Origin of the sequence: Ensifer sp. 4252 (genome assembly GCF_050434565.1) — a bacterium.
Lineage (GTDB): Bacteria > Pseudomonadota > Alphaproteobacteria > Rhizobiales > Rhizobiaceae > Ensifer.
The window spans coordinates 1-112,795 of the sequence record NZ_JBNDIU010000007.1 but is presented as its reverse complement, the minus strand read 5'-3'; the positions used below and the strand labels follow the sequence as shown (position 1 = coordinate 112,795).

At 60.0% G+C, this 112,795-nt stretch carries 109 protein-coding genes and 7 pseudogenes (1 of these 116 cut by a window edge); 61 read left to right on the top strand and 55 right to left on the bottom strand.

Going from position 1 to position 112,795, the window contains the following annotated elements; translation table 11 throughout:
• Both ABIE33_RS16170 and ABIE33_RS16165 read right to left on the bottom strand, forming a co-directional pair.
• On the bottom strand, positions 1-393 hold the 5' portion of the coding sequence (locus ABIE33_RS16170; RefSeq protein ID WP_429126625.1) for a hypothetical protein. It extends 87 nt beyond the left edge of the window; 393 of the gene's 480 nt are visible here — the first part of the coding sequence; its start codon is at positions 391-393; its stop codon lies off the left edge, out of view.
• Positions 394-564: 171 nt separating this feature from the next.
• Entirely contained in the window at positions 565-1,251 is a 687-nt protein-coding gene (locus tag ABIE33_RS16165) for a GntR family transcriptional regulator (RefSeq protein WP_107027558.1), read from the bottom strand.
• A gap of 204 nt (positions 1,252-1,455) precedes the next feature.
• Between ABIE33_RS16165 and ABIE33_RS16160 the strand changes: the two genes are divergently transcribed.
• The 6 genes from ABIE33_RS16160 (at position 1,456) to ABIE33_RS16135 (ending at position 8,472) form a co-directional block, all read left to right on the top strand.
• The gene (locus ABIE33_RS16160; protein ID WP_429126624.1) at positions 1,456-2,499 is read left to right on the top strand and encodes a 4-hydroxythreonine-4-phosphate dehydrogenase PdxA; all 1,044 of its coding nucleotides are present in this window, start codon (positions 1,456-1,458) and stop codon (positions 2,497-2,499) included.
• A 74-nt stretch (positions 2,500-2,573) separates the two neighbouring features.
• Positions 2,574-3,560, top strand: coding sequence for a tripartite tricarboxylate transporter substrate binding protein (locus tag ABIE33_RS16155; protein WP_429126622.1), 987 nt, complete (start codon positions 2,574-2,576; stop codon positions 3,558-3,560).
• A 106-nt stretch (positions 3,561-3,666) separates the two neighbouring features.
• A complete protein-coding gene (locus ABIE33_RS16150; RefSeq protein ID WP_429126620.1) occupies positions 3,667-4,167 on the top strand; it encodes a tripartite tricarboxylate transporter TctB family protein in 501 nt (166 codons plus the stop codon).
• A 36-nt stretch (positions 4,168-4,203) separates the two neighbouring features.
• A complete protein-coding gene (locus tag ABIE33_RS16145; RefSeq protein WP_429126618.1) occupies positions 4,204-5,760 on the top strand; it encodes a tripartite tricarboxylate transporter permease in 1,557 nt (518 codons plus the stop codon).
• 41 nt (positions 5,761-5,801) lie between these two features.
• Entirely contained in the window at positions 5,802-6,740 is a 939-nt protein-coding gene (locus ABIE33_RS16140) for a sugar phosphate isomerase/epimerase family protein (protein ID WP_429126616.1), read from the top strand.
• 13 nt (positions 6,741-6,753) lie between these two features.
• A complete protein-coding gene (locus ABIE33_RS16135) occupies positions 6,754-8,472 on the top strand; it encodes a dihydroxyacetone kinase family protein (protein ID WP_429126614.1) in 1,719 nt (572 codons plus the stop codon).
• Between the two features lie 91 nt (positions 8,473-8,563).
• On the opposite strand, the gene ABIE33_RS16130 is transcribed toward ABIE33_RS16135, so the two are convergent.
• From ABIE33_RS16130 to phnG, 7 genes are all read right to left on the bottom strand, one after another.
• Positions 8,564-9,178, bottom strand: a complete 615-nt coding sequence (locus ABIE33_RS16130; RefSeq protein ID WP_429126612.1) for a DapH/DapD/GlmU-related protein — start codon at positions 9,176-9,178, stop codon at positions 8,564-8,566.
• Complete coding sequence (gene phnL / locus ABIE33_RS16125) at positions 9,175-9,882, bottom strand: phosphonate C-P lyase system protein PhnL (protein ID WP_429126610.1); 708 nt, start codon at positions 9,880-9,882, stop codon at positions 9,175-9,177. The genes ABIE33_RS16130 and phnL overlap by 4 nt, the downstream gene beginning before the upstream one ends.
• Positions 9,883-9,947: 65 nt before the next feature.
• A complete protein-coding gene (phnK, locus tag ABIE33_RS16120; RefSeq protein ID WP_025429075.1) occupies positions 9,948-10,724 on the bottom strand; it encodes a phosphonate C-P lyase system protein PhnK in 777 nt (258 codons plus the stop codon).
• Positions 10,721-11,599, bottom strand: a complete 879-nt coding sequence (locus tag ABIE33_RS16115) for an alpha-D-ribose 1-methylphosphonate 5-phosphate C-P-lyase PhnJ (RefSeq protein ID WP_429126608.1) — start codon at positions 11,597-11,599, stop codon at positions 10,721-10,723. Before ABIE33_RS16115 ends, phnK begins: the two co-directional genes overlap by 4 nt.
• Entirely contained in the window at positions 11,596-12,702 is a 1,107-nt protein-coding gene (locus ABIE33_RS16110) for a carbon-phosphorus lyase complex subunit PhnI (RefSeq protein ID WP_429126606.1), read from the bottom strand. The genes ABIE33_RS16115 and ABIE33_RS16110 overlap by 4 nt, the downstream gene beginning before the upstream one ends.
• Before the next feature lie 3 nt (positions 12,703-12,705).
• Positions 12,706-13,314 carry a phosphonate C-P lyase system protein PhnH gene (phnH, locus tag ABIE33_RS16105; RefSeq protein WP_429126605.1) on the bottom strand — a complete coding sequence of 203 codons (609 nt, stop codon included), beginning with the start codon at positions 13,312-13,314 and terminating at the stop codon, positions 12,706-12,708.
• On the bottom strand, positions 13,314-13,781 hold the full coding sequence (phnG, locus tag ABIE33_RS16100; protein ID WP_429126603.1) for a phosphonate C-P lyase system protein PhnG: 468 nt from the start codon (positions 13,779-13,781) through the stop codon (positions 13,314-13,316). Before phnG ends, phnH begins: the two co-directional genes overlap by 1 nt.
• Positions 13,782-13,887: 106 nt before the next feature.
• Here phnG and phnF point away from each other — a divergent pair, with 106 nt between their 5' ends.
• The 5 genes from phnF to ABIE33_RS16075 all read left to right on the top strand — a co-directional run bounded on the left by phnF (position 13,888) and on the right by ABIE33_RS16075 (position 17,032).
• Positions 13,888-14,619, top strand: coding sequence for a phosphonate metabolism transcriptional regulator PhnF (phnF, locus tag ABIE33_RS16095; protein ID WP_429126600.1), 732 nt, complete (start codon positions 13,888-13,890; stop codon positions 14,617-14,619).
• A 104-nt stretch (positions 14,620-14,723) separates the two neighbouring features.
• Positions 14,724-15,167: a hypothetical protein gene (locus ABIE33_RS16090; protein ID WP_429126598.1), complete on the top strand. Its 444-nt coding sequence runs from the start codon at positions 14,724-14,726 to the stop codon at positions 15,165-15,167.
• A gap of 122 nt (positions 15,168-15,289) precedes the next feature.
• Positions 15,290-15,889 carry a hypothetical protein gene (locus ABIE33_RS16085; protein ID WP_429126595.1) on the top strand — a complete coding sequence of 200 codons (600 nt, stop codon included), beginning with the start codon at positions 15,290-15,292 and terminating at the stop codon, positions 15,887-15,889.
• Positions 15,886-16,479: a hypothetical protein gene (locus ABIE33_RS16080; RefSeq protein ID WP_429126592.1), complete on the top strand. Its 594-nt coding sequence runs from the start codon at positions 15,886-15,888 to the stop codon at positions 16,477-16,479. The genes ABIE33_RS16085 and ABIE33_RS16080 overlap by 4 nt, the downstream gene beginning before the upstream one ends.
• A 46-nt stretch (positions 16,480-16,525) precedes the next feature.
• A complete protein-coding gene (locus ABIE33_RS16075; protein ID WP_429126589.1) occupies positions 16,526-17,032 on the top strand; it encodes a hypothetical protein in 507 nt (168 codons plus the stop codon).
• Here the strand turns inward: ABIE33_RS16075 and ABIE33_RS16070 are convergent.
• Complete coding sequence (locus tag ABIE33_RS16070) at positions 17,013-18,278, bottom strand: hypothetical protein (protein WP_429126587.1); 1,266 nt, start codon at positions 18,276-18,278, stop codon at positions 17,013-17,015. The genes ABIE33_RS16075 and ABIE33_RS16070 overlap by 20 nt on opposite strands.
• Before the next feature lie 347 nt (positions 18,279-18,625).
• Here ABIE33_RS16070 and ABIE33_RS16065 point away from each other — a divergent pair, with 347 nt between their 5' ends.
• Positions 18,626-20,020, top strand: a complete 1,395-nt coding sequence (locus ABIE33_RS16065) for a selenium-binding family protein (RefSeq protein WP_429126585.1) — start codon at positions 18,626-18,628, stop codon at positions 20,018-20,020.
• A gap of 33 nt (positions 20,021-20,053) precedes the next feature.
• Complete coding sequence (locus ABIE33_RS16060; RefSeq protein ID WP_429126582.1) at positions 20,054-20,680, top strand: hypothetical protein; 627 nt, start codon at positions 20,054-20,056, stop codon at positions 20,678-20,680.
• A gap of 109 nt (positions 20,681-20,789) precedes the next feature.
• Here the strand turns inward: ABIE33_RS16060 and scpA are convergent, their stop codons facing one another.
• The 4 genes from scpA to ABIE33_RS16040 all read right to left on the bottom strand — a co-directional run bounded on the left by scpA (position 20,790) and on the right by ABIE33_RS16040 (position 26,889).
• Positions 20,790-22,928 carry a methylmalonyl-CoA mutase gene (gene scpA, locus ABIE33_RS16055; RefSeq protein WP_429126579.1) on the bottom strand — a complete coding sequence of 713 codons (2,139 nt, stop codon included), beginning with the start codon at positions 22,926-22,928 and terminating at the stop codon, positions 20,790-20,792.
• 91 nt (positions 22,929-23,019) lie between these two features.
• Positions 23,020-25,023: an acetyl-CoA carboxylase biotin carboxylase subunit gene (locus ABIE33_RS16050; RefSeq protein WP_429126577.1), complete on the bottom strand. Its 2,004-nt coding sequence runs from the start codon at positions 25,021-25,023 to the stop codon at positions 23,020-23,022.
• A gap of 31 nt (positions 25,024-25,054) precedes the next feature.
• A complete protein-coding gene (locus ABIE33_RS16045; protein WP_429126574.1) occupies positions 25,055-25,345 on the bottom strand; it encodes a hypothetical protein in 291 nt (96 codons plus the stop codon).
• A gap of 11 nt (positions 25,346-25,356) precedes the next feature.
• Positions 25,357-26,889 carry an acyl-CoA carboxylase subunit beta gene (locus ABIE33_RS16040; RefSeq protein ID WP_429126571.1) on the bottom strand — a complete coding sequence of 511 codons (1,533 nt, stop codon included), beginning with the start codon at positions 26,887-26,889 and terminating at the stop codon, positions 25,357-25,359.
• Positions 26,890-27,030: 141 nt separating this feature from the next.
• On the opposite strand from ABIE33_RS16040, the gene ABIE33_RS16035 reads away from it, so the two are divergent.
• From ABIE33_RS16035 to mmsB, 4 genes are all read left to right on the top strand, one after another.
• Positions 27,031-28,449, top strand: coding sequence for a helix-turn-helix domain-containing protein (locus ABIE33_RS16035; protein WP_429126568.1), 1,419 nt, complete (start codon positions 27,031-27,033; stop codon positions 28,447-28,449).
• A gap of 122 nt (positions 28,450-28,571) precedes the next feature.
• Positions 28,572-29,714, top strand: a complete 1,143-nt coding sequence (locus ABIE33_RS16030) for an isobutyryl-CoA dehydrogenase (protein ID WP_429126565.1) — start codon at positions 28,572-28,574, stop codon at positions 29,712-29,714.
• Positions 29,715-29,726: 12 nt separating this feature from the next.
• Positions 29,727-30,791, top strand: a complete 1,065-nt coding sequence (locus ABIE33_RS16025) for an enoyl-CoA hydratase/isomerase family protein (RefSeq protein WP_429126562.1) — start codon at positions 29,727-29,729, stop codon at positions 30,789-30,791.
• Between the two features lie 56 nt (positions 30,792-30,847).
• The gene (gene mmsB, locus ABIE33_RS16020) at positions 30,848-31,744 is read left to right on the top strand and encodes a 3-hydroxyisobutyrate dehydrogenase (protein WP_429126559.1); all 897 of its coding nucleotides are present in this window, start codon (positions 30,848-30,850) and stop codon (positions 31,742-31,744) included.
• A 61-nt stretch (positions 31,745-31,805) separates the two neighbouring features.
• Here the strand turns inward: mmsB and ABIE33_RS16015 are convergent, their stop codons facing one another.
• Positions 31,806-32,231 (bottom strand): tautomerase family protein, encoded by a 426-nt coding sequence (locus ABIE33_RS16015; RefSeq protein WP_429126556.1) that lies wholly within the window; start codon positions 32,229-32,231, stop codon positions 31,806-31,808.
• Positions 32,232-32,336: 105 nt separating this feature from the next.
• On the opposite strand from ABIE33_RS16015, the gene ABIE33_RS16010 reads away from it, so the two are divergent.
• Positions 32,337-33,200 (top strand): LysR substrate-binding domain-containing protein, encoded by an 864-nt coding sequence (locus tag ABIE33_RS16010; RefSeq protein WP_429126554.1) that lies wholly within the window; start codon positions 32,337-32,339, stop codon positions 33,198-33,200.
• A gap of 21 nt (positions 33,201-33,221) precedes the next feature.
• Here the strand turns inward: ABIE33_RS16010 and ABIE33_RS16005 are convergent, their stop codons facing one another.
• The 11 genes from ABIE33_RS16005 to ABIE33_RS15955 form a co-directional block, all read right to left on the bottom strand.
• Positions 33,222-33,971, bottom strand: a complete 750-nt coding sequence (locus ABIE33_RS16005; RefSeq protein WP_429126552.1) for an SDR family oxidoreductase — start codon at positions 33,969-33,971, stop codon at positions 33,222-33,224.
• A gap of 117 nt (positions 33,972-34,088) precedes the next feature.
• A complete protein-coding gene (locus ABIE33_RS16000) occupies positions 34,089-35,720 on the bottom strand; it encodes a hypothetical protein (RefSeq protein WP_429126550.1) in 1,632 nt (543 codons plus the stop codon).
• 2 nt (positions 35,721-35,722) lie between these two features.
• On the bottom strand, positions 35,723-36,838 hold the full coding sequence (locus tag ABIE33_RS15995; protein ID WP_429126548.1) for a DegT/DnrJ/EryC1/StrS family aminotransferase: 1,116 nt from the start codon (positions 36,836-36,838) through the stop codon (positions 35,723-35,725).
• A complete protein-coding gene (locus ABIE33_RS15990; RefSeq protein WP_429126546.1) occupies positions 36,835-37,326 on the bottom strand; it encodes an acyltransferase in 492 nt (163 codons plus the stop codon). The genes ABIE33_RS15995 and ABIE33_RS15990 overlap by 4 nt, the downstream gene beginning before the upstream one ends.
• A complete protein-coding gene (locus ABIE33_RS15985; RefSeq protein ID WP_429126544.1) occupies positions 37,326-38,474 on the bottom strand; it encodes a DegT/DnrJ/EryC1/StrS family aminotransferase in 1,149 nt (382 codons plus the stop codon). The genes ABIE33_RS15990 and ABIE33_RS15985 overlap by 1 nt, the downstream gene beginning before the upstream one ends.
• Positions 38,471-39,448: an NAD-dependent epimerase/dehydratase family protein gene (locus ABIE33_RS15980; RefSeq protein WP_429126905.1), complete on the bottom strand. Its 978-nt coding sequence runs from the start codon at positions 39,446-39,448 to the stop codon at positions 38,471-38,473. The genes ABIE33_RS15985 and ABIE33_RS15980 overlap by 4 nt, the downstream gene beginning before the upstream one ends.
• Positions 39,449-39,488: 40 nt before the next feature.
• Complete coding sequence (locus ABIE33_RS15975) at positions 39,489-40,529, bottom strand: Gfo/Idh/MocA family protein (RefSeq protein ID WP_429126542.1); 1,041 nt, start codon at positions 40,527-40,529, stop codon at positions 39,489-39,491.
• A gap of 217 nt (positions 40,530-40,746) precedes the next feature.
• On the bottom strand, positions 40,747-41,451 hold the full coding sequence (locus tag ABIE33_RS15970) for an acyltransferase (protein WP_429126540.1): 705 nt from the start codon (positions 41,449-41,451) through the stop codon (positions 40,747-40,749).
• Positions 41,452-42,016: 565 nt separating this feature from the next.
• Entirely contained in the window at positions 42,017-42,793 is a 777-nt protein-coding gene (locus tag ABIE33_RS15965; protein WP_429126538.1) for an ABC transporter substrate-binding protein, read from the bottom strand.
• A gap of 129 nt (positions 42,794-42,922) precedes the next feature.
• Positions 42,923-43,318 (bottom strand): VOC family protein, encoded by a 396-nt coding sequence (locus ABIE33_RS15960; protein ID WP_429126537.1) that lies wholly within the window; start codon positions 43,316-43,318, stop codon positions 42,923-42,925.
• Positions 43,319-43,412: 94 nt separating this feature from the next.
• On the bottom strand, positions 43,413-44,321 hold the full coding sequence (locus ABIE33_RS15955) for a DMT family transporter (protein ID WP_429126536.1): 909 nt from the start codon (positions 44,319-44,321) through the stop codon (positions 43,413-43,415).
• A 449-nt stretch (positions 44,322-44,770) separates the two neighbouring features.
• Between ABIE33_RS15955 and ABIE33_RS15950 the strand changes: the two genes are divergently transcribed.
• Entirely contained in the window at positions 44,771-45,874 is a 1,104-nt protein-coding gene (locus ABIE33_RS15950) for a DUF475 domain-containing protein (protein WP_429126534.1), read from the top strand.
• Positions 45,875-45,990: 116 nt separating this feature from the next.
• Positions 45,991-46,263, top strand: a complete 273-nt coding sequence (locus ABIE33_RS15945) for a hypothetical protein (RefSeq protein ID WP_429126532.1) — start codon at positions 45,991-45,993, stop codon at positions 46,261-46,263.
• 205 nt (positions 46,264-46,468) lie between these two features.
• Here ABIE33_RS15945 and ABIE33_RS15940 read toward each other — a convergent pair whose 3' ends face one another.
• The 4 genes from ABIE33_RS15940 to ABIE33_RS15925 all read right to left on the bottom strand — a co-directional run bounded on the left by ABIE33_RS15940 (position 46,469) and on the right by ABIE33_RS15925 (position 49,859).
• Positions 46,469-46,630: a hypothetical protein gene (locus ABIE33_RS15940; RefSeq protein ID WP_429126531.1), complete on the bottom strand. Its 162-nt coding sequence runs from the start codon at positions 46,628-46,630 to the stop codon at positions 46,469-46,471.
• A 264-nt stretch (positions 46,631-46,894) separates the two neighbouring features.
• A complete protein-coding gene (locus ABIE33_RS15935) occupies positions 46,895-48,412 on the bottom strand; it encodes a tripartite tricarboxylate transporter permease (RefSeq protein ID WP_429126529.1) in 1,518 nt (505 codons plus the stop codon).
• Positions 48,413-48,426: 14 nt separating this feature from the next.
• Entirely contained in the window at positions 48,427-48,918 is a 492-nt protein-coding gene (locus ABIE33_RS15930) for a tripartite tricarboxylate transporter TctB family protein (protein WP_429126527.1), read from the bottom strand.
• Positions 48,915-49,859, bottom strand: a complete 945-nt coding sequence (locus ABIE33_RS15925; protein WP_429126525.1) for a Bug family tripartite tricarboxylate transporter substrate binding protein — start codon at positions 49,857-49,859, stop codon at positions 48,915-48,917. The genes ABIE33_RS15930 and ABIE33_RS15925 overlap by 4 nt, the downstream gene beginning before the upstream one ends.
• A gap of 495 nt (positions 49,860-50,354) precedes the next feature.
• On the opposite strand from ABIE33_RS15925, the gene ABIE33_RS15920 reads away from it, so the two are divergent.
• Entirely contained in the window at positions 50,355-50,600 is a 246-nt protein-coding gene (locus ABIE33_RS15920) for a type II toxin-antitoxin system VapB family antitoxin (RefSeq protein ID WP_025429025.1), read from the top strand.
• Positions 50,600-51,037: a type II toxin-antitoxin system VapC family toxin gene (locus tag ABIE33_RS15915; RefSeq protein ID WP_429126523.1), complete on the top strand. Its 438-nt coding sequence runs from the start codon at positions 50,600-50,602 to the stop codon at positions 51,035-51,037. The genes ABIE33_RS15920 and ABIE33_RS15915 overlap by 1 nt, the downstream gene beginning before the upstream one ends.
• 241 nt (positions 51,038-51,278) lie before the next feature.
• Here the strand turns inward: ABIE33_RS15915 and ABIE33_RS15910 are convergent, their stop codons facing one another.
• Positions 51,279-52,076 (bottom strand): NAD(P)H-dependent oxidoreductase, encoded by a 798-nt coding sequence (locus ABIE33_RS15910; RefSeq protein WP_429126521.1) that lies wholly within the window; start codon positions 52,074-52,076, stop codon positions 51,279-51,281.
• Positions 52,077-52,170: 94 nt separating this feature from the next.
• Between ABIE33_RS15910 and ABIE33_RS15905 the strand changes: the two genes are divergently transcribed.
• Positions 52,171-53,085, top strand: a complete 915-nt coding sequence (locus ABIE33_RS15905; protein ID WP_429126519.1) for a LysR family transcriptional regulator — start codon at positions 52,171-52,173, stop codon at positions 53,083-53,085.
• 112 nt (positions 53,086-53,197) lie between these two features.
• Here ABIE33_RS15905 and ABIE33_RS15900 read toward each other — a convergent pair.
• Positions 53,198-53,401, bottom strand: a pseudogene (locus ABIE33_RS15900) (ABC transporter substrate-binding protein); the annotation flags it as partial.
• 279 nt (positions 53,402-53,680) lie between these two features.
• On the opposite strand from ABIE33_RS15900, the gene ABIE33_RS15895 reads away from it, so the two are divergent.
• Entirely contained in the window at positions 53,681-53,923 is a 243-nt protein-coding gene (locus ABIE33_RS15895) for a type II toxin-antitoxin system Phd/YefM family antitoxin (protein ID WP_429126517.1), read from the top strand.
• Complete coding sequence (locus tag ABIE33_RS15890) at positions 53,923-54,357, top strand: type II toxin-antitoxin system VapC family toxin (RefSeq protein WP_429126515.1); 435 nt, start codon at positions 53,923-53,925, stop codon at positions 54,355-54,357. The genes ABIE33_RS15895 and ABIE33_RS15890 overlap by 1 nt, the downstream gene beginning before the upstream one ends.
• A 271-nt stretch (positions 54,358-54,628) precedes the next feature.
• Here ABIE33_RS15890 and ABIE33_RS15885 read toward each other — a convergent pair whose 3' ends face one another.
• Positions 54,629-55,696, bottom strand: coding sequence for an ABC transporter substrate-binding protein (locus ABIE33_RS15885; protein WP_057218798.1), 1,068 nt, complete (start codon positions 55,694-55,696; stop codon positions 54,629-54,631).
• A 77-nt stretch (positions 55,697-55,773) separates the two neighbouring features.
• Between ABIE33_RS15885 and ABIE33_RS15880 the strand changes: the two genes are divergently transcribed.
• Positions 55,774-56,451, top strand: a complete 678-nt coding sequence (locus ABIE33_RS15880; protein WP_429126512.1) for a response regulator — start codon at positions 55,774-55,776, stop codon at positions 56,449-56,451.
• Positions 56,448-57,827: a sensor histidine kinase gene (locus ABIE33_RS15875; RefSeq protein WP_429126510.1), complete on the top strand. Its 1,380-nt coding sequence runs from the start codon at positions 56,448-56,450 to the stop codon at positions 57,825-57,827. Before ABIE33_RS15880 ends, ABIE33_RS15875 begins: the two co-directional genes overlap by 4 nt.
• Positions 57,828-57,897: 70 nt before the next feature.
• Here ABIE33_RS15875 and ABIE33_RS15870 read toward each other — a convergent pair whose 3' ends face one another.
• Positions 57,898-58,020, bottom strand: coding sequence for a hypothetical protein (locus ABIE33_RS15870; protein ID WP_280938470.1), 123 nt, complete (start codon positions 58,018-58,020; stop codon positions 57,898-57,900).
• A gap of 693 nt (positions 58,021-58,713) precedes the next feature.
• Here ABIE33_RS15870 and ABIE33_RS15865 point away from each other — a divergent pair.
• Positions 58,714-58,843: pseudogene (locus ABIE33_RS15865) on the top strand (plasmid pRiA4b ORF-3 family protein); the annotation flags it as partial.
• A 152-nt stretch (positions 58,844-58,995) separates the two neighbouring features.
• Positions 58,996-59,774, top strand: a pseudogene (locus tag ABIE33_RS15860) (pentapeptide repeat-containing protein).
• A 376-nt stretch (positions 59,775-60,150) separates the two neighbouring features.
• Here ABIE33_RS15860 and ABIE33_RS15855 read toward each other — a convergent pair.
• On the bottom strand, positions 60,151-61,557 hold the full coding sequence (locus ABIE33_RS15855) for an adenylate/guanylate cyclase domain-containing protein (protein ID WP_429126508.1): 1,407 nt from the start codon (positions 61,555-61,557) through the stop codon (positions 60,151-60,153).
• Positions 61,558-61,923: 366 nt separating this feature from the next.
• Between ABIE33_RS15855 and ABIE33_RS15850 the strand changes: the two are divergent.
• The 3 genes and pseudogenes from ABIE33_RS15850 to ABIE33_RS15840 form a co-directional block, all read left to right on the top strand.
• Positions 61,924-62,082 (top strand): annotated as a pseudogene (locus tag ABIE33_RS15850) (PDZ domain-containing protein); the annotation flags it as partial.
• A gap of 73 nt (positions 62,083-62,155) precedes the next feature.
• Positions 62,156-62,479: a hypothetical protein gene (locus tag ABIE33_RS15845; protein WP_429126506.1), complete on the top strand. Its 324-nt coding sequence runs from the start codon at positions 62,156-62,158 to the stop codon at positions 62,477-62,479.
• Between the two features lie 74 nt (positions 62,480-62,553).
• Positions 62,554-62,871: a S1C family serine protease gene (locus ABIE33_RS15840; RefSeq protein WP_429126505.1), complete on the top strand. Its 318-nt coding sequence runs from the start codon at positions 62,554-62,556 to the stop codon at positions 62,869-62,871.
• Between the two features lie 567 nt (positions 62,872-63,438).
• Here the strand turns inward: ABIE33_RS15840 and ABIE33_RS15835 are convergent.
• Both ABIE33_RS15835 and ABIE33_RS15830 read right to left on the bottom strand, forming a co-directional pair.
• Entirely contained in the window at positions 63,439-64,269 is an 831-nt protein-coding gene (locus ABIE33_RS15835) for a universal stress protein (RefSeq protein ID WP_429126503.1), read from the bottom strand.
• 69 nt (positions 64,270-64,338) lie between these two features.
• Complete coding sequence (locus ABIE33_RS15830; RefSeq protein WP_429126501.1) at positions 64,339-64,863, bottom strand: Hsp20/alpha crystallin family protein; 525 nt, start codon at positions 64,861-64,863, stop codon at positions 64,339-64,341.
• 524 nt (positions 64,864-65,387) lie between these two features.
• Between ABIE33_RS15830 and ABIE33_RS15825 the strand changes: the two genes are divergently transcribed.
• Positions 65,388-65,681 (top strand): DUF6916 family protein, encoded by a 294-nt coding sequence (locus tag ABIE33_RS15825; RefSeq protein WP_176353392.1) that lies wholly within the window; start codon positions 65,388-65,390, stop codon positions 65,679-65,681.
• Positions 65,682-65,688: 7 nt separating this feature from the next.
• Here ABIE33_RS15825 and ABIE33_RS15820 read toward each other — a convergent pair whose 3' ends face one another.
• The 4 genes from ABIE33_RS15820 to ABIE33_RS15805 form a co-directional block, all read right to left on the bottom strand.
• Positions 65,689-66,180, bottom strand: coding sequence for a GNAT family N-acetyltransferase (locus ABIE33_RS15820; RefSeq protein ID WP_429126902.1), 492 nt, complete (start codon positions 66,178-66,180; stop codon positions 65,689-65,691).
• Positions 66,181-66,251: 71 nt separating this feature from the next.
• Complete coding sequence (locus ABIE33_RS15815; RefSeq protein WP_429126498.1) at positions 66,252-66,785, bottom strand: phage tail protein; 534 nt, start codon at positions 66,783-66,785, stop codon at positions 66,252-66,254.
• A 32-nt stretch (positions 66,786-66,817) separates the two neighbouring features.
• Positions 66,818-67,318 (bottom strand): phage tail protein, encoded by a 501-nt coding sequence (locus ABIE33_RS15810; RefSeq protein WP_429126496.1) that lies wholly within the window; start codon positions 67,316-67,318, stop codon positions 66,818-66,820.
• 53 nt (positions 67,319-67,371) lie between these two features.
• Complete coding sequence (locus tag ABIE33_RS15805) at positions 67,372-67,902, bottom strand: phage tail protein (RefSeq protein WP_429126494.1); 531 nt, start codon at positions 67,900-67,902, stop codon at positions 67,372-67,374.
• A gap of 245 nt (positions 67,903-68,147) precedes the next feature.
• Between ABIE33_RS15805 and ABIE33_RS15800 the strand changes: the two genes are divergently transcribed.
• Positions 68,148-74,609, top strand: coding sequence for a putative Ig domain-containing protein (locus ABIE33_RS15800; protein WP_429126492.1), 6,462 nt, complete (start codon positions 68,148-68,150; stop codon positions 74,607-74,609).
• A gap of 208 nt (positions 74,610-74,817) precedes the next feature.
• Here ABIE33_RS15800 and ABIE33_RS15795 read toward each other — a convergent pair whose 3' ends face one another.
• From ABIE33_RS15795 to ABIE33_RS15785, 3 genes are all read right to left on the bottom strand, one after another.
• Complete coding sequence (locus ABIE33_RS15795) at positions 74,818-74,937, bottom strand: hypothetical protein (protein WP_429126490.1); 120 nt, start codon at positions 74,935-74,937, stop codon at positions 74,818-74,820.
• Between the two features lie 197 nt (positions 74,938-75,134).
• On the bottom strand, positions 75,135-75,656 hold the full coding sequence (locus ABIE33_RS15790; protein ID WP_429126488.1) for a universal stress protein: 522 nt from the start codon (positions 75,654-75,656) through the stop codon (positions 75,135-75,137).
• A gap of 303 nt (positions 75,657-75,959) precedes the next feature.
• Positions 75,960-76,175 (bottom strand): hypothetical protein, encoded by a 216-nt coding sequence (locus ABIE33_RS15785; RefSeq protein ID WP_429126486.1) that lies wholly within the window; start codon positions 76,173-76,175, stop codon positions 75,960-75,962.
• Here ABIE33_RS15785 and ABIE33_RS15780 point away from each other — a divergent pair, their 5' ends adjacent.
• The 5 genes and pseudogenes from ABIE33_RS15780 to ABIE33_RS15760 all read left to right on the top strand — a co-directional run bounded on the left by ABIE33_RS15780 (position 76,176) and on the right by ABIE33_RS15760 (position 79,909).
• Positions 76,176-76,610, top strand: coding sequence for a hypothetical protein (locus tag ABIE33_RS15780; RefSeq protein WP_429126484.1), 435 nt, complete (start codon positions 76,176-76,178; stop codon positions 76,608-76,610).
• 360 nt (positions 76,611-76,970) lie between these two features.
• Positions 76,971-77,663: a CBS domain-containing protein gene (locus ABIE33_RS15775; RefSeq protein ID WP_429126482.1), complete on the top strand. Its 693-nt coding sequence runs from the start codon at positions 76,971-76,973 to the stop codon at positions 77,661-77,663.
• Positions 77,664-78,254: 591 nt separating this feature from the next.
• Positions 78,255-78,596 (top strand): DUF5335 family protein, encoded by a 342-nt coding sequence (locus tag ABIE33_RS15770; RefSeq protein ID WP_429126480.1) that lies wholly within the window; start codon positions 78,255-78,257, stop codon positions 78,594-78,596.
• A 121-nt stretch (positions 78,597-78,717) separates the two neighbouring features.
• Positions 78,718-78,960 (top strand): annotated as a pseudogene (locus ABIE33_RS15765) (alcohol dehydrogenase catalytic domain-containing protein); the annotation flags it as partial.
• Positions 78,961-79,084: 124 nt separating this feature from the next.
• Positions 79,085-79,909, top strand: coding sequence for an alpha/beta fold hydrolase (locus tag ABIE33_RS15760; RefSeq protein WP_429126478.1), 825 nt, complete (start codon positions 79,085-79,087; stop codon positions 79,907-79,909).
• A 705-nt stretch (positions 79,910-80,614) separates the two neighbouring features.
• Here ABIE33_RS15760 and ABIE33_RS15755 read toward each other — a convergent pair.
• The 4 genes from ABIE33_RS15755 to ABIE33_RS15740 form a co-directional block, all read right to left on the bottom strand.
• Positions 80,615-81,640 (bottom strand): ABC transporter permease, encoded by a 1,026-nt coding sequence (locus tag ABIE33_RS15755; protein WP_429126476.1) that lies wholly within the window; start codon positions 81,638-81,640, stop codon positions 80,615-80,617.
• Between the two features lie 35 nt (positions 81,641-81,675).
• Complete coding sequence (locus ABIE33_RS15750; RefSeq protein ID WP_429126474.1) at positions 81,676-83,217, bottom strand: sugar ABC transporter ATP-binding protein; 1,542 nt, start codon at positions 83,215-83,217, stop codon at positions 81,676-81,678.
• Between the two features lie 163 nt (positions 83,218-83,380).
• A complete protein-coding gene (locus ABIE33_RS15745) occupies positions 83,381-84,310 on the bottom strand; it encodes a sugar ABC transporter substrate-binding protein (protein WP_053250057.1) in 930 nt (309 codons plus the stop codon).
• A 237-nt stretch (positions 84,311-84,547) separates the two neighbouring features.
• Positions 84,548-85,360 (bottom strand): TIM barrel protein, encoded by an 813-nt coding sequence (locus tag ABIE33_RS15740; protein ID WP_429126471.1) that lies wholly within the window; start codon positions 85,358-85,360, stop codon positions 84,548-84,550.
• Positions 85,361-85,711: 351 nt separating this feature from the next.
• Here ABIE33_RS15740 and ABIE33_RS15735 point away from each other — a divergent pair, with 351 nt between their 5' ends.
• On the top strand, positions 85,712-86,761 hold the full coding sequence (locus tag ABIE33_RS15735; protein ID WP_429126469.1) for a capsular biosynthesis protein: 1,050 nt from the start codon (positions 85,712-85,714) through the stop codon (positions 86,759-86,761).
• Positions 86,762-86,789: 28 nt separating this feature from the next.
• On the opposite strand, the gene ABIE33_RS15730 is transcribed toward ABIE33_RS15735, so the two are convergent.
• Positions 86,790-87,821: a LacI family DNA-binding transcriptional regulator gene (locus ABIE33_RS15730; protein WP_429126467.1), complete on the bottom strand. Its 1,032-nt coding sequence runs from the start codon at positions 87,819-87,821 to the stop codon at positions 86,790-86,792.
• 164 nt (positions 87,822-87,985) lie between these two features.
• Here ABIE33_RS15730 and ABIE33_RS15725 point away from each other — a divergent pair, with 164 nt between their 5' ends.
• The 9 genes from ABIE33_RS15725 (at position 87,986) to ABIE33_RS15685 (ending at position 96,438) form a co-directional block, all read left to right on the top strand.
• Positions 87,986-89,077, top strand: coding sequence for a fatty acid desaturase family protein (locus ABIE33_RS15725; protein WP_429126465.1), 1,092 nt, complete (start codon positions 87,986-87,988; stop codon positions 89,075-89,077).
• A 36-nt stretch (positions 89,078-89,113) separates the two neighbouring features.
• Entirely contained in the window at positions 89,114-89,431 is a 318-nt protein-coding gene (locus ABIE33_RS15720) for a MocE family 2Fe-2S type ferredoxin (RefSeq protein ID WP_429126463.1), read from the top strand.
• A 42-nt stretch (positions 89,432-89,473) separates the two neighbouring features.
• On the top strand, positions 89,474-90,712 hold the full coding sequence (locus ABIE33_RS15715) for an NAD(P)/FAD-dependent oxidoreductase (RefSeq protein WP_429126462.1): 1,239 nt from the start codon (positions 89,474-89,476) through the stop codon (positions 90,710-90,712).
• Positions 90,713-90,765: 53 nt separating this feature from the next.
• Positions 90,766-91,563: a 3-methyl-2-oxobutanoate hydroxymethyltransferase gene (locus ABIE33_RS15710; protein ID WP_429126460.1), complete on the top strand. Its 798-nt coding sequence runs from the start codon at positions 90,766-90,768 to the stop codon at positions 91,561-91,563.
• 86 nt (positions 91,564-91,649) lie between these two features.
• On the top strand, positions 91,650-92,468 hold the full coding sequence (locus tag ABIE33_RS15705) for a sterol desaturase family protein (protein ID WP_429126458.1): 819 nt from the start codon (positions 91,650-91,652) through the stop codon (positions 92,466-92,468).
• A 159-nt stretch (positions 92,469-92,627) separates the two neighbouring features.
• Positions 92,628-93,614, top strand: a complete 987-nt coding sequence (gene cysP / locus ABIE33_RS15700) for a thiosulfate ABC transporter substrate-binding protein CysP (protein ID WP_429126456.1) — start codon at positions 92,628-92,630, stop codon at positions 93,612-93,614.
• 90 nt (positions 93,615-93,704) lie between these two features.
• Positions 93,705-94,526: a sulfate ABC transporter permease subunit CysT gene (gene cysT / locus ABIE33_RS15695; protein ID WP_429126454.1), complete on the top strand. Its 822-nt coding sequence runs from the start codon at positions 93,705-93,707 to the stop codon at positions 94,524-94,526.
• 2 nt (positions 94,527-94,528) lie between these two features.
• On the top strand, positions 94,529-95,416 hold the full coding sequence (gene cysW, locus ABIE33_RS15690; RefSeq protein ID WP_429126452.1) for a sulfate ABC transporter permease subunit CysW: 888 nt from the start codon (positions 94,529-94,531) through the stop codon (positions 95,414-95,416).
• Positions 95,413-96,438, top strand: a complete 1,026-nt coding sequence (locus tag ABIE33_RS15685; protein ID WP_429126450.1) for a sulfate/molybdate ABC transporter ATP-binding protein — start codon at positions 95,413-95,415, stop codon at positions 96,436-96,438. Before cysW ends, ABIE33_RS15685 begins: the two co-directional genes overlap by 4 nt.
• A 308-nt stretch (positions 96,439-96,746) precedes the next feature.
• Here the strand turns inward: ABIE33_RS15685 and ABIE33_RS15680 are convergent, their stop codons facing one another.
• The 4 genes and pseudogenes from ABIE33_RS15680 to ABIE33_RS15665 all read right to left on the bottom strand — a co-directional run.
• Complete coding sequence (locus ABIE33_RS15680) at positions 96,747-97,118, bottom strand: hypothetical protein (protein ID WP_429126448.1); 372 nt, start codon at positions 97,116-97,118, stop codon at positions 96,747-96,749.
• Positions 97,115-97,444: a toxin-antitoxin system TumE family protein gene (locus tag ABIE33_RS15675; protein WP_429126446.1), complete on the bottom strand. Its 330-nt coding sequence runs from the start codon at positions 97,442-97,444 to the stop codon at positions 97,115-97,117. The genes ABIE33_RS15680 and ABIE33_RS15675 overlap by 4 nt, the downstream gene beginning before the upstream one ends.
• A gap of 338 nt (positions 97,445-97,782) precedes the next feature.
• Positions 97,783-98,142, bottom strand: a complete 360-nt coding sequence (locus ABIE33_RS15670; protein ID WP_429126445.1) for a type II toxin-antitoxin system HicB family antitoxin — start codon at positions 98,140-98,142, stop codon at positions 97,783-97,785.
• Positions 98,139-98,237 (bottom strand): annotated as a pseudogene (locus ABIE33_RS15665) (type II toxin-antitoxin system HicA family toxin); the annotation flags it as partial. The pseudogene ABIE33_RS15665 and the gene ABIE33_RS15670, both read right to left, overlap by 4 nt.
• Positions 98,238-98,361: 124 nt before the next feature.
• Here ABIE33_RS15665 and ABIE33_RS15660 point away from each other — a divergent pair.
• The 12 genes from ABIE33_RS15660 (at position 98,362) to ABIE33_RS15605 (ending at position 111,550) form a co-directional block, all read left to right on the top strand.
• Positions 98,362-98,847: a hypothetical protein gene (locus ABIE33_RS15660; protein ID WP_429126443.1), complete on the top strand. Its 486-nt coding sequence runs from the start codon at positions 98,362-98,364 to the stop codon at positions 98,845-98,847.
• A complete protein-coding gene (locus ABIE33_RS15655; RefSeq protein ID WP_429126441.1) occupies positions 98,837-100,777 on the top strand; it encodes a glycosyltransferase family 2 protein in 1,941 nt (646 codons plus the stop codon). The genes ABIE33_RS15660 and ABIE33_RS15655 overlap by 11 nt, the downstream gene beginning before the upstream one ends.
• Positions 100,778-100,950: 173 nt before the next feature.
• Positions 100,951-101,910 (top strand): hypothetical protein, encoded by a 960-nt coding sequence (locus ABIE33_RS15650; RefSeq protein WP_429126439.1) that lies wholly within the window; start codon positions 100,951-100,953, stop codon positions 101,908-101,910.
• Positions 101,911-102,333: 423 nt separating this feature from the next.
• On the top strand, positions 102,334-102,894 hold the full coding sequence (gene rfbC / locus ABIE33_RS15645; RefSeq protein WP_429126437.1) for a dTDP-4-dehydrorhamnose 3,5-epimerase: 561 nt from the start codon (positions 102,334-102,336) through the stop codon (positions 102,892-102,894).
• Positions 102,895-102,945: 51 nt separating this feature from the next.
• Positions 102,946-104,013 carry a dTDP-glucose 4,6-dehydratase gene (rfbB, locus tag ABIE33_RS15640; RefSeq protein ID WP_429126436.1) on the top strand — a complete coding sequence of 356 codons (1,068 nt, stop codon included), beginning with the start codon at positions 102,946-102,948 and terminating at the stop codon, positions 104,011-104,013.
• The gene (gene rfbD / locus ABIE33_RS15635; RefSeq protein WP_429126434.1) at positions 104,010-104,930 is read left to right on the top strand and encodes a dTDP-4-dehydrorhamnose reductase; all 921 of its coding nucleotides are present in this window, start codon (positions 104,010-104,012) and stop codon (positions 104,928-104,930) included. Before rfbB ends, rfbD begins: the two co-directional genes overlap by 4 nt.
• Positions 104,931-104,941: 11 nt before the next feature.
• Complete coding sequence (gene rfbA, locus ABIE33_RS15630; RefSeq protein WP_429126432.1) at positions 104,942-105,817, top strand: glucose-1-phosphate thymidylyltransferase RfbA; 876 nt, start codon at positions 104,942-104,944, stop codon at positions 105,815-105,817.
• Positions 105,818-105,910: 93 nt separating this feature from the next.
• Positions 105,911-107,116 carry a glycosyltransferase family 4 protein gene (locus ABIE33_RS15625; protein ID WP_429126430.1) on the top strand — a complete coding sequence of 402 codons (1,206 nt, stop codon included), beginning with the start codon at positions 105,911-105,913 and terminating at the stop codon, positions 107,114-107,116.
• A complete protein-coding gene (locus tag ABIE33_RS15620) occupies positions 107,113-108,087 on the top strand; it encodes a glycosyltransferase family 2 protein (RefSeq protein WP_429126428.1) in 975 nt (324 codons plus the stop codon). The genes ABIE33_RS15625 and ABIE33_RS15620 overlap by 4 nt, the downstream gene beginning before the upstream one ends.
• A gap of 297 nt (positions 108,088-108,384) precedes the next feature.
• Positions 108,385-109,596: a hypothetical protein gene (locus ABIE33_RS15615; protein WP_429126426.1), complete on the top strand. Its 1,212-nt coding sequence runs from the start codon at positions 108,385-108,387 to the stop codon at positions 109,594-109,596.
• A 2-nt stretch (positions 109,597-109,598) separates the two neighbouring features.
• A complete protein-coding gene (locus tag ABIE33_RS15610; RefSeq protein ID WP_429126424.1) occupies positions 109,599-110,252 on the top strand; it encodes an ABC transporter ATP-binding protein in 654 nt (217 codons plus the stop codon).
• Positions 110,253-110,281: 29 nt separating this feature from the next.
• Positions 110,282-111,550, top strand: a complete 1,269-nt coding sequence (locus ABIE33_RS15605) for a hypothetical protein (RefSeq protein WP_429126422.1) — start codon at positions 110,282-110,284, stop codon at positions 111,548-111,550.
• Between the two features lie 284 nt (positions 111,551-111,834).
• On the opposite strand, the pseudogene tnpC reads toward ABIE33_RS15605, so the two are convergent.
• A pseudogene (gene tnpC / locus ABIE33_RS15600) lies at positions 111,835-112,638 on the bottom strand (IS66 family transposase); the annotation flags it as partial.
• A gap of 21 nt (positions 112,639-112,659) precedes the next feature.
• Positions 112,660-112,795: transposase domain-containing protein (locus ABIE33_RS15595; RefSeq protein ID WP_429126901.1), on the bottom strand; the 136-nt coding region annotated here is incomplete at its 5' end.

The following is a 112,795-nucleotide window of genomic DNA, read 5'->3' as shown; positions in this document are numbered from 1 at the left end:
ATGATATTCCGTTGAAGATCGGTCAGAGCCATTAGTGACCACCGTCAAGTATGGACAGCATCTTCCGTCCCATCGCAAAGGCTCTGGCGTCGCCTCTTCGATGAGCGCATTCGCCACGACCCGTGACCAACTTGGGACATCATCGAGCCTCTCGATGTCGATATTGTCGAATATACGCAAGCCATAACGCTCGGCCGCCAGATTGAGATATTCCGCCAAACGATCCTTACGCTTTCTGTGATCTTCGCGCATGCCTGCGGCGGCGCTGACAATATCATTGCGTTTATCGCGCGGAACCAGCACTTCCACTCGAACGAGGTCAGCTGCACCACCACGCTCGCGGTACCTTTCATCCTGTCTCGAGACGCCATCGCCGATCTCCTTCCTCGCCAACTTGATGCGTATCCCGGATACGCATCAAGTTGGATCGCGGTCGTGTCATCTCGGCGCCGGTTACATGGGCGACGGACAGAGTGGGCTGCTCAATATATTGGGGTCGATCCTGAGAATAGGACCCCGGGCAAGAAAGAGCCCGCTAGCTCAGAACGCGACTGCAACGCTTCTTCAAACCGAAGCGCGTACGCGCTCCCAGGCGTTCATCAGGTGGCGGCCGAGCACTTCGGACAGCTTGGCCTTGTCGCGCGCTTCGAGCGCAACGATCATTTCGTCGTGCTCAGCAACGGCCGCCGCCCATTTCTCCGGGCCCTCGTGGCCGATGAAGCGGATGCGCTTCAGCCGTGTCTGCAAGACGCTGTGCATGTCAGCGAGCGCCGCATTTTCGGCGAGCTGGACGATTGCCGAATGAATCTGCTGGTTGAGCTTGTAGTATTGCAGCCGGTCGCCGACCTTGTAGCGACGGACCATTTCGTCATGTAGCGCACGGACTTCGGCAATGCCGGCGTCGCTTGCCGCCTCGCAGGCGAGCTTGCCGGCGAGTTCCTCCAGCGTCTGCAGCACTGTCAGCATGTCGTGCACGTCCTTGGCGCTGAAACGCTTCACGACGGCGCCGCGGCTTGGCACGAGCTCCACTAGCCCTTCACTCGCCAGGTACTTGATGGCTTCGCGCAAGGGCGTGCGGGAGACGCCGAGCTGCTCGCCGAGCTGGCCCTCATGCAGGCGCGTGCCAGGCGAAAGGTCACCTTCGATGATCATGTCGCGCAGGTGACTGACAAGAGTGTCATGCAGAGCCGTCCGCCTGATCGGGCCGGGGCCACCGTCGGCGCGTCTCTCCAGTGGTGTGATTTCGTTCATCATTTCGTTTCTGCGCTTGGCGGCCGCGTGTCGGCCATCCGTTCCCCATGCGTGCCGATTGAATCAGCACTGCCTGATTGAAGCATGGAGACAGGGCTCGTCATCGTCAACAGAAAATGCTGCATACAGAATACAAAAGACTTGATGCAGAATTTTGAATAACGTATGACAACCTGCGAAAGCATGAAGTGGAGGACATCTCACATGACGACCAATGGTGCTGCCGGTAACGGCGCGCGTCCTGTCATCGCGCTTGCCATGGGCGATCCCGCCGGCATCAGCCCCGAGCTGACGGCGCGGCTGCTGGCTCTTCCCGATATTCGTGAGGCTGCGCACATCATCACCATCGGTGATCGCCGCATTCTGGACGAGGGCGCCAGGGCCGCCGGCCTGACGCTCGATCTCGAGGCCTCGACGCTTGAGGATCTCGACAAGGCTGGAACCGCCCGCCACGTCTTCGTCGACCTCGGCCATCTCGATCCGGCAGACGTTGACCGTGGCGAGGCGACGCTTGCCGGCGGTACGTTCGCAACGCGCAACTTCCGCACGGCGCTGGAGCTCGCCCACGCCGGCAAGGCAGAAGCCGTCTGCTTCACGCCCTTCAACAAAAAGGCCATGCGTTTTGCCTATCCGGGCTATGACGACGAAATCCGCTTCGTCGCCGACGTGCTCGGCTTCACCGGTAAGGTTCGCGAATTCAACGTTCTCGAAAAGGTTTGGAATGCGCGCGTCACCTCGCACATTCCGCTGAAGGACGTGGCTGACAATCTCTCGGTCGAAGGCATCCTTGCAGAGGTCGAACTGACTCAGGCCTGCCTCAAGGAGGCCGGTTACGACGAGGCGAAGATCGCGATTGCCGGTCTGAACCCGCATGCCGGCGACGGCGGCAGCTTCGGCATGGAAGAGATCGACATCATCGAGCCGGCGGTCGAGAAGGCCAAGGCGCTCGGCTACAACGTCGATGGTCCGTTCCCGGCCGACACCGTTTTCGTGCGCGCGCTCAAGGAAAACTTCAATGCCGTCCTGACCATGTATCACGATCAGGGTCAGATCGCGATGAAACTCATGGGCTTCGACAAGGGCGTGACGATGATGGGCGGCCTGCCGTTCCCGCTCTGCACCCCCGCTCACGGCACTGCCTATGACATTGCCGGCAAGGGCATTGCCGATGTCGGCGCAAGCCGCGAGGCGCTTCTGCTCGCAGTTCGCATGGCGAAGAAAAAGGCCGCCCTTTCGGCTGCTGCCTGAATTCGCACGCTTTCAAGCACTACCGGCGCAGGAGGAGGTCTTGCGCCGCATCTCACTCAACGGGAGGATTAGATATGAAGAAATCCGTTTCACTCGCATGCATCATGGCAGCCGCATTCGGCGTTGCCGCTCCGGCGTCGGCATTTGAGCCAGACCGTCCGGTTGAATTCGTCGTCACGGCTGGCCCGGGCGGCGGCACGGACATCTTCGCGCGCACGATCCAGGCGATCATCGGCAAGTATGAGCTGATGAAGGCGCCGGTTGTCGTTACCAACAAGGGCAGCGCCGGCGGCGCCGAAGGTTTCGTCTACACGGCGACCAACAAGGGCGACGCCTACAAGCTCGCATTCGGCACCAACAATGCCTACCTGCTGCCGGTCCGTGCCAAGGTGCCTTACAAGGCAGAAGACCTGACGCCGGTTGCAGCCCTTGCTTCCGACGAATTCATTCTCTGGGTCAACGGCAAGGCGTCTTACGCAACGGCTGCCGACTTTGCCGCCAAGGCTAAGGAAGGCGGACTGAAGATCGGCGGAAGCCAGTCGAAGGACGTCGACCAGATCCTCACCTCGATGATCAACGAGGCCACCGGCGCGACCATCAACTACATCCCGTTCAAGAGCGGCGGCGAAGCGGCTGTTCAGCTCGCCGGCGAGCATCTCGATGCCAACGTCAACAACCCGAGCGAAAACCTCGGTCAGTGGCAGGCCGGCATGGTCAAGCCGCTTTGCGTCTTCAAGAGCGTCAAGCTGACGAACGACGCCAAGGTTGCCGGCGACAAGGGCTGGAGCGACATCCCGACCTGCAAGGAGACGGGTATCGCCATCGACAACTACTCCATGCCGCGCACCGTCTGGCTGCCGGCTGGCGTTGAACCCGATGCCGTCAAGTTCTACGCGGACCTGATGCGCAAGGTCTCCGAAACGCCGGAGTGGGCGAAGTATCTTGCCGACACCTCGCAGTCTCCCGCTTACATCGCTGGCGACGACTTCAAGGCCGCCATCGAGATGGACGGCGCCGCAGTCAGCGAAGTTCTGAAGCGTGAAGGCTGGCTCGCCAACTAAATCAGGCGATATATCGGGACGGGCGCCTCTACAGCGCCACGCGTCAAGTATGGCGCGTTAAGGACGTTGTTGGAGCGCCCGTCAACGGGCTTGAAAGGTCACGATCATGAGTGAGAACAGTGCGAATGGGCTCTCCCGCTTCGCGGTGGAGCTTGGCGTTGCCGCGTTGACTGGTATCTTTGGTGCAGCCGTCTGCTACGGCGCCTTTGATATCGGCGCCGGGTGGAGCGATTTCGGCCCCGAGGCCGGCTATTTTCCCTTCTACATCGGCGTTCTGATCATTCTGGGAAGCGTTGCGAATGCGATAGGTGCATTCGTGAAGCACCGCGGCACGGGTGATATCTTCATCGACGGTGCCCGCGCTCGCGTCGTCGCCTCGTTCTTCTTGCCTCTTATTGCCTTTGCCGGCGTCTCCGCCTGGCTCGGGCTTTACGTCGGCACGGCGCTCTATATCGCCGGCGCGATGTTCTTCCAGGGGCGTTACAAGTGGTGGATCGCACTGCCGGCTGGCGTTGCCGTTTCGCTCTTCTTCTTCATCGTATTCGAGATCGGCTTCAAGGTTCCGTTGTTGAAGGGACCGGTCGAGGCCTGGTTCGGGATCTACTGATCCCGACCACTTAAAAGTTTCCCCGGGAGGAATGACATGGAAAATATCGGTCTCCTGATCGATGGCTTCGGCCACATCCTCAGCTGGAATCACATCCTGCTGATGATGGTCGGCGTCACGCTCGGCATTCTCGTCGGCGTTCTGCCCGGCCTCGGCGCGCCCAACGGCGTCTCGCTGCTGTTGCCGTTGACCTTCTCCATGGATCCGATTTCCGCCATCATCCTGCTCTCCTGCATGTATTGGGGAGCGCTGTTCGGTGGCTCGACGACATCCATCCTGTTCAACATTCCAGGCGAGCCCTCGTCGGTCGCAACCACCTTCGACGGCTATCCAATGGCAAAGGCAGGGCAGGCGAGCCGCGCATTGACCCTGGCCTTCGTCTCGGCCGGCATCGGCGCACTTGCCGGCGTGGTGATGATCACGCTGTTGTCGGGCTGGGTCGCGAACTTCGCGCTGCGTTTCTCCTCGCCCGAATATTTCGCGGTCTATTTCCTCGCCTTCGCAAGCTTCATATCGATGGGTGCGCAATCGCCGTTCAAGACGCTCGTGTCGATGATGATCGGTTTCGCGCTCGCTTCCGTTGGCATGGACACAATCTCCGGCGATCTGCGCCTGACCTTCGATATCCCGACCCTGATCAAGGGCGTCAGCTTCCTGATCGCCGTCATGGGCCTCTTCGGTATCGGCGAACTCCTGCTGACGACGGAAGAAGGCCTGCGCTTCGAAGGCATCAAGGCCCGCGTCAAGCTTGCCGAAATCGGCCGCACGCTGGTGGAAATCCCGCGCTATTGGCTGACCATTGTGCGCTCGACCATCATCGGCATCTGGATGGGCATCACGCCGGCCGGCCCGACCGCAGCCTCCTTCATGAGCTACGGCCTCGCCCGCCGCTCGGCGCGCGACAAAACGAAGTTCGGCAAGGGTGATCCACGCGGTATCGTCGCGCCCGAGACGGCCGACCATTCGGCCGGCACCTCGGCACTGCTGCCGATGCTGGCGCTCGGCGTCCCCGGTTCGGCCACAGCTGCCGTCATGATGGGCGGCCTGATGATCTGGGGTCTCACCCCCGGTCCGATGCTCTTTACCGACCGGCCCGACTTCGTCTGGGGCCTGATCGCCTCGATGTATCTCGGCAACGTCGTCGCCGTCATCCTGGTGCTCGCCACCGTGCCACTCTACGCCTCGATCCTGCGCGTGCCGTTCTCGATCATCGGCCCGATCATCGTCGCGGTCATCTTCTCCGGCGCCTATCAGGTGGCAAATTCCGTCTCCGATATCTTCATGGTCATCGGTTTCGGGGTGCTCGGCTACGTCTTCAAGAAGCTCGATTATCCGCTTGCGCCGCTGGTTCTCGCCATGGTGCTCGGCGACAAGGCCGAGGACGCCTTCCGCCAGTCGATGCTTCTGTCGAGCGGCTCGCTCAACATCTTCTGGTCGAACGCGCTGGTTTCGAGCCTGATGGCGCTCGGCCTGGCAATGCTGCTGTCGCCTGTCGTGTTCGGACTGATCGGCCTGGTTCGCAAGCGCAACGGCGATGATGCAACATCGCGTGGCGATGAGACATCGCAGGGCGACGGTAGCGCGGCGGCTTGACGGAGCCGCCGCACCAAACTTCAAAATATCGGGGGAACGCCATGGCAAACGCGCCACGCAAATGGAACCGTGATACCTGGCCGATCGCGGCCGCGATGATCCAGTATCCGAACATCCTTTCGGATGGCCGCTCGGTTCAGGACCAGTCGGTCGAGGAATGGGCGCTGACGCTCGATGATGTCGTCGATGCCGGCTTTACCGAACTCGACCCGACCGACAGTTGGATCCGTCTGGCGGATCTGTCGCCGACTCGGCTCGAAAACTTCGTCAAGTTGACGCGTGATCTCGGCCTGACCATGCCCGGGATTTCCACCGCGCGTCGCAGCGTCATCGATCCTGTTCATGGCGACGACTATCTGGCCTACGGCCACCGGGTGATCGACACGGCGGCGGCGATCGGGGCAGGCTCCGTCTCCTTCGGTTTCTTCGGGCCCTTGACCGATGCGCAGAAGAAGGCGCTGTGGTTCTGGACCGTCGATGGTGTCAAGAACCCCGACGATGCTTCGATCTGGCAGAAGGGCGTCTCGCGCATCCGCGAGCTCGGCCGCCATGCCGAAGAACTCGGCATCGAGCTGGCGCTCGAAATGTATGAAGACACCTATATCGGCTCAGCCGACAGCGCCGTGCGCTTCGTCACCGACGTCGGCCTATCGAATGTCGGCATCAACGCCGACCTCGGCAACCTGATCCGCCTGCATCGTCCGGTCGAGCACTGGCAGGAGATGATGGCGAAGGTTGCACCCTTTGCCAAATACTGGCACGTCAAGAACTACAACCGCGCTGAGGACGAAACGTCGGGGCTGATCGTCACCCATCCGGCTCCGCTGGAATTCGGCGTGATCAACTACCGGACCGCCATTCGTATGGCGCTTTCCCACGGGTTCCAGAGCCCGTTCCTCTGCGAGCATTATGGTGGCGATGGCCTCTCCGTCAGCGCAACCAACCGGGACTATCTGAGGCGCATTCTGCCTCGCGACTAAGGAACAAGTAGCGATGACCACGATCTTTGACGCACCGGAAGATTTCGCCGCAACCGCGCTCGCCGGTTTCAGCTCCATCTATGCCCGCAATGTCCGCCTGGTGAAGGGCGGCGTCGTGCGCTCGACCAAGGTGCCGAAGGGCAAGGTCGCCGTTGTTATCGGTGGTGGCTCCGGCCACTATCCGGCCTTTGCCGGCTATGTCGGCCCGGGCATGGCCGATGCTGCCGTTGCCGGTGACGTCTTCGCCTCGCCTTCCACTGCCGCCGTCGCGCGCGTCTGCCGCCATGCGGACCAGGGCGGCGGCGTCCTTCTCGGCTTCGGCAACTATGCCGGCGACGTGCTCAATTTCGGCGTTGCCGCCGAGCGCCTTCGAGCCGAAGGCATCGATGTGCGCATCGTGCCGGTGACCGACGACGTTGCCAGTGCCGCGGCTGACACCGCTGCCAAGCGCCGCGGCATTGCCGGCGATCTTGTGGTCTTCAAGATCGCAGGCGCCGCCGCCGAAGCCGGGCTGTCGCTCGACGAAGTCGAGCGTATCAGCCGCCTTGCCAATGATCGTACCGTCTCCTTCGGCGTCGCTTTTGGCGGCTGCACGCTTCCGGGCGCGAACCACCCGCTCTTCACCGTACCGAAGGGCGAAATGGCGCTCGGCCTTGGCATTCACGGCGAGCCGGGCATCAGCGAAGAAAAGATCGTATCGGCAACCGAGCTTGCGAAACTGCTGGTCGGCAAGCTGCTCGCCGAACGCCCCGCCGGGACCAAGAAGGTCGCGCCGGTGCTGAACGGCCTAGGCTCGACCAAGTACGAAGAGCTCTTCGTTCTGTGGGTGGCCGTCGAAAAGGAACTGAAGGCTGCAGGCCTCGAGATCGTCGATCCGGAATGCGGCGAGTTCGTCACCAGCCTCGACATGCAGGGCTGCTCGCTGTCGCTGCTCTGGCTTAACGAAGAGCTTGAGACTTACTGGCGTGCACCTTGCGACGCACCGGTGCTGCGCAAGGGCGTGACCATCAACGCCGAGCCGGCGACCGATGTGATTTCGGACGAGGATGGCCCGGCGACCTTCGCCCCTGCCTCGCAGGCTTCGAAGGAAAGCGGCAAGTGCATTGCCCGGTTGATCGGCAAGGTTGCCGACGCTCTGAAGGACGCTGAAGACGAACTCGGCCGCATCGATGCCTTTGCCGGCGACGGCGACCACGGCCAGGGTATGCGTCGCGGTTCGGCGGCGGCTGAGGAGGCTGCGAATGTGGCTGTTGCAGCCGGAGCGGGTGCTGCCAGCGTGCTCGCCGCTGCAGGCGATGCCTGGGCCGACCGCGCGGGCGGAACGTCAGGCGCAATCTGGGGCCTGCTTCTTCGCTCCTGGAGCAACGCGTTTTCCGACGACGACAAACCGTCCGATGCGGCCATCGTCGAAGGCGCGCGGCTGGCGCTCGAAGGCGTCACCCGTCTCGGACGCGCCCGCGTCGGCGACAAGACCCTAGTCGATGCGCTGGTACCGTTCGTCGACACGCTGGAGCGGGAGTTTGAAGGTCGAAACAAGCTGAACGCAGCCTGGGAGATTGCGGCCAAGGCTGCCACCGATGCGGCTGATGCCACCTCCAGCCTGACGCCGAAACTGGGCCGTGCCCGTCCGCTCGCGGAAAAGAGCATTGGCCATCCGGATGCGGGCGCCGTGTCGCTGGCACTCACCGCCCGTGTCGCCGCCGACTTTCTGAAGGAAGCCGTCGACGCCTGAGTAAGCCGTCCGGTCCATTCCTCGCAAAAAGGGCGCGGGTCCTCCCAACCGCGCCCTTTTTGTTGTCTTGTGGTCCTGCTTGCCAGGTAACTCAGGCGTAGCGAACGAGAAATTCCTCGGCCGTGAGGTCGCGGAAATCCTCAAGCGCCTTGCGCAGGCGCATATGGTCCCAATCCCACCAGGCGAGGCTGTCCATGCGTTCGCCGATACCGGCATTGAAGCGGTCACGGATGAGCTTGGCCGGCACGCCGCCGACGATCGTGTAGGGCGCGACGTCCTTGGAGACGACGGCGCCCGCGCCGATAACAGCACCATTGCCGACATTGACGCCGGGCAGAAGCGTCGCGCCGTGGCCGATCCAGACGTCATGGCCGATGGTAACCCGGTTCGACCGACGCCAGGCGAAGAGATCGTGATCGACGTCGGTATCGTCCCAATAGTTCGGGGCGCGGTAGGTGAAGTGATGCAGGGTCGCGCGCCAGGTCGGGTGGTTGGTGGCGTTGATGCGCACGGCGGCGGCGATGTTGACGAATTTGCCGACCGTCGCGCACCAGATCGAACCGTCCTGCATGATGTAGGAGTAGTCGCCGAACTCTACCTCCTCCAGGCGCGAGCGCTCCTGGACTTCGGTGTAACGGCCAAGCGTCGAATTGTTAACGCTCGCGGTCGGGTGGATGAAGGGCTCGAGCCCGAGTTTCTGGCTCATGCCGCAGCCTTTCGCGGAGAGAACGCCGATACGTCGAGAATGCGGTCGGCCACCGCGTCGCGGACTTCTTCATCGTGGAAGATGCCGATCAGCGCCGTTCCCCTGGATTTTTTCTCGGCGATCATCTCCACAACAACCGCGCGGTTTTTCGCGTCGAGCGAGGCGGTCGGCTCGTCGAGAAGCAGGATCTTGTGGTCGGTGATGAAGCCGCGGGCGATGTTGACGCGTTGCTGCTCGCCACCGGAGAAGGTTGCCGGCGGCAACGACCACAATTCCTTGGGCAGGTTGAGCTTCGACAGAAGCTCGGCGGCGCGCGTGCGGGCATCTTCCATGGCGACGCCACGCGCCTGCAGCGGCTCGGCGACGATGTCGAGCGCCGAGACACGCGGTACGACGCGCAGGAATTGGCTGACATATCCGAGCGTTGCACGCCGGACTTCAAGCACCGTGCGCGGTTCGGCGGTGGCAAGGTTCACCAGCTTGCCGTCATGCTCCATCAGGATCTGGCCTTCGTCGACGCCGTAATTGCCGTAGAGCATTTTCAGGATCGAGCTCTTGCCGACACCAGACGGACCGCCAAGCACGACGCATTCGCCGGCTTTCACCGAGAAGGAGACATTGGCGACGACAGGCAGACGCACGCCGTCGCGCAGGTGCATGGTGAAGCTCTTTGCGACTTCGGAAACAACAAGGGGCGTAGCCATGGTTCTTACTTTCCTTTGCGCATGATCTTGATCGGAAACCGATTTTCATTTTTCGGGGTCATGCGTCATACCTGCAGGATGGAGGAGACGAGGAGCTGGGTGTAGGGCTCGCGCGGATCGTCGAGCACGCGGTCGGTCAGGCCCTGCTCGATGACGGCGCCGTCCTTCATCACCATCATGCGGTGGGACAAGAGCCTTGCTACGGCGAGATCGTGGGTAACGATGATGGCGGCAAGCCCGAGATCATGCACAAGGCCGCGCACAAGATCGAGCAGGCGAGCCTGGACCGAAACGTCGAGGCCGCCGGTCGGCTCGTCCATGAAGACGAGGCGAGGGGAGGTGACGAGATTGCGGGCTATCTGCAGGCGCTGACGCATGCCGCCCGAGAACGCGCGAGGCTGGTCGTCGATGCGGTCGATGCCGATCTCGACGCGTTCCAGCCAGTCGCTGGCGGCAGCACGGATGTTGCCATAGTGCCGGTCGCCGACGGCCATCAGCCGCTCGCCGACATTGGCGCCGGCCGAGACCGTCATCCTGAGACCGTCTGCCGGGTTCTGGTGGACGAAGCCCCAGTCGGTGCGCATCAGGAAGCGCCGCTCTGCCTCGCCCATGCGTGCGAGGTCGCGGTACTGGCCGTCACGCATATGGTATTCGACGATGCCGGATGTCGGCATCAGCCGGGTCGAGAGGCAGGACAGAAGCGTCGTCTTGCCCGATCCGGATTCTCCGACGATCGCCAGCACTTCGCCGGGGAAGAGGTCGAAGGAGACGTTCCGGCACCCGATGCGGCTGCCGTAGAACTTCGAGACATCATTGACTTTAAGAAGCGGTACGGCACTCATTCTGCAGCCTCCTGGCGGGCAAGCATGTGTCCAGCGTGGCCGCAGTCGCGGCGGTCTTCGCAATGGTCGGTGTCCGAGCAGACGAACATGCGTCCGCCCTTGTCGTCGAGAACGACCTCGTCGAGGTAGACGTTCTCGGCGCCGCAGAGCGCGCAGGGCTTGTCGAACTTCTGCACCTCGAACGGGTGATCCTCGAAATCGAGGCTGACGACCTCGGTATGGGGCGGAACCGCATAGATGCGCTTTTCACGGCCGGCGCCGAAAAGTTGGAGCGCTTCAGACATATGCATCTTCGGATTGTCGAACTTCGGCGTCGGCGAGGGATCCATGACGTAACGACCCTCGACCTTCACCGGATAGGCGTAGGTGGTGGCGATGTGGCCGTTGCGGGCGATGTCCTCGTAGAGCTTCACATGCATCAGCCCGTATTCTTCGAGCGCATGCATCTTGCGGGTCTCGGTCTCGCGTGGTTCGAGGAAGCGCAAGGGTTCCGGGATCGGAACCTGATAGACCAGCGTCTGGCCCTCGCGCAGGCCTTCCTCGGGGATGCGGTGGCGCGTCTGGATGATCGTCGCTTCCTTGGTTTTGGTCGTTACAGCGACATCGGCGACTTTCTGGAAGAAAGCGCGGATCGACACGGCGTTGGTGGTGTCGTCGGCGCCCTGGTCGATGACCTTCAGCACGTCCTTCGGACCGAGGATCGAGGCGGTGACCTGCACGCCGCCGGTGCCCCAGCCGTAGGGCATCGGCATTTCGCGCGAGGCGAAGGGAACCTGGTAGCCGGGGATGGCGATCGCCTTCAGGATGGCGCGGCGGATCATCCGCTTGGTCTGCTCGTCCAGATAGGCAAAGTTGTAGGTTGCAAGGTCGGTCATTCGGCGGCCTCCTTCATGCCGTCCTGGCCGCCGGAGCGGGCAGCGTCATAGTCACGGCGCATGCGCCGGACGAGGTCGAGTTCAGCCTGGAAATCGACATAGTGCGGCAGCTTCAGGTGCTCGACGAAGCCCGTCGCCTGAACGTTGTCCGCATGCGAAATCACGAATTCCTGGTCCTGCGCCGGAGCGACGATGTCTTCGTTGAATTCGTCGGTGCGCAGTGCGCGATCGACAAGCGACATCGACATGGCCTTGCGCTCGCTCTGGCCGAAGACGAGGCCATAGCCGCGGGTGAACTGCGGCGGCTGTTTCGCCGATCCCATGAACTGGTTGACCATCTGGCACTCGGTCACGCGGATGACGCCGAGCGAGACGGCAAAGCCGAGTTCGGGCAGGTCCAGTTCGACTTCGACTTCACCGATGCGGACTTCGCCGACAAAGGGATGTGTGCGGCCGTAGCCGCGCTGCGTCGAATAGGCGAGTGCCAGCAGGAAGCCCTCGTCGCCGCGTGCCAGGGCCTGCAGGCGCAGGTCGCGGGCCATCGGAAACTCCATCGGCTCGCGGGTGAGGTCGCCCATGACATGGCGTTCAGGCATGCGGCCGTCGCCCTCGATCAGGCCTTCGCCGTCGAGGATGTCGGAGACGCGCATCACATGTTCGCCCGGCTCCTTGACTTCAGGTTCCTCGACCGCCGCGTCGTCGATCAATGAGGGATCAAGCAGACGATGGGTGTAGTCGAAGGTCGGGCCGAGCAATTGTCCGCCGGGCAGGTCCTTGTAGGTAGCCGAGACACGGCGCTCGACCTTCATGGTCGCGGTATCGACCGGCTCGGAATAGCCGAAACGAGGCAACGTCGTGCGGTAAGCGCGCAGGATGAAGATCGCTTCGATCATATCGCCGCGCGCCTGGCGCACGGCAAGGGCTGCGAGTTCCCGGTCGTAGAGCGAAGCCTCGGCCATGACGCGGTCGACGGCAAGGCCAAGCTGTTCGACGACCTGCTGGATCGTGATCGATGGTAGCGTGCGGTCGCCGCGGCGGCGATCGGCAAGGAGGCGATGGGCATTGGCAATGGCGGCTTCGCCGCCCTTCACTGCAACATACATGGGTTATGCCTCCTGTCGGACAAGTCGGGTGGTGCGCGGCAGGCAGAGCACGCAGTCGCCTGAAGTCAGCACGAGGTCGATGCCGCGCGGGAAAATAGCGCGGTTGGCGCTCCAGAAGTCGAGGAAGACTTCAGGCAGGCCACGCACCGCGATGGTGACATCGTCCTTGATACCAGGTCCGCGAGCGGTAAGCGGTTCGCCACCGGAGAGCGCTTCGATCTCGATGACGAGCGTCGTCGAGCGATCCGGGTACTCCTGCGTGCCGAGAGAAAACTGATCGAAGCCCGGAACCGGCGCGCCTTTCTCGACAAAAGCGAAGCGTGCATCGGTTTTGGTATCCGTCACCGATGCGCCGGTGTGAAACGCGATCCATTGCGGGACAGTGGATTTGGCAAGTGCCGGCGTGAGCCAGACGGCGGTGTCGTGATCACACAGCGTCAAGGCCACAGCTCCGGCAGCAGCACCCATTGGCGCCGGCGGCATGCTCGACGCCTCAAGACGGATGATCTGCCCGGGGCGGGCAAAGCCGTCCATCAGGCTCTTGAAGACGGATTGGGCGGAAAAGACGGGGTCGGCGAAGGCGCCGGCGTAGATTTGCGATTGGCTGGCCATCAGTCGTCTCCGCGAACCATGGTGAAAAAGTCGACGCGTGTGGCGGCAGTTTCCTCGGCCGTGCGGCGATCTTCCGCCTCGATGCGCGAGGCGATTGCGCGGTGAAGCGCCTCGACCGCTGGGCGGTCGGCTTCACGCTGGAAGAGCGCATCGAAGATCGCGGCAAGGCGGGCGCGCTGCTTGTCGGTGCCAAGCAACTGGCCGTGGCCGATTTCGCCGGTCGAAAGCCGGATCGTTGCGCGCGATACGGTTGCCTCGCCCAGATTGAAGGCATCGCCGGCGCCGCCGATGCGGCCGCGAACCATGACCAAGCCCGTTTCCGGTCCGCGGACGGGCGAAACATCGGGCTTTTCGGCCAGCGCCTCCCAGGCCGTCATGAGTTCTTCCGAAGAGGCGCGGGCCAGCAGCCGCATGCCTTCCTTGCGCGCCATGTCCGGCGGGCTTTCCTGTTTCAGCTTCGCATCCATCATTTTCACCTTAAATGTCTATTGATCTAGACAAGTGCACATCTTATACTTTTCCTTAGCGTCGGCAAATGACAGGCTTGTGACATGACAATTCGAAAAGTGGGCAATGCGAAAAGTGGTTGAACGACAGACAGGGGTCGCGCTCTGGCGCCAGATCGCAGACCGGATCCGGCTGGCGATCAGCAACGGCGATTACGATGCTACCGGCATGGTGCCGCCCGAAACGGTCCTAGCGGGCGACTTCGGGGTCAACAGGCATACGGTCAGGAGTGCACTTGCAGCCCTTGCCGAGGAGGGCCTGGTTCGCGCCGTCCAGGGCCGCGGCACGATGATAGAGCGCAAGGAGAGGGTGAGCTATCCGATCTCCCGTCGCACCCGCTTTTCGCAGGGTCTCGGGCGGCAGGTGAAGGAGATCGGCACCCGCCTGCTCGGCCATGCCGAACTGAAGGCATTTGGCGACATCGCCTCGGCACTGGGTATCGCGCCGGGCGATCCGGTGATCGAATTGCGCACGGTCAGCAGCGGCGATGGCCGGCCGCTCTCAGTTTCGTCAAGCTATTATCCCGCCGCCCGGTTTCCCCGCATGGCGGAAGAGTTCGAGCAACGGCATTCCGTAACCAAGGCGTTTGCCGCCCACGGCCTTGACGACTACGTGCGCGTTTCGACCGAGATCGTTGCCCGCCATGCCGACGGCGACGAACTCTCGATGCTGAAACTCTCGGCAGGCGCAATCGTGCTTGAGGCGCAGTCGGTCAATGCGGACCTCGACGGCAAGCCGGTGGAGTATTCCCGTAGCTGTTTTGCTGCCGACCGAATGAAACTGCGGATCGAAACGTAACATACTAGATTGCATCGAGTTGATATCGCTCGTGTAGATTGCGTTTCGTGTCCGAATCGACCATTAGGAAATGGCTGTAAACCAGTTCATGGAGAGGCGTTTCGTTGAGCGGACGTATTGGCGTACTGGTTATTATCGGTGCTTTGCTGCTGGCGGCGCAATCCGTGCGGGCGGACGATCGCGGATTTTCCGGTGTCTGGCGCGACGTCGGCGCGAAGCCCACAGGCTGTGAGGGCTGCCTCAGCATCGTCCGGCACGGCACTGTCTTGACCATTGTCAGTAAAGCCGGTTGGTCGGCAGTCGCGACCGCCGACAGCTATGTCTATGCGTCCACCGCCAGCGGAACTGGACGGTGGCAGTCCGACATCGGCGCGGCAAATGCAGCGTTTGAGGTCTATCTCGCCCTCGAAGGCAACCGGTTGTTCGTCGTGCTGATGACGAAGAGCGATCGTGGTCCGTCACCCCATGTCAAGGCTATCTACGAGAAGCGCCCTCCCTCCGAAGACGAGAATTTGGGCGAGGTCCGCAAGATCAAGATTAGTCGCTGATGATGCCGGCACTGCCCGCCGTGAAACGTTGGCGGGCAGTCGAAAGGGCTCAGCCTTTGATTTCCCGGACAAGTCACCCTATCTTGCGGTTGTAGGAGCAATCAAACCTGGGCGGAGGTGCAATGTCGATCGCGCAACGGTCGAAAGTGAAGCGGCGTCTTCTTGCGATGCTCGTGGCGGGCATCGGAGGCATCGCGGCCGCGGCTGTCTCCTTCGCGAGCGCCGTCTACGAGGCGGCCAACCCCACTCCCATCGAACTTGCCAAAAAAGATGAGCCAATCGACACAGGTCGTTGGTTGCTCACGATAAACAATGCCTCCATGACGGAGGTTCCCCCAACGGGAACCAAGCCGGCTGACGCTAAACGGTTCCTGACGGTTGACCTTAAACTCGACAATCGCTCGGCTGCGACAAGCAATGCTTTCATGCGGCTCGTCTCGATCGAGACGCCAACTTCAATCAAGCTGCCAGAGCCGGTCTACTACCTCGCCCGCGACAAATGGATCGCAAGCGCGATCAACCCTGGCATGCCGGAAAAGCTCATCGCTGTTTGGGAATGGCCGGAGGGTTTGCCGAGCCCGAAGGCGCTGCGCCTTTCGGTCGCCAAGCAGATCTACAAGCCGCGCGACAATCTCTATGGAGCGCCCGGGTGGTTTGACGACGGCAAGGCCGCCATCGTCGAACTGGCCGTGAGCGGGCAACCGGACGAGGCAGTGCAATGATCGCCGGGTTGCGCACGATCCTGTTGCTCGGGCTTGGCGCTATCGTGCTCTACGCCATGCAGCACAACACGCCGGGCTACGGCGATATCACGTCGCCGATTGCGATCCGTGGCAAGGTGGGCGAGCGGGTGGAAAGCCATGCCTTTGCCTATGGTGCCGCGAACGTGCATCTGGCGCGGGCGGTCAAGACCGAGAGCTTCGGTTGGGTGCGCGACTATTCAAGCTCGGGTGTCTGGTTGATTGTAGAAGGTGCGGCGGTTGCCAAAAAGGAGAGCCTGACGTTGCTGTCGGCGGAATGGCTGTCGCCAAGCGGCATTCGGTATGCCCTTAGTCAACGGTTCTCGACCATGCGCGGCTATTTGCCGACCGAGCGACTTGAGCCGGGCCTGCCCAGGCCTGTGCTGATCGCATTCGAGTTGCCCGAGACGGCGATCCGCGGCGGGCGCTTGCTCATCGCACGCTCGGGACTGATCCCTCTTGGCGAAGAGCTTTGGATCGAGTTCGAGCAGAAGGCGCCGCTGGAGATCAAACCATCGATCACCCTTGCGCGCGGTAGCGGCAGCATGCCGTGGACGCTCGCTGCGAAATGAAGAGAGGCGGGTCATGAGCGAGACACGCGTGTTCTGGACTTGCCTCGTGGCGCTGGTTGCCGTGTTGCCCTTGGCGATCGTCGTCCACGCCTGGGACAGTTTGCGTCAGATGCCGTTCTTGACCGGTAAGCGCGACATCATTGTCGAAAGCGGTGTGGTCCAGCCTTATGCGGGCGGGCAATGGAAGCTTGCGGATCTGAAACGGCTACCCGGTCCATCTGATGACGCGCGCGTTGTTCTGGCGGAATTCGAGACCGTGCCGAAAGATCTGGCGAAGCTGGCTGAGAGCGCGTGCCGGGTCCGGCTGGTGGATGCGCAGGGGCGGCGCTTCGAGCCCCTGATGCTGTCGGAGCAAATCGTACGAGAGATGTATCCCGAGGTGGCGGATCGCCCGCGCTGTTCGAGCCTCGCTTTTGCAAATGCCGGAAACGGCGGCACAGCCAGAATGGCGGAAAGTTTTATCGTGCCGGCAAAGGCAAGCGATCTTTCGCTCGTGGTTGAGGTTCTGGGTGCGGACGACGGCGCGCTCGTCCTCAAGTGGAAGCGTAGTTAGGGGTCACTGCGGGCGTTGCCCGCGAAAGGGCTTGTTCGAGCATGGCTGCCAGCAGCGAAATACGCATCGCATCGAGCAGTATGCCGCCATCAAGATCGCTGGGACTGCCGATGAAGACGACCAGGATACTGAACACAAACTCCCAGGTCGCGAACTCTTCAACGCCAAGCAGGCGCGTCGTTGCAAACCAGAGCCACGCCCCAAGCCAACCGATCAGGCGATAGGCGACGATGAAGGTGAGCAAGGTTGCAAGCCCTGAGCCGAGCGTCAGCTTCAGGCAGGTCCAGACCGGCCCATAACGCGAGCGATAGTCGCTGACGAAGTGTTCGAGAAAATCGGTGAGCCACTTGCGCCAGCTCCGGGCACTGGTCCGCGCCGGCTTGGCGCGGGGACCAGCCGTCGAAAGCTCATAGCCGTTGATGATTGCCGCCATCACCAGCCAGACCAACGGCAGGAGGGTGTAGAAAAACAGGCTCTGTACCTGTATCGGCCAGTCAGGCCTGCGAAATTCGACGGGTACGAAGTTCTCCACTGCATAAGCAACGCCGATCAGTTGCAGGCTGTTGCCCCAATCAAGAGCGCTCAGGAGCGTGCCAGCGCCGAGCCAGGTGATGAATTGGTCCTTCCAGATAGCGAGCCCGTAAAGGCCGATAAAGATCCAGCTCGCGTCCGCTGCAACGATGAGCAAGCGCCACATCGGCGCCGGGCTCTTTTTGCTCATGCGCTTGGCGGCCCAACGCACCAACCAGCAAATAGCAACGGACAGAAGCAGGCCGCTTGAACTGAGGATGTCGAAGAAATCGGCCTTTTCGCCGAAGGCGACCTTGCTCAGCGCCAGTCGGGAATATTCACGCACCGTGTCGCCGAGGAAGCCCCACGCGGCGTAATAGGCGAAGAAAGGCAAAATGGCCGCGGCGGTAACGGCCAGCAAACGCCGGTCGTTACCGCCGGACGTTCCAGACGAGACCGGCCCGCCCTTCGGTTGCCGAAGCGATTCCAGCGCCGGCAATCCCGGGCGCAGGGCTAGAAACAACAGCACCACGATGATGAGCTTGGCAAGGACGACGAGCGAAAGCACGACCATGCCGCCGAGCGGGTGGCGCAAACCCACTTCGACGGCAGCGCGCAGCAAAAGGTCCCGCGCGATATAACCTGCCGCCCCGATCAGGAGCAGCTGCGGCCAAAAGCGGGCAAGCAAACGTCCCATGAGGCCAATGGGACCGAGCGCATCTGCTATCGACGTCATGGCCAGAACATAATTGCAGCGAGCCTCGAGCACAACCGCGGCGGCGCAAACCATAGCGTCAGGGAGGCAAGGTGATTGAATGGCGCACCGTCAGCGGCGCGACGGCAGGCCGCTGTCCGTTTCGTCAAGCGACTGTCCGGCCTCACGATTTGCCCACATGACAGAGGAAACCGGGCGACAGGCCAGGCAGTAAGCCCAAGGCGATGATCGACGCAGATCCCCACAGGAAGCCGCATCTCTCCTTTTGAGGAAATGAGGCAATGCGCCGTATTTCCGACGCGTTTTTGCCGCATCACCAAAGCCTGCATCAGGATCCACGCATTGGGAATTCTCCGGGGAGAATGGAAATGGCGACGTGGCGACCCGATCCTTCCTTTTATCCTTCACCACGCATGGCGGCTAAGGCTCCCAAGGAGACCTTAGCCTATGTCGCGGCCTTCGATCCTGAACGAGCGAGGCCGGATGCAATCGCTGTTGTTGATGTCGACCCGACGTCACGGAGCTATTCGCAAATCGTTGCACAAGTTGACATGCCGAACGTTGGCGACGAGCTCCATCATTTCGGCTGGAATGCCTGCTCCTCCTGTCTTTGCCCCAATGCGCCGCACCCGCATGTCGAGCGTCGCTATCTGATCGTGCCCGGTTTGAGATCCTCTCGCCTCCACATCATCGACACCAAGCCTGACCCGCGCAATCCGCAGATCGTCCGCGTGATCGAACCCGCAGAAATTGCCGAAAGGGCGAACTATTCTCGGTTGCACACCATCCATTGCGGGCCCGAGGGCATCTACGTCAACGCGCTCGCCGACCGTAACGGCAATGCGCCCGGGGGCATCTTCCTCCTGGATCACCGGAGCTTCGACGTGCTCGGCCAATGGGAAATGGATCGCGGTCCGCAGAAGCTCGCCTACGACTTTTGGTGGCATCTTGGTCACGACACGCTGATTACCAGCGAATGGGGCACGCCGGATACCTTCGAGAACGGGCTGGTTCCGGAGGTGCTGCTCGGTTCGAAGTACGGCCGCAGGCTGCATTTCTGGGATCTGCACAAGCGCAAGCACCTGCAGGAAATCGACTTCGGCGAGGAGCATCAGCTCGTCTTCGAACTGCGCCCGGCCCACGATCCGACCAGGGCCTATGGATTCGTGGGCTGTGTCATCAGCCTCAAGGACCTCTCCGCGTCGATCTGGACCTGGTACCGCGACAAAGACCAATGGGCGGTCAAAAAAGTGATCGAGATCCCGGCGGAGCCCGCCGATCCGGATCTGCTGCCGCCCGTGCTCAAGGGCTTCAGCGCGGTCGCGCCGCTCGTCACTGACATCGACCTATCGATGGACGATCGCTTCCTCTACGTTTCCTGCTGGGGTACCGGAGACATGATCCAGTATGACGTTTCCGACCCGTTCTCACCGAAAGAGACCGGCCGGGTGCGTATCGGTGGGATCGTCTCACGTGCAACCCATCCGAAGGCAACAAATGGAGCGTTGAGCGGCGGGCCACAGATGGTGGAGATCAGCCGGGACGGCAAGCGGGTCTATTTCACCAATTCGCTCTACGGGGCGATCGACCCGCAGTTCTATCCCGACGGTATCGACGGTTGGATGGTCAAGCTGGATGTCGCTGACGGCGGCGGGATAGCGTTCGACGAGAATTTCTTCGTCGATTGGCCTAAAGGTCATCGCCCGCACCAGGTTCGCCTCGAAGGCGGTGACTGCTCGTCCGATTCCTACTGTTATCCGTAAGGAGGGTGCGGCCGTGCGGCCCTGCCAGGGCAAATGACGACCCTCTGGCCATGGCTTTCGCTTGCGGGTCTCGGCGCCTTTCACGGCGTCAATCCGGCGATGGGCTGGCTCTTTGCCGTGGCGCTGGGGCTTCACCGCCAGAGCCGGCGGGTCGTCTGGCTGTCCCTCATTCCCATTGCCATTGGCCATGCCATTTCCATCGCGGCCGTGTTGGCGGTGGTTGTCGTGTTCGGCGCGGTCCTGGATCTGCGCAGCTTCAGGCTTGTCGCCGCCTTGCTCATTCTCGGCCTCGCCGTGCGCGGCGCCTTCTACGGACAGCGCCACCGCGTCAGAGTGGGAATGCAAGCTGGCATGGCCGGCCTTGCGTTCTGGTCGTTCCTGATGGCGACGAGCCACGGGGCGGGTTTGATGTTGGTGCCCGCGGTCCTCAGCCTCTGCCTTGCTGATCGTACCGGCGACCTCGCAATGGCAAGCTCGCTGCCGGTCACGCTTGCCGCCGTTGCTGTTCATAGCGGCGCAATGCTCGCGGTGATCGCAGCGGTTGCGCTTGCCGTCTTCGAGTGGCTTGGCCTTGCGGTCCTGCGCTCGGCGTGGATCAACTTCGATCGCCTCTGGACCTTGGCACTCGGTGCCACCGGGATCGCGCTTCTTGTTCAATGAACGCCCGATCCCGATGTTCACTTAGAGCGGGATGGCGAAAGGTGTGTGCGCTTTTCCGCCTGCATACTGCGCACGACGAGGCACCGGCGCATCCCGGTGCGCGCAAGCTTCAAACGTTTCGCCGCTTGCCCTCGATCAGGTCGAGCACGGCGCGGGCGGCATCGAGCACGTTGGTGCCGGGGCCGAAGACGGCGGACACGCCGTTTTCCATCAGATATTCGTAATCCTGCCGCGGGATGACGCCGCCGCAGATGACGATGATGTCCTCGCCGCCGCGCTTTTTCAGCGCGTCGGCAAGCTGCGGCATCAGGGTCTTGTGGCCGGCGGCAAGCGATGACACACCGATAACGTTGACCTTGCTGGCAAGCGCCATGTCGGCCGCCTCTTCGGGGGTCTGGAACAGCGGGCCGGCCAGAACATCAAAGCCGATATCACCAAAGGCTGAAGCGATCACCTTGGCGCCGCGATCGTGGCCATCCTGGCCGAGCTTTGCCACCATGATCTTCGGCTTGCGGCCAAGCTTGTCCGAGACCTCGCCCAGCCGCTCGGTAAGCACCGCCAGTTCAGGCTCGCCCTCATAGGCCTTGCCATAGATCTTGCTGACCACCTTGGGCGTTGCAGCATGGTCGCCGAAGGCTGCGCGCATCGCGTCGGAGATCTCGCCGACGGTTGCCCGGGCCCGCGCCGCCTCGACAGCGGCCGCCAGCAGGTTGCCTTCGCCCGTGCGTGCGAATTCGGTGATTACGGCCAACGCGTTTGCAACATCCGGCGAATTGCGCCGACGCTTGGTTTCCTCGATCCGGCGGATCTGCGCGGCGCGCACCGCTGTATTGTCGATCTCCAGGATGTCGATCGGCTCTTCGTTGTCGAGACGGTATTTGTTGACGCCGACGATCACTTCTTCGCCCTTGTCGACTGCCGCCTGCCGGCGGGTGGCCGCCTCTTCGATCAGCCGCTTCGGCAATCCGGCATTGACCGCCTCGGTCATGCCGCCCATGGCTTCGATTTCCTCGATCAGTGCCCAGGCTTTTTCCGCCAGTTCGTTGGTGAGGCTCTCGACGTAGTAGGAGCCCGCCAGCGGATCGACGACCTTGGTCACACCCGTCTCATGCTGGAGGATCAGCTGGGTGTTGCGGGCGATGCGCGCCGAAAATTCGGTCGGCAGCGCAATCGCCTCGTCGAACGAGTTGGTGTGCAGCGACTGCGTGCCGCCAAGGGCGGCCGACATCGCCTCAAAGGCGGTGCGGATGATGTTGTTGTAGGGGTCCTGCTCCTGCAGCGAGACGCCCGATGTCTGGCAATGGGTGCGCAGCATCAGCGACGACGGCTTTTTCGGCTCGAACTCGGTCATGATCCGGGTCCATAGCAGCCGTGCTGCGCGAAGCTTGGCGGCTTCCATGAAGAAGTTCATGCCGATGGCGAAGAAGAACGAAAGCCGCCCGGCGAACTCGTCGACGTTCAGACCCTTGGCAAGGGCTGCGCGCACATATTCGCGGCCGTCGGCGAGCGTGAAGGCGAGTTCCTGCACCAGCGTCGCGCCGGCTTCCTGCATGTGGTAGCCGGAGATCGAGATCGAGTTGAACTTCGGCATCTCCTTTGCCGTATACTCGATGATATCGGCAACGATGCGCATCGAGGGTTCCGGTGGGTAGATATAGGTGTTGCGGACCATGAACTCCTTGAGGATGTCGTTCTGGATGGTGCCCGACAGCTTGTCGCGAGAAACGCCCTGTTCTTCGCCCGCGACGATGAAGGAGGCGAGGATCGGGATGACCGCGCCGTTCATGGTCATCGACACCGACATTTCCTCGAGCGGAATCCCGTCGAACAGGATCTTCATGTCCTCGACCGAGTCGATCGCCACACCCGCCTTGCCGACATCGCCCTCGACGCGCGGATGGTCGCTGTCGTAGCCGCGGTGGGTGGCAAGATCGAAGGCGACCGAAAGGCCCTTCTGGCCGGCGGCGAGGTTCTTGCGGTAAAAGGCGTTCGAGGCTTCTGCCGTCGAGAACCCGGCATATTGCCGGATCGTCCAGGGCCGGCCGGCATACATCGTCGCGCGGGGCCCGCGCAGAAACGGTGCGAAACCGGGCAAGGAGCCGACATGCTCTATGCCTTGCAGGTCATCAGCGGTGTAGAGAGGCTTGACGGCGATGCCCTCCGGTGTCTGCCAGGTAAGACTTTCCGGCGCCGTCTTGAGTTCGCGCTCGGCGAGGCTTTCCCAGTCCTTGATGGTCTTATCGCTCATCGGTAACTCCTTGGCCCAAAGGGCACCTTTCAGACCTCATCGCTGTGATAGGCACAGGAATGAAGGTGAGGACTTGATTACTCGGCAACCATCATTCGAATTCCATGATCAATTCGTCCACCGCGAGGCTCGCGCCGGCAGTAACGGCCACGCGCTTGACGGTGGCGCGCTTCTCGGCGCGCAGGATGTTTTCCATCTTCATCGCCTCGACGATCGCCAGCGACTGGCCCGCCTCCACCGTGTCGCCGGCCTTGACCGAGACCGAGGTGATGACGCCCGGCATCGGGCAGAGCAGCATCCTGGAGGTGTCCGGCGGCAGCTTCTTTGGCATCAGCTTGGCAAGCTCGGCGACGCGGGGGCTTCTGACCCGGGCAATCACGTCTATGCCGCGCCAGCGCAGCCGGATCGCGGTTCCCGTCAGTTCCACCTTCACGCTCATCGGCTGATTGTCGATGTTGAAGGTGGCGAGCGTGCGGCCCGGCGTCCAGTCGCCGGCGATCGAGGCGGACGTACCGTCTTCAAAGCGGACATAGGCGCCGTCGGCCGAAGCGCCTGAGGTCAAAGGAAAGTCCATGTCGGCAAGATTGACCACCCAGTCATAGCCGACGATCCGGCGATGGTTGCCGATGGTGCCGGAGATTTGGCTGGCACGCTCCTGCAGGACCTGGTTGATCGAGACGGCGATTGCTGCCAGCTTGCGCGCCGACGCTTCGTCCGGCGTCACGCCATGAAAGCCGTCGGCAAATTCCTCGGTGATATAGGCGGTCGTCAGGCGGCCCTCACGAAAACGCTGCTGCTGCATCACGGCGGAAAGGAACGGAAGGTTGTGACCGATGCCTTCGACCTCGAACCGGTCGAGCGCCTCTGCCATGGCTTCGACGGCCGTCACGCGGTCCGGCCCCCAGGTGCAGAGCTTGGCGATCATTGGATCATAATACATCGAGATCTCGCCGCCCTCAAAGACGCCGGTATCGTTGCGCGTCACTGTGCCTTCGTCGTGTGCACCTTCGGCAGGCGGGCGATAGCGCGTCAGCCGGCCGATCGAAGGCAGGAAGTTGCGATAGGGATCTTCGGCATAGAGACGGCTCTCGATCGCCCAGCCGTTGAGCTTCACATCCGCCTGGCCGAAGGCAAGCTTCTCGCCGGCTGCAACACGGATCATTTGCTCGACAAGATCAAGGCCGGTCACGAGTTCGGTGACCGGGTGTTCCACCTGCAGGCGGGTGTTCATCTCTAAGAAATAGAAGTTGCGATCGCCATCGACGATGAACTCGACGGTGCCGGCCGAGTGGTAGCCGACAGCCTTCGACAGTGCTACGGCCTGTTCGCCCATGGCCTTGCGGGTGGCGGCATCCAGGAACGGCGAGGGGGCCTCCTCGATCACCTTCTGGTTGCGGCGCTGGATCGAGCATTCGCGCTCGCCGAGATAGAGCGTATTGCCGTGCTTGTCGCCGAGCACCTGGATTTCGATATGGCGTGGTTCGGTTACGAATTTTTCGATGAAGATCCGGTCGTCGCCAAACGAGTTCTTCGCCTCGTTCTTCGAGGACTGGAAGCCTTCGCGGGCTTCCTGGTCGTTCCAGGCGATGCGCATGCCCTTGCCGCCGCCGCCTGCCGACGCCTTGATCATCACGGGATAGCCGATCGATCCGGAGATCTTCACGGCCTCATCGGCATCGGCGATCAGGCCCATATGACCGGGAACGGTGGAGACGCCGGCTTCGGCGGCGAGCTTCTTCGAGGTGATCTTGTCACCCATCGCCTGGATTGCGCCAACAGGCGGGCCGATGAAGACAACGCCTTCCTTTTCGAGCGCTTCGGCGAACACAGCATTTTCCGACAGGAAGCCGTAGCCGGGATGAACTGCATCGGCGCCGGTCTTGCGGATCGCCTCGATGATCTTATCGATGACGATATAGGACTGCGCCGAGGGTGAGGGACCGATATGAACGGCCTCATCCGCCATGCGCACATGCATGGCATCGCGGTCGGCGTCGGAATAGACCGCGACGGTGTCGATGCCGAGTTTCTTCGCGGTCTTGATGACGCGGCAGGCGATTTCGCCACGGTTGGCGATGAGGATCTTCTTGAACATGCTTTTTCTCTTTCGAATCCTTGCGGTCGCGTCAGCGTTTGAATTTGCGGCGGTAGGGCAGGAGCGCGATGGATGATGCCGCAACGGCGCCGCCGAAGAGCAGCGCAAAGGGCACGACGACCATGGCCGTGGCGAGGATGGGGCTGGTGGAGCGGGCGATATGGGTGCCGACCGCGCCGATATTGAGCCAGATCAGCACGCCTGCGACGGTTGCCCCGGTCACTAGGCCGTAGAGCGCGTTGACCGCCATGTAGCGCAGCATCTCGCGATGGTCGCGGCGGGCCTCCTCCGGCGTCATGATGCGTTCGCGTTCCGGCTCCATGGTTGCCTCCATCACAACGGGATCGTGTCGTGCTTGCGCCAGCGGAGATCGACCTGCTTGTTGCGAAGTGAGGCGAAGGCGCGGGCGATGCGACGGCGCGACGAGTGGGGCATGATCACTTCATCGATGAAACCACGTTCTGCGGCGACGAATGGATTGGCGAAGCGCTCTTCGTACTCCTTCGTGCGTGCCGCGATCTTGTCGGCATCGCCGAGTTCGGAGCGGTAGAGGATCTCGGTTGCCCCCTTGGCGCCCATCACCGCGATCTCGGCGGTCGGCCAGGCATAGTTGACGTCGGCGCCGATATGTTTGGAGGCCATGACGTCATAGGCGCCGCCATAGGCCTTGCGCGTGATCAGCGTCACCATCGGCACGGTTGCCTGACTGTAGGCGAAAAGCAGCTTGGCGCCATGCTTGATCACGCCGCCATATTCCTGGGCAGTGCCCGGCAGGAAGCCCGGTACATCGACGAGCGTCAGGATCGGGATCGAAAAGGCGTCGCAGAAGCGAACGAACCGGGCGGCCTTGCGCGAACTATCGATGTCGAGGCAGCCGGCAAGCACCATCGGCTGGTTTGCGACGACGCCGATAGTCTGGCCTTCCATGCGAACGAATCCGGTGATGATGTTGCGCGCGAAACTCTGCTGCAGCTCGAAGAAATCGCCCTCGTCGGCAAGCGCCAGGATCAGTTCCTTCATGTCGTAGGGCTTGGCAGCGCTGTCGGGGATGAGGCTGTCCAGCCGCCGCTCCAGCCGCGAAGGGTCATCGTGGAATGGCCGGACCGGCGGCTTTTCGCGATTGTTGAGCGGCAGGAAGTCGAAGAGCAGGCGCACATGCTCCAGCGTCTCGATGTCGTTTTCATAGGCTGCGTCGGCGACGGAGGACTTTTTCGTGTGCGTGCCGGCGCCGCCAAGCTCTTCAGCGGTGACGATCTCGTTGGTGACGGTCTTCACCACGTCGGGGCCGGTGACGAACATGTAGGATGAATCGCGCACCATGAAGATGAAGTCGGTCATCGCCGGCGAATAGACGGCGCCGCCGGCGCAAGGGCCCATAATCACCGAGATCTGCGGGATGACGCCCGATGCCTCGGCATTGCGGCGGAAGACTTCGGCGTAACCTGCAAGCGAGGCGACGCCTTCTTGGATGCGGGCGCCGCCGCTGTCGTTGAGGCCGATGACAGGAGCGCCGTTCCTGACTGCCATATCCATGATCTTGCAGATCTTCTGCGCGTGGGTTTCCGACAGCGAGCCGCCGAGCACGGTGAAGTCCTGCGAGAACACATAGACCTGCCGGCCGTTGATCGTGCCCCAGCCGGTGACGACGCCGTCGCCGGCGACTTTCTGGCTGTCCATCCCGAAGTCGACGCAGCGATGCGTGACGTACATGTCGTACTCTTCAAAGGAGTCTTCATCGAGCAGAACCTCGATGCGCTCGCGCGCCGTCAGCTTGCCTTTGCCGTGCTGGGCGTCGATGCGGCGCTGGCCGCCGCCGGCCCTTGCCTCGGCACGGCGAGCTTCGACCTGTTCAAGTATGGCGCGCATAATTCCCTCCCGGTTTTTCCGTGATTGTGCAGAGGCGTTTGTCGCTTCGCAATAGCGTCGAAGGACGGATGGTAAAACGCCCGTTCATGTGCAAATGTGAAATAGAGAATATTGCGAAATGTAAATTGCAAAGTTGCGAACATGGCGATCGGCAAACTCTATATCGGCCGCAAGGTCAGGGAACTTCGGGATGCGAACCGGGCGACGCAGGGGCAGTTTGCCGAGCGCATCGGCATCTCCACCAGCTATCTCAACCAGATTGAGAACAACCAGCGGCCCGTCTCGGCTTCGGTTCTTCTGGCACTTGCCGAAAAATTCCAGATCGATATCGCCGAACTTTCGACCGGCGAAGGTGACAGGTTGCTGTCCGCCCTGTCTGAGGCGCTCAGCGATCCGCTGTTCGAGACCTATTCGCCGAGCCTTCAGGAACTGAAGCTGATCACCCAGAACGCGCCGGGGCTGGCGCATGCGCTGATCAGCTGCCATCAGGCTTATCGCCGCAACAGTGAGCAACTTGCCAGCATCGACGATACCATCGGCCGCGGCGGGCCTTCGATGGAGACGACGCCCTATGAAGAAGTTCGCGACTTCTTCCACTTCGTCGACAACTATATCCACGACATCGATCTTCTCGCCGAGCGGCTTGCAGGCGAACTCGGGCTTGGCGAGGGCGACAACCATGCGGCGCTGGCAGCCTATCTCGAGCAGCGCCACGGTGTGCGCGTCTTGCGGGGGGCGGCCGGCGACGAAGCGATCCGGCGCTATGACCCACGCGCACGTTTGCTGACGCTGAACCCCTATGCACCCGCCGCCACACGCGACTTCCAGATCGCCCTTCAGATCGCCCAGTTGCACGCCCGCGAAGAGATCGACCGCGTGGCCGGCGGCGCCGGTTTCCGCACGGAGGAAGCCTACGAGATCTGTCGCATCGGGCTGCAGAACTATTTCGCCGGGGCGCTGATCCTGCCCTACCAGGCTTTTCACAAGGCGGCGCGCGAGCTCAGGCACGATTTCGAACTGCTGGCTGCGCGTTTTGGCGCGTCGCTGGAACAGGTCTGTCACCGCCTGTCGACGCTGCAGCGCCCGGGCCAGAAGGGCGTGCCGATCTTTTTTGCCCGTATCGACCGGGCCGGCAATATCACCAAGCGCCACAGTGCGGCAAAGCTGCAGTTCGCCCGTTTCGGGGCGGCCTGTCCGCTTTGGAACGTGCATCAGGCTTTCGAGACGCCCGGCCGCATCATTCGTCAACTCGCCGAGACGCCCGACGGTGTGCGCTATCTCTGCCTTGCCACCCAGATCACCAAGGGTGGCGGCGGCTTTCGCGCGGCCCAGCCGCGATACGCCTTGGCGCTCGGTTGTGAGATCTCCTACGCCGACGCCTTCGTCTATGCCGACGATCTCGATCTCGGCAACCGCGCCGCGTTCGACCCGATCGGCATATCCTGTCGGATCTGCGAGCGGACGAAATGCGCCAGCCGTGCCGTGCCGCCGCTCAAACGAAGGCTGATCGTCGACCATGACTTGCGCGGCGCTCTGCCGTATCGTCTGAGCGAGAGCTAATAGGGATTTGGTCGCTTCTGTTCGTTTTTGAACAGAACCTGTGAGAAGTTGCACCTGTGCCTGTACGGAATTTGGTGTAACTAGCCCCAATCGTTCAATATGCGGTCAGGGAGGACATGCATATGGATTTTCGCCTGTCAGAGGAACAGGAAGCCATCCGCCAGATGGCGCTCGACTTCGCTCGTGACCAATTGGCGCCCAACGCCATCGAGTGGGACCAGGAAAAACATTTCCCGGTCGATAAGCTGCAGGCCGCAGCCGCTCTCGGTATGGCGGGCATCTATATCAGCGAAGATGTCGGTGGCACGGGCCTGACGCGGCTCGACGCCGCAATCATCATCGAAGCCTTGGCAACCGGCTGCCCGGCGGTCGCCTCCTTCGTTTCCATTCACAACATGTGCTCCGGCATGATCGACCGATATGGCACCGACGAGCAGCGCCATCGGCTGCTGCCGAAGCTGCTGACCATGGAGACGCTGGCGAGCTACTGCCTCACGGAGCCCGGATCCGGCTCGGATGCGGCTGCGCTCAAGACCAAGGCAGTCAAGGACGGCGACAGTTACGTGTTGACCGGCCAGAAGCAGTTCATCTCCGGTGCCGGCGTGTCCGGCCTCTACGTCATCATGGCAAGAACTGGCGAGGATGGGCCGAAGGGCATCTCTACCTTCGTGGTGGAAAAGGATGCGCCGGGCCTCAGCTTCGGCGCCAACGAGAAGAAGATGGGCTGGCACGTTCAACCGACCCGCGCCGTGATGCTCGACGGCGTGCGGGTTCCCGTTGAAAACCGCCTCGGCGCCGAGGGTGACGGCTTCAAGATCGCCATGGGTGGGCTTGATGGCGGCCGCTTGAACATTGCTGCGGCCTCGCTTGGTGGCGCGCAGGCGGCCTTCGACCGGGCGCTTGCCTATGTCCAGGAGCGTCGCGCCTTCGGCAAGGCGATCGGCGAGTTCCAGGCGCTGCAGTTTCGCCTCGCCGATATGGCAACCGATCTAGAGATCGCCCGTACCTTCCTTTGGCGCGCGGCCTCTGCACTCGACGCCGGCGACGCCGAGGCGACGAAACTCTGCGCCATGGCCAAGCGCTTCGTCACCGATCGCTGCTTTGCAGTCGCTAACGACGCGCTGCAGCTCCATGGCGGCTACGGCTATCTCGCCGACTACGGCGTCGAGAAGATTGTCAGGGACCTGAGGGTGCACCAGATACTCGAGGGCACCAACGAGATCATGCGGCTGATCGTGGCGCGCTCGATCATCGGCCGGAAATAGGAAGGGCTTTTCATGGAAATGCAGGCGGTAGCACCGGAAGTCATCGTCGAGCGCCAGGGCGCGATCGGCCGCATCCGGCTCAATCGCACGAGGGCGCTGAACAGCCTCAACGTGCCGATGATCCGGCTGATCGCCGAAGCGCTGACCGAATTCGAGAGCGATCCTTCAGTTGCAGCCGTGATGGTGACGGGTGAAGGCGAGCGCGGGCTTTGCGCCGGCGGCGATATCCGCATGATCTATGAGAGCGGCCGAGAGCGGCCGGCCGAAGGCGCACAGTTCTGGCGCGAGGAGTTCGTCGTCAACAGCCGGATTTCCGCTTATCCGAAGCCCTACATCGCCATCATGGACGGCATCGTCATGGGCGGCGGCGTCGGGATCTCGGCGCATGGCAGCCACCGTATCGTGACCGAGCGCACCCGGCTCGCCATGCCGGAAACCGGCATCGGCTATTTCCCGGATGTCGGCGCCACCTGGCTGCTTCCACATGCGCCGGGTGAATTCGGCACCTATCTCGGTCTCACCGGCCGCGATATTGCTGCGGCTGATGCGATCCATGCGCGGTTTGCCGACCATTATGTGCCGACTGGCAAGCTCGAAGAGTTGATCTCTGCCCTTGTCGCACTGCCGCCTTCTGCCAACACCGCGGATGTCGATGCCGCAATTCAGGGCGTTGCCGAGCAAGCGCCATCCTCGCCGCTTGCTGCACATCTAAAGGCAATCGACCGGTGCTTCGCTTTCGATACGGTCGAGGAGATCCTTTCGGCGCTGGAGGCGGAAGATAGCGACTTCGGCTGGGAAACGCTGGCCCTGCTTCGTTCGCGTTCGGCCCTGAGCATGAAGCTGACGCTCGACCTGTTGCGAGCCGGTCGCAAGAGCGCCTCGCTCGACGAATGCCTCGAGCGGGAATACTCGGCCACGCTCGGCATGCTTTCCAATCCCGACTTCTATGAGGGCGTGCGTGCAGCCGTCATCGACAAGGACCGCAACCCGAAATGGTCGGTGGGCCTGTCTGATGTGACGGAAGAGATGCGCGCGCGATTTGCGAACCGAGATCACCTGCCACTGTTTGTCGCCTGAGGGGAGTAAGCCGCTCTATTCGGCGTTGATCGAACTGCAATTCAGGAGGAGTGAAGATGACGAAGATCGCCTTTATCGGGCTTGGCAACATGGGCGGCCCGATGGCCGCTAATCTGGTGAAGGCCGGCCACGCGGTGACCGGCTTCGACCTGTCGGAGGCATCACGCAACGCTGCGGCCAAGACGGGTGTTTCGGTTGCAGGCTCGATCGCGCATGCGGTGCGCGAGGCGGAATGCGTCATCACCATGCTGCCGGCCGGCGCCCATGTACTCTACGTCTGGGATGAACTGCTTGGCTTCGTCGATCCGGGGACGCTGCTGATCGACAGTTCCACCATCGATGTCGACAGCGCCCGCAAGGCGCATGCACTTGCCGAAAAGGCCGATTGCCGTTCGCTGGACGCCCCCGTCTCCGGCGGCACCGGCGGCGCTGCCGCGGGCACACTCACCTTCATGGTCGGCGGTACCGACGATGCCTTTTCCCGCGGCAAGCCGCTGCTCGACGCCATGGGCAAAAAGATCGTCCATTGCGGTGACGTCGGGGCTGGCCAGGCGGCAAAGATCTGCAACAACATGATCCTCGGCATTTCCATGGCGGGCGTCTGCGAGGCCTTTGTGCTCGCCGAGCGGCTCGGCTTGTCGCATCAGGCCTTGTTCGATGTTGCGTCCACTTCGTCCGGCCAGTGCTGGTCGCTGACGACCTACTGCCCGGTGCCGGGACCGGTGCCGACATCGCCTGCCAACAACGACTACAAGCCGGGTTTTGCGGCAAGCCTGATGCTGAAGGACCTGAAGCTGTCGCAGCAGGCGGCAAGCACAAGCGGTGCCTCGACCCCGATGGGCGCCCAGGCAGCTCAGCTCTATTCGATGTTCGAAAAACTCGGCCACGGTGGCGAAGACTTTTCCGCGCTCATCCACCTGCTGCGCGGCAATGAAGAGGCAAAGCCCGGCTGAGCCGGCCTAGCAGGCATACGGCGTCGATCCGAGCAGACGCCGTATGCTTTCGGTACAATCCTTAAGCGTTGGCGCCTAAACCCGCCGCGTTGAGCTTGTTGCTGATGTAGCGAAACTCCTGCGTCTTGCCTTCGTAACCATAGGCGGCAGCCGAAACCTCGTGCACGAGGATATAGCTTTCCGGATGGACATTGCCGAAGAGCTGTTGGAAGCCGGCAAAGACGGCCTCGAGGTAGCTCGCCATTTCCTGCTTGGTGTTGGTACCGTCCACCACCTTGATATCAAGCCAGAAACTGTTGGCGCCCTGCTCGGCGAGCGAGCGGCCGCCGGCGAACCAGTGCGCGGGATCGGCGTAGTTGACGACGATGGCCGTAATCGTCGGGTCCTTGCGCAAATGCATGGCCGTCAGTTCGCTGACGGCGGCGGCGATGCGCTGGGACAGGACGGGGTCGGCCTTGCCGGTGACGGTGATATTGATGATAGGCATGATTGGCTCCTTGAGGTGTCGGATTGTGTTGAAGCCAATCTCGCATCCATTTTGATCAAGTAAAATCGAATTGTTTATGATTGATAATTCGATTATGATGAAGTTATGCAAACACTTGATCCGGACCTGTTGCGCACATTTCTGGCCTTTGCCGAAAGCGGTTCACTGGCCCATGCTGCCACAGTCGTGGGGCGCACGCCTTCGGCGGTTACTGCCCAGATGCAGAGGCTGGAGGCGCTGATCGGGGAGGCGTTGCTGGCGCCTGCCGGGCGTGGGCGGGTGTTGACGCCGGCCGGCGAAGATGTCGTGGTACACGCACGCAAGATCCTCGACGCTCACCGTAATGCGTGGCTCAGCCTTAAAGGCGCGCGCACCGACGGCCGCGTTTCGCTCGGATGCACCCAGGATTTTGCCGACAGCACGTTGCCGACGTTGCTGCAACAGTTCGCACGCTCGCATCCGCGGGTGCGGCTGGACCTGCGGGTCGGTCGTTCGAAAGAGCTGTTGAACCAGTATGATCAGGGTGCGGTGGACGTGGTGATCGTCATGCGGCAAGGCGGGGCGGTCGACGAAGTCGCGGTGCTGCGCGAACCGATGGTCTGGTTATGCGCGTCACCTGATGTCATGCCCAGCGACGAGCAATTGCCGCTTGCCGTCCTTGATCCGCCCTGCGGGTTTCGCTCGGCGGCAATCGACGCGCTTGAGGCAAGCGAAAGGTCCTACCGGATAGCAGCGACAAGTCCGAGCCTCTCCGGACTTCGCGCCGCGGTTCGCGGCGGCATAGCATTGACGGCGAGAACCGAACGCTTCATTGGCGAGGGTGTCGCGATCGCGCCCGCGAGGTTGGCGCTTCCGGCCTTGCCCGATGCCGAGTTCAGCCTGCGTCTCAAGGCTGGCACAGAAAGGGCCGCGAGGACACTCGCGGACCTTCTTGCCGATGGGCTTTCAAAAGCGGCCGCTGCGCCCTGACCGCGACTTAACCGCAGCGGCTTACATCTGCACTGTCATGCCGCCATCGACCGTCAAGGTGATGCCATTGACGAAGCTCGCGGCTGGTGACGCGAGGAATACGGCAGCAGGCGCTATTTCTTCCGGGCGACCCCAGCGCTTCAATGGAATGCGGACATCGACGAATTGCTGCAACACAGGATCGGCGGCAAGCGCAGCGTTGGTTTCCGTCGCGAACCAGCCGGGCGCGATGGCGTTGACCGTCAAGCTGTCGGAGCCGAGTTCGACGGCAAGCGATCGCGTCAATGCCTCAAGCCCGCCCTTTGCCGCGGTATAGGCGGGATCACCTGCGCGGGCTGCAACGGCCGCGATCGAGGTAACAAAGATCAGCCGTCCGGCTTCCGATTGCCGGAGATAGGATAGTGCCGCCTTCGCCATGCCGTAGGCGGCGGTCAGATCGGTGTTGATGAGGGCGGCAAAGCCGGCAGGATCCATATCGTCCGTACCGCGGCGGTCGCGCTCGCCGACGGCGTGGATCAGAATGTCCAGCCTCCCGGTGCTGCCAGTCGCTGCGGCCAGGATCTCGTCCACATTCGCCGCCACGTTGCCGGGGGCGATCTCAAGAATGATGCCTTCGCTCGCGACCTGATTGCGCGCGGCTTCCAATGCCGACCGACCCCGACCGTTGATCACGACCGACGCGCCCGCCTTGGCAAGCGCCTTTGCCATCTCCAGGCCAAGTCCACGGCCACCACCGGTCACCAGGGCGGTCTTTCCTGTCAGATCGAACATATCTCGCCTCTTTTTCACTGTCCGGAGAACTTTGGCCGGACGGACATGCGGAGGCAAGTCTTGATAGAGCTCATGGGAGCGACGAGGCCATGGGTATCAACGGCCTCGCGCCCCTATTCAGTTCGCCCCGAGCATGATCTTGGACCGGCCGTCGAGAACAGCCCCGTAGCGAATCCGATCGGCCCGGCCATTGGCAGCCAATACGCGCTCGGCGAGGGAGATCCAGGTTGCGAGATCTTCCTGACCAAGCCAGTGGATCGACAAGCAGTCGCCGGGCTCTGCCCCGTCGGCATCGGCGGTTTCGTCAGCCTGTTCATCCGGGTCATCACGCCATAGCCATTGCATGCGCCGGATGCTGACGTGGGGTGCGTCGATCGCACGCTCCAGCATCAGGTCGCGTAGGCCTTCATCTTCCAGCAGTTCGGCAAGCATCAACAGCCAGGCGATTTCAACCGGATCGAGGCGGCCCAGTTCCGGGTCCGATTGGCCCTGGGCATTGCCTCTGCGGCTGAGCCAAAGAGCCGCCTGATTGAGGTCACCCTCAAGAAGCGCGATGACGCCCAATAGGATCCAGGGCTCTGCAACATGACCGATCCAGGTGGTCAGGTCGTTGAGAGCTGCCTTGGTAGATGTAAGGTCTTCTCCTGAGAGGATCGCGTCGCGCGCCGACCGGAGCACGGCGGACATCGGGCTATCGAAGATGACAGCGTCGGCGATCCACGGCGTACCGGCCGCGGCCGGGACGTTTTCGAACGACCCGAATTTCCCTTGCTGCTGCACGATTTCGCCCGGCTGCAGCCTGACACGGCACTCGAACCAATCGAGCATGTATGTCCAGGACTGCCGGGTATAGCGGCTGTGAACGAGGTCATGCCCCTGCTTGCAGATATAGGAATAGAGATCTGGGCTACGGGAGATCGCATTTATCTTGATATAGAGCTCGCGGCCGGAGCCGAGCACGCAATTCTCAAGGTCGACGAAACCGTACTCCTTCAAGGGCTCCGATTCTGGCGCGACCAGAATGGCGCCCGATGCCGGGATTTCCAGATGTTTGCGAACGACGTAGTCCATCCGCGTTGTGTCGGAGATGGAGAAATAGCTCTGCGAAATCAGCCGCGAGTATTTCTCGTCACGAACCTCAAAGGGGGCCTGGTGGTTCTTGTCGTAACCGGGATGCGTATAGACCAGTGTCGGGAACAGGCGTTGGATCTCTTCCGTCACTTGTGCCCGCCAGGGGTAGAAGGTTGGGAAAAGATGCCCACTGAAGACCGTGACGGGGATTATCTTGTCGAGTTTGTAGTCCTGAAAGACGGTCGGATCGATGAATTTCGGCAGGATGAAAGAGGCGATCCGCAGCAGTTCCGGCATATGCTGTATTTGTTCGTTGCCGGTGCAGAAAACCGTGTCGATGCCGTAGTTGTCGAGCATCTGTAGAATGAGCGGCCGCATCGGGTCGTGCGGGTCGCAGTTGAGATAGAGCGCGCGCGGTACATGCGGATGCATATGCGCGTTGGCGATATTCAACCGGTGAGGTCGGCCCCAATGCACGGAATCGAAGATCAGGAAGTCGGGTTTTAGCTGTTCGTAGACTTCGGCGAAGTCGAAGTCCTGCTCGATGACGCTGACGTCACAATGCAACGCAAGCGTATGCACCCATTCATCGACGACGTTTGCAAGCATAGATGCGGTGTTCGGGTTCGGTCGCGGGCGTACGCAGAGAACCTTGCGACGCGGTGCTGTCTCAGCCATGGCTACTCTCCGTCGAAAAATGCAAGGACGGCGTCAATGACGCGTTGCTGCTGGTCGGCGCGCATGCCGGCGAACATCGGCAGCGACAGACCCTGGGATGCGAATTCTTCGGCGACAGGGAAATTCGATTGCCCCGCAGCGATCTCGAGAAGGCACGGCTGCCGGTGCAGCGGGATCGGGTAGTGCAGGCCTGTCTGGATGCCGTGTCCATCGAGATAGGCCTTCAACTCGTCGCGACGTTCCGTGCGCACGACATAGAGATGATAGACGTGGTCGCCATGAACGATCTGCGGCAGCTTCAACGGTGTTGCCGCAAGAGTGTGCTTGTAACGCGCCGCGATCGCGCGCCGTTGATCCGTCCAGGCGTCAAGGTGGCCGAGCTTGTGACCAAGAACGAGCGCCTGGAGGCCGTCCATGCGGTAGTTGTAGCCAATCCGTTCGTGCAGGTACCGCTGCGACTGACCATGATCCCTGAGTGCCCGCAGCGCCTTGGCATGCTCGTCGTCATTGGTGACGATGAGACCGCCTTCGCCGGCGCCGCCGAGGTTCTTGCCCGGATAGAAGCTGAAGCAACCCAGATCGCCGATCGTCCCGAGGCTGCGGCCAGCATGGCGTGCGCCGATCGCCTGGGCGACATCCTCGATCACCGTCAGCTTGTGGCGGCGAGCAAACTCCATTGTGGCGGCCATGTCGGCTGGCTGCCCGTAGAGATGCACCGGGATGATGGCCTTGACGCCGTCGTCCAACCGGCGTTCGGCATCGGCAAGATCAATGGTGCCGGCGGCGGCTTCCACGTCGCAGAAGACCGGGATCGCACCTTCATAAAGAAGGCCCCACACCGTCCCGATGAACGTATGCGCAGGCACGAGCACCTTGTCCCCACGGCGAATTCCAGCGGCAATGACGGCGAGGTGCAGCGCGGCGCTGCCACTGCTGACAGCAACGGCATGCCGTGCACCCAGATAGTCGGCGATGCTTTTTTCGAACTCCGTGGCCCATGGTCCGAGGCAAAAGGCGTTTGCCTCAAACAGCCGTTCGACGTCGGGCATAACGTCGGCACGGATCTGGTTCCACTGGATCGAGAGGTCGACGAAAGGTACGGTGGCGTGCGCGTTCATGCGGATGTCCGTTGCGAAGGGGAAGTTGAACCGACGATGCGGGCGGGGTTGCCGGCGACGATGGCGTGATCGGGGACGCTGCGCGTCACGACGGCACCCGCAGCCACCAATGCGTATTGACCGATGACCAGGTCCGGCAGGATCGTTGCATTGCTGCCGATCGATGCACCTTTGGAAACACGGGTCGGCAGGCAGGTCCAATCGGCTGCTGATTGCAGGCTGCCGTCGTCATTGATCGCGCGCGGGTAGCGGTCGTTGGTAAACATCACACCGTGCCCGACGAAGACGCCGTCTTCGAGGGTGACACCCGAGCAGATGAAGCAATGCGACTGGATCTTGCAGTTCGCGCCAATCTCAACGTCAGACTGGATCTCGACGAACGTGCCGACACGTGTGCCATCTCCGATCTTGCAGCCATAGAGATTGGCGAGCTCCGGATGGTAGATGACGACATTTTCACCCAGGACAACAGTGTCGGCGATGGGCATCAGTTCAATCCTTGTGCGGAGAGCGACGTTTTCAGCGCCTCGACCACCGTGTTCTGCTCGTCCTGCGTCATGCCGTTAAACAGCGGAAGAATGAGATGGGTGCGGCTGACCTTCTCGGATCGCTCCAATCCGTCGTGGCGGGCGTCTTGCCAAGGCTTTTCAAGATGGCTCGACATGATCGCGCGGCGGGTCGCGATACCGTTGTCCAGCATGGATTGCATGACGCCGTCGCGATCCGCAGTCTCAGGCAGGCCAACGCAATAGCTCTGCCAGTTCGAGCGCGCCCAAGTGGGTTCGGCCGGCACGGCGACGCCGTCAATCTCGCCGAGTTGCTCCTCGTAGCGTCTCGCCAGGGCACGGCGCTCGGCAACGATGCTGTCCAGTCGCTTCAACTGTTCGCGCCCGACTGCGGCCTGCATGTCGGTCATCCGGTAATTGAAGCCGGATTCGTCGTAGGTTTCGGTCACGACGCGGTTGGACTTATGGCGGGCAAGATCCGAAACGCTCATGCCGTGCTGGCGAAGCAGACGGCAGCGTGCGTCGATTTCGGGGGCGTTCGTCGTGATCATGCCGCCTTCCCCTGTGGTCAGGATCTTGCGGGGATGGAACGAGAAGCAGGCGACATCGGAGAAGGTGCCGCCAAGCTTGGTCCAGGTGCCGTTGGCCTGGATTTCAGCGCCGCTTGCACAAGCCGCATCCTCAACCACCCGCAGGCCGTGGGCGCGGGCGACTTCGCAGATCGCCGGAAGGTCACAGGGCATGCCGATCTGATCGACGCACAGAACTGCCTTCGTGCGTGGGGTGACGAGTGCGGCGATCGCGTTCGGATCGATGTTGAAACCATCCGGGCCGATATCGGCAAAGACTGGCGTCGCACCACACATGTGAATGGAGTTGGCCGTGGCAATGAAGCTGTGGCTGACAGTGATGACTTCGTCACCGGGTCCGACGCCAACGGCCAGCAACGCCAGATGCAGCGCCGTCGTGCAGTTCGATACCGCGCAGGCATGTGCAGCGCCTGTCATCGCCGCAAACTCGCTTTCGAAGGCAAGAACCTGCGGACCTTGCGTCAGCCAGCCCGAAGCAATGACCGCGGCAACAGCGTGAGCCTCAGCCTGGCCGACAAGAGGACGCATCAGCGGGATCATTGCGCCGCCTCCATCGAGAGAGCGCGTTCCTGCTGCCACCACTCGACAAGATCGGAAAGACCCTGCTCAAGGGTGATCGTCGCTTCGAAGCCAAGCTGTTCTTTTGCCTTGCGCGGATCGGCGAGACGCCGCTCGACGGGATTGACGCTTCGAGCCGGCATGTATTCGATCGACAGATCTGGCCGCCCCATGGTCTTCAGCAGCGCATCGGCGAGCTGCTTGAGCGACACTTCCTCGCCCGAGGCAACGTTATAGACCTGATCGGACGCAGGCGAGAGCGCCGCTGCGATATTGGCGCGTGCAACGTCCCGGACGTCGATGAAGTCCATCGTCTGCAGCCCGTCGCCGAAGATGATCGGCGCCTGTCCGGCAGCGATCCGTTCCATCCAGCGAATAAGCACCTCGGTGTAGCGACCATGGATATCCATGCGGGTGCCGTAGACGTTGAAGTAACGCAGGGCGCAGTAGTTGAGGCCAAACATGTCGTTGAACGAGCGAAGCAGGCTTTCGTTGAGAAGCTTGAGCCCGCCATAGAGGGTCCGGTCGGCGTAGGGCGCCGCGGCTTCGGTCGTCGGGAATTCCGGGGCAAGCCCGTAGATCGAGGCGGAAGAGGCGGCGATGAGTTTTTCGACGCGGTGCTTTACGCAGGATTCGATGAGATCGAATGTCGATTGCCCCATCACTTCGAAGGCGTGGCGCGGTTCGGCAGCACAATGGGTAATGCGAAGGGCCGCCTGATGGAAGACCACGTCGCTGCTGCCGATCAAGCTGTCGAGCAAGTCGCGATCGCGAATATCCGCGTTGATGACTTCCAGGCGGTCGGGGTGGGCGACCGATGCGAGATTGGCGAGCCTGCCACGCACCATATTGTCGATGACGACCACCTTTGCGACGTCTTGCTGCATCAGCTGATCGACGATGTGCGAGCCGACAAAGCCGGCTCCTCCCGTTACCAGGATGCGCTTGCCTCTCAGGGCGTTGACGGTTTCGGACGATGATGTGTTCTGCATTGGTTTATTCCGCGGCTACTGCGTTGATGGAGGCGGGCATGAACCCGCGGACGCGACGAAGGCTGAGATCAAGCGCGGCCTGGGCGCGCTCCAGCGTGCGCACGACGCGCAGACCAAGTCGCCCGTCTGTCTTGCAGGCGACTTGTTTCGTGATGGATTGCCGGAAGTGTTCGACGACATCGACAAGCGGCTCGGATGCTGCAAGCCGGGGCGAGGATACGGATCCAATCCGGTAGTTCGGCAGAATGAGATCCCGTTCCTGCTTCGAATGGAACGTGATACCGGAATCGTAGATCTTCAGCGGCTCGTCGCGGTTGAGATCGTCCCAGACGACCATCTGCTCGCTGCCGCCGATCGCGACGCGGCGAAGCTTCACCGGCGACATCCAGCTCAGATTGAGGTGAGCCACCATCGAATTGGGGTAGTGCAGCGTCAGGTAGCTGATGTCAGGCGAGCCCTGATTGACGTGGCAGTAGCCGGTGGCCTCGACGTCGACGGGCTCGATGCCGAAGAGAAAGTCGAGGATCGACAGATCGTGCGGCGCAAGGTCCCAGAGAACGTTCACATCCGGCTGGAAAAGACCGAGATTGATGCGCTGGGAGTCGAAGTAGGAAACGTGGCCGAGTGCGCCGGAATGAACGAGATCCGCAAGCTTCAGCACCGCGGGGTGGAAGAGGAAGGTGTGGTCGACCATCAGGGTCAGCCCGTAGGCCTCGGCGCGTGCGACAAGATCGCTCGCCTCGGCGCTGGATGCGCACATCGGCTTTTCGACCATGACATGCTTGCGGGCCTCAAGGGCCGCGCGCGCCAGATCATAGTGCGACGACACCGGCGTCGCGATGACGACGGCATCGATCGTCGGATCCGCCATGATGGCGCTGGCGTCGGCGTGAACGACGATCTGCGGGTGCGATTGGCGAAGCTTTTCTGCGAGTTCCGGTTTCGGATCGACGATGGCAGCGAGTTCAATGCCCGGGTTGCTCGATAGCACCCGAAAAAGATTTCGCCCCCAATACCCCATCCCGCAAAGTGCGACCCTGATCATGCTGATTCCTCTCAAGCAACCGCGTAGGTTCATATTGCGAGGAAAGCTTGCTTGGGCCTGACGTGGGCAGGGTTGGCGCGATGCCTGCGGACCAAAGGATCGACCTGCGAATAACGGGCACTTGGAACTGCGCGCAGATTTGCGCGCAAGCACCTTCACACGGATTCGGCAGGACCGGTGCGAAGCTGCATGGAAGTGGCAGCCGCCCGTCGGTCACTTAGCTTTTTGGGTTTGCCAGCTGCGCCTCCAGGGCCGCAACCCGCTCTTCCAGTTTCTTCAGGGATCGCGGGCCACTCAGGACCTCGTCATCGGCCAGATCGCGGTCAACGAAGGTGAGGGGAGAAATGATCACCCTGTCCCCGATCGTGACACCTGGCGCTATGACGGAAGGCCCCGCTATGAAGCAGTTGCTTCCGATGCGCGTGCGCCGGTAGGCGATCTTGTCGCGGGAGGATCCCGTTTCACCGCTGGTGGCCTGTCGATGACTGGTATGGCTCCAGACCATCACGCCGAGGCCAATTTGCGTATTGTCTCCGATTTCAAGGCCGCCTTGGGCATCGAGCACCGCGCCTTCGCCAATCCAGACATTTTCGCCACATTCGAGCTTTTCAGGTGCCAGGATCTTTGCTCGTTCGCGGATCCTGCAACCATTGGGCAACCCGAGAAATTGCGCGCGTTCGCGATCCGTCATCAACTCCGTCGCGTGGTAATTCAGAATTTGCGCCCGAAGTCGCGCGTCGTCGCTACTGAATGCATCCACACCGGATGGACCTGGTCGTTCTGACGGCGGCGCCATGAGTGGCAGCAGTTGTTCGATGAGGGCGCGAGAGGACTCGTCTCGCAATTGTGGGATTGAGCGGAGAAGGTCTTCCAATGGTCTGCTGAGCAAGACGGCAAGGTCGTCGAGAGCTTGGTTCGGCATCGTGGCTTTCGCGGCATTTTTGTTGGAGTCGGCAGACGCATTGATATCGCATGTGAGCGCTCTGCCAAATGATTTGAAAGGAGATCTCACGAAAACTTCTCGGGCATGCGGCGAAGACATAGAGGTGTTGGCATTTCAACGATCTGTCGGTTGTCGGTCCGCACCAATTCTTGACAAACTCTGCCTAAACGAAGTCGGCGTCTCCGCTAGCCAACGGAAATGTCCGTGGCGCCGTGACATCACGCGCTGAACTTTCATTCTGGTGTGAGTGCAACCTTTGTTGCGCGGCTTGTGGGTCGTGTCGTGCCGTGCCTTCGCCAAGCTTCATGCACACATTGAGATCGACAACACCGCAAGCCTGGCCTGTTTTCGACGGTGCGATTTCGTCGAGGCTGTGGAGCAGAACGGCGACGAGTTTTGTCTATTGGTCTGGCGTCCAGGGTATAGGCGCGCCTCATTCCTTCAGAACTGCCTGTCGTTTCCGCAAAGCCGCTCAACACTTTTGCGCGACGAGTGCATTCACCGACCGCCAATACGGTGGGCGGCCGGTGAATGAATGGTTGGCCTACTTCATCGTATAGACATCAATAGTGAAGTACTTGTCGTTGATCTTCTTGTAGGTGCCGTCGGCTCGAATTTCGTCGAGCGCCTTGTTGAGCTTCTCGCGCAGGTCGTTGTCATCCTGACGCACGGCAATGCCGACGCCGTCGCCGACGAATTTCTTGTCGGTGATCGGTTCACCGATGATTTCGCAGCAAGCCTTGCCGTCGTCGTTCTTCGTCACCCAATCCAAGAGCGGCAGCATGTCGCCGACTTGCAGGTCGAGGCGGCCGTTGACCATATCGAGGTTGGCTTCATCCTGGGTCGGATAGAGCTTGATGTCCGCATCCGGATAGGTGGCGGCGATGAAATCGGCCTGGGTGGTGCCAGACTGGGCGCCGATCACCTTGCCCTTGAGAGCTTCGTTGGTAAACGTGGTGAAGCCGGCGCCCTTCGGCGCCACATGTGTCATCGCCGCAAGATAATAGGGGTTGGTGAAGGCGACCTGCTTCTTGCGTTCCTCGGTGATGAACATCGAGGCGATGATGAGGTCGTATTTCTTGGCGAGCAGGCCGGGGATGATGCCGTCCCAATCCTGCGCGACAACCTCGCACTCGGCCTTCATGCGCTCGCAAAGCGCCAGCCCGATATCGACATCGAAGCCGCCGATCTTGCCGGCGGAATCGACAAAGTTGAAAGGCGGATAGGCACCTTCGGTGCCGATCTTGATCTTGTCGGCGGCCGCCGCCGACGTTGCCGTCGCCATGACGGCCAGCATCATCGCTGCAATCTGCTTCTTCATCCGAGTTCCCCTTGTTGGCGCATCATTCTTGATGCTTCCGGAGAACACTAAGTCCGCTCTGGCTATAAGCGAAATAGATAGGCGCGATAATCGCTATTGTTTCGATTGATCATGATCGCCATCAGGCGATCACTTGTACCTACCGTGGCGCTGCAGGACCTCGATCTTGTAGCCGTCCGGATCGGTGATGAAGAAAAACCGTGCCAGAAGGGCACCATCGCGATTGAACTCGACGATCTTGTTCGGACCAAGCCCAGCCTCGGTCAATCGCTTGTGTTCGCTGTCGAGATCGCCCACCGATAGCGCGAGGTGACCGTAGCCGTCGCCGAGCGCGTAGGGCTCGGTGCGATCCTTGTTGATCGTCAGTTCGAGTTCGAACTCGCTCTCTTCATTGCTGAGATAGACAAGCGTGAAGGTTTCGAAATCGAGCCGCTCGGCGACCGAAAGCCCGAATGCGATCTTATAGAAATCCAGCGATTTCCGCTCGTCGAGCACCCGGATCATCGAATGGATTGCTTTGGCCAAGTGAGCCTCCTTCAGCTTTGAGACGGGTGCGAGGTATCAGAGGGCGAGTGAGGAGGGAACCCTTCCTCCCGAAATTCCGAGCGCCTGCCGACGGCTAGACGTTGCGGCCCCGCTTCTTCAACTGCTGTTCGCGGAAGAAGATGAAGAGGCCCGAGGCGACGATCAGCCCGGCGCCGATGATGACGGTCAGACGCGGCGTGTCTCCGAAGAACCACCAGCCAAAGACGACGGCCCAAAGGAGGAGCGTGTATTGCAGCGGCACCACCGTCGCCGCATCAGCGAGTTTCAGTGCGCGGTTGACCAGAATGTGCGCAAGCATCGCAACGATACCCAGCATGCCGAGCTGAAGCAACGCCTCGCCATCGACGGGCGCCCAACCGGCTGGGTTGGCCGCAACGCCGACCAGCGAAAAGACGAGCGCGCCGATCACCTGCCAGAAGACCAGTGTCGTATCCGGGGTCGAGCGTAGCGTTCGGCCGAGCATCAGCGCAAAGGCGAAGGCGGCGCTGCCGACAAGCGCGATCAGGGCCGGCAGGCTAAAGGTGTCCTTGGACGGCTCGAGCGCGATCACGACGCCGGCAAAGCCGACGAGGATTGCCGTCCATCGTCTCCAGCCGACCTTCTCGCCGAGCAGGAACGGCGAGGCGGCGGCAACATAGATCGGGGCTGCCAGCCAGTAGGTCATGGTGTCGGCGAGCGGCATGTACGCGACGGCGAAATAGAAGGCCGACGCGTCTACGGCAAAAAGCAGCGAACGCAGCGCCTGGAGCCACGGCCGCTCGACCTGCAACATCGAGCGCAGCCCGCGTTTCAGGATGAACGGCGAAAGCACGAGGAGCGCTGCGATGCTGCGGATGACCATCAACTGGCTGACGGAATAGGTCGCCACCAGCCATTTGCCCATGACGTCGTTCAACGAGAACATCAACATGCCGAGAAGCATGATGATGACACCCGTCCGAGCGGCGTTCGGCGCGGTTGCGGAGGCGGTCAGTATGGTCATGGGAGCGGCTTTCAAAGGTGTTCGCGTGCCTTTGACACATTCCGTCGCGCCAATCCATCGCGCTCTTTGTATGGGACCATAAGTTTTGCGAATGAATCCGGCCCGCCCGCCCGTCAATCTGTTTGGGATAATTTTAATCTTGGAACACCAGATCACCCTGTGGGAGATGGCGTTGCCTCTTGACGTAATGCACGGTGCTGCTACTTAAGGGTTGATCCTGCCGTCCAGACATCGGACCGCGGGATGAACATTGGTGCCGGGCCCCTCTGGCGAGAGTTTTTACGGCGCTCTCGTGATGTCGGTACCGCCAGCAAATTAGCCGGCGGATTAGCTACCATGAAAACTGATCTCATGCCTAACGCATGTGCCCTTTCGGCCGTGCGTGTTTTCGTTTCCAAACCCCACTTCTTCTCAGAACCGGGTGTCGTGCGCGCAAAGGAGGTCCGTCGATGACGCAGCCTCAAACGCACACAAGCGCCGTTGGCTATTTCAAGTGGGCCTTCATCGTCACCGCGATCGGCCTGGTGCTTGGCGCCTGGCTCGGCTGGCAGTCGACCGGCACGATCGGCGGCATGGCCGCGGTCTTCTTCATCTGCACCGTGTTGGCCGTACTCGAAATCTCGCTGTCCTTCGACAACGCGATCGTCAATGCCAACAAGCTGAAGGACATGACCCCGGAATGGCAGCACCGCTTCCTGACTTGGGGTATCATCATCGCCGTCTTCGGCATGCGTATCGTCTTTCCGCTGCTCATCGTCGTCATCGCGGCGGGCATCGGCCCGATCGATGCCATCGTTCTGGCGGCGAGCAAGCCCGAAGAATATGCCCGCATCATGAATGATGCGCATCTGCCGATCGCAGCTTTCGGCGGAACCTTCCTGATGATGGTGGGCCTCACCTACTTCTTCGATCATGAGAAGGACGTGCATTGGATCTCCTGGGTCGAAAGCAAGATGGCGCGTTTTGCCACGATCAAGGGCATCGAAATTGCCTTCGTGCTGGCGCTGATCCTTGGTTTCTCGACCCTGCTCGATCCGGCAGACGCGCATACTTTCGTCTATTCGGGCATCTACGGCCTCTTGACCTTCCTCGTCGTCGAGGTCGTCGGCGGTCTGCTCGACGCATCGCAGCAGACGATGAGTGCGGCGGCAAAGGGCGGCTTCGGCGCCTTCCTTTACCTGGAAGTGCTTGATGCGAGTTTCTCGTTCGACGGCGTTATCGGCGCCTTCGCCTTGACGCAGAACCTCTTCGTCATCGCTATCGGCCTTGGCATCGGCGCGATGTATGTGCGCTCGATGACGATCATGCTGGTGGAGAAGGGTACGCTCAACGAGTACCGATACCTGGAGCATGGTGCGTTCTACGCGATCCTGATCCTCTCGGTGGTCATGTACTTCCAGACGCTGGTGCACATCCCTGAAGTGATCACCGGCCTCGGCGGCGCTGCCCTGATCGGTATCTCGCTTTGGTCTTCCATCCGCTACAACAAGCGGGAGCGCGAGGCCGAGCTGAGTGGTGAAACAAGCCACGGCCAGGCGCGCGTCGAGGCGTAATCGTCTTCGACCATAGGCGCTCTTAAAATGGCCCCGGTGCACGCGCATCGGGGCCATTTGCATGGAAGGGCCGGGCCGGCATTGCCAAACGGCCATCATCCCTGGATAAACGGTTGATGATTTCAGATGATCTGAAGCGGGTCTTGGAAGAGGTTTACCGAGCGGGCGCCCATCGGGTGCCGGCCGACGACATCGATTGGCCGCAGGAGCTTCATGCCGCGGTCTTTCGCGCCTTGAACATGCAGTACATCACAAGACGCGAAATCAACGGCAGCGTTTGCTTTTCGCTGACGCAGGCCGGCTATCGAGCGATCGATGCCGAAGTGCCGTGGGGCCGCATCCTGCGGCAGCGCATGTGTGACTTGATGCGTATGGCAACGGGGCGTTAAAACCGCTTCGGCCTTGCGCGGCATCACGGAAACGCTCTTCTCATTTTGCAGGTATTTCTGGCGGAAAACCGCTCGGCACTTCCCTTGGAAGTATGCTGCGCTCAAACGGCCAAAAAATAACGGCCCGCCATCTCTCGATGTCGAGCCGTTTCATCCTTGGGAGGATAAGGCGCCCCATCGCGATGACGGGCGCAGGAATTTTCTGTTAGTCGCGGCCCGGGAAGTTGGCCGGATCGATGCCCAGGGTGCGCAGGTCGCTTGCCTTCGGGCGGCGGTGGCCTTCGACAGCAGCGGCAGCGGCGCTAGCGGCGCCGAGAACTGCGAATGCGCGGCCGATGAAACCCTTGCGGTAAGTTGTGGTAGCCATCTTTTTGCTCGCTTTCGTTTTCTCTCTGATGAGCAAAAGATGGGGTCTGCCGGGTCTTTTTGCAATGCACAATCGGACACTCCAGCCATGCAACGGAAGCAGGCCCGGTCAACTATCGATCGAGCGGGCCTGCCCATTGAGCCTTGGGAGGCTCCTGCATAATTCCTTATATCGAAATCGATATAGGGACAAAACCATGCAGAAGATCAAAGCGTTACAGCGACCGTTGCGCGCCTGAACAGGCGCGCGGTGCTGTACGGCTTCTTAGTCTTCGTTGGCTGCGAGCTGCGCCAGCATTTCGCCACGTCCGCGGGCCCTGAGGATCAGCGGTATGATCAGTGCCGCAGCGGCGATAACCAGTAGCACGGCGGCGATCGGCGAGGTGAAGAGCACGCTGACGTCACCCTGGCTGATGGCCAGCGCCCGGCGAAGCTGCTGCTCGGCCAGCGGCCCGAGGATCAAGCCAACGACGACAGGCGCGATCGGGTAGCCGAACACACGCATGGCATAGCCGAGCAGACCGAAGGCGAGTAGCATGCCCAGTTCATAGACCGACGGGTTGGCGCCGATGGTGCCGAGCGTCGCAAACAGCAGAATGCCGGCATAAAGCCATGGCTTCGGGATGGTCAGCAGCTTAACCCAAAGCCCGATCAGCGGCAGGTTCAGGACCAGCAGCATGAAATTGGCAATCAGCAGGCTGGCGATCAGACCCCATACGAGCTGCGGGTTGGTGGCAAACAGCAACGGTCCGGGCTGCAGGCCGTATTGCTGGAAGCCGGCAAGCATGATCGCGGCGGTCGCGGTCGTCGGCAGGCCGAGGGTCAAAAGCGGAACGAGCGTGCCGGCCGCCGATGCATTGTTGGCGGCTTCCGGACCGGCGACGCCTTCGATGGCGCCGTTGCCGAACTCTTCCGGATGCTTCGCCAGACGCTTTTCCGCCGCATAGGACAGGAAGGTGCCGATCTCGGCGCCGCCGGCCGGCATGGCACCGATCGGAAAGCCAATGAACGTACCGCGAAGCCAGGGCTTCCACGAGCGCGCCCAGTCGGCCTTGCTCATCCAGATCGAACCGCGCACGGCCTCGACCTTATCCGGGCCCTTGTCGCCTTGTGCGGCAATGAAAAGCGTCTCGCCGATCGCGAACATAGCCACGGCAAGCGTCGTGACCTCGATACCGTCAAGCAGTTCGGGAACGCCAAAGGAGAGGCGTGCCTGGCCGGTCAGTTGGTCGATGCCGACGACGGAAAGCGCCAGGCCAACAAAGAGTGCGGTCAATCCGCGAAGCGTGGAATCGCCGAAAGCCGAAGACACGGTCACGAAGGCGAGAACCATCAGCGCGAAGTATTCGCGTGGACCAAATACCAGAGCCAGCTTGACGATGTAGGGCGCGATGAAGGCAAGGCCGAGCGTCGCGATCAGGCCGGCAACGAACGAGCCGATGGCGGCGGTCGCAAGCGCAGGCCCGCCCCGTCCGGCGCGCGCCATCTTGTTGCCCTCGAGTGCCGTGACGATCGAGGCGCTTTCACCCGGCGTATTGAGCAGGATCGAGGTGGTCGAGCCGCCGTACATGCCGCCATAATAGATGCCGGCGAACATGATCAGCGAACCGGCCGGGTCGAGCTGGTAGGTAACGGGCAGAAGAAGCGCGACGGTCAGGGCCGGGCCGATGCCGGGAAGAACGCCGACGGCGGTTCCAAGCGTCACGCCGATCAGCGCGTAAAGCAGGTTCATCGGCTGGGCAGCAACCCACAGTCCCTGCAACAGGAATTCAAAAGTAGCCATGGTCGACGGCCCTCTTAGAAGAACAGGTGTTCAAGCGGCCCTGCGGGCAGCGACAACTGCAGAAGCTTGGCGAATATCACCCAGACGACAAAACAGAGCGCGATGCCAACTGGCAGGGAGAACCAAAGCTTGCGCTTGCCAAAGCCGCGTGCGGTGAGCGCAAAGAGAATGCCGGTGGCGATCGAAAAGCCCGCGACGTTCAAGAGCAACATCTGTGCTGCAAGCCCGGCGACGATCCATATGACCGGCGCGATTTCCTGGTGCTCGCGCTCGGGGAAATCGTTGCGGAACGCGGCAAAGATGGTCCAGACGGCAAGGCCGGCGAGACAGCAGGCGATCGCATAGGGGACCGTCGTCGGTCCGACCTGGGAGTAACCGGCAGCGCCTGCCAGGCGCGACACGTCCCAGAAAATAAGGCCAGCGATGGCGGCAAGCACGGCCGCGATGAAGAGCGCCGCCCGATCAGGGCGACGCGTTGTGGTGGAAGGGTTGAGCCCCTTGGTCATTTCACCAGTCCAATGTCCTTGAGGACGCCTTCGGTGGCCGAAACGTCCTTGTCGAGCTGGGCGGCGAAAGCGTCGCCTGCGAGGTAGCTATCCTGCCAACCCTTGGTCTTCAGGACTTCCTGCCAGCCGGCCGACTTGGCGAGCTTTTCGACGTCGGCCGAAACGGCGGCCTTCTGCTCGTCGGTGAGGCCCGGAGCGGCTGCAACCATGCGCCAGTTTTCAACGACGACATCGAGGCCGGATTCCTTCAGCGTCGGCGCGTCGATGCCGGGGAGGCGTTCTGCGCTCGATACTGCGATCAGGCGCAGCGTGCCGGCCTTGACCTGGGCTTCGAACTCGCCGTAGCCGGAGATGCCGGCCGTAACCTGGCTGCCGAGGATGGCTGCAAGCGCTTCGCCGCCGCCGGAATAGGCGATGTAGTTGATCTTGGTCGGGTCGACACCGGCTGCCTTGGCGATCAGGCCAACGGCGATGTGGTCGGTACCGCCGGCAGAGCCACCAGCCCAGGATACCGCGCCCGGATCCTTCTTCAGGGCTTCGACGAGGTCAGCCATCGTCTTGATCTCGGACGCGGCCGGAACGACGATCGCTTCATATTCGCCGGTGAGGCGCGCGATCGGGGTGACATCCTTGAGCGTGACCGGCGACTTGTTGGTCAAGATCGCGCCGACCATGACGTAACCGCCGACGATCAGGGCGTTCGGGTTGCCCTTCTGCTGGCTTGCGAACTGAGCGAGACCGATGGTGCCGCCGGCGCCCGGTACGTTTTGAACCTGTACGTTGCCGGAGATGCCTTCCTGCTGCAGAACGGTCTGGAGCGAACGAGCCGTCTGGTCCCAGCCGCCGCCCGGATTTGCCGGAGCGATGATGGTGTAGTCAGCCGCATAGGCCGGCAGCGCCATTGCGCCGGCGAGAATGGATGCCAGGAAAAAGTGTTTCAAGGTCAGTCCTCCATGAGGCGCGATTTTCCACGCGCACGTTGTTTCTGCGTGCGAACGGGAAGACGCGACGGTGTCCAAAGGACCCTTGTCGCTGACCGGATTGGTGACTTCCTCCCAGTGCGCAACCGGCGGGCCCGCCTCCACGGGGCGCCAGCGACTGCTAAGCCATCATAGAAAGCTGACATTAAGCTGACATCAAGTCCTCATTGCGAAAATGAAGCGTAGTGTTTACGAAATCTTAGGCTGTTGCTGGCTACTCGCGGCGCGAATGGGCCCGCCGGGGCAGGCGCCCCCTGCCGTTTCCGGTTGGTTCGCGAATCGCGAACGTTCTCGCGTCATTTGCTAGCTAAGAGTGAGCTCCCGCGACATGTGGGGCGAGAAGGCAAATTGTCTTCGTTTTATGGCGCTTTGTAAGGTAACTGTTCTGTCTTGTGTCGCTTGAATATTCTCAATAGAATATTCGAATATTCTTTGCTGCATATTCAGGAGAAAGCCATGGCGCTCTACATTCGTGACGACACAGTCGACGATCTCGCTTCAGAGCTCCAGAAGCTGTCCAAGGCTCCTAACAAGACAGAGGCCGTTCGGCGTGCTTTGCAGCATGAACTCGATCGCATCCGGGAAGAAGTGCCGTTACGCGAGCGCGTCGCGAAAATTCAAGACAAATTCAGAGCGCGTATGGGGTCGAACAAGCCCAACTTTGACATGAAGCGCTTCACCGACGAGATGTGGGAACTCTGATGTTTCTGGACGCCTCTGTGATCGTGGCGGTTTTGGCCGGCGAGGAAGATGCTGGCTATCATCTCGCCAAAATCGAGATGTCAAAGACGCCAATCTTCTATTCATCACTTGCCCTGTTCGAAGCAGTGATCAGCCTGGCACGTATCATTGCCATCTCGCACAACGGCAACCAGGCTCCGACGCCACCGGATATCATCGAAGTGGCGCAGGAGAGTGTTGCGCAATTCCTTGAAGCAATCGATGCGCAAGAAATGCCTATCAGCGGATCCCTGCACCGCGCAGCGATTGAGGCGGCACGCAACTATGGTCGCTTCGTCGGCCATCCGGCTCGGCTGAATTTCGGCGATTGTTTCGCATATGCTTGTGCGAAGTCCCAGCATATGCCGCTTCTGTTCAAAGGCGATGATTTTTCCAGGACAGATATCGATGTTGCCTGAGATCGCCAGCCGGGACGACGCTAGGCCGTAGTCAGCTCACCACCTTGTCCTGAGTAGCAGCCAGCGTCCTGACCCCGGCACCATCGCCGGAATGCAACGCGGCTGTGGCCGTTCGGCGCCACAAGGCTGAGGCCGGAGTTCCGTCCGCCTTCCGTTTTCCGATTAGACCCGGAAACGGATGGCGATGGTGCGCAAGAGCTGGTGGAGCCGATACTGCAAATTTCATCTGCAATGCTGCACGCTACTCGGCTGCATCTTGCTGATCGATGTGGAGGGCGAAGCCGCGATCACTCGGATTGGCGAGGTTTGGACGCAACTCGAGGCTCGGGATCAGATAGTCGCCACCGTTCTGGCGTCGGTAAGGAATAGGCGGTGTGCTCGAAAGTGTCCTCATCCGCTCGCGCAGGCGCTCCGCAACAACCTCGAAGCCGGTCGCGTCGATGCGATCGACCCGGTAGGCCACAAACGGCGGTAGCACATCATATCCGGGATAGTAGAGGATGCCGTGGTTGATGGGAAACAGCAGGTCGTCAATCGGTCCGTTAACCCCGCGGGCGGAGTAGTGCTCCTGCCAGCCGCCGGTGGTGACGATCAGCAGTGCTCGCTTGCCCTTGAACGTGCCTTCGCCAAACCGATCGCCCCAGTGGGCGTCGCTGTGCTCACCCACGCCATAGGCAAATCCGTAGGCATAGACCCGATCCACCCAACCCTTCAGGATCGCCGGCATCGTGTACCACCAGAGCGGAAACTGCAGGATGAGTGTATCCGCCCACAAGAGCTTCTCGTGTTCAGCCTTCACATCCAGGGTCAAGGTGTCGGCCGCGAATGCCTCTTTCGATGCGCGGCTCGGCTTGAACTGCGTGTCTGCTGCAAGCGAAGGGAAGTCGCTCCGATCGACCTCGGATTTCCATTTGTCGACATAGAGGTCAGAAACCTGGACTTCGTGGCCTTCCGCCTCGAGTTCGCGGATGGCGACATCGCGCAGCGCGCCGTTGAGCGAACGTGGCTCCGGATGGGCGAAAACAAGCAAAACTTTCATGGTCAGCATTCCTGTGATGAGAAACCGACCCCTGATGTAGACAGCATAGAGGCGTTCCACTACACCTCGGCAATGCATATGATTGTGCCGAAAAATGGATAAATCCGATATCACGCTCGAACGCATGCGGACATTCGTTCGTGTCGCCGAGCGTGGTAGCCTGTCGGCCGTCGCGCGCGAGCTCGGGCTCGGGCAGTCGACGGTCACGCGGCATTTGCGCGAACTGGAGGAGGCGCTGGGCGTGCCCCTCATCAGCCGCACGACCCGGCGTGTGACGATGACCGACGAGGGCAACAGGTACTATGCCAACAGCGTCCAGATCTTGCGCCTCGTGGAGCAGGCCGGCGACGAGGCACGCGGCACCCGCGGCGCCTCGGCCGGTACGATCCGGGTCTCCTGCACCGCGGCTCTCGGCGTTCTGCATGCCACGCGACTGATCTTTGCCTTTCAGGAGAAATATCCGGACATCGGCGTCGATCTCAGCCTGACGGACGAGCGCATCGATCTTGTACGGGAGGGCATCGACATCGCGCTCCGTCTGGGGCCGCTCACCGACAGTTCGATGAAATTGCGGGTGCTTGGTCAAAGCCAGCGTCTGCTGGTCGCGGCGCCGGACTATCTCGCCAAGCGCGGAACGCCGGTCGTTCCCCGGGATCTATCGGGCCACGAGGGCATTCGAATGTCGAATGTGGCGGGCAGCGATCAGTTGGAACTTCACGGCAAGACCGGGGAGCGACATGTGGTGCCTTTCCACGGACGTCTGCGCATCGATCATGGCCTGGCGGCACGCGAGGCGCTCATCGCCGGCCGCGGCATCGCCCCCGCGCACCGATGGCTGGTCGACGATCTGCTCGCCGAAGGCCGCTTGAAGCCGATCCTTCCGGATTACTCCCTGACGCCCGTGCCCTTGAGCATGCTGATCGTGCCCGAGCGTGCAGGCATTGCCCGGGTGAGGTTGCTTGTCGACTATTTCGCGGAGCGGATAGGCGACATTCCGGGTCTGGAGTAACCGGGGTTGCGCTGACACACGGCCGTTTATGGTCGCAGACACGTTTGAGCGATCCCATATTGACCGAGGGCAACCAAGCACATTTCACCGGGTTGAACCGCTGGAGCGAGTGGAGCCGCAGCACCTTGTTCCAGCGGGCAATCAGCCGAGACCGCTTGATCCGATCGAGATAGACCATCAGCCCGGGCCTGCCGGGAGCCGGCCGCAATTGGGAACCGAGCATTTCCAGCATGGTGTTGGCGGTGTTTTCGCCGGCGACATCTGAGCTGACGGCGGGGATCTGCAATTGCCGCGCCATGATCGTCTGGCCTTCCTGCAGACCCAGCGCCACCGCCGCGGGGCCTGTTCCGATCAGATCTATGACTCGCGCGAGGAAAGCGGGCGACGGCAACTGGACGAGCATGCCGCCCGCGGGTGAAGTGAAGCTTGCTACCGAGCTGCGCGCTTTGGCCTCCAATCTGCAGAAAAAGCACTCATCGGCATTGTATGGTGGCATGGTGATGCTCAAACATAGGACGTCTCTAAGCCCTTTGGATCTTGCTCGGGAGCGTCGATGCGGTTATATGACTACTGTAGTCATTATTTGGAGGCCGACATGAGAGAGATCCAGCTTAAAGATGCCAAGGCAACGCTTTCTGCTGTTGTCGATCAGGCGGTTCACGGCAATCCTGCGATCATCACCCGGCACGGCAGGAAGGAAGTCGTAGTGCTTTCGTTCGAGGAGTATGAAAAGCTGAAAAACGTTCCGAGTTTCGGACGGCTCCTAGCTTCCTATCCAGGTGATGAGGACGATATCCCACTGCGCGGTGACAAGCCGAGCCGGCTGATTGATTTCTGATGTTTCTGGTCGATACGAACGTGATATCTGCGCTTGTCCCGTCCAAACGTCAAAGTTCCGAGCAGCTTGTCGAATGGCTCGACAAAGCCAGTTCGCAACTATTCTTATCTGTTATTTCGGCGGCTGAGGTAAAATCCGGGATTGCCAAGGCGGAACGAGAAGGTGCCGCCACCAAGGCGCAGCGGCTAAAAGATTGGTGGGAAAGCATAGAGTATCTGTACGCGCAGAAGCTGCTGCCGTTCGATCTGCGATGCGCGCATGCAGCCGGACAGATTCTAGATGATGCTCGTGCCCATCAGCCGGGTTTCGAGGATATAGCGATAGCTGCCACAGCCCAAGTGCATGGCCTGACTGTTTTGACACGTAATCTGCGTCATTTTGGGCCGTTAGGCGTTGGAGCACTCGATCCCTTCGAGGCACTGCCAGAGTTATAGGGTAGGGCTTTTCTCTTGCAGCCCTGCGGCTTTCGTGAATTGACGTAGAAGCGATCTCTCCGACGTTGAAGACGACGGGCCGAAGCCGCGCCTAAAGTCCAAGGGTGCCGTAGTTGGCTCCTGGGCACCCAACCTCTCCCGGTGGACTGCGTTCCGCCTGTTCGAGCGGCTGCATGCCAACGCACGACCGTCCATCGTCATCAGGGATGTTTAAGCGACCCTAGGGCGGAGGGAGCAATGAAACAGATTTCACGAGGGCAAAACGCTGGTGCTAATGGAGCCGCAGAACCTCGTTCCAGCGGGCAATCAGCCGGGACCGCTTCACCTGGTCGAGATAGACCATGAGCCCGGGGCTGACGGGCACCGGACGCAACTGGGCGCCGAGCATTTCCTGCATGGTGTTGGCGGTGTTTTCGCCGGCGACATCCGGGCTGACGGCGGGGATCTGCAATTGCCGCGCCATGATCGTCTGGCCCTCTTTGGACATGAAGAATTCCAGATAACGGCGACCGAGGTCGGGAGAAGCGGACGCCTGCGGCACGAGGCCGATCCGCGACATCACCACAGTGTAGTCCTTGGGCAAGACGATGCCGACATCGGGATGCCGCGCTGCCCAATCGGCGGCGTAGGAGCCGAGAATGTTGTAGCCGAGCACGAACCGCCCGTCGGCGACCCGCTCTAGAATGGCCTGGCTGGTGGAATAGAGTTTGACGCCCGCAGCGCCCATGGCCTGGATGACATCCCAGATGTCGCCGAACTGCTCCTGGTCGCGCGACATGAAGAGAAAGCCGACGCCGGAGCGCTCGATGTCATAGGTGCCGATCCGGCCGAAGACATCGGCGCCCTGACGCTTGAGATAAGCGACGAATTCGGCGCGGGTCGAAGGCGGCGCTTCCTTGGTAAAGCTCGGCTTATGATAGACGAAGACCGCCGGCTCGAAGGTCAGCGCATAGGCGGTGTTGCGCCAATTGGCCCAGGTCGGCCAGCGGCCGCTCATCGGCAGGTCGCTGCGCTGGGCATAGCCATCATTGCTCAGCTTGACTTGCAGGTCCATCGCGGACGAGAAGGCGAAGTCCGCGGTCTTCAGCCCCGCGTCGGTTTCCTTGACGATCCGGTCGTAGATCTCTCCCGTCAGCATATCCTCATAGCGCACGGCGACATCCGGATTGGCTTTTTGGAAGCCGAGGATCATCGGTTTGGCGAGAGGCTCATCGAGCGAGGAATAGACGACCAGCGTCCTTGCGTCAGATGCGCCTGAAAGCGCCGGAAAAATGACCGGCGCGGCCAGAAGGAGCCGGGGACAAAGAACCAAAAAGAGAAAAGAAATCAAGTACCGCATAAATCCACAATGCCTCAGCGCGCCACCGTTCACAAGCAAGGCAACGGCGGTTAGAGTGGAGCGGGGAGTAAAGACAATTGCGCATATTGCTTGTTGAAGACAATCAGGTCCTTGCTGAGGGTCTGTCGGCCATCCTGCGTGGTAGCGGCTATGCCGTCGACGTCGTCAGTGACGGCGCGTCGGCCCACGCGGTCGCCGCGGCCGAGACGTTCGATCTGGTGATCCTCGACCTCAACCTGCCGGAGATGGACGGGCTTGATGTGCTGCGGGCGATGCGTGCCCGGCAGAACAGCGCTGCCGTCCTGATACTGACGGCACGAGGCACGCCGGAGGAGCGCGTGAAAGGTCTCGATCTCGGCGCCGACGATTACATGATCAAGCCGTTCGATATCGGCGAGTTTGAAGCGCGCGTGCGCGTGCTGCTTCGCCGGCAGGCGGGACTGCGGGCATCGACCGTCAGCTATGGCAATGTGTCGCTCGATCTCAATGCGCGCAGCTTTGCCTCCGGCGGCGTGCCGATCGAAATCCCGGCGCGCGAGCTCGGTCTGCTCGAACTCCTGTTCATGCGGGCCGGCAAGGTCGTCGCCAAGGAGGCGATCATGCAGTCGTTGACCGGTTTCGACGACGACCTGAGCCCGAACGCGATCGAGCAATATGTCAGCCGTCTGAGGAAGCGGCTCGCACCCCATGGGCTAACGGTCAGAACGGCGCGCGGTATCGGCTACTATCTCGACAAGACGGCTGACCCCGAATGAGGGCAGCGGTCTACTCCCTTCGCCGAAGGCTGCTTGGCTGGCTGCTGATCTCCACCGCCGTCATCGGTGTCATCGCGTTGACCGATACCTATCGCGAAGCCGTGACGACAGCCAATGTCGTCTCGGATCGTGTTCTGGCCGGCTCGGCTCTCGCGATCGCCGAGCGCGTGGTCGTTGCCGAGGATGGGTCGCTCGAGGTCGATATTCCCTATGTGGCGCTGGAAATGCTGACATCGGCGGCGCAGGACCGCGTCTTCTATCGGGTCGACGGACCACCAGGGCAATTTATCACTGGTTACCAGACGCTTCCGTCGCTTGACGAGGTTCCGGGAAGCTCGACGAGCTTTGCCGACGCCTCGTTCCGCGGTGAGCCGATCCGCATCGCGGCCCTTCGCCGTTCGGCCTCGACCGGCATCAACTCGGTTCCCTTCGTTGTGACCGTTGCCGAAACGACGATCGCCCGCCGGCAATTGACGCAAACGATTCTCGTTCGCTCCGCCTTGCGCCTCGGGCTGATGATCGCCGGTGCGGCCGTCATCGTCTGGATCGCGGTTACCTTCTCGCTGAGGCCGCTCTATCGCCTGGGAGATGCGATATCAGAGCGCAGCCCCGACGACCTGCATCCGATCGGCGAGCGTGTGCCGAACGAAGTCCAGGGACTGGTCGATACGGTCAACTCGTTCATGGGGCGGCTGCAGTCGGCGCTCGATGCTCTGCGCAATTTCACCGGCAATGCCAGCCATCAGTTGCGCACACCGCTTGCGATCATCCGCACGCAACTGGCGCTCGCGCTGCGCGCAGGGTCGATTGAAGACACAAAGGTTGCGGTGAAGAAGGCCGATGAGGCCGTGGCGAATGCCGAGCGCATTCTCGCGCAACTGCTGTTGATGGCGAAGATCGACGCTGCCGGCAAAGATGAGGCACGGAAGCTTGAACGGATAGACCTGGTCGAGCTGACGCGCGGCATCACCGCCGAGCATGTACCGGCCGCTGGAGACGCCGGCATTGATCTCGGGTTCGACGGCGAGGGCGAAGCCTTTGTTCGTGTCGAGCCCCTGCTGGTCGGCGAGATGCTGAAGAACCTCATCGGCAATGCGCTGCTTTATGCCGGACGCGGTGCCGAGGTGACCACCCGGGTGACAGAGAAGGAAGGTTTCGTGTCTTTGGAAGTCGAGGACAACGGGCCGGGGATCAGGCCGGAACTGCGCGAGAGCGTACTCAGGCGGTTTCAGCGCGGCGCCAGCGAAGCTCCGGGAACGGGGCTGGGCCTGCCGATCGTCGAGGAAATTGCAGCACTTTATGGCGCACGAACGAGCCTTGGCGATGGGGCGGGTGGACGCGGGCTTAAAGTTGCCATCCTGTTTCCGGCCGGATGAGCAAGGAGCCGGTCAGTCCTCATCCAGCGCCACAGATAGGGCAGGCCGGACAAGGACTGGAGTAAGCGCTTTAGCGGCTGCGCTGGCCGAAGAGGGAAGCTGTTTCGCGGGTCTGGACCCGAAGCATCGCGTTCCAAAGCTGAAGAACGAAACGCGGCTGGAACTGGCTCGCAAGCTTGCGCTGCGACAACATGATAAATCTCCGATAGTTTTGGATGGCGGTCATATAGTCGATCGCGGACTCAATTGCCAGAGCAGTAGTGTCGTGGCAGCTTTGCGCGGTAAGCATATCTTAATTTGGACGCAGCGTAACTTGCGTGACAGATCGAATTTGGACTTGGCCGGCAGATCGGATCGGCGCCTGGCAGGGTCATTCGCATGTTGGAAGCGCGTTCGACGGCCACAGTGTAGAGGAAAGGCCCGCCTCGTCGACGTGAAGGGATCGCTTGCCAATTCTGTCCGGTCCCGAACACTGTTCAGCGATTGTCAGACCAGCAGGGCCAGCCCCAACGATAACCATATCGGCCGCAATGATGGAATTGTCTTCCAATTCGGCAAGCCGCGAGGTTCTCATTTGAAGCATACATTCTTCCAGTATGCGCCGACTATCCCTATGGTCAGTCTTGGATGAGCGGCGCGGCGACAGATGTCGCCAGTCTGAATGATGCCAAGGATAAGCCATTTCTCTGGTGGCTTGAGCGAACTTACGGCGCTGCGGTCCCCGTTTGCCTGAACGCCTTTTGCTTGTGACAACCCGTCAATTAGCACGCCGTCGCGCAGGTTCCTCGGTCAACGCGGCACGGCGTTTGCTGCTGGCCGAACTGGTGAGTTTGAAAGATTTCGCCAACATCGATTGCCGGATCCATTGCCCGAGGCCAAGCGCGGCATGCTTCACCCCCTAGATCCAGAAAGCTTCATTGTGCGCGCCAAGGTGCATATCCTCGGTATCGAGCCCAAGATCAGCCGCACTCTTCGAACTGCCAATCACTCTCAATCTTGCCCAACTTCACGAGGTGCCGCCGTCGGTGGCTTGCGTTGATCCCCGTCAATGTGGAGCGATCGCAATCAGATATCCTGAAAAAGTTCGCGCACCACCAAATCGACTTCGGGTTTGTGCCAGCTCGATCGGCATGCGCACATTGGCTAAATGCGTTCGGACGGATCCCTGATGAGAACCGATACCGATGTTTTCAAAGACTTTAGGTTGAACGCCAGGGCTGTCCGTTGGTTTCACATTGCCTCAATCAGCGTCGGCGATAAGCGTGGAACTTTTGCGTCGATCGCCGCCATCCTAACTATCTTGGTTTTCGATAGTTCCGCGCAGGCGGCACACTGCAAAAGCTGGCCGGAGCCAGGCGTGAACTGGAGCGAATGCAACAAGAGCCGCCTCATCCTTGCAGGCGCGAACTTGGAAAGTGCCAACCTATTTAGCGCGAATTTCACTATGACCGATCTCCGCGACGCAAACCTAAGCTTCGCCAATCTCGAAAAGACAAAGCTAGTGCGCGCCTCGCTGGCCGGGGCCAGTGCCAGGAAGGCAACTTTTGCTCGAGCCGAAGCTCACCGGGCCAGCTTTGTCCGCTTCTCTGCCCAAGACGTTTGTTTTGAAGGTGCCGAGTTACAGCGGACCGACTTCAGTCGGGCGGATCTCGTTAGGGTCAATTTCGAGAAGTCGGAGCTCGGCCGCGCCACGTTCGGTGGTGCGAGGCTGGAAGACGTTCGTTTTTCGCTCGCCAACTTGTCGCGAGCCGACTTCACTGGTGCATCTTTCGCAGGGTTTAGTGCATTCGATCGTTCTATTTTATTCCTGACGAGAATAGAGGGGGCCGACCTCTCGGCTGCGACCGGATTGCGGCAAACTCAGATCGATACGGCCTGCGGGGATGCCGCCACGAAACTGCCGGCCGGACTTTCGTGCCGTCAAGCTGGCCCTGCATGTTCGACTAGGTATGTTCGATGAGATGAGCGTGGATGCTCACTGGTCCGCAAGTGAGATTGCTCTCAATACCCCATCGCGTCAAACACGATCGCCGTCGAAATTCCCGGCTGTAGCAAGTGCCAACACCAGCATGGTGGCGACTTTTCAAAGCTCACACCTAGCGCGCTGTTTGCCGCACTCTTATGCCATCCATCCTCCTGGCCACGACCCATCGAAGCATCGAAAACCGGGCGTGGAGAGCTGGGGAGCGATCCGCGCGATTGGTTCGAAACCGACAACGATGCACGTTCATCCGCACCCCCAATTTGCGCAGAGACGTCCATTTCTGCCGTCCTGATGTAAAAGTTGCCCCTCAGGAATTGATCGACAACGGACTGAAAATCCTCATCGGCGGCCGGCCAAGCTGGATACATTAGCCGCGCCTTGCGCCATAGGTTCGGTGCCCGTGAAGGCATAGAGCGCTACATGCTCGCCACGCCCACCCAGTGGTTCTCGGCCGACCTCGCGCCATAGATGATGCTGTCCTGCCTGCATGATGACAATCTCAGACACTAGCAGCGCGATATTGAATCGCTTGGTGGCCTGCTCAATCTTTGCGGCGACATTGACAGTGTCGCCAAGGACGGTGAATTCAAGCCGCTCGTCATCGCCAACAAGCCCGTAATACATCTCGCCGCTGTGGATGCCGATCCCGACCCGGATAGGCGGATCGAAACCACGTTTGCTGTTCCATTGCTCTATGAGCTCAAGGATGCGATGACCGCATGCTATCGCACGCGCGCAATCATCACGCTGGGGTTCTGGAATGCCGAAGACAACCAGAGCGCCGTCGCCAATGAATTTGTCGATCACACCGCCGTATGCTTCAGTGGCACGCATGACACGTCGCCGGAAGGAAGAAATGAAGATCGACAGCCTCGCTGGGTCTAAATTCTCGGCATAAGCCGTGAACCCACGGATATCGACGAATAGGATGGCGCCCTCCTGTCGGCGGCCTTGCCGCCAAGTGGCAACATCATTCTCCCCCACCAATGGCGCGATTTCGGCTGGCAGAAAGCGAGCAAGGTTCGCACGCCTGGCTGTCTCACTCGCTACGCGGATCAAAAGGCGCCGAGAACGCGCCATGGCCAGTGCCGTTATCGCACCCATCAGGATCAGTATAACTGCCCGCATGACATACGGTGGTAGAGAGAGGAGGCGACCGATACTCTCTCCCAAATCGCCGAGGGAGGCCTCGTTCACAACACCCGTCAGGTTAAAGCCGAGCCCTGCCGCGACGCCCACGACAGCCACCATTGTTGCCAGCGTGGCCCATATCTGAACAAGAGGCCGATATCGAAGCGCGCCGACTGCGAGAAGGAGGGGCGCTGCCCAGATGGTCGGGATAGCAACCACCCAATTTCCGCCCATCCCCATACCAGCGAGTGCAAAATAGAGGCTGGCCCCAAGAATCGCTGCATCTCCTGTAACCAGGGCATAGGCCATCCAGGGCCTGAACTGGCGGCTGATAACGAGCAGGAACGACATGATGCCGAGGGCCAGAAAGGCGGCGACGGTAATCAGCGCCGTGACGCGAAGCTGGTTCAGATTGTACTCTTGAACGAGCTCGGCCGTTTCGGAGGAAACCAGGAAGCCACTCGTAAACAAGGCAAGACCAAGCGTAATGCGGACCCACCCGATCGTATATTCTGCTTCATGCTCCGATTCCCAGAATACCGTGTCGACAGAGGTGCTCGTCGGGTCCGACGGGCGTATCTCGGGCCGAAATGCAGTGAGCTGAAATATCCCCATCAACACCCCCTCCGCAAAAGACGATGGGCCTTCCATCAGCAAGGTCGCTGGAGGAACGCTATCGCATAGTAGCGCGATAGAACCGATTGCGTGAGAGGGCCGAGCTGCTCGGACATCAGCTGATCTTCGGCGCTCAACTGCACGTTAGAATTGCCGGGTTGATGTCGGTGGGCACCATATTTTGCCCTCGCCTTGTCAACCATTTCGGGGACGCTCCGCCGAAAGGTGCGGCTTTGACCGACATTACAGTTGAGCCAACGAGATGGCGGCGTCCGATTGGGATGGAGGGAGCGGCGCGGCTCACTTATACGCGTGCTGGATCGCGAAGCTCGGCCATGAGGTGCGCCTGATGCTGGGTGGCTCGGGGTTTCCGTCACACTTGCCCGCACCGACGAAGGCAACGCCGGCGGTCTCGTCGTTGCCCAACTCGCCTGCAATTCGGCAGCGGAACGTCATGGTGTAAGGCTTGGCGATATCATCACAGCCCTCAATGGTCGCGCACTTTCGACAGAGGCGTCCTTCAACAATTTAGTCAGCCTCCTTTCCCCCCGATGCTCGCATCACGCTGGACGTTCGCCGCGGAGAAGCGATAGAGAGATTGGCACTGACGCTCTCAAATCCCGACTCTATCCAGACTGCTCCGATGCATCCGGTGCTTGGCACGGTGGTATTTGGCTTGCCTGTATCGTCGCCTTCGCCCGCGTGTATGCCTTCCGGCCCGGTGCTTTTGATGGTTCCCTCCGATGGCGCTGCATTTATGGTTGGCCTTCGGACGGGGGACGACCTCACTGCCATCAACGGTGAGCCTGCTTTCTCCGCCGGGCAAATTCAGGATCTTTTGGAACAGTCCGACGGAAAGATTTCAATCGATATCCACGCGCTGGCACTGCCTATCGCATCGATGCCGAGTAGCGATCGCTAGGGAGTTTGCTCCAAGCCAGGAAACACAGGAACACACCGAGGCCGGAACGCCCAAGCCCACTCACGATCTCGAACGTGGCGGTCTGCTCCAAACCGAGCGGACTACCCACCGCCGCCACGGTTGACGACTACGAAGACTATATCCAGACAGACGCAGCCGTTAACCCCGGCAGTTCGGGCGGCGCGCTCGTAAACGCGGCTGGCGAGCTTTTGGGCGTGATGCGGGGCGTGCCCATACCCAAAGAAACAAGCCAGGGCATCGCCTTTGCGATACCCTCCGACATCGCGGCTCAGGTCGTCCAAGCTCTTATCAAGGATGGTGAGATCAAACGACGATGCAACGGTCGATCAAACTTGGAACTGTCGCGGGGACCGAGATACGCGTGCACGTGACATTCGCCCTGTTGCTTATCTCGATCTGGGTCATGCACTATCGCAGCCATTCTTGCCTGGCGCATGTTATGGGCGCGTGCCACCAAACTTGCGGCTCGGATCGCGCAAGCGAACACCTTAGAAACGGGTGTCTTTGGCGTCTTCTTCAATCCGCTGCTGATCCGGATTGCCATCTTCGCTTATTTCGCCGCGGAAGCGGAAACGCAAAGCAAAGCAAACAGCGTCAGGCGATCTCCGACGGCACCTGCGTTTACTGAGGTGATGAATACCAGTTTCGCAACGCTTGGCCCCCAGCCTCGTGCCGGGGCAGTAGAGCTTTTGCTCGCGACCAGCCAAAGTGAGTTTCCCGTTGGTGACAAGGCCGGGCGGTCCGAGGGGCTAATGACGCGCGAGGGCATCGTTCACGCGATGAGTGAAAAGAGCGACGAACGCGTCAGTGCGGTGTCATGCGGCGCGATATCCCTACAGTCGAAGTGCGGTCCCATATCGACGTCAATCTACGGCAGATGCAGGATGCGCCTGCGCCCGCCGCAGCGGTTCGATCGGTGTCAGGCTCCCATCTGGCCTTCAATGCGCCATTAAAATGGGAAATTTGGCCTCATTAAACATCGATCTCGTGACGCCGCCGAGGATCAGCTGCAGCAGTTTGGAATGTCCATAGGCCCCCATAACAATCATGTCGGCGTTGATGTCAATTGCGTGTCTGTGCAGGGTTTCCACCACGAACCGGCCCGAGCTCGGCAGGGTATCGACCGAGACGTTGATCCCGTGACGCGCAAGATAGGTCGCGATGTCTGCACCAGGTTCGTCACCACTCACTCTCGAGGCGGCAACCGGGTCGACCATGGTAATGTGTACGGACTGGGCCATCTTCATCATTTCGAGGGCATCCCTTGCAGCATGTGCCGCACTCGGACGCGAATCCCACGCGAGCAGGATGGTCTTTGGCTTCAGCGTCACCTTCACATCTGGTGGAACGAACAGGACGGGGCGTCCCGCCTGAAAGAGCCCGCCGCTGATGATCTGTGGCTTCAAGTCCTCGCTCATAAAGGCGGCGGGCCCGGCCAAAAGCAGGTCGGCGTAAAGCGCCCTCTCACCGATGTCATAGGCTGGGCCGGTCACTTCCGCGTAAACACTGTCGACGTCAAACGACAATCCGCTCGGTGTAATCCGCTCTCGAATAGTGGTGAGGCTTTCGGAGAGCTTCTGCAGGTTGCGTTCGCGCACTTCCAGCCAGCTCGGCGATAGCGTCTCATAGCGCCCGCTCGGCACAGGCGCCATAACAACCAGGAGGGCGGTTAAATGTGCACTTACCTCGCCTGCGAGTTTCACCCCGATCTGAAGATCCTCGCCTGCATCGTGCTCGCCGAGCACATTCAGAATTGTCTTGAAGGGCATGTCTTCCTCCTTTTTTGCGCGCAGCTCCACAAAGAATGCGTGTCCTTCGTGGAACCGGGCGCCGGATCCTCAAGCGGCTTTTATCTGAATCTTGCGATCGTTCTGGAGAGCCTCCTGGCTCTTCGGCAGCGTCACCGTCAGCACCCCCTTGGAGAAGGTCGCTGCAATGTCGTCAGCTTTGATGCCATCAGGTAGTTTGAAGGTTCGTTGGAACGAACCGTAGCGCCGTTCCGACAACACGTATTCCTTGTCCTTTTCTTCGCGATCCTCCTGCTTTTCGCCGCGGATCGACAGGTTGCCGTTTGAAATCTTCACCTCGATATCCTTCTCCTCTATCCCTGGCAGCTCGGCGGTGATCTCGTAGCTTGCCTCCCTTTCCACCAGGTCAACGGCCGGTGCGATCGCCCAGCTCGGCAAAAGAGATGCCCGGCGAGCAGGGCTGGGTTCAAACGAACGGCGCCAGAAGCTCGGGGTAAAGTCATCGAACAGGCGGTCAATTTCGGCCCGAAGGCCCTCAAAGGGCATCCATGATTCCGTGCGAGCCGGGGTTTCCTTTTCTCGTTTGATTGGAAGTTTGGTTGAAGTCTCAGCCATGATTGCTTTCTCCTTCGAACAGATGAGGGTGCCGTCGGCGACGGAAGTGAGCAAACGGGGCAGCTCGATCAGGCTCTTCTCCTTGCTCTTTCCGCCGTGTCAGCACCGGACATGGCAATTAGAGCGCGATTGGAAGCGATGCGCATTGATGGCCGTCAAAGGTGATGTCGGCATCACTTTGACGAAGAGCAATGCAGAGCGCCGCTGGATGTGTCGTTGTTGGAAACGCGAACCAGCATTCTGTGAAGCAAAAATGTCCGGGCGTGGAATGAGCACATGCTACAGACGGCCGTGTTAAACAGGGCCCCGCTGATGAGTGCTGCGCCCTTCAACGTTCAAATAATCAAGACCACTCTTCTCAAATATAGGAAGGATGAGCCGCGCGACCTAACCCAACTGAAGACATTTGGGTGTCTGGCATAAACGCGAACGAGCGCGTGGTGCGCCAAGTCTTTTGCGCGCAACCACTATGCTGTAAGAGTACCGTCATCGACCTAGGCGGGAATCATCAGGGAGCACAACGAATGGAATTTCTGACGCTTCAGAACTTTGCAAGTTGCGTCGGCCAGGCCTTCGATCTTTCGCTTGGCGAGAGTACCGTGCCACTGACCTTGGCGGAAGCCACTCCCGGAGGACCGCAGATCATGCCCGGCATGAGGCGAGCTCCGTTTTCCCTGTTGTTCCGCAGTCAATCGGCAATAGTCCTGCCTCAGCAAATCTATCGCATGAAGAATGCGTCACTCGGCGCGTTGGAAATTTTCCTCGTGCCGGTTGCCCGCGATAAGCAGGGTATCGTCTACCAAGCTGTCTTCAATTGATTGCGGGTCAGCGCGGCGTCGCGTTGGAGACAATACTGCAAGGCCATTCCATCCGGATATGCGAGCTGCCACCCTCCACATCACGAAAGCCAAGTCGGCGATAAAGCGCCTGTGCTGCTATATTGTGGTGCTCGACATGCAGCATCAGTGACTGGACGCCTGATCTGGTCATCTCACGCTGAATGGCAGACAGGAGAGAGCTTCCTCTGCCCTGGCTGCGCCACTCCGGCGCCAGGCCGATATCGACGATAAGCCACTGTTCTCGGCTAAAATTCAGGTAGAGGCGACCGATCGGCATTCCCTTGAGTTCGATAATGAGGAATTCGGCGTCAGGGAAAGCCGCCATATAGTGGCGGTGTTGAAAAATAAACTGCTGCTCCAGAAAGGCGTGCTTCTGCTCCATCGGCCATCGTACGCCCGCAAGCTCGTCCATCCGAAAAGATCGGTAAAGCCGCTGGAGAAACGGCATGTCATCAGACGCGGCATGGCGTAAGCCCATATCTGCCACTGTCAACCGGGGTGGATTGCGGCGTGTCGGAAATCCTGTCGCGGCTATGTCGAGTGGCGACATCACCCGAACGTTGGGTAGTTGCCGTAGAGGGCGATGCAGAAGTTCACGGCAAGATAAGGTTGCCTGTTTTCATGCGGCAGGTTGTTGCCCGCCAAGCCGATCATGTTTGACGCGAATTGCGCGTCTGGTTGAGCATCCTTTGCGGTGATCGAGCTCTCGATGGGAAGCGTCAACGCGTTGCCGGCAGAGGGGGCGCTTACCCGTTTTGCTGTGTCGGTCTGGTTGTAGATCGTGAACCCGTGCGAATGTGCCGGCATTTCAGAATTGCTCAGCGTTACGCTGTTTTCGCCCAAGACCTCGCCGATCGTGCGTTGCGAAAGGCCCGGCGCCATGCCCTGACTGAAAGCGGCGCGACCGGTAAAGTTTGGCAACTGGAAAGTGGAACTGCCATTGCCGCCGTAAGATACGCCCAGTAATGAGAACAAAGCCGTGTTCTGCTGAATTGCGAGCGTCGCGCCATTACAAAGCGCCCAATTGTGGGGCGCGAAATTGAAGCCGAATAGCTGGATTTCACCAATGAAAGGCTCTGACATTTCTTCTCCCTTAACGTGCAATGCGGGCTGTATCAGCTTTGCGACGGAAAGACGCCGTAAAGCGAGATGCAGAATTGCACCGTCAACGTCGGCATCATGTTGTCGTGGGGCTGGGTCTGGCCGGTAGGCCCGGTCGAATTCGGGGACGTATTGAACCCATTGAGGCCAGTGACATCAGTGGCATACATCGTGTTGCCCGAGAGTGCGCCGAGTTCGGCGTTCGTTCCGATAGCGGTCGCGGTGGCTGCCGTCGTTGTTGCAAACATCGGATGGTTGTGCGGCGGCAGCTGGGTCCCGAGAAGCGTCACGGTTTCGGAGCCGCCAAGTTGGCCGGGTAGGCGCGTGCTCAGGCCTTGCCCGGTGCCCTGATGCAGGGGCACGCGACCGCGAAGGTCGGGCACGCCGAACGTGTTCTGGCCATCGCCGCCATAGGTGGTGCCAAGCAGCGTGTACAGCGTGTCATAATCCGCGATAGACAGCAGCGATCCATCGCAAGCCTGCCAGCCGGTCGGCACGCGGGAAAAGGCGAACATCCGAATTTCCCCGATATAGGGAGTGCCCATTAGTTATCCTCCGGCGGCTGGGTTCAATTGCGGGACGGGTAGATGCCCTGTAGCGCAATGCAGAAATTGATGACGTTGAATGGCTGCATATTGGCGTGCGGCTGTCCGCCGCCCGCCGCCGCGACGCTCTGGGGCGCCAGCACAACCTGCGCTTCGCCTGCTGGCGCATAGATCGGCAAGGAGGTGGTGCCGTAAAGCGTGTTCGTCGGGTTGCGCTGATTGGCTTCAGCAGTCGTCCCGTTGCCCTGATGTTGGTGGGCGGGAATCTGCGGCTGCGTGAGCGTCACAGCTTCAACGCCACCGACCTCTCCGATCCCATAGGGTGTCGGGTTCCAACTGGGGTCGACGGACGGACCGGCCGCTACAGGCGTTCGCCCCTGCAGATTTGGCAGGGCAAAGGTGGTCGAGCCGTTGCCGCCATAGAAGGTCCCCAACAAGGAGAACAAGGCCTGGTTCTGAGCGATCCCCAAGATCTGACCATTGCACAGCGCGAAACCGCGTGGCGCAAAGCCGAACCCGCTCATCATGATCTGCCCCACAAAAGGTTCACTCATGGTTGCCCCCATCCTGATAAAATTGAACGACTCTGGATTTAACCTCCGGCGCACTCTCTCCCATAACGAGCATCTTGGGAAGACAGGTTTGAGAAACTTTTTGAACGGGTTTCTCGCTAAAGTCGCACGATGCAGGGTTGTGTGACTCAAGATTACATGGCAATCAGTGGGTGAGGCGGTGAACGGACTGATCGTGGCGATGGACTTCCGTCCATGTGACGTGCCGTGCGCACAAGGGCGGGACAATGGCGCAGAAATCGATTGGTTGGGCAAACCTGGTGTGCGGATATCGCACGAATGTTGCCTACGTTCTTGCTTTGGTGGTGTTCGCCTGCCTGGCGGCGCTGTGGCCGATATCACCGGCTCAGGCGGCTTGTAGCTCACCGCAGACGGCAACTATAAGCTCGGGCGGTACGGCAACCTTTACCTGCGCGGATTTCGGCTTTATTTCGCCGGCCAACGTATCCCCGTCCCACGGCAGCCTGACCTTCGGAATGCCGTCAAACACTTCGGCGCTCATCTACACTAACAACGGCGACGGTGCGACATCCGACACGTTCATCGTCAAGGATGATTTCGCGACGCCGATTACATTCAACATCACGGTCAATCCGTCGACCTCCCCGCTGACGGTCACGCCCTCGAGCGTTGCCACGCCGGTGATCGGCACGTCCTATCATCAGACGCTCAGCACGAGCGGCGGAACCGGCCCCTATACCTATTCGCTCGTCGCAGGCAGCAATCTGCCGCCCGGCCTTTCCCTTTCCTCCTCCGGTGTCATCTCCGGTACACCGACCGGCTCGGGTCCCTACAATTTTACCGTCCGTGTTGTCGATTCGACGACGCCGACGGCCAATACGCTCGATAAGGCCTACAGCGTTCTCATCGCCGCGCCTGTCATCGACGTGACACCGGATACTCCGCCGGACGGCGGCGTGGGTGCGGCCTATAGCGTCCAGTTCTCCGCAAGCGGTGGTACTCCGGGCTATACCTATACCCGCGACAGCGGCAGCCTGCCCGCCGGGCTTACGCTCTCGGCCAGCGGGCTCCTGTCCGGCACGCCATCGGCGGTTGGCAGTTCGACCTTCAACCTGAAGGTCCAGGACAGCACCACCATCTCGACCGGCGGGGTGCACTTCATCACGCAAAACGTTACCGTCACCGTCAATGCCTTCCCGCCGGTGTCGCTGACGCCGGCAAGCGGCACGGCGCTTTCGGCCGGCGTGGTGGGAACCTCCTATTCCAACGCATCGATCTCGGCGAGCGGGGGGTCTGGTACAATCACCTACGCGGTCACCGCCGGCGCACTGCCGGCAGGCCTCAGCATCAATGGATCGACTGGCGCGATCACTGGCACGCCCACAGTGGGCGCGATTGGAACCGCGAATTTCACTGTGACGGCGACGGCTGCGACTTCCGGTTCGGCTACGGCCAGCTACTCGATAACGGTGTCAGCTCCACCGGTGGTGCTGACGCCGGCGAGCGGCGCTTTGACCGGCGGTACCGTGGGGGTGTCCTACTCTAACACCTCGATCTCGGCGAGCGGCGGTGTCGGGACGATCACCTATGCGATAACGGCCGGCTCGCTGCCGGCGGGTCTTTCCATGAATACATCGACCGGTGCGATCAGCGGGACGCCGACGGCGGGTGGGTTCGGCACGGCGAACTTCACGGTGATGGCGACGGCCGCGACAACGGGCTCGGCTTCGGCGAGCTACTCGCTCGCGGTCGCAGCACCACCGGTGGTGCTGGTGCCGGCGAGCGGCGCCTTGGTGGGCGGCACGGTTGGCGAGATCTATCCTGGTGCGTCAATCACGGCGAGCGGTGGACTCGGAACGATCAGCTACGCGGTCACATCGGGTGCTCTTCCTGCAGGCCTCGCCCTGAATGCATCGACCGGTTCGATCAGTGGTACGCCGACGGCCGGCGGGTTCGGCACATCCAATTTCACAGTGACGGCGACAGGCGCAACCGCGGGCTCGGCTTCGGCCAGCTATTCGATCACGGTGGCCGCGACGCCGGTGGTGCTGATACCGGCAGACGGAACAACGCTTACGGCAGGAACGGTTGGGGTTGCCTATTCAGACGCATCTATTTCGGCGACCGGAGGCGCGGGCTCAATCTCCTATTCGGTGACCGCTGGCGCGCTGCCGGCGGGCGTCACCCTGAATGCATCGACCGGTGCAATCAGCGGCACGCCGACGGCGGGCGGGTTCGGTACGGCCAATTTCGAGGTGACGGCCACGGCCGCGACCAGCGGCTCGGCTACCGCCAACTATACGATCATAGTTGGAGCACAACCAGTGGTGTTGACACCGGCCACAGGTACGGCTCTGACGGCCGGCACGGTCGGTTCTGCCTACTCACAGACGATTTCGGCGAGCGGCGGTGTGGGTGCGTTCACCTATGTGGTTAGCAGCGGAGCGGTACCCGATGGCCTCTCTCTGAATGCGACGACCGGCACGATCAGCGGCACGCCAACAGCGGGTGCATTCGGCACGGCGAACTTCACGGTGACGGCCACAGCGGCCACCTCTGGTTCGGCTTCGGCGACCTACTCGATTGAGGTCGGAGCTCCGCCCTTGGTCATGACACCGGCCAGCGGTGCGGCGCTTTCGGCCGGTACTGTTGGTGCGTCCTATCCGGGTGCGTCGATCTCCGCAACCGGCGGCCTGGGGAGCCTCAGCTTTTCGGTGACATCCGGTGCGCTTCCTGACGGCCTTACGATTGACCCGGCAAGCGGTGCGATAACGGGTACGCCGACTGCAGCCGCACTCGGCACTTGGACTTTCACCGTGACGGCTATCGCGGCGACAAGCGGCACCGCTTCGGCAAGCTATACGATCACGGTGGTGGCGCCACCGGTGGTGCTAACGCCAGCAACCGGCACGACCCTTGCGGGCGGCATGGTCGGATCGTCCTACTCGGAGACGTCGATCTCGGCGAGCGGCGGTGTGGGTGCGATCAGCTATGCCGTGACATCGGGCGCTCTCCCGGCAGGCCTTGCCATTGATCCGGCCACCGGCGAGATATCAGGAACGCCGACGGCAGCCGGCTTTGGCACGGCGAACTTTGGCGTGACGGCCACGGCGGCCACGGCAGGTTCTGCTTCGGCCAACTACACGATCGTAGTCGGGGCACTGCCGGTCGTAATGACGCCGGCAAGCGGCACGGCGCTTTCGGCCGGCACGGTCGGTTCGTCCTACTCCGACACTTCCGTCTCGGCGAGCGGCGGCGCAGGGGCGATCACCTTTGCGGTGACCGCCGGATCCCTGCCTACCGGCCTCACGCTCAACGGATCGACCGGCGCGATCACCGGCACGCCCACTGATGCCGCGCTCGGCTCGGCGAATTTCACCCTGACAGCGACAGCGGCGACCAGCGGCAGCAGTACTGCAAGCTATACGATTGTCGTGGGCGCGCCGGCCGTCGTGCTGACACCTGCAACCGGTACGGCGCTTTCGGGCGGGACGGTGGGTGCCGCCTATTCGGGCGCCACGATTTCTGCCAGTGGCGGTGTCGGAACATTCAGTTACGCGGTGACATCAGGCGCTCTGCCGACCGGCCTGAGCCTCGATGCATCCACCGGGGCAATTACCGGCACTCCGACACTTGCAGCGCTTGGAACGGCGAACTTCTCGGTGACGGCAACCGCGGCGACCAGCGGCTCGGCTGCGGCCAACTACTCGATCACCATCGCGGCCCCGCCGGTGGTGCTGACGCCGCCGGGCGGCGCACTGGCGACTGGCGTCGTCGGCGCGTCCTATTCGGATACCTCGATCTCGGCGAGCGGCGGCGTGGGTACAATCAGCTATGCCATCACGTCCGGTGCATTGCCGGCGGGTCTGAGCATCGATGCGACAACCGGTGCCATCACCGGCACGCCGACAGCGTCCGGGTTCGGTACGACAAACCTCACGGTCACGGCGACGGCTGCAACCGCTGGCTCCGCCTCGGCCAGCTACACGATCACGGTGGGTGCTCCGCCCGTCGTCCTCACCCCGGCAACAGGCACAGCGCTTTCCGGCGGGACGGTGGGATCCACCTATTCGGACACATCGATCTCCGCGAGTGGCGGTGTCGGTACGTACAGCTATGCGGTGACATCCGGCGTGCTGCCGGCGGGTCTGGCACTTGATGCGGCGACCGGCGTGATATCAGGCACGCCGACGGCGGCTGGCTTCGGAGCGGCAAGTTTCACTGTTACGGTAACGGCAGCGACTAGCGGTACGGCCTCGGCCACCTATTCGATCGCCATTGGAGCGCCGGCTCTGGTGCTGACGCCGGCCACCGGCACGGCGCTTACGGCCGGCACCGTCGGCTCGTCCTATTCGGATGCGTCAATCACAACGGTCGGCGGTGTTGGTACGATCAGCTATGCGGTAACGGCCGGATCACTGCCGGCAGGCCTGAGCCTGAATGCCTCGAACGGCGCGATATCGGGCACGCCGACGGACGGCGCGCTCGGAACGGCGACCTTCACCGTGACAGCAACTGCCGCAATCAGCGGCTCTGCCTCTGCAGCCTACTCCATCACGATCGGGGCGCCGACCCTGGTGCTCTCTCCGGCCACGGGCACAGCACTTTCCGGCGGCACGGTTGGCTCGTCCTATTCGGACACTTCGATCTCAGCGAACGGCGGTGTTGGTACGATCAGTTATGCGGTAACGGCCGGTTCGCTTCCAGCGGGCCTCAGCCTGAATGCGTCGAACGCCGCGATATCAGGCACGCCGACAGTCGGAGCGCTCGGCACGGCGAACTTCACGGTGACGGCGACTGCGGCGACCAGTGGCTCCGCCACTGCGAACTATTCGATCACGGTCGCCGCTCTACCGGTCGTGCTGACGCCGGCCACAGGCGCGGCGCTTCCATCCGGCACACTTGGCGTCGCCTACTCGGACACGTCGATTTCCGCAAGCGGCGGTGTTGGTGGTGGTTTTACTTACGGCGTGACATCAGGCGCCTTGCCAGGAGGCCTTATGCTGGATGGGGCCAGCGCCCGCATCTCCGGAAGGCCGACCGCTGACGGTGACTTCCGCTTCACCGTGACAGCAACGGATGCGAGCGGTGCCACAGGGCAGGCGAACTATACGCTCTCCGTCCTTTCCACCAGTTTCGTCTTCAGCCCACCTGCCGGTGCGCTGCCAGACGCCATGGTCGGCGAAGCCTATTCCGCGCGCATTTCGGTCACCGGAGGCGTCGGCGGGCTCATTTACAGCATTAAGAGCGGCGACTTGCCGAAGGGCATGGTCCTAAACATATCCACCGGAGAGCTGACAGGGCCAATCGCCGGCGATGCGACGCCCGATGATTACCGCTTTACGATTGCCGTCGTCGACAGCCGCGGCGCAAGTGGATCGGCGGCCTATACGCTGAGACTGAAGGGGCGAGCGGTGACCGTACCCGACGTCGTCGTCGACGTTCCCGCCGGGTCGACGCCGAAGAACGTCTACCTCAACAGTGGTGCAACTGGTGGTCCATTCGTCAGCGCCGCAATTGCTTCCGTTACACCGCCCAACGCTGGTAAGGCGGAGATTATCGAAGGTGAACTCGCGGCTGCCGGCAGCTTTACACCGGTCGGCTATTACCTCAGGTTTACGCCCAATCCGTCCTATTCTGGCTCTGCCGTCATCGGTTACACGTTGCAGAGCGCGCTCGGGACTTCGAATGTCGGACGCGTTACCTACAGGATTGCCCTGGACCGAGTGGCTGCGGGAGAGGAAATCGACAGTCTTGTTCGCGATTTCGTCCGCACGAGGCAGAACCTGTTGTCATCGACAGTCAGGGTCCCAGGCCTCCTCGATCGGCGCAAGGCTGCAGGGAGCACCGATCCGGTAACGACGGCCGTCACGCCATCCGAAAGAGGCGCACGTCTTGGCTTCTCCTCCAGCCTCGCCCAGATCCAGGCGGCACGCGATGCCGCCGATGCGGCCGCGGCCGGCGAAACCTTCGTGATGACCAATCGCCCCTTCGACATCTGGATGAACGGCAGCTTCCTGTTCCATAAAGACGAAGACGACAAAAGCGACAAATGGGGTAACTTCGGGCTGTTTTCCGTCGGCGCCGACTATCTCGTCAATGAGGGCACGCTCGTCGGCCTGTCATTCCACTACGACTACATGACGGACCCGACCGACGAGGACGCCGAACTGAAGGGCAATGGCTGGCTTGCCGGTCCCTATGCCTCGTTCGAAATCGGCAAGGGCCTCTTCCTCGATGCCAACTTGCTCTATGGCGGCTCGTCGAACGACATCGACACGGGTATCTTCCACGGCAGCTTCGACACTAGCCGCTGGATGGCGGATGTGAAGCTCACGGGCGAATGGCAACTGGACGAAATGACCGTGCTCACGCCGAAGCTCCGCGCGGTCTATTTCACCGAGGAGACTGAGGACTATTCGGTCTCCAATTCCCTCGGCGAAACAATCGATCTCAAGGGCTTCATAGAGGAACAGGCCCGCTTCAGCATCGGGTTCGATGTCGAGAGAACGCTGGAGCTGGAAAGCGGACTAACGCTATCACCGTCGATCGGCGCGGATATCGGCTTTGCCTCGCTTGATGGCGAAGGCCTGTTCGGGAGGGTCTCGGCCGGGCTCGCTCTCTCCAACAACGACAACTGGAATATCGACTTTTCACTGCTGTTTAACGTCGAGGGCGATGGCTCACGATCGGGCGGCGCGAAAATTGGCGCTCGCGTGAGCTTTTGACTAAAGCAGCTTACCACCTGTGTTCGGTGAAAATCGTATTGACAACCGGCCTGTCCGAAAGTCGCTACGCCCACCGGCAGCGGCTATGGCCCTGCACCAGCAGGTAAAAGCTTCAACCCGGTGAGTTGCTGTGACCGCCAATGTCTTGCCCGAGGTGGATGCTGTTTTATTGACCTGCGCGACATGAGCCCGGCTTGTTCACCTCACCCTAGCCGTGCATAGCGGACGTGAGACCCGTGCGCCGTTCACGTGCAAAATGGCGCTTGGCGGAGAGAACCAGCACAACTCTCTCAAGGTGATCGCGTACATAGGTCGTCACATGCGCCACTTCGCATATTGGATCGCCACCCGCGGCGGATCGGCGCCATTTAAGCTGCACATCGCGGGCGAACGTTGGGCGCCGGGAGTGAAGATGAGGTTCCAACAGCAAGCCATATGAACATGATCCGACTTAAAGCACAGCAATTGTACGAGCGAGGCGCTCAGACGGGTCGCTAGTGTTCTGCGGATTCCGTGCTGTCTAACTCATCGCACCACCATGACGGAGCAAAGGGCCCGCTGGACGATCTTTTGCGAAACACTGCCGAGCACCAACCCCGACAATCGTCCGAGGCCACGACTGCCAACAACGATTAAGTCGGCACCAATCTCCTGGCCAACCGTCAGAACTGTCTCCGCATAGTCGCCCGGCTCGACCCGTTGTCTCACGTCCTTGACGCCTATAGCCCGGACTTCTTCCGCTGCATCTTCTGCGATGCGCTCGCCGAGCACCGCCACCGTCTCGCCGATGTCGACCTGCGCACTTTGAAACAAATCATGCATCGAAAGGAAGGTTTGCTCCTGGCCAGGCAGTACTACCCCCGCCACGCTTCGAACCAGCTGCTCGGGTCGAGCCAGTCGGTTCATCTCGTCAGCCCTTAATCCATGCAGGATGACGTGGAGGATCGTAACACTCGCCCCGATTGCCCTCGCGAAGTTTGCGGCAAGGGCTACAGCTTCTTGCGCCTTGTCTGAGCCGTCGGTTGCGACAAGTATGTGTCTGATCATAGCCATTCTCCCATTTCTAAGTCTGCCCGACTTCAGCGGGATGGCATTGACTGTGGTCAAAACAACGACGACCGGTTGACCAGTTCGATGGCGTCAAGGCAGCGGCCCGTCAGACGTGACTGGCGTAGCGCGCGTTCAAATGGGTGCACGGCGATGGCCGTGACGATATCAACTATCGGCTGATCCGCGCTTGGGCTCTTTTTCGAAGTTATCGTCGATCTGTTACCTGTCTATAACGGCCGAAAGTGACGTGCCGGTTCGGCGCTGAATGCCGATAGACCCGTCGCTTTGCCTTTGATGCCTCTAGTCGCCTGAGTTCCGACCATCCTTACGCTGCGCCTTGATATAGGCGACGAGGTCGGCAATTTCGGCGCGCGTCAGCGACAGATTGGGCATGCGCGAATGCTCGGGAGCCGACAAGAAGGCCGTCAGCTGGGCTTCGTCAAGGCGATCTGAAGCCTTGATCTCCGCGAATGTTGGAACGGCATCGGAGCCGTGGCCTTGCCCGGGTGCAACCATATGGCATTCGCTGCACCACCGAACGGCGATGCTGTGGCCGCGGGCGAGGTCGGCCGCGGCACCCTCCTTGGAGGACAGCAGGAAAAAGGCAACGACGACCGCATTCTTAAGCCTTTCGGCCCTGATGAATGGCACGGTCTTGCCTCGCTATATTACTGTCTGTACGGCCAAATTTTCGACCAGGTGCTTCTCGTCTTGATGAAGACGATTTGCGGTTTTCTTAGCGAGCGACGCGCCAATTTCGGCGATCCGGGCTCCCTCTTGGGCATAGTCGATAAACGCGTTTTGGCAAAAGCTGCACCAAACATCGAACAGGTCGCTCATGTGATCGGGCTGTTGGCTGCTTTCGAGGAGGCGCAAGTGGCTATCGAGGCGTTTCCCAAGAAACTTCACCCCCTCGATCTGATAACGCAGGGTCGCCTCGATCGCCGCTAATTGAGCGCGTGCGACTGGCAATTGCGCACTTGCAATGTCGGTCAAAGCAAATTCGGACGACGGGTCCGGCCAGAAGGATGGCCTCGATTGGGGAATGGCTGCTGCTTGCATGGTCTAGCTCCTTCTTGCCGACGTTGATCGAGTTGACGTGCACGCCTTTGCTGCATCGGTGCCCGCCTGAGCGATACCGGCAGACTGCAAGCATCCTATAGAGGTCCGGCATCCGCATCTTTGATGCCGATCAATGCGTCATCACTCGGAGCGCGATTAAGAATCCTCGTGTCCAATATTTGACGGGCATCAATCTGAAGTACCGCTCCTGGGATATAGTACTCGTCATTCAAGGCCGAGGAGGCCCAGATGCGCGCCGCGGACATCATGACCAGAACGGTCATAACCATCAGCCCCGACCACAGTGTAAGACATGCCGCACGGATGATGCTCGACAACCATATCAGTGGCTTGCCGGTATGCGACGATGAAGGGGTGTTGGTGGGTATGCTGTCGGAGGGGGACTTGCTGCGACGCGTCGAGTTGGGATCGTCGGCACTTGGAAAGAAGGACACAAGCTCGTCAACGCAAGTCGCCGAGGCATACATCAAAGGGCACGGCTGGCGCGTCGGCGACGTGATGACACGAGGCTCCCTGACGGTTGGGACCGATACACCAGTAGGCCAGATCGCTGAGTTGATGGCAAAAAGAGCCATAAAGCGAGTTCCCGTCATTCGTGATGGCCGGATTGTCGGTATCGTCAGCCGTCGTGACATTCTCGAACTGATAGCTGCGGCTGAACCTGAAAGATCCGCCAGTGGTGACGAGGCGATCAAGAGCGCCGTGCTGGCGCGTCTTGCATCTGATCTGGCGCTCGATCGAAACCTCATCGAGGTGAGGGTCGATCGCGGTGTCGTTAGTTTGTGCGGCACGGTCGAAAGTGGAGTGAAGCGCTTGGCTGCACGCGTCGCAGCGGAAGCCGTCGATGGCGTCGGATGCGTGAGAAATGAGCTGCGGGTTGCCCATGAGACAGCGAGCGCGCCTCCCAAACCGACGCAGTGAGTGATACGCGGGCTTGCGATCGCGCTCAACCCAATCAGCGACGTTTCCGGCGAGGCGGCGGGCATTTCCTCGACGAGCAAGATCCGCATTTGTCATGCTCGGCAACGGCGGAGTGCAGGGGGCAACATCGCAAGCGCAATCGCAAAGCTCGGTGGCAGGCCCAAAACGATCAGTCCTGCCGGTGGCGAGAGGCGAGGCAACCGTATAGCAATTCCAGTTTGCCGGCGCCGCAAGCGCGGCGGTCGCAATTGTGACGGACGGCGAACGGTACCCGTACGAGCCGTCCTGGCAGGCGGTTGTGACAGTTAGCCACTCAGGTCCGATTGCTGACCGGGTTATTGACCTCCGACAAAGCCGCCGGCTCGTTCGAGAGTTACTATGTCAACTCTGTGAGAATGAGCGCGCGCATGGCGATGAACCACTGCGTCCCTACGAACAGCGTCGTTGCATCAGATTTTCGAAGGAACCTTCGCGGTGCCGGAACGCCTGGACGGGCAGCGAAACTTCGAGACGCGAATGTCGGCAAGAAATGGGCGGCCCGTCGAAATAGGTGGCCCGTCACCAGACAGATCAACAAGAGGAGCATGAACCATGACTAGTCGTGTATTGGCCAGGTCGGAATGGCATTCCTTCTTCGAACGGGTGGCGAAAGCCCTCCAAGGCAAGCGCGCCGACGTCGAAGTGACGGGGATTCACCTCGGTGACCAGATCCAGGCAAAATCAGTCCCGCTGCTTGGCATAACCTTTGATCAAAAGGATGATCTGCTTGAGATCGCCATGGAAGGTCTTGATCATCTCATTCACAAACCGACAAGTATTGCGGTACTCGAGGGTCCCGATGGGCTCAGCGCTTTGGAGATTGTGGATGCCGATCAGAACCGACAGATCGTAACATTGGTGAGCCCGGTCTGCCTTCCGCCGCCAGGAGCGTAGCAAGCGCAAAAGAGCAGCGGTTCACACGCCGACCACAGTCGCAGCCCCCCGTGAGCGTGGTGTTTGGTCTTCCATCAGCGTTTGTTGTGTCCGTTGAGGTATTCGATGAAGGCGATGGTGCTTGCCCGGAAGGCCATTGGTCTTGAAGGAACTTGCCGATCCACAACCTGGCCCATGCGAGATCCGCTTGCGCGTCGAGGCCTGGGCAGTGTGCCGCACCGACTTGCACGTGATTGACGGCGAACTGAAACTTCCGCTGGTGCCGGGCGACGAGATTGTAGGGGGCGTTGAGGCAGTTGGTCCTGGTGTGGCACCGTCTCGGCTTCGGTGCCGTGTCGGGGTTCCTTGGCTCGGCTACACCTGCGTTCCGGCTCTGAAAACCTCAGTCCCGGTGCGACTGGGTCATTTTTGCGGTATCATTAGCCAAATGGCATCCCGGTAATGCCACAGTCACCTTGATGGTGTGAATTTGGCATGAGGGTGAAGGGGTGATTGAATCGATTTCACAAGAGCACTTCTCAGCGCTAAAGCGGACCGCCGTGCTACCGAACGGGGTCCGGCTCGCGTACGTTGAGATGGGCGACCCTGACGGCGTGCCTATCCTCTTGCTACACGGGTTTACGGACAGCGCCCGAAGCTGGAGCTTGACCGCGCCGCATCTCACAACGGGCTTTCGCATCGTAGCACCAGACCTGCGCGGCCATGGGAGTTCGGACAAGCCTGAGGGGTGTTACACTATTCCCGAGCTGGCGAATGATGTCCGGCTCCTGATAGAGGTGTTGGACCTTGTGCCGACGCACGTCGTCGGCCATTCGCTTGGGGGGCGGCTTGCGCAGGCGATTGCTGAGCGGTGGCCCCATATCGTCGGGAAAATCGTTCTTATGTCCACATCCGCCGCGTTGCGTGAACGTCGAGGGTGGTTGTGGGAAAACATCCAGAATCTCCGCGATCCAATCGATCCCGAAGGCGCGTTCATAAGTGAGTGGTGTTCTGGGGGGGGCCTGGTCGACGAACGTTTCCTCGCGTATGCCCGCCGTGAAAGCGCCGCGGTGCCATCACGAATCTGGCATTCCATCTATTATGAGCAGCTTGCCTATGATCCGTCGCCGCTTTTGCAGGATATTTCCGCGGCGACTCTCATCCTGCGGGGCGAGGAGGATGTGATCGCGACTGAGGAGCATCAGGCGAATATGAAAAAGGCCATCTTCGGTGCAGAGTTCATTTCCCTTCCAGGGCGCGGCCATAACCTCCATTGGGAAGCCCCTGAAAAGGTCGCCAGCTTAATTCGGACTTTTCTGGAACGCCATCGATAGTAAGTGCAGTTGCACCGCTCCCGGCGCCAGGTCGCCATGGACACCGCACGGAAACGGCTGGTGGCATTTAGTACGAAATTCCGGGACTATCGCCAAACATTCGATCGGTGCCATCATCGATGTCCAGCAGGCAGATCACCTTTGCGCCCATGCCAAGGATCGGTCGAGTGATTGATTTACAGAATTTTTCGCGAAGCCCCTACGGGGCCGCCTATGTCCTAGCGCTGGACAGACGCTTCATCGGTCCCGCTACGCTCAACGAACCGCTGAAGCCAGGTATAGGGGGCCTGCCGACGCCATCGGCGGCTGGGAGCGTGGGGTGTCGGCAAGGTTGTTTCCTGCACAACCCGTTGCTGCTCGAAGACATCGATGACCGGCGCGCATACCCTCAATCGTCACAGCGCGATTGGGAGCGCGCTCGCAAGCGCTGTGCCAGCGCCGAACGACACCACTCGGTTGGAAATGATCCCGCGCCGCTGTGAGCAGCCTCAAACAGGCTCGAGCGCTATTGCGATCAATACGGGCGGTTCAGGATGATGCAGGCGTACGGCAATCCGACTAGGGATCCGCTTCTTATCTGGGCCCGGTAACCCGCTTGCTGCCCATTGGCTACGAGCTGCTACCATCGCAGGTACAAAAAAGCCGGGATGATTCTTATCATCCCGGCCAGTTGGCTCACTGGGAGGAGAGGTCTTCTTTGGAAGATCAGGCTTTCTTGCGGTTCTTCTGTCGATAGACATCGATAACGACGGCTGCGACGATGATCAGGCCCTTGACGATTTCCTGGTAGTAGGCGTCGACCCTGAGGAAGGTGAAGCCGGAGGTCATGACGCCAAGGATGATCGTGCCGATCACGGTGCCAGTGATGCGGCCGACGCCACCGGTCAGCGACGTGCCACCGATGACGGTCGCCGCGATCGCATCGAGTTCATACATCACGCCCATGCCGGCCTGCGCCGTCTGAGCGCGGGCGGCGGTAACCACGCCGGCGAGGCCTGCCAGCATGCCGGCAATGGCGTAGACCTTGATCAGATGCGCCTCGACATTGATGCCCGAGACCCGGGCTGCCTGAACGTTGGCGCCGATGGCGTAGGTGAACTTGCCGTAGCGGGTGTAGCGCAGAGCGATGTGGAAGATGACGGCCACCGCCAAGAACACGACCACAGGCCAGATACCGGTGCCGATGAAATTGAACTGCTCGGTGAGGCCGGAAACCGGCTGGCCCTTGGTGTACCACTTGGAAATGCCCCGCGCCGAAACCATCATGCCGAGCGTGGCGATGAAGGGCGGAATCTTGGTTCGGGCGATCAACTGGCCGTTGATGAGGCCCGCAAGCAGGCCGACACCGATGCCAAGACCGATCGGCACGATGGCAGGTAGGTCCGTCAGCGACGGATAGAGTGCACGCGGCCAGGTGGAGGCTTGCGCCACGCTCGCCGAGAACATAGCAGTCATGCCGACCACGGAGCCGGAGGAGAGATCGATGCCGCCGGTGATAATGACCTGGGTCACGCCCACGGCGATGATGCCGATCACGGCAACCTGCAGGATCATGATCGTCAGGCGCTGCGGGTTTAGGAGGAAGCTCTGCCCGACGAAAATCCAGCCGAGGATTTCGTAGACGAGCGCGATGCCGATCAGCACCAGGAAGATGCTGAATTCGGGCGGCATCCGACGCTTGGTGCCCGGAAGGGCCGAGCCGGTGCCTTGTGCGGCGACATTGGTTTCCATTGTTCGTTCCTCCCTGTGGTCCGTTCGGTTCGCGCTTAGCTGGCGGCGAGTTCCATGACCTTGATCTGGGTTGCCTCGGCACGGTCGAGGATGCCTGTGACGCGACCCTCGTGCATGACCATGATGCGATCGCTCATGCCCAGGACCTCGGGCATTTCCGAAGAAATCATGATGACGGCAACGCCGTTGCGGGCGAGTTCGGTGACGAGGCGGTGGATCTCGGCCTTGGCTCCGACGTCGATGCCGCGCGTCGGCTCATCGAGGATCAGGATGCGCGGGTTGGTCAGCAGCCAGCGGCCGATCAGCACCTTCTGTTGATTGCCACCGGACAGGTTTTCTATCCGCTCCTGCAGGTTGGGCGTCTTCACCCGAAGCTTGCGGCTCATCTCCTCGCAAGCGGCGGTGATATCCTTCTCGGCGACAAAGCCGCCTTTGACGAAACGGTCCTGCAGCACGGCGATCTGCATGTTTTCGAGCACGTCGAGGATCAGCAGACAGCCAGTGTCCTTGCGGTCTTCCGTCAGGAAGGCCATGCGGTTGCGGATGGCGGTGTTGGGGCTGTCGATCGAAACGGTCTTGCCGTCGATGGAAATCGTGCCTGAACTCGCAGGCGTCACGCCAAAGAGCGTCTCGGCGACATTCGAGCGGCCGGAGCCGACCAGTCCGGCGATCCCGAGGATCTCACCGGCTCGCACGTCGAAGGAAACGTCGCGGAACACGCCATTTAGCGTCAGATTGTTGACCGAAAGCATGACGTCGCCGATCGGTACTTCTTCCTTCGGGAACATCTGGGTAATTTCGCGTCCGACCATCATGCGGATGATGTCGTCGCGGGTGACGTCGCTTGAAGCATGCGTGCCGATATATTTGCCATCACGGAAGACCGAGAACTCGTCGGCAATCTCGAATAGCTCGTTCATCTTGTGGGTGATGTAGACGATGCCGATGCCCTGAGAGCGCAGGTCACGGATGATTTCGAACAGGTGCGCGACCTCGCGCTCCGTCAAGGCCGACGTCGGCTCGTCCATGATCAACACGTCGGATTCGTAGGAGACCGCCTTGGCGATCTCGACCATCTGCCGGTTAGCAACCGAGAGGTGGCGAACCTCGATCTCCGGGTCGAGCTTAATGTTCAAGCGATCGAACAGCCGGGCGGTGATCCGTCGCATCTCGCCATGATCGACAAAGCCGAAGCGGTTTTTCGGTTCGCGCCGGATCCAGATGTTTTCGGCAACCGTCATGAACGGCATCAGGTTCAGCTCCTGATGGATCATGGCGATGCCGTTTTCGAGCGCGTCGAGCGGCGACTTCAGCCTGATGTCGGCGCCCTTCAATCGCACCTCGCCCTTATCGGGCGTATAGATCCCGGCAAGGATCTTCATCAGTGTTGATTTGCCGGCGCCATTCTCACCCATCAGCGCATGGACAGTGCCGCGCTTCAGGCGGAAGGACACATCGTCGAGCGCGACGACGCCTGGAAATTCCTTGCGAATGCCTTCGACGCTGAGAAGGTATTCGGCGTTGGGTACGGCGCCGCTGGCGCGCACGGCGGCCATCGTTGTCGGACTGAGCGTCATTGTCATTGCCTCCCCGTCAATTCCGGCTTTCGCGGAAAAGTCCTCGCAGCTGGTGGGTCAACCAGCCATTCTCCTTGCAGGCGCCATTCTCCAGGATCAGCGCACCTGCCGCGGGACTGTTTTGGTTGGGAGCGCGAGATGTCCCGCGCTCCCAATGCAAGCATCAGTTCTTCGCCTGGTAGCTGGCCATGTTTTCCTTCGTGACAAGTTCGAAGGGGATGTAGACTTTCTTTTCGACCGGCTCGCCCTTGGCGAGTTTGAGGGCGGCATCGACAGAGCCCTTGCCTTGGCCGGCGGCGTTCTGGAACACCGTCACGTCGAGGTCACCTGCGGCCAGGGCTGCAAGCGCATCCTGTGTCGCATCGATGCCGCCGATGACGACGCTGTCCATCGGACGGCCAGCAGCCTTCAGCGCCTGGATCGCGCCGATCGCCATTTCGTCGTTGTTGGAAATCACGGCGTCAAACTCAAGGCCGGCAGAAAGCCAGTTGGTGAGTAGGTCCGACCCTTGTGTGCGCGACCAGTTGGCGGTTTGCTCCTCGACGATCTCGATACCCTTGCAGGCTTCCGTCGCCAGCACGTCATGGATGTCCTTGGTGCGCATGCGGGCAGCCTGGTTGGAAAGCTCACCCATCATGACGACGGCCTTGCCCTTGCCGCCGAGCATCTTGCAGATTTCCTGGGTCTGCAGCGTGCCGGATTCCTGTTCGTTGGAAGCGACGAACGCCTGCTTTTCCGGCAGGGTGTCGACGTTAACAGGTTCGCGGTTGACGTAGACGAGCGGAATGCCCGCGTCAGCGGCGATCTTCGACATCGCGGCCGTTGCGTCGGTATCAACAGGATTGACGATGATGGCGGTGACGCCGGCTGCGATGAAGTTCTGGATCTGGCTCTGCTGCTTCGAAACGTCGTTCTGCGCGTCCTCGATCTGCAGATCGACGCCGTCGAGCGTCTTGGCGTAGTCGGACATGCCGTTGCGCAGCACCGTCAGGAAGTTGTCGTCGAACTGCGCCATGGAAACGCCGATGGTTTCGGCATGCGCTGCCGTCGACATCATCACCGCCATGGCTGTACCCAGCAGGAATTTCTTCATTGTCTTTCTCCTCCACATTTGGTGCCCGGCCACACCTTCTCCAGCCGGAAACGCTGACCACATCGGGTCGCGCCCATCCCTGATCGGAAGCGGTACTCCCGCCACGCTCCGATCAAAACGGAATAAAAGAACCAGTGATTTGCAATTACGGAATATGTATTCCATTTTATGCGGGCGCCGTCAAGGGTGTCTTTCGACGCCTCGCTGCGTTTTCCGGTTCTCGGCCGGCTCCGTCGGTCAGCTATGGGCTTCGATATAAGCCATGCTGGTTTTGAGGGCGTCTGCCGGATCGGCAACGCCATGGACTTCATCGGCGAAGGGTTCAAACGAGAAGGGGCCGGAATAGCCTGCAGCCTTCAGGCGGCGGATCTGCCCGACATTGTCGAGGGTGTCGTTCTCGTCGACCAGAAGGCGATGCGAATCGCGCAGATCGGCGATCGCGACCCCGCTGTCTGTGACGCCCGATATATGAACGAGGCCGGTCATCTCCGGGTAGATTGCCGGCTCGCCAGCGAGATGGTGATGGAAGGTGTCATGCACAATACGGAAAGTGGCCTCGCCACGGACTGCCTTTATGCCATCAACAGCTTCCATCTTCGAGCGAAGCGAGCAGATCTCGAAGCCGAGGGGCTCGACAAGGCCAATGATGCCGGCCGCGTCGAGCGTCGGCTTCAGCGCCGAAAGGGCTTGCTTCAGATTGGCCTGACGCTCGCCATCAGCCTGGCCGCTGCCGTCATTAACAGGAACAAGGACAAGCGCCTTGGCGCCGCAGTCCCGGGCGTAGGAGATCAGGTGCTCGGCTTCGTCCGCGCGGGTTTCATTCCATTCATTAAAGCGCTGAAGGGCGTTGATGGAGATGATCGTCAGTCCATGTTCCGCGGCAAGTGCTGCCACGTCTGCGGCAGGCGTGCCGTCCAGAATGGCGTTGTCGGTCAGGTCATTGCGGATCTCGACGGACCTCATGCCGAGGGCGCGCGCAAGTGCGAAGAAAGCAGCGACCGACAAGCCGGGCGTCGTCATGTGGTTAAGCGCGAAGGGCAGGGTGGTCATGGGAATGTCTCCTCTAGGTCTGGTTTGTCACTAGCAATAAATGGAACGTTCATTCCATTTATAGCTATCCGGACAAATCGCCCATGGCTAGGAGGCAGCTCAAATGTGTGCGGTCAAAGCACTTGCATTGTTGCAAGATTGTCTTTTTCAGATGATGGAATCCGATCAGATTCCAGGTGATCTCGTTGCAGATCTACTGTCGGTAGTACGACTGCTTTTGAGCTCTTGTTCAGTTAGCCTCGATCGAGAAAGCTGTCGTCAACCGGCCGACCTATCGCAAGTTCGGTTTGCATTTACCTTTGCAAGGTGGTTTCTGGCGGAGCGCGCCGTGATGGCTGGCAGAGTGAGAATATGGACGTGCTCGACAATCCCGCACCCACGACGACGCAAGTCCGCCCCTGGCACCCGAAATGGGGGGCACGGCTCGGGGCGACATATTTCGTGCACAAGGCGTTTCCTTGGTTGGGGCAATATTTTGGCGATGCACCGCTTCGCTCGACGCTTGCGCCTGGACTCGATGGTATCGTTTCCTGGGGCGGCCGGCTGCCAGCAAAGACAGCAATGCGAATTGCGCGATTGCGTCAGCTTCCGCATTGGCATCTCGAGGATGGTTTCCTGCGCTCGGTCGGTCTCGGCAAGGATGGAAGTATTCCGATCTCGATTGTCGTTGATGATAAGGCGCTGCCGGTCGATGCTGGCCGCATGTCTCGATTGGAATTGCTGATCGGCGAGGCGGCCAGTGGCTTAGCGCATGATGTCGGTGCTCCGATCCGCGAAGCCCTGGTCGAGCACAAGCTGTCGAAATACAACAACCTCCCTCACCGCGAACCTTGTCTCGCCCCGTCGACACGGCGCAGGATACTGCTGGTCGATCAAGTGTTTGGAGATGTTTCCGTTGAAAAAGCACTCGGCTCGCCCTCTGCCTTTGATCGAATGCTGGATGATGCACTTGCAAGCGGCGCGCAGATCGTCGTTCGCACGCATCCAGACGTAATTGCCGGTCATCGCAAGGGCTATATGACCGAGCGGGCATCGAAGTTACTAGGCGTAACGCTGATGGCCGACAAGGTGTCTGCCGCAGCAATTCTAGCCGTCGTCGATGAGGTCTGGACCGTCTCCAGCCAAATGGGCTTCGACGCGCTTTTGCGTGGCCTTCCCGTTCGTTGTTATGCGACCCCATTTTATGCGGGTTGGGGGCTGACAGAAGACCATGTGGAAGATCGTGCCCAAGTGGCCCATGCGAGGCGGGCAACCGGGCGACCGACCGTCGATCAACTCACTTTCGCAGCGTTCAGCCTCTACCCCATCTATCGCCATCCAAAGACGTGGGCAGTGTTGGAGCCGCTCCAGGCAATTGATTATCTGGTTGAGGAAATTACCGCAACGAGGCGGGATAGCTGACTTTTTTTCCAGGTCGCGCATTGCGCCGTTAGATGTTTTCCGGCGTGAAGAGATCAAAGGGCAGGAAAGTCTGCCCCGGCGCGCCCGTCGGCCCTTTGCCGATTGCCTGCACCATAAGATTGATTGTCTCCCGTGCAAGGGCTCCCGTCGGCGTTGATATCGCCAGGGTCACGACGTCGTCGGCGAGTGCTGAGCGCGATTCCGGGGTCAATTCATTGACGACTGCGATCAGTTTGCCTTCGAGTTTTTCCTCGCGGATCGCCGAGATCGCTCCTTCCATGCCGCCGCCGCAGACATAAAAGCCGGTCAGATCCGGGTGGCGTTGCAAGAGGTTGAGCGTCGCTTCGTGGGTGATCTCGGCGGTGTCGAGATTGACCATCGTGTCGAGCACCTCGAAATCAGGCGCGTGCTCGCGAAAATAGGAGCGAAAGCCGATTTCACGTAGTTCATGACCGAGAAATCGATGGCTGCCGACGAACGCTGCGACCTTGCCCGGTCTCTTTGCGGCCTTTGCAATCATCCAGGCAGCCGTTCTGCCGACCTTATGGTTGTTCAAGCCGATGTAGCCTTCCCGAACCCCCGCTGCAAAGTCGGAAAGCAGCGAGAAAACCGGGATCCCGCGTTCCTTCAGATCTTCGACCACCGCCGTCACCGCCGGATAGTCCGGCGCGACAAGGGCAATCGCCTGATTGCGTGCAGCCATTGCCTTCAGTTTTTCGGTGATGCCCGTCGGTGTGGAGTTGGCGACGAATTCGACCTGGGGCAGGGCGCGTACGTTCGACAGCGCGAGTGCTGCGTTCTCGATCTCCTTGGCCACGGCCTGGTAGAAGGACTGCTGTGGCTTTTGCAGGAGAAAGCCGAGGCGGTATTGCGGCAGGTCCTCGAAGACCCGCTGACGAAGCAAGCCGACTGCATGGTAACCGATGGATTTGGCGGCATCATAGACCCGACGCGCCGTCTCCTCGCGCACCGGATGTCTGCCGTTGAGCACGCGGTCCACTGTGGCAACACTGACGCCCGCGGCGCGGGCAAGATCGGCAATCGTCGGTCTGTTGCTCATTGGCTGCCCCTGAAATGATTCCATCATTCATGAAATGCAGGATTTGATGGTATTTGAGAGAATATATCATCACTGCATTGAGCACTTGCAAAAGTCAACCTATCGTCAGCTCCAAGAGACGAGGAACGGCCGCCGACGTGCGGTTGATTGCGGAGGAGAGAACGATGGCGATGGTTCCAACGAAGCGTGATTACAGCTTGCTTGGGAGGGACGCCCAGGCGGCGGTCGCCAACGGGCTGTCTGCCGCCGAGTGGTACCACACCGAGATACCGCGCAAGCAGATGAAGGAACTGATGAAGCGCGAGGATGGTCCGGCGATCCGCGACACAGCCATCTGGTTCGGCAGCCTCATTTTCTTCGGCGGCCTCGGCGTCTACTTCTGGGGAACCGGGTGGGCGGTCCCCTTCTTTCTCGCTTATGGCGTCCTTTATGGCTCGGCTTCCGATAGTCGTTGGCACGAATGCGGTCACGGAACGGCGTTCAAGACGATGTGGATGAACGACATCGTCTATCAGGTCGCCTGTTTCTTGATCATGCGCAATCCGGTGACCTGGCGCTGGAGCCACACGCGTCACCACACAGACACGGTCATTGTCGGTCGGGATCCTGAAATTGCAGTCATGCGCCCGCCGGATCTGCTTCGGCTCGTCTTAAACTTCTTCGGCATCTTGGATGTTTGGCACGCGGTCATCGACATGGTGCGCAATGCTTTTGGCGTCATTAGCGCAGCCGAGAAAACCTTCGTCCCGGAAATGGAACAGCCGAAGGCAATCCGGATCGCGCGGATCTGGTTTGCCATCTATCTCGCAACGATCGGCCTGTCGCTCTATCTCGGCTCGATCCTGCCGTTGATGCTGATCGGCCTGCCGCGCCTCTATGGTGCCTGGCACCATGTGCTTACCGGTCTGTTGCAGCATGGGGGGCTTGCCGACAACGTCACGGACCATAGGCTGAACAGCCGCACGGTCCACATGAACCCGGTCAGCCGTTTCATCTATTGGAACATGAACTACCACGTCGAACATCACATGTTCCCGATGGTGCCCTATCACGCGCTGCCGCGGCTTCACGCGATGATCAAGCACGATCTGCCCGAGCCCAACCCATCGATGCTTCATGGCTATCGCGAGATGATCCCGGCCTTCCTGCGCCAGTTGAGGAACGAGGACCATTTCCTCAAACGCGAATTGCCGCCAACGGCAAAACCTTATCGCGAAGAATTCCACAGCGATGCCCTGGTGCATGCCGCCGAGTAGGCGGGCCAGCAAACAACCAACATTTGGAGGAAGACCATGAGCGGAAACTGGATCGAGGTCTGTGCGGCCGATGAGATCGACGAGGAGGACGTGATCCGCTTCGACCATGAGGGCCGTACCTTTGCCGTCTACCGCAGCCCTGACGACGAATATTTTGCGACCGATGGTCTCTGCACCCACGAGCACATTCATCTCGCAGACGGGCTGGTGATGGACGACATCATCGAATGTCCGAAACACAATGGCCGCTTCAACTACAAGACCGGCCAGGCCAAGGGCGCACCCGTCTGCGTCAACCTGAAGTCCTATCCAGTCAAGGTCGAGGCCGGCAGTGTTTTCATCGCGGTCGCCTAAGCCGGCGCTCAAGGCGTCCAATAGCGACATTGGGAGAGATACATGAACAGGCCCACGAACAAAATTGTCATCGTCGGCGCCGGCGAGTGTGGTGCGAGGGCAGCATTCGCGCTTAGGGAGAAGGGTTATGAAGGTGACATCGCGCTCATTGGTGCGGAGCCGCATCTGCCTTACGAGCGACCGCCGCTCTCGAAGGACGGCCTAGCCGGGCAGTTCGGCCCCAAATACGTCGCCGACGCTGAACGCTACCAGTCAGCCGGGATCAAGGTGCTTACAGACGCGACCGTTGAGGCCATCGATCGTGGTGCCAAGACGGTGCGGATCGTTGACGGGCGGCAACTCTCCTACGACAAATTGCTGCTGGCGACCGGTGCAAGACCCAGGCCATTGTCGGGCTTGCCACAGACAGCACCGCTTATCCGGATGCTCCGGACGCACGCGGATGCTGCCGCCATCCGCTCAAAGATCGCACCGGGCAAGGTGCTTGCCATTATCGGTGGCGGGTTTATCGGCCTGGAACTCGCCGCGACCGCCCGCAAGCTCGGCGCAGATGTCGTCCTCCTCGAGGGCCTGCCACGGGTGCTTTCTCGTGGCGTGCCGGAAGAAATCGCCGCCGTTGTTGCCGAACGCCATCGACTGGAAGGCGTAGATATCCGCTGCAATGCCAGTATCGCCGGCATCGAAGAACGCGAGGACAAGGTCGAAATCAAGCTTGCCGACGGAGGCATCCTTGTCGCCGACCTGGTCGTGATCGGCATTGGAGCCGTGCCGAACACGGCCTTGGCCGAGGCTGCCGGTCTTGCCATCGACAATGGCATCGCCGTCGATGAGAGGCTTTGCACCTTAGACCCTGACATCTTTGCGGCCGGCGATTGCTGCTCCTATCCTCTCAGGCACTATGATAACAGGCGGATAAGGCTTGAAGCCTGGCGAAACGCGCAGGATCAAGGAACGCTTGCCGCGGCCAACCTGATGGGGGCTGCCGAGACGATTGCGAGCGTGCCGTGGTTCTGGTCGGATCAATATGACCTGACGCTGCAGATCGCCGGCCTTGCCGATGGTGCTGTGATGACGGTGCAGCGGGACCTTGGCGATGGCGCCTTCATTCTCTTTCATCTTGACGCCAACGGTCGACTGATCAGCGCGAGCGGCATCGGCACAGGAAACGCGATCGCTCGCGACATCCGCCTTGCCGAGATGCTCATTGCTGCCGGGAAAACGCCGGATCCGCAGGCGCTCGGCTCAATCGACACCAAGCTGAAGGCGCTGCTCGCCGCCTGAGGCATGATGCTTTTTCCGTCCATCATAACAACGACCGATATCCGGAGATCCTGATGCGAAACCGTCGCCCGACCGTTGCCGACCTTCTTTCGATGAAAGGCAAGAGGCAGTTGACGATGCTGCGGGTCGAAACACTTGATGAGGCGGAGGCAGCCGAAGCCGCCGGCATCGACCTGGTCTCCGTGCCGCCGGCGCTGCTCGGGCCCGAGTTCCGCGAAGTTGCCCCGACTTGTTTTGCCTTTCCAGGCCTCGAATATGGCGATCTCGTCACGGCGGATGAATATATCCGCGCCGCGTTCAAGGCGCTCAAGGCGGGAGGCGACGCGGTTTACTGCGCGGCAAGCCTCTCTACCGTTCGCCGCATGCGCGAAGAGGGCATCCCGGTCTGCGGTCATGTCGGCCTCATCCCCTCCAAAGCTACCTGGACAGGCGGGTTTCGCGCCGTCGGCAAAACGGCGGCAAGCGCCATCGAGATCTGGCGCCAGGTAAAGGCGCTGGAAGGGGCAGGCGCCTTTGCCGCGGAGATCGAAGTGGTGCCGGGCGAGGTCGCCGCCGCGATCAGCGTGAAAACGTCGATGCTCATGCTGTCGATGGGAGCCGGCACGGGCTGCGACGCACAGTACCTCTTCAGCGATGACGTGCTCGGCGCCAATCGTGGCCACGTTCCCCGTCACGCAAAAATCTACCGCAACTTCACCGCCGAGTATGAGCGCCTGCAGCGCGAGCGCATCGCCGCCTTCACGGAGTTTGCCGAAGACGTCCGTTCCGGCGCCTATCCCGACAAAGGCCATCTTGTCGGGATCGACAAAGCGGAACTGAGCGCGTTTCTATCGGATCTGGAACGGGTCTAGGCTGGGGAGTTGCCTTGCCTTGCTCGATCGGGTTGGTGTATTCAGCGTGTCTGATTATTTCCCACGATGCAGCACCGGATCTCCACTTGAACGCGTTCGTCCAGGGTACCCTGACTTTTCTCGCCATTCTTGCGGTCGTCTACGCCGCGACGGTGCTCGTTTATTTTGCGCTCGGCTACGGCATCACCTGGCTCAACGATCGCAACCCGGAGCGGCGCATCCAGAAGGGGCGGCGTGGGGAAAAACGCAAAGGCGTCGAGATCCGCCAGAGCATGGCGTCCATCCTCGTGACCTGCACGTCCGTTGCGATAGGTCTCTTTGCCCAGTATCAGGGCTGGACATTATTCGCACCCTGGGCCTTCAACTGGTGGACGGCGGTGCCGCTCTTCCTGCTCTGCATGGTGCTGTTCGACGCCTGGTTTTATTTCGCGCACCGGCTGCTGCACACCAAGCTGTTCTACAAATATCACCTGCTGCATCATCGAAGCGTCGCCCCGACCGTGTGGAGCAACGATTCCATCGGCCTCGTGGATACGGCCCTGTCGCAAGGCTTTTACGCTGTCATCGCCTTTGTGGTGCCGTTTCCGCCGCTGATCCTGCTGGCGCACAGGCTGTTCGACCAGATCAACGGCACATTCGGCCATGCGGGTTTCGAATATTTTGCCTCGCCGACGGCGCGCTACCCTTGGCCGCTGCTCTGCACCACCTATCACGATCAGCATCACGCCGAGTTCAAATACAACTACGCGAACTATTTCTCCTTCTGGGACCGCGTGCTCGGCACGATCTCACCGGTCTATGACCGGCGGGTGGAGACGTTCGAGGGCGAAGCGCCGGCCATCAGCCTCAAGCGGCCGTCGCAGTCGTCTCCTGCACAAGAGGCGACGGCAACCCCTGATCGGTAGTTTACGGCCAGGGCCGCAACGCCATTTTCTTTGATATCCGAGTTCGTTAGGTGATTTTTCTCGTTCCGCAAACAACCTAAGATCACCGTGCCTCGTCGTCTCCGATATCGGCCATTAGGGTTCATCCAACCTGCCGCCTCTATTCCACCGGAGATACCCATGAAGAAACTGCTGATCGCAGGCGCTGCCTTTGTCGCGCTCCTGAGTGGCCCGGCCCTCGCCGAAGCGCCGACCACCCTTCTCAATGCCTCCTACGATGTTGCGCGGGAAGTCTTTGCGGCTGAGAATGAGGCTTTCATCAAGGCGCACCCGGGCATCACCGTCGACCAATCGCATGCCGGCACCTCGAAGCAGGCGCGCGCGATCGTCGAAGGCCTGGAGGCTGATGTCGTGACCTTCAATCAGGTCACCGATATCGACTTCCTGGCAAAGAACGGCTTCGTCGCCGAGGGTTGGCAGAAGGAGTTTCCGAACAACGCTTCGCCCTTCTATTCCTTCCCGTCCTTCCTGGTACGCGCAGGCAACCCGAAAGGCATCAAGGATTGGGGTGATCTGGCGCGTGACGACGTGAAGGTGGTCTTCCCGAACCCGAAGACATCGGGCAATGCGCGCTACACCTATCTGGCGGCAACGGCCTATGCCAAGGAAGCCTTCAAGGACGATCCGGCCAAGGTGACCGAATTCGTCAAGAAGATCTTCGACAACGTTCCGGTTTTCGATACCGGTGGGCGTGCTGCAACCACGACCTTCGTCGAGCGCGAAATCGGCGACGTGATCATCACTTTCGAGGCTGAAACGCGTTCGATTGCCAAGCAGTACGGTACCGACAAGTTCGAAAGCGTTGTTCCTTCCGTCAGCCTGCTTGCGGAATTCCCGGTCGCCGTTGTCGACAAGGTCGCCGACAAGCGCGGCTCGCGTGAATTGGCAAAGTCCTATCTCGATTTCCTCTATACCGAAGAGGGCCAGAAGATCGCCGCTGAATATGGCCACCGCGTCCACAACGAAAAAGTGACGGCCGAATTCAAGGGTCAGTTTCCGGAGATCCGCCTGGTAACGGTCGAGGACGCCTTTGGGGGCTGGGGCAAGATCAAGGACGAACACTTCGCTGCCGGTGCTGCGCTCGACCAGATCTACGGCAATCGCTAACGAGCGATAACAAACCGAACCTTTGCCCGGCGAGTTCTGCTCGCCGGGTTCTGCCATGAATGAAAGCCGTGCCGCCGTGGAGGCGATCCCTTGAAACGCAATGTCCTGCCCGGTCTGCCTTTGTCGCTGGGCATCACCCTCTTTTATGTCGGACTAATCGTCGTGTTGCCCTTGGCGGCTCTTGTCTTCAAGGCGGCGAGTCTTGGGCCGGCTGAATACTGGGCGATCATCTCTTCCCCGCGCGCCGTCGCCAGTTACCGCGTCACCGTACTTTCAGCACTTGTCGCCACCGCCTTCAACCTCGTCTTCGGCCTGGCGCTTGCCTGGGTTCTCGTTCGCTACCGCTTTCCCGGACGTCGGATCATCGACGCGATCGTCGATCTGCCTTTCGCTTTGCCGACGGCCGTTGCCGGTGTCGCCTTGACGACGCTCTTTGCATCGAACGGCTGGTTCGGTTCACTTCTGGCGCCCCTCGGCATCAAGGTGGCCTACACACCGCTCGGCATCATGGTGGCCATGTGCTTCACCAGTCTGCCCTTCATCGTCCGCACGGTGCAGCCAGTGCTTGAAGACCTCGACCCCGCACTGGAAGAAGCCGCGCAATCGCTCGGTGGATCGGATCGCGCCATCTTCCTGCGCGTCATCCTGCCCCTGCTGATGCCGGCACTGCTTGCCGGCCTTTCACTATCCTTTGCCCGGTCGCTCGGCGAGTTCGGGGCGATCATCTTCATCGCCGGCAATCAGCCGATGGAAACTGAAATCACCGCATTGCTCGCCTTCATCCGGCTTGAGGAATACGACTACCAGGCGGCAGCTGCCATCGCCTCGGTGCTGTTGATCACCGCCTTCCTGATGCTGGCTGCCACCAATCTCCTGCAGGCGCGTGCCTTGCGCTACACCGCGAGGTCTTGACGATGACACCGACCAGACGCAGACCGCCGCGCGTCGGCGACGGGCCGATCGTTCGCCGCGTGCTGATTGGTACGACGCTGTTCTTCGGCGCCATTCTGGTGCTCGCACCGCTGATCGTGATTGCCGTCGAAGCCTTCGGGCAAGGTTTGAAGGCCTATGCGGCGACCATCGCTCATCCCGATACGCGTCACGCCATGTTCATGACGGTTGCAACCGCCTTGATCGCCGTGCCCGTCAACACCGCCTTTGGTCTCGCCGCCGCCTGGGCGATCACCAAGTTTGATTTCTGGGGAAGGCGCGCTCTTCTTGTTGTGATCGAGATCCCGTTCTCGATCTCGCCGATCGTTGCCGGCGTCGCCTACCTCTTCGTTTACGGTCTGCAAGGGCTGTTCGGTCCGATGCTGGAAGCGGCTGATATCAAGATCCTCTTCGCGTTGCCGGGGATCGTCCTTGCCTCAATGTTCGTGACAGCACCCTTCGTCGCGCGCGAGCTTATCCCGTTGATGCAGGCGCAGGGCAGGGACCTCGAAGAGGCGGCAACTTCCCTCGGGGCGTCAGGCTGGCGCACGTTCTTTTCCGTCACGCTTCCCAATGTGAAATGGGCACTGCTTTACGGCGTCGTTCTCTGCAACGCCCGTGTCATGGGTGAGTTTGGCGCAGTGTCGGTTGTCTCCGGCAATATCCGCGGTCAGACCAACACGCTGCCGCTCCATATCGAGCTGCTCTATCACGACTACCAGGCGGCCGGCGCTTTTGCTGCCGCCTCGATCCTGGCGACGCTTGCCGTCGTCACCATCATTGCCAAGGTCGCGCTCGAGCGCCGCGGTGCCGGCCGTCGGCCGGCGCTTGGCTCCGTGGCCAAAGAACAAAACGCAGGAACCCGCCCATGAAGATCCGTCTCGACCAGGTCGTAAAGACGTTCGACACGTTCCGCGCCGTGCACGGAGTCTCGCTCGACATCGAGAGCGGACAACTGGTGGCACTCCTTGGTCCTTCGGGCTCTGGCAAGACGACAATCCTGCGCATGGTGGCCGGGCTCGAATATGCCGATGGCGGCCACATCTACTTCGGCGATCAGGACGCGACCGACATCCCGGTCCGCGACCGCGGCGTCGGCTTCGTCTTTCAGCACTATGCGCTCTTTCCGCACATGACGGTCGCCGAGAACATCGCCTTCGGCATGAAGGTCTCCAAGACCAGGCGCAGCAAGCCCGAAATCGCCACGCGTGTTCTGGAACTGCTGCGGCTGGTCAGGCTCGAGGGCCTTGGCGACCGCTTTCCCGGCCAGATTTCCGGCGGCCAGCGTCAGCGCGTGGCACTTGCCCGCGCTCTGGCAGTTGATCCGAAAGTGCTACTTCTTGACGAACCCTTCGGTGCACTTGATGCCAACGTTCGCCGAGACCTGCGGCGCTGGCTTCGCGAGATCCACAATGAGCTCGGCATTACCACCCTGTTCGTGACGCACGATCAGGAGGAGGCGCTCGACCTCGCCGACCGCGTCGTCATCCTCGATCAAGGCAGGATTGTGCAGGAGGGAACGCCGGCTGAAGTGTGCCGACATCCGGGGTCGGCTTTTGTCATGCAGTTTCTAGGAGACGTGAACAAGTTTCCAGGCGTCGCACGAGACGGTTTCGTTTTTATCGGCGAGACGGCCACCGGGATTGCGTCCAGCGAAGTTGGTCCTGTTGAGGTATTCGTAAGGCCACGGGATGTGGTTTGGCAGAAGGATGGGGGAGGAATTCCGGTGGAGATCGAACGTTTCCTCCATCGGCCCGATGGATTGACCGTCGTTGCCACGACCAAAGACGCTATCCGAGTGGAGTTTGAAATCCCTGAGCAAGTTGAACCAGATCTGTCTCAGGGGGCTGGGATTATCCTTAGGAACCCGCAGGTTTTCCCGAGAGGTGTTTAAATCGGGTGCGCGTGCAAGACCTTAAAAAGCGGCGAATTAACCGGCGTCGGAGACCCGGCGCAAGTATCATGCTGAACCGATCTTCACAAAAGTGGGGAGAGACATGTCTCCTACAGAACATCGCAGTGAGATCGAGAAGAGAAGATCACCGAGTTTTGGCGATCAGCGGAGCCGGCGGCGTAGCGCAACGATAATCGGCGCGCGGCGGTGAGCGGAATTCCGGCCGTTTGTCCTTACCCAAGCGCCTGCGCGGTAAGATTAGGACAACGGCCTTAGGTCTTCACAGCCTCCCTTTCTAGGGAGGACACCTACGCCGCCGATTTTGCGGACGTCATTACCATGTCAACGTGAATGTTTCCGAAGGGGCATGTAAGTGCGCCACGTTCATTACGCTCGATTAGTCCTAGATTGACGAGCACCGCAGCGTCTTCATGCACACGCTTGACATCTCGTCCTAGCCGGCGCGCAAGTTCACGGACTCCGATCGTTCCACTCCTGAGAAGCTCGTTCAGCATCTCCCATCGACGTTCGGTAAGGTGGGAGAAAAACGCTCCGGGAGTAGCAAAATTCAGCGTCTCGCCCTGATAGGTCCCGGTGGCAAGACCCACCTTGGCCTTCTCTCCGGCGGCGCGCAGGGCCGATTTCCAATCGGTGTTCGTCGTGATGGTCAATGTCCTCATGACTGCCTCCGTTTTTCGATCTCGGACATGAAGTCCTCAATGAGTTGCTCAAGCGACGTGAACTGGTAAGGATACTCCTTGCCGTCCAGATGCATATGATCACCCTTGCCGCGCTCGTTATCGAAACCGACGACGCGCTCGTGGTTTCGAATATAGACCATGCGATACTTGAAACCGTGCGTGGTCGGGGGAACGGGTTCCGGCACCTTCCAGACGACAAACTGGATAATGCTGCCGTCTGCTTCAACGTTTTTGTGCTCGGTGATTTTTTGCGCATCCATGTTGGCTAGTATGCCAACAATCGCCGCTGTTGTCAATCTAGCCAACGCTGCGTTGTTCTATAATAGATCGCTGTCTTCCCTGTGTACCGGCAGGAGTATCATAGAAGGGCCTATGCCGAAGATGCCAGTAATGCCCCCCGGGCGACGCCCCCAACGGTGAGCACAAGAAGCAATTTCATGCTCGAACAATTTCAGAAGCTCCGTCGTTGGCGCCACTTTCATTTCTTCAAGCGCGTCATCGAATGAAGTTCGCAGGGGGCGAGGCCAGCCGTTCGTCGCGAGCCTTCGTGCACGCGCAGATCTTACGGGCGTCTACATTGTGTGCTTGGAAAGATCGCCTAATTTAATTGGTGCGGAAGGCCAATTTATCGACCACGCAACGATCACGACGCCGACAGGCGTGCCTCAGCAAAGCGGTCGGCGGCTTCTTCCAGCACCTCTTCTGCCCACTGGTTGAGACTCTTTCCCGAAAGCTCGGCAGCAAGAGCTGCTCGGCGATGGACTGCGGGAGCGACACGAAACATCATCTTCCCAGAATAGGGTCTCTGCGGCTCTCTGCTTTCTTTCCTGCAGGTCTCGAGGTAATCATCGACGGCCTCATGGAAGGCCTTCTTCAGTTCAGCGACGCTGTCACCGTGAAAGCCGATTACATCGGAGATACCTGCAATCCTGCCGAAAAACATTTCGTCCTCAGCGTCGAATTCGATGCGAGCGTGATACCCGTTGTAAGTCATGGCGTTCATGGCGTTACTCCAATCTGCATCAGGAACTCGCGAGCATCGCGCACCTGATAACGCTTTGCTTCCTTGTCCGGATGAGGTCGATGGAAGCTCGCAAGGTGACGCTTGCAGATTATGCAAGCGCAAACTCAATAACTTCGTGAATTGGATCGAGCTGAGTACGCAGAAAAGTCCTACGCACATGTGCGGCTGTCAGGGCCGGAGCGTAGCACGGCTTCGTCATTGTCCGACCAGCGCACCAGCCGCTTACCGGCGGCTTCGCAGACGGCCAGCCGAAACGAAAACCAGGAACCGCGCCACCTGCGCTTCGTGGCGGTCCCCCACGTCTTGTTGACTGCTTTTCGAGAACCTTTCGGGCCGCTTGGTGCCTATATCCGGCAAGATCTTCGGCGCTGCTTTCTCGAGATCCACGACGAGTTGGGCATGACCACCCTATTTGCATTTCACGATCAGAAGGAAGCGCCGGACCTCGCCAACCGGGTGCTCCTCGACCAAAGCCGGATTGTGGTACGCCCACAGAAGTCTGCCGCGCGCCGAGGTTGGAAGGCTGACGATCAAGTTGGCACCTGCCTGAAACAATATTGGAGGCATGGATATCCGGTTTGCGCAGATAACCGGAATTATGAGTTAAATTTCATTCAAAGCTCTGGCATAAGCGGCATACCGACTCCGGTTTCGCTGAATTGCAAGATAGAGAATGATGGCTAACGCTTCACAGGTCGAATTCAAGGTGCCGCTCAAGGCTGCGCCGGGAGCTTATGCCGACCGTCCTGTCGTTCTAACGGTTAAGGATCCAGGGCACCGTCTGGGTCTGCGCCCGCGCTTGGCGTTGCATCGTAAGGGCCGAGTACCAGCTACGGTTTTCCGCTCTTTCCTGGTGAACAGCAAAGGCCGTGGACGGTTTTATGGATGGCTGCCGGTGCAATTCGAAGGCGCAACGCTTGTCGCCGATGAGGCAACAGCGGAAATATCCGCGGACGTTACCCCGAAAATAAACGTGCGGCGGCTTTCGCTGCTCGAGATCGGGATTATCCTGGTTCTGCGACGGCCCTTGTTCATTCTTCGTATTCTTCGTCTCCTTATGGCGCGCAATGTGAAAGGCGCCACGTTTCGCTTTGCCAGGCAGGTCGACGCTTTGTCGGCGCCGAGCTATGACGAATGGATCGACGCCCAGCAGGCTGCAGAGTGTGCGGAGATGCCAGTTCCCCCGGAAGACTGGCCAACAAAACCTTTCGTGTTTGTTTCCATTGAGGACGGCACGGAAAAGGCTCTCGCCGAAACACGTGCCTCACTTAGCGCGCAGACCTGGTGCGACTATGCCGAGATGCCGGCCAGTGAGGCAGCAAGGTTCAAGAATGAGGACGAGCAGGAGACCCGACCGCAACTATGGATGCGGCTTCCCGCAGGTGTGCGTCTGGCGCCGCGTGCTTTGGAGAGGCTTGCGCAACCCTTCGCTTTCTCGTCTTCGGTGGCCGCGGTTTATAGCGACGAGGATCGTGTCAGCAAGCTTGGTCGCCGGATCGATCCGTTCTTCAAGCCGGCTTGGAATCCGCCACTTGCTTACTCCGGTTGGCTCCCATTGGACGGCGCCCTTGTCCGCTTGGCCGACCTGCCGGAGGGCTTGGACCTCGAGAATATGCCGTTGGGCGAGGTGATCGCCAAAGCTGCAAAGGGCCGCCGCGGTGCGGTCCTTCATGTGCCGCGGGTGCTCTTGCATAGAGACGCTCCATACCAACGAACGATGAGACCTGTGCGACATAAAGCGGATGCAGCTGAGGTGCCCAAGGTGAGCGTCATCATCCCGACGCGCGATCGGGCGGATCTGCTTGAGGCGTGCCTGAAGGGGCTTTTTGAAAGCACCGATGGCGTTGATCTGGATGTTATTGTCATCGACAATGACAGCAGCGATCCCGCAGCTCTGGCCCTTATGGACCGCTATGAAAAGGCTGGGCGTATCCGTCGTCTGCCGCTGCCAGGTGGGTTCAATTTTTCAAGCGCCTGCAATCTTGGTGTCGAAGCCTCGCGCCATGAACTCATCCTATTACTCAACAATGACGTCGAACCATTGCAGCCCGGATGGCTTTCGAATCTTGCTCGCGAGTTGGATGATCCGGATGTTGGCGCTACGGGCAGCCTACTGTTTTTCCCGGATGGTTACGTGCAACACGGCGGTGTAACGCTCGGGGCGGGGACGGTTGCTCGGCACAGCTTTCATTTCCTGCACCCGCGATCCGGTGAGGACAATGGCCTCCTGCGTGAACGGCGGGAGATCTCTGCGGTCACCGCGGCTTGCCTGCTGACACGCAAGAGCCTTTGGATGCAAATTGGTGGCATGGATGAGAGCAATTTGACCGTTGCGTTCAACGATGTCGACTACTGCGTCAAGGTGCGGAAGGCGGGATGCACGATTGTCTGGACACCTGATAGCGCCATGCTGCACAGGGAATCGGTCTCTCGAGGTGCGGACAATACACCTGAAAAGCTGCGCCGCTTCGCGCGCGAGGAACAGACTGTGTATCAGCGGTGGGGCGATATCTTGCGGAATGATCCGTATCACAACCCCAATCTCTCCCTGATCGCGGAGGATTTTGTTCTCGAGGCTCGCCCGCGCGATCTATCTCCGAGGTCATCAGGTTGACGGATCTCAGAGAACGAGTTGCCCTATGGATCGAGCGCAAGCTGCCGCGACCGCAACTGAGGCCCGGAGCGACCGGTCGCCCACGTGGGCCTGTCAAACGAATCATTGTCTTTGGGCGCATGCCGAACCCGACCTTCGACTATTACTTCGCGGCACGGCTCGAGGCGCCCGGCATGCCCCCGTCTGAGGCCGTCGACATCAGGCATGGCAATCTTGCAGACCTTGATGCAGAGGGCGCCTTCATCATCATCTGTCGCTATGCGTCACCCGACGTGCTGACTTGGCTGGATGCCAATGCCGACCGATTGTCCGGTGTGGGGCTCTTTCTCGACGATGACATACCGGCGGTAGTAACGGGCCGAGATGCGAGTCTGCGCTATCGCCTGGTTCTGTGTTTTCGAGCACTGTGGCCGCTGCGCCGCCTCAGTCGCCATCTCGATATTGTCTGGGCCTCGACACCGCATTTGGCTTCGACATTGCAGTTGGAGGACGTTCAGGTGTTGCCTCCAGCGCCTCCCGAGAGATTGTGGAGGCCGCGATCGAACAAGTATGGTTCTTTGGAGCCGATATCAGACCGAGTCGTAATCGCTTATCACGCGACAGGCGTTCACCTCGAAGAACATCGTTTTCTGCGTCCGATCATTGAGGAAATCTTAGAGAAACGGCCGCAGGTAGACTTTGAAGTTTTCGCTGACGAGCGCGCAGAACCCCTTTGGAGAAATCTTCAAAGAGTCACAATCCGGAGGCCGCTGCCATGGCAGGAGTATGTCGAAGACGCCGAGAACCGTAGTATAGATATTTTGCTTGTTCCGTTGGCGCCGTCTCGTGTCAATGACAGCCGAGCCCCGACGAAGCGCATCGACGTATCCAGATATGGCGCGGCAGGACTGTTTTCGGAGGGGCAAGTATTTGGATCCCCGATTACCGGCGGTGAGGTTAAGGTTCGGAATATGAGGGATGACTGGCTATGCGCTTTATTGCATTTGATTGAGCAAAAGCACTTGCGCGTTGCAGCTGCGGCGGCGACGCATCGTGCAGTCGCGGAAATGAGCGACTGCGTCGCTCGAAATGACGTCTTTCAATCAACTTTCGCTTTGTATCGAACAGATGTATTCGGGGTGGGTCAGCGGTGAACGAAAGGACCTAGGTTCCAAGCAAGTTCGGCGAGGAAGCGGCCGTTGGACGCTTCAATGAAGGCCCTATCAGTCGGCTTGTCTCGGCGTGGACACGAACTCCGTCCCCTAATCGATGCGGATCGTCTTCGGCGCTATCTGCTGCCAACGCCGGTCGAGGTACTGTCCGTGTTTGCGCGGCAGCGAGAATTCCTGCTTGAGCAGAGCCTTGGTGACGATTGCCGAAATGCTGGCCGGGCTCGCGATCGGGACGGCGTTCGATGCTGCGACTGCTACCGGCCCAGAAAGTTTGTTCGTGGCGCTTTGCGTATCAAAAGCGCCATCGGCGTCGTTTATTCAGCAAATCCGAGTCACACTGATGGAACACTTTACAGTTGATGACTTAGTCGCTAGGCAGAGGCCTTCCTATTGGAGGAGGGCACAATGCTATTTAAGAGATTGTCTATCTCTGACGTGCTTTTGATTGAGCCGAAGAAGTTTGGTGATTCTCGTGGCTACTTCATGGAGACATTCCGCGCGAGCCTCTTCGAGGCTGAGGTGGGTGATTTTAGGTTTGTTCAGGACAATCGGTCGGTTTCTGCCGAGGTCGGCACGGTGCGCGGATTGCATTTCCAGCTCAATCCGTTTGCCCAGGGCAAGTTGGTTTCTTGCGCAACCGGCGCATTGCTGGATGTGGCGGTCGATATCCGAACGGGCTCGCCGACCTATGGTAAACATGTAGCCGTGGAACTCACGCCCGATAACGGCAAGCAGCTCTGGGTGCCACCGGGCTTTGCACATGGTTTCTGTACTCTGCTGCCGGATACTACGATCAGTTACAAGGTGACTAACTATTACAGCGCCGAGCATGATCGCGGTCTGCTGTGGAACGATCCGGCGATCGGGATCGACTGGCCGGTCACAGCCGACAAGGCGCACCTTTCCGCCAAGGACGAGAACCAGCCGAAACTCGCTGATTTACAGGCGAATTTCGTTTTTGCGTGAGCGGCCGCAGTTGCCGCCAAGATTAATGAATTGAACGGAGATTGGGACGTAATGCGAGTCGTTGTTACGGGTGGTGCAGGGTTTATTGGGTCGGCTGTCGTGAGGCATCTCGTCCTGGATAAGGGCTATGAGGTTCTCAATATCGACAAACTGACCTATGCCGGCACGGAGACGTCGGTAAAGGTGGTCGGCAACCACCCCGGATATCGGTTCCTGAAAGCCGATATCTGTGATCGCAAGGCGATCTCGAACGCGTTGGCGAGCTTTAAGCCCGACCGTATCATGCATCTGGCGGCCGAAAGCCACGTAGATCGGTCGATCACCGGCGCCAAAGATTTCGTCGACACAAATGTGATAGGCGCCTTCACTATGCTGGAATGCGCCCGCCAGTATTGGTTGACGCTGGACGCCCAGGAGAAAGAGGCGTTTCGGTTCCTGCATGTCTCGACCGATGAGGTTTATGGTTCGCTTGGCGACGAAGGACTGTTTACCGAAGTGACGCCTTATGACCCGAGTTCGCCCTATTCGGCTTCGAAGGCCGCATCCGATCACTTGGCCAAGGCCTGGGCACGCACCTACGGGCTGCCGGTGGTGGTATCGAACTGCTCCAACAATTACGGACCGCATCATTTCCCCGAGAAACTAATCCCGTTGATGATTCTCAACGCACTCGACGGAAAGCCGTTGCCGGTCTATGGCAATGGCGCAAACATACGCGACTGGCTTTACGTCGAGGATCACGCCCGGGCGCTCGACATCATTGCCGAGCGAGGCCGGATCGGTGAGACCTACAACGTCGGTGGACGCAATGAACGTCGCAACATCGACGTGGTGACTCGCATCTGCGAATTGATGGACAGCTTGCGCCCTAAGCCTGAATCCCATTCCAGTCTGATCACCTATGTCACGGACCGCCCGGGACACGACGCCCGCTATGCGATCGACGCGAGCAAGCTCGAGAAAGAGCTGGGCTGGACGGCGCGGGAGAACTTCGACACCGGCATCGAGAAGACTGTGCGCTGGTATTTGGAGAACGAATGGTGGTGGGCTCCGCTCCGAAGGGGGTATGACGGCGATCGCCTTGGGCTGCTTGATGCCGACAAGAAAGCAAGCGCATGACCGCTGTGCACACGAGTACCGACCGCCAGCGCATGGTGGTGACCGGGCGGGAAGGACAGGTCGTTCGGTCTCTGCTCGAACGTGGTGAAACGGACGGGCGCTTCGAGATTGTTGCTCTGGGGCGGCCGGAGCTCGACCTTTCCATGCCGGAGACGGTCGAGGCGGCATTGCGTCAGACCAAACCGAATGTGATCGTCTCGGCGGCTGCCTACACGGCCGTCGATAAGGCTGAAAGCGACGAAGAGGCCGCGACGGTCATCAACGGGATTGCTCCAGGTAAAATTGCTGAGGTTGCGGCTGCACTTGGTGTTCCGGTCATTCATCTTTCGACCGACTATGTTTTCGACGGCAGTAAATCCTCACCCTATCTGGAAAGCGATCCGGTTGCGCCGATCGGCGCTTACGGACGCTCGAAGCTAGCGGGCGAACAAGCGGTCGCTGCCGCGGCCACCAATCATGCGATCCTGCGCACCGCTTGGGTCTACAGCCCCTTCGGCAAGAATTTCCTGAAGACGATGTTGACGCTCGCCGAAACCCGCGACCACTTAAATGTGGTCGATGACCAGATCGGCAACCCGACTTCGTCACTCGATATCGCCGACGCCGTTCTCACCGTTGCCGCCAATCTCCTCGCGAGTAACGATCGGGCTCTGCGTGGCACTTTCCACATGACAGGAGCAGGTGAGGCGAGCTGGGCCGATTTTGCCGTTGAGATCTTCGCTCGGTCCGCCCAGGTCAACGGTGTCACGGCTGAGATCGGTCGCATTCTGTCGAGCGCCTATCCGACACCGGCAAAACGTCCGGCCAATTCGCGCCTCGACTGCAGCCTTCTTGAAGCCCGGCACGGCGCAAAACTTCCCGACTGGAGACAGTCTACTGCAAACATCGTCGAGCGACTTGCTCGAGTTAAGTACTAGGGGCAATACTCATGAAGGGCATTATTCTTGCCGGCGGCAGCGGCACCCGGCTTCATCCTATGACTAAGGTCGTTTCGAAGCAATTGATGCCGATCTATGACAAGCCAATGATCTTTTATCCTCTGTCGACACTGATGCTCGCCGGCATCCGTGAGATTCTGATTATCTCGACGCCCACTGACATTCCGCAATTCGAGCGCCTGCTCGGTGACGGTTCGCAATGGGGCATCAGCGTCAGCTACGCGGTCCAGCAATCGCCGGACGGTCTGGCTCAGGCCTACATTATCGGCGCGCATTTCATTGGCGACAGCCCATCATGCTTGGTCCTTGGCGACAACATCTTCTACGGCCACGGCATTACTGATCTGCTGACGAATGCCATCAGCCGGCCCAAGGGGGCGACCGTCTTTGCCTACCACGTCAACGATCCCGAGCGTTACGGCGTCGTCGAATTCGACAAAGGTAATCGGGCAATCTCCATCGACGAAAAGCCGACAAAGCCACGCTCCCGTTGGGCCGTCACGGGGCTTTATTTCTACGACAAGGACGTCGTCGAGATCGCCGCCAAGCTCAAACCTTCGCCGCGCGGCGAGCTTGAGATCACCGACGTCAATCGCGCCTATCTGGAACGCGGTGAATTGCAGGTCGAACAGATGGGCCGCGGTTACGCCTGGTTCGACACGGGGACGCCCGACAGCCTTTTAGAAGCTTCCGAGTTCGTCGCGACGCTCGAACGACGTCAGGGCTTCAAGATCTCCTGCCCCGAGGAAATCGCATTCCACATGGGCTTCATCGACCGAGACGGCCTCATCAGCCTGGCAGACGCCTATGGCAAAAGCGCGTACGGAAAATATCTCAGGGAAAAGGTATTGGCGGAGACATTCTAGAATCACCGCGGTTTTGGTAGGGGTGCAGCTCGTGTATTTAGAGGACAAAAAAGGTTTCCTTTACACGCATCGGAAAACAGAAGGCCACATCAGTTGAAAGTACCTCGCATTGCACGGAAGTTTTGGCGTTGGCTAACTCCCAGCCGGCCAAGGAAGACTCCGTTCGAGAACCGGGTCGATCACCTGAAAACCTACACATTCTACGAGCCGTCGGGAGGGCGCCCGCCTATCGACAGCATGGATCCAAAACGCCTGCGCATTACGTGGGTAATTCCGGATTTCGTGCCGGGCGCGGGTGGGCATATGACGATATTCCGGATAGCTAGTTATCTCGAACGATTCGGGCATAACGTAGAGTTTCTCGTCCAGAACCCGGAGGTCAACAAGACCGAGGCGGAAACGCGGGAGATGATCAACACGCATTTTCAGCCTTTTGCAGGGAATGTCAGGCTCTTCAGAGGATTTACTCCTGACGCGACCGGTGATGCTTTGATTGCTACAGATCGCTTCACTTGTTATCCCGTCAACGCAATGGGGCGTTTCACCAGGAAGTTCTATTTCGTTCAAGACTTTGAGCCGGCTTTCTATCCAGCAGGCACTGAAGCGCTTTTGACCGAAGAAACCTACAATTTCAATTTCGATTGCCTTTGCGCCGGAGACTGGCTTCACAAAAAGATGTCGGAAGACTTTGGGCGCTGGTCGATGTCGTGGCCATTGGCCCCTGATACAACAATCTACAGCTTGGCCTCTGCTCCAATAGCGAGACAGCCGGCGCGCATCGCTCTTTACGCGCGTTATGTTACCCCCCGTCGTGCGGTCGAGCTTGCCTTCATGGCGTTGGAGATCCTTCATCGGCGCGGTGTCCACTTCGAAGTGGATTTCTTTGGATGGAAGCTCGGCGAACTTGATGTGCCTTTCGCTTACCGTGATCGCGGCATTTTGACGGGCGGCGAACTTGCCGAGCTTTATCGTGAAGCGACGATTGGCGTCGTTTTCTCGGCAACCAATCATTCGCTGGTCAACAAGGAAATGATGGCTTGCGGCCTTCCTGTGATCGATCTCGATCTCGATACTGTGCGCTCGATCTTCCCGAGAGAGGTTATGGCTTTTGCCAAACCGACTCCCGAAGGCATCGCCGACTCGATGGAGCAACTCCTGTTGAACCCGCAGGAATGCGAGCGGCTGCGAAAATGCGCATTGTCTTACGTCCAGGATTTTGACTGGGAAAAAACTGCTCGCATGGTGGAGGCCGCCATCAGGGAACGCGTCAAATTAGCCGTTGAGGGGAGCATTCATTGAAGGCGACGTATCGTTGCGCCGTAGTTATCCCAGCGAAAAACGCCATGCGCTTTTTGCCAAAGGTGCTCGATAAGGTACTTGGTCAGCGTACTCCCTGGCCTTTCGAGGTCATCGTCATTGATTCCGGATCCAAGGACGGAACGATCGAATATCTTCGCAAACTGAAGGGAATTCGGCTGGTCGAAATCGCGTCAAACGAATTTGGTCATGGCCGGACCCGCAATCTTGGTGTTCAACTGGCCGACGCAGAGTTCGTTGCGTTTCTTACGCATGACGCAGAGCCTTTCGACGAGAACTGGCTGGCAAATCTGGTGATGGTCGCTGAACAGGATCCCGCAATCGCCGGAGTTTTCGGCCGTCATATCGCTTACCCGACAGCGTCACCATTTACCAAAAACGATATGGATCGTCATTTCGAAGGTTTCCTCGCCCATCCTCTGATCGTCTCTCGAGATCTGGATCGCGTCAGATATGAGTCCGATGAGGGGTGGCGGCAGTTTCTGCATTTTTACTCCGACAATAATTCGCTGATGCGGAAGTCTGTCTGGGAGACGCTCCCTTATCCTGACGTAGAGTTTGCCGAAGACCAAATATGGGCGAGAAACATCATAGAACTGGGCTATCGCAAGGCCTATGCTCCAGATGCCGTTGTGTTTCATTCCCACGATTATGGTTTTGCTGAGCAACTAAGGCGTGCGTTCGATGAGTCACGAAACTTTACGGAATATTTCGGGTACAAGCTGTCGCCCAGTCCACTTAAATCCGTCAAGAATGCCGTCGAGTTTGCGATTCAGGCCTTCCGGCAGGAACTTGACGGGCGCTATGGCAGAGTGACGTTGGCACACCGCCTTAAGAGGGCGGGACAGCGTGCCGCGCTTGTTGCAGGCCATTGCCTCGGCACAAACCATAAGCGATTGCCGTACTTCGTCTCGTCCCGGCTTTCGCTGGATCAGAGGCTTTTCAAATCTTGAGTGCGAGAGCTGTTTTGCTAATCGCACGCTGCGGCCCCGTACATCTCGTTTGACACGTCAATTTCGTGCTACACCCATATCTGTTTGGCAGCGCCGTTTCGTTAAACTGCTGTTCGCCGAGCCATCATTGCGCCATATGGATGTTCATACCGGGGGAATGTAGAGTTGCGTAGACGCGGCATAGCATGTCGCTGGGTGAAAGCTGGTCGGATCAGCAGCAGCGTTGGCAAGGTGCCGAAACCAGAGGCATTTGGCCCCGTGGTGTCATTGGCTAGCTAGTTTGAGTGAGAATGAACGATGAGCCTTGAAATAGGTCATGATTCTTCAGATCGTCCCGGTCGAGCCATCGACGTCGGCAAGGCTGTCAGGCTTTCCGAAAAGGGGATGCTGGCGCGTCTCTTTGGATTGTTTTTCACAAAGCGAAATTCATTTCTCGTCTTCGTTCTGATTCCCAGCATTGTGGCCGCAGTGTATTATTCGCTGATTGCAAGCGGTCAATATGTCGCCGAAATGCGTATGATCGTGCGGACCATCGGCGTTAGCGAACGGTTCGATGCGTCGGAAAAGCGCGAAGGGCGGTCTATGATCGGCGGTGATTCGCTGACGCAAGACTCCTACATTGTGGCTAATTATCTGAAATCGCCGGAAATTGTGAAAAAGCTGGATGCAGAGTTGGGCTTGCGGGAGTTCTTTTCCCGGAATGACATCGATTGGCTTTCGCGACTGCCTAAGGATGCCACCTTCGAAGCGTTTTTTCGATATTGGGTCCGACAGGTTGACACGTACGTAGATGGGCCTTCCGGGATCATCATCTTCACCGTCCGGGCATTTGCTCCCGAGGATTCCGTTCGCATCGCGCACGCCGGATTGGCTGCTGCGAATGGAATGATCGACAAGATCTCGGAGAAAGCAAAGAGGGATCTGGTCGCCCGTGTTGATGGCGATGTGAATGCAAGCCTAGAGAGTTATCGCGTGGCGCTTGATGATTTGCGCGATTACCAGAACAAGACGGGCATTCTTGATCCCTTGTCGTCCGCCAAAATGTTGAGCGAGATCATTGGAAAACTGACCGCGCAAAAGCTGCAGTTGATGGTGAGCCTGAAGTCACTGGAGGCCGCGAATGCAGATAACACGGCTCGCGGACGAGAACTTCGGCGTTCAATTGACGCGATTGATGAGCAGATAGCTCTCCGTCAGAACAGCATGGCCGGCACGAACACTGATGACAACACGCAGTTGTCCGGCAGTCTGACCGAGTTTTCTCGTCTCGAAACAAGACGGATCGTGGCTCAGGCAATCTACGAAGCCAATGTCCGAAACCTCGACACAGCAAAATCCACCGCGCTTAAGCGGACGACATTCATGTCGATCTTTTCGAGCTCGAACCTGCCGGAAGAATCCGAATATCCAAATCGCTTATCGAGCTGGATTATCCTGACAATAGGGTTGCTCACACTTTGGATGACGGCAACGCTTATCTGGATGTCCGTCGAGGACCATCGGGTTTAGAAATGATCACGTTAGACAATGTCACCAAGTATTACAAGACGACGGCTCACCGGCGCTACATCCTGCGCAACCAGTCCATGCACTTTGCCTCCGGACGATCATACGGCCTACTTGGGGTGAACGGCGCGGGAAAATCGACGACGATGCGGCTCATCGCCGGAGCGGAACTTCCCAATAGCGGACGTGTCCGGCGGGCAGTTCGCGTATCCTGGCCGCTGGGGTTCGCCAATGGTTTGAACCCCATGTTGAGCGGCAAGGAAAACCTCAAGTTCGTTGCGCGCGCTTATGGCGAAGACTTCCACCGCGTACTGCGTTTCGTCGCCGAGTTTGCGGAGATCGGCAGCTACCTGAACGAGCCGCTGAGAACCTATTCGTCCGGGATGGGCGCCCGATTTGCCTTCGGCTTATCAATGGCAATCGAGTTCGATTGTTATCTGGTGGACGAGATTACCGCGGTTGGCGATTCGAACTTCCAGCGGCGCTGTCGTGAGGCGTTCCGGGCGCGGCGCCAAAAATCGGATGTCATCATCATCTCCCATGATATGGAAACGATCAAAGACTATTGCGATGTCGCCATAGTGCTGATCGACGGACATATGGTACAATTCGATAACGTTGAAGATGGTATTGCCACCTATATGCGTCTCAATCGCTAGCAGCAGGGCGGGAAATTTTGTCGGACATTATGGTAAAAGACGACAGCCGTTTGATGCAGACCAAACCGCTAACCCCGGTGGAACGCAGTCACAAAATGGCGGCAGCGCTGAGTTCGTACGCACGTGCGTTGACCTTCGAGAACCGAAGCCGGCGTAATCTTTATCGTCTTGCTGGCTTGGCGCCGCGCACGCGTGATCGTGTGTTCTCGATCATGATGATGGTCACTATCGGCATCACTTTCGTCCTGCCGATGATAGGCAGTATCGGTTATTATACGCTCCTGGCCAGCCCCGGCTATGTCTCGCAGGTGCGTTTTATCGTCCGGTCATCCACTCCGTTTCTGTCGCGCGACAGGTATTCCAGCAATACTGTCGAGCCCAAGGAGAAGATCGTTCAGGATACAGCGATCCTTCTCAACTATCTGGAAAGTCCAGCCATTATCCAGGACATGCAGAAGCATGTCGATCTTCACTATCTATTCGGTGGGCCAGATATCGACTTTCTGTCGCGCCTGCCAAATGACGCCACCCAAGATGACATGCTGAAATATTGGAAAAAGCATGCTTACACCAATGTGAATCCCAAGAGCGGAATCGTCGAACTTGAGATAACGGCGTACTCGCCGCAGCAAGCACATGATCTCGTACAACTCGTGCTGCGACTTTCCGAGGAACAGGTCAACAAGCTGAGCGCGGGCATGTGGGAGGACCTGCGTGCATCGACACAGAGAGATGTTGACGAGGCGACACGAGAAGTTGCAGACCTCAGAGGCAAGTTTCGGGAGACGCAAAACCAGACCGGCGTTTTCGATGTCGAGTTGTCAGCCCAACGGATTGATGCTGTTCTGACAACAGTAGAATCCAACATCGCCGATCTGAGGGCGCGACGGCAGGCTCTGGGTGAGGCCTTGGTAAGCAATGCTCCGCAAGTGGCCGATCTGGAAAGGCGCATTGCTGCGGCGGAGGTGGAAGCCCAAAACCTAAGGGCTCAAATCACCGGTACAACCGGACAGGGCGATTCAAACCTGGCTGGATACTCATCATTATTTGACAGATTGAAGCTCGACTTGTCGCTCGCTGAAAACCGACTGACTGCAGCAATCAAAGATCTTGAAAAAGTCAAATTGGTCAGTTCGCTGCAATTGACCTATGTGGACAATTTCGTCGAGCCAACGATGTCGGATAGCAATAAATACCCAAATATCGGGCTTTCTCTGTTTCTCAGTCTTCTTACGTGCCTTGCAGCCTGCGGTGTCACCTGCGGGAGCCTGATGATGATCCGGAACAAACTGGACTGAGCAGCACTGATTGCGTCGCAAACAGGAAAGAAGCGTTCGCTTCTTCCCGTTCACCCATGCCGGATATCGCGACGATTGACTCCCGATAATTACGTCAGGTCATAATCCGATAAAGAAAAGAGTTAACTATTTGATGCTAGGAATGTCGGTGGCCTGCTTTCTCGGCTGGCTGTGTCCGACCTCATATAGACTGGATTGATCGAAGGTAAGCGCGATTTTCCCCGCACGTTGACGCCTGCGACACCCATGGATCGCCTTCGGATTGGTAACGGTATCCGGCTTGGTTATGCGTTGGACGTTTTGGGGAAGTTGAACGGAAACAGGTCGTCGAGTTCAGCATCGACAGCGCGTTGAGGTAATTCCGTAAGAGCGTTGCGCAACCAGGCTAATGGGTCGATGCCACAGGCCCGGCAAGTCAGCATCAGGCTATAGATAACGGCGCTGGCCTTGGCTCCGTCGACGCTATCGCTGAACAACCACGATTTTCTTCCGGTGGCAAAAACTCTGATATCACGTTCGAGAATGTTGTTGTCGATCGGCATTCTGCCATCGCTGGTGTAGCGCGTCAGATGATCCCATTGGTTCAGGGTGTAGGACACGGCGTCGCCGAGTTTGGTATCCGGCGCGACTTTCGGCGCGATGTCGTCGAGCCACGACTTTAGGGCATTCAGGACAGGCAAACTGTGATGTTGGCGGAAGCGGCGAATGCAGTCGGCCTGCGTTTCACCGGCGTCAGGCTTCTTGTCTCGCGCCTGCCTTTCGATCCGGTAGAGCTGTTCGAAGAACCTGAGCGCCTGTTCCGGCGGTCCGCCACCTTTCTTTCTGGTTTTAAGGGCTTCGACGAAGCGTCGCCTTGAGTGGGCCATGCATCCAACATGGGTCGCGCCATCCAATGTGCGCCAGGCGGTGTAGCCATCACTCATCAGTATGCCGCGGTAGTTACCGAGGAAAGCCTGCGGGTGTATCTGGCCGCGGCCCGGCTGATAATCGAGCAGCACGATTGGTTGGTCACTGTCCTCGCCGCTGCGATAAGCCCACATATACGATGTGCTGGTGGCTTCCTTGTCCTTTTCCTTCAGGACTTGAACGTAAGCGGTGACGTGAGGCCGTTACTTCTTGAAGTTCCAGGGCATCAGAGCGTCGAGATCGCTTGATGGCCAACCTGCGGCGATACGCTCAAGCGTCTGCGTCAGCCAGGCCAGCGGATCAACTTCGTTCATCTTGGCGGACTGGATGAGCGTAGAG

Excerpts from the sequence above, each read along its gene's own strand:
- ABIE33_RS16165 (WP_107027558.1), bottom strand. The coding sequence starts at position 1,251 with ATGAACGAAATCACACCACTGGAGAGACGCGCCGACGGTGGCCCCGGC.
- ABIE33_RS16160 (WP_429126624.1), top strand. The coding sequence starts at position 1,456 with ATGACGACCAATGGTGCTGCCGGTAACGGCGCGCGTCCTGTCATCGCG.
- ABIE33_RS16155 (WP_429126622.1), top strand. The coding sequence starts at position 2,574 with ATGAAGAAATCCGTTTCACTCGCATGCATCATGGCAGCCGCATTCGGC.
- ABIE33_RS16150 (WP_429126620.1), top strand. The coding sequence starts at position 3,667 with ATGAGTGAGAACAGTGCGAATGGGCTCTCCCGCTTCGCGGTGGAGCTT.
- ABIE33_RS16145 (WP_429126618.1), top strand. The coding sequence starts at position 4,204 with ATGGAAAATATCGGTCTCCTGATCGATGGCTTCGGCCACATCCTCAGC.
- ABIE33_RS16140 (WP_429126616.1), top strand. The coding sequence starts at position 5,802 with ATGGCAAACGCGCCACGCAAATGGAACCGTGATACCTGGCCGATCGCG.
- ABIE33_RS16135 (WP_429126614.1), top strand. The coding sequence starts at position 6,754 with ATGACCACGATCTTTGACGCACCGGAAGATTTCGCCGCAACCGCGCTC.
- ABIE33_RS16130 (WP_429126612.1), bottom strand. The coding sequence starts at position 9,178 with ATGAGCCAGAAACTCGGGCTCGAGCCCTTCATCCACCCGACCGCGAGC.
- phnL (WP_429126610.1), bottom strand. The coding sequence starts at position 9,882 with ATGGCTACGCCCCTTGTTGTTTCCGAAGTCGCAAAGAGCTTCACCATG.
- phnK (WP_025429075.1), bottom strand. The coding sequence starts at position 10,724 with ATGAGTGCCGTACCGCTTCTTAAAGTCAATGATGTCTCGAAGTTCTAC.
- ABIE33_RS16115 (WP_429126608.1), bottom strand. The coding sequence starts at position 11,599 with ATGACCGACCTTGCAACCTACAACTTTGCCTATCTGGACGAGCAGACC.
- ABIE33_RS16110 (WP_429126606.1), bottom strand. The coding sequence starts at position 12,702 with ATGTATGTTGCAGTGAAGGGCGGCGAAGCCGCCATTGCCAATGCCCAT.
- phnH (WP_429126605.1), bottom strand. The coding sequence starts at position 13,314 with ATGGCCAGCCAATCGCAAATCTACGCCGGCGCCTTCGCCGACCCCGTC.
- phnG (WP_429126603.1), bottom strand. The coding sequence starts at position 13,781 with ATGGATGCGAAGCTGAAACAGGAAAGCCCGCCGGACATGGCGCGCAAG.
- phnF (WP_429126600.1), top strand. The coding sequence starts at position 13,888 with ATGCGAAAAGTGGTTGAACGACAGACAGGGGTCGCGCTCTGGCGCCAG.
- ABIE33_RS16085 (WP_429126595.1), top strand. The coding sequence starts at position 15,290 with ATGTCGATCGCGCAACGGTCGAAAGTGAAGCGGCGTCTTCTTGCGATG.
- ABIE33_RS16080 (WP_429126592.1), top strand. The coding sequence starts at position 15,886 with ATGATCGCCGGGTTGCGCACGATCCTGTTGCTCGGGCTTGGCGCTATC.
- ABIE33_RS16070 (WP_429126587.1), bottom strand. The coding sequence starts at position 18,278 with ATGACGTCGATAGCAGATGCGCTCGGTCCCATTGGCCTCATGGGACGT.
- ABIE33_RS16065 (WP_429126585.1), top strand. The coding sequence starts at position 18,626 with ATGGCGACGTGGCGACCCGATCCTTCCTTTTATCCTTCACCACGCATG.
- ABIE33_RS16060 (WP_429126582.1), top strand. The coding sequence starts at position 20,054 with ATGACGACCCTCTGGCCATGGCTTTCGCTTGCGGGTCTCGGCGCCTTT.
- scpA (WP_429126579.1), bottom strand. The coding sequence starts at position 22,928 with ATGAGCGATAAGACCATCAAGGACTGGGAAAGCCTCGCCGAGCGCGAA.
- ABIE33_RS16050 (WP_429126577.1), bottom strand. The coding sequence starts at position 25,023 with ATGTTCAAGAAGATCCTCATCGCCAACCGTGGCGAAATCGCCTGCCGC.
- ABIE33_RS16045 (WP_429126574.1), bottom strand. The coding sequence starts at position 25,345 with ATGGAGCCGGAACGCGAACGCATCATGACGCCGGAGGAGGCCCGCCGC.
- ABIE33_RS16040 (WP_429126571.1), bottom strand. The coding sequence starts at position 26,889 with ATGCGCGCCATACTTGAACAGGTCGAAGCTCGCCGTGCCGAGGCAAGG.
- ABIE33_RS16035 (WP_429126568.1), top strand. The coding sequence starts at position 27,031 with ATGGCGATCGGCAAACTCTATATCGGCCGCAAGGTCAGGGAACTTCGG.
- ABIE33_RS16030 (WP_429126565.1), top strand. The coding sequence starts at position 28,572 with ATGGATTTTCGCCTGTCAGAGGAACAGGAAGCCATCCGCCAGATGGCG.
- ABIE33_RS16025 (WP_429126562.1), top strand. The coding sequence starts at position 29,727 with ATGGAAATGCAGGCGGTAGCACCGGAAGTCATCGTCGAGCGCCAGGGC.
- mmsB (WP_429126559.1), top strand. The coding sequence starts at position 30,848 with ATGACGAAGATCGCCTTTATCGGGCTTGGCAACATGGGCGGCCCGATG.
- ABIE33_RS16015 (WP_429126556.1), bottom strand. The coding sequence starts at position 32,231 with ATGCCTATCATCAATATCACCGTCACCGGCAAGGCCGACCCCGTCCTG.
- ABIE33_RS16010 (WP_429126554.1), top strand. The coding sequence starts at position 32,337 with ATGCAAACACTTGATCCGGACCTGTTGCGCACATTTCTGGCCTTTGCC.
- ABIE33_RS16005 (WP_429126552.1), bottom strand. The coding sequence starts at position 33,971 with ATGTTCGATCTGACAGGAAAGACCGCCCTGGTGACCGGTGGTGGCCGT.
- ABIE33_RS16000 (WP_429126550.1), bottom strand. The coding sequence starts at position 35,720 with ATGGCTGAGACAGCACCGCGTCGCAAGGTTCTCTGCGTACGCCCGCGA.
- ABIE33_RS15995 (WP_429126548.1), bottom strand. The coding sequence starts at position 36,838 with ATGAACGCGCACGCCACCGTACCTTTCGTCGACCTCTCGATCCAGTGG.
- ABIE33_RS15990 (WP_429126546.1), bottom strand. The coding sequence starts at position 37,326 with ATGCCCATCGCCGACACTGTTGTCCTGGGTGAAAATGTCGTCATCTAC.
- ABIE33_RS15985 (WP_429126544.1), bottom strand. The coding sequence starts at position 38,474 with ATGATCCCGCTGATGCGTCCTCTTGTCGGCCAGGCTGAGGCTCACGCT.
- ABIE33_RS15975 (WP_429126542.1), bottom strand. The coding sequence starts at position 40,529 with ATGATCAGGGTCGCACTTTGCGGGATGGGGTATTGGGGGCGAAATCTT.
- ABIE33_RS15970 (WP_429126540.1), bottom strand. The coding sequence starts at position 41,451 with ATGCCGAACCAAGCTCTCGACGACCTTGCCGTCTTGCTCAGCAGACCA.
- ABIE33_RS15965 (WP_429126538.1), bottom strand. The coding sequence starts at position 42,793 with ATGAAGAAGCAGATTGCAGCGATGATGCTGGCCGTCATGGCGACGGCA.
- ABIE33_RS15955 (WP_429126536.1), bottom strand. The coding sequence starts at position 44,321 with ATGACCATACTGACCGCCTCCGCAACCGCGCCGAACGCCGCTCGGACG.
- ABIE33_RS15950 (WP_429126534.1), top strand. The coding sequence starts at position 44,771 with ATGACGCAGCCTCAAACGCACACAAGCGCCGTTGGCTATTTCAAGTGG.
- ABIE33_RS15945 (WP_429126532.1), top strand. The coding sequence starts at position 45,991 with ATGATTTCAGATGATCTGAAGCGGGTCTTGGAAGAGGTTTACCGAGCG.
- ABIE33_RS15940 (WP_429126531.1), bottom strand. The coding sequence starts at position 46,630 with ATGGCTACCACAACTTACCGCAAGGGTTTCATCGGCCGCGCATTCGCA.
- ABIE33_RS15935 (WP_429126529.1), bottom strand. The coding sequence starts at position 48,412 with ATGGCTACTTTTGAATTCCTGTTGCAGGGACTGTGGGTTGCTGCCCAG.
- ABIE33_RS15930 (WP_429126527.1), bottom strand. The coding sequence starts at position 48,918 with ATGACCAAGGGGCTCAACCCTTCCACCACAACGCGTCGCCCTGATCGG.
- ABIE33_RS15920 (WP_025429025.1), top strand. The coding sequence starts at position 50,355 with ATGGCGCTCTACATTCGTGACGACACAGTCGACGATCTCGCTTCAGAG.
- ABIE33_RS15915 (WP_429126523.1), top strand. The coding sequence starts at position 50,600 with ATGTTTCTGGACGCCTCTGTGATCGTGGCGGTTTTGGCCGGCGAGGAA.
- ABIE33_RS15910 (WP_429126521.1), bottom strand. The coding sequence starts at position 52,076 with ATGAAAGTTTTGCTTGTTTTCGCCCATCCGGAGCCACGTTCGCTCAAC.
- ABIE33_RS15905 (WP_429126519.1), top strand. The coding sequence starts at position 52,171 with ATGGATAAATCCGATATCACGCTCGAACGCATGCGGACATTCGTTCGT.
- ABIE33_RS15895 (WP_429126517.1), top strand. The coding sequence starts at position 53,681 with ATGAGAGAGATCCAGCTTAAAGATGCCAAGGCAACGCTTTCTGCTGTT.
- ABIE33_RS15890 (WP_429126515.1), top strand. The coding sequence starts at position 53,923 with ATGTTTCTGGTCGATACGAACGTGATATCTGCGCTTGTCCCGTCCAAA.
- ABIE33_RS15885 (WP_057218798.1), bottom strand. The coding sequence starts at position 55,696 with ATGCGGTACTTGATTTCTTTTCTCTTTTTGGTTCTTTGTCCCCGGCTC.
- ABIE33_RS15875 (WP_429126510.1), top strand. The coding sequence starts at position 56,448 with ATGAGGGCAGCGGTCTACTCCCTTCGCCGAAGGCTGCTTGGCTGGCTG.
- ABIE33_RS15870 (WP_280938470.1), bottom strand. The coding sequence starts at position 58,020 with ATGTTGTCGCAGCGCAAGCTTGCGAGCCAGTTCCAGCCGCGTTTCGTT.
- ABIE33_RS15855 (WP_429126508.1), bottom strand. The coding sequence starts at position 61,557 with ATGGGGATATTTCAGCTCACTGCATTTCGGCCCGAGATACGCCCGTCG.
- ABIE33_RS15835 (WP_429126503.1), bottom strand. The coding sequence starts at position 64,269 with ATGCCCTTCAAGACAATTCTGAATGTGCTCGGCGAGCACGATGCAGGC.
- ABIE33_RS15830 (WP_429126501.1), bottom strand. The coding sequence starts at position 64,863 with ATGGCTGAGACTTCAACCAAACTTCCAATCAAACGAGAAAAGGAAACC.
- ABIE33_RS15825 (WP_176353392.1), top strand. The coding sequence starts at position 65,388 with ATGGAATTTCTGACGCTTCAGAACTTTGCAAGTTGCGTCGGCCAGGCC.
- ABIE33_RS15820 (WP_429126902.1), bottom strand. The coding sequence starts at position 66,180 with ATGGGCTTACGCCATGCCGCGTCTGATGACATGCCGTTTCTCCAGCGG.
- ABIE33_RS15815 (WP_429126498.1), bottom strand. The coding sequence starts at position 66,785 with ATGTCAGAGCCTTTCATTGGTGAAATCCAGCTATTCGGCTTCAATTTC.
- ABIE33_RS15810 (WP_429126496.1), bottom strand. The coding sequence starts at position 67,318 with ATGTTCGCCTTTTCCCGCGTGCCGACCGGCTGGCAGGCTTGCGATGGA.
- ABIE33_RS15805 (WP_429126494.1), bottom strand. The coding sequence starts at position 67,902 with ATGAGTGAACCTTTTGTGGGGCAGATCATGATGAGCGGGTTCGGCTTT.
- ABIE33_RS15800 (WP_429126492.1), top strand. The coding sequence starts at position 68,148 with ATGGCGCAGAAATCGATTGGTTGGGCAAACCTGGTGTGCGGATATCGC.
- ABIE33_RS15790 (WP_429126488.1), bottom strand. The coding sequence starts at position 75,656 with ATGATCAGACACATACTTGTCGCAACCGACGGCTCAGACAAGGCGCAA.
- ABIE33_RS15785 (WP_429126486.1), bottom strand. The coding sequence starts at position 76,175 with ATGGTTGCACCCGGGCAAGGCCACGGCTCCGATGCCGTTCCAACATTC.
- ABIE33_RS15780 (WP_429126484.1), top strand. The coding sequence starts at position 76,176 with ATGGCATTCGCTGCACCACCGAACGGCGATGCTGTGGCCGCGGGCGAG.
- ABIE33_RS15775 (WP_429126482.1), top strand. The coding sequence starts at position 76,971 with ATGCGCGCCGCGGACATCATGACCAGAACGGTCATAACCATCAGCCCC.
- ABIE33_RS15770 (WP_429126480.1), top strand. The coding sequence starts at position 78,255 with ATGACTAGTCGTGTATTGGCCAGGTCGGAATGGCATTCCTTCTTCGAA.
- ABIE33_RS15755 (WP_429126476.1), bottom strand. The coding sequence starts at position 81,640 with ATGGAAACCAATGTCGCCGCACAAGGCACCGGCTCGGCCCTTCCGGGC.
- ABIE33_RS15750 (WP_429126474.1), bottom strand. The coding sequence starts at position 83,217 with ATGACGCTCAGTCCGACAACGATGGCCGCCGTGCGCGCCAGCGGCGCC.
- ABIE33_RS15745 (WP_053250057.1), bottom strand. The coding sequence starts at position 84,310 with ATGAAGAAATTCCTGCTGGGTACAGCCATGGCGGTGATGATGTCGACG.
- ABIE33_RS15740 (WP_429126471.1), bottom strand. The coding sequence starts at position 85,360 with ATGACCACCCTGCCCTTCGCGCTTAACCACATGACGACGCCCGGCTTG.
- ABIE33_RS15735 (WP_429126469.1), top strand. The coding sequence starts at position 85,712 with ATGGACGTGCTCGACAATCCCGCACCCACGACGACGCAAGTCCGCCCC.
- ABIE33_RS15730 (WP_429126467.1), bottom strand. The coding sequence starts at position 87,821 with ATGAGCAACAGACCGACGATTGCCGATCTTGCCCGCGCCGCGGGCGTC.
- ABIE33_RS15725 (WP_429126465.1), top strand. The coding sequence starts at position 87,986 with ATGGCGATGGTTCCAACGAAGCGTGATTACAGCTTGCTTGGGAGGGAC.
- ABIE33_RS15720 (WP_429126463.1), top strand. The coding sequence starts at position 89,114 with ATGAGCGGAAACTGGATCGAGGTCTGTGCGGCCGATGAGATCGACGAG.
- ABIE33_RS15715 (WP_429126462.1), top strand. The coding sequence starts at position 89,474 with ATGAACAGGCCCACGAACAAAATTGTCATCGTCGGCGCCGGCGAGTGT.
- ABIE33_RS15710 (WP_429126460.1), top strand. The coding sequence starts at position 90,766 with ATGCGAAACCGTCGCCCGACCGTTGCCGACCTTCTTTCGATGAAAGGC.
- cysP (WP_429126456.1), top strand. The coding sequence starts at position 92,628 with ATGAAGAAACTGCTGATCGCAGGCGCTGCCTTTGTCGCGCTCCTGAGT.
- cysW (WP_429126452.1), top strand. The coding sequence starts at position 94,529 with ATGACACCGACCAGACGCAGACCGCCGCGCGTCGGCGACGGGCCGATC.
- ABIE33_RS15685 (WP_429126450.1), top strand. The coding sequence starts at position 95,413 with ATGAAGATCCGTCTCGACCAGGTCGTAAAGACGTTCGACACGTTCCGC.
- ABIE33_RS15680 (WP_429126448.1), bottom strand. The coding sequence starts at position 97,118 with ATGAGGACATTGACCATCACGACGAACACCGATTGGAAATCGGCCCTG.
- ABIE33_RS15670 (WP_429126445.1), bottom strand. The coding sequence starts at position 98,142 with ATGAACGCCATGACTTACAACGGGTATCACGCTCGCATCGAATTCGAC.
- ABIE33_RS15655 (WP_429126441.1), top strand. The coding sequence starts at position 98,837 with ATGATGGCTAACGCTTCACAGGTCGAATTCAAGGTGCCGCTCAAGGCT.
- ABIE33_RS15650 (WP_429126439.1), top strand. The coding sequence starts at position 100,951 with ATGCCCCCGTCTGAGGCCGTCGACATCAGGCATGGCAATCTTGCAGAC.
- rfbC (WP_429126437.1), top strand. The coding sequence starts at position 102,334 with ATGCTATTTAAGAGATTGTCTATCTCTGACGTGCTTTTGATTGAGCCG.
- rfbB (WP_429126436.1), top strand. The coding sequence starts at position 102,946 with ATGCGAGTCGTTGTTACGGGTGGTGCAGGGTTTATTGGGTCGGCTGTC.
- rfbD (WP_429126434.1), top strand. The coding sequence starts at position 104,010 with ATGACCGCTGTGCACACGAGTACCGACCGCCAGCGCATGGTGGTGACC.
- rfbA (WP_429126432.1), top strand. The coding sequence starts at position 104,942 with ATGAAGGGCATTATTCTTGCCGGCGGCAGCGGCACCCGGCTTCATCCT.
- ABIE33_RS15615 (WP_429126426.1), top strand. The coding sequence starts at position 108,385 with ATGAGCCTTGAAATAGGTCATGATTCTTCAGATCGTCCCGGTCGAGCC.
- ABIE33_RS15610 (WP_429126424.1), top strand. The coding sequence starts at position 109,599 with ATGATCACGTTAGACAATGTCACCAAGTATTACAAGACGACGGCTCAC.
- ABIE33_RS15605 (WP_429126422.1), top strand. The coding sequence starts at position 110,282 with ATGGTAAAAGACGACAGCCGTTTGATGCAGACCAAACCGCTAACCCCG.